Annotated in this window: 117 protein-coding genes and 1 other annotated feature (2 of these 118 only partly in view); of the genes, 26 read left to right on the forward strand and 91 right to left on the reverse strand. The window is 39.2% G+C overall.

What is annotated here, in order from left to right; genetic code table 11:
* On the reverse strand, positions 1-57 hold the beginning of the coding sequence (gene gmk, locus PLANO_RS09925; RefSeq protein WP_038704295.1) for a guanylate kinase. It extends 564 nt beyond the left edge of the window; the window shows 57 of its 621 coding nt (coding positions 1-57); its start codon is at positions 55-57; the stop codon falls past the left edge of the window.
* Between the two features lie 293 nt (positions 58-350).
* Here gmk and PLANO_RS09930 point away from each other — a divergent pair, with 293 nt between their 5' ends.
* From PLANO_RS09930 to PLANO_RS09940, 3 genes are all read left to right on the forward strand, one after another.
* Complete coding sequence (locus PLANO_RS09930) at positions 351-2015, forward strand: Rqc2 family fibronectin-binding protein (protein WP_038704296.1); 1665 nt, start codon at positions 351-353, stop codon at positions 2013-2015.
* Between the two features lie 331 nt (positions 2016-2346).
* A complete protein-coding gene (locus PLANO_RS09935; RefSeq protein ID WP_038704297.1) occupies positions 2347-3195 on the forward strand; it encodes a transporter substrate-binding domain-containing protein in 849 nt (282 codons plus the stop codon).
* Between the two features lie 15 nt (positions 3196-3210).
* Positions 3211-3888, forward strand: a complete 678-nt coding sequence (locus tag PLANO_RS09940; RefSeq protein WP_038704298.1) for an amino acid ABC transporter permease — start codon at positions 3211-3213, stop codon at positions 3886-3888.
* A gap of 64 nt (positions 3889-3952) precedes the next feature.
* Here the strand turns inward: PLANO_RS09940 and PLANO_RS15860 are convergent, their stop codons facing one another.
* The 42 genes from PLANO_RS15860 to PLANO_RS10145 form a co-directional block, all read right to left on the reverse strand.
* Positions 3953-4234: a TIGR04104 family putative zinc finger protein gene (locus PLANO_RS15860; RefSeq protein ID WP_081976650.1), complete on the reverse strand. Its 282-nt coding sequence runs from the start codon at positions 4232-4234 to the stop codon at positions 3953-3955.
* Positions 4234-4530, reverse strand: coding sequence for a hypothetical protein (locus PLANO_RS09945; protein ID WP_038704299.1), 297 nt, complete (start codon positions 4528-4530; stop codon positions 4234-4236). The genes PLANO_RS15860 and PLANO_RS09945 overlap by 1 nt, the downstream gene beginning before the upstream one ends.
* A 5-nt stretch (positions 4531-4535) precedes the next feature.
* Positions 4536-5867, reverse strand: coding sequence for a D-serine ammonia-lyase (locus PLANO_RS09950; protein ID WP_038704300.1), 1332 nt, complete (start codon positions 5865-5867; stop codon positions 4536-4538).
* Positions 5868-6034: 167 nt separating this feature from the next.
* On the reverse strand, positions 6035-6658 hold the full coding sequence (pyrE, locus tag PLANO_RS09955) for an orotate phosphoribosyltransferase (protein WP_038704301.1): 624 nt from the start codon (positions 6656-6658) through the stop codon (positions 6035-6037).
* A complete protein-coding gene (gene pyrF / locus PLANO_RS09960) occupies positions 6655-7344 on the reverse strand; it encodes an orotidine-5'-phosphate decarboxylase (protein ID WP_038704302.1) in 690 nt (229 codons plus the stop codon). Before pyrF ends, pyrE begins: the two co-directional genes overlap by 4 nt.
* Positions 7341-8255: a dihydroorotate dehydrogenase gene (locus tag PLANO_RS09965; RefSeq protein WP_038704303.1), complete on the reverse strand. Its 915-nt coding sequence runs from the start codon at positions 8253-8255 to the stop codon at positions 7341-7343. Before PLANO_RS09965 ends, pyrF begins: the two co-directional genes overlap by 4 nt.
* Entirely contained in the window at positions 8252-9019 is a 768-nt protein-coding gene (locus tag PLANO_RS09970) for a dihydroorotate dehydrogenase electron transfer subunit (RefSeq protein ID WP_038704304.1), read from the reverse strand. The genes PLANO_RS09965 and PLANO_RS09970 overlap by 4 nt, the downstream gene beginning before the upstream one ends.
* Positions 9016-12204, reverse strand: a complete 3189-nt coding sequence (carB, locus tag PLANO_RS09975; protein WP_038704305.1) for a carbamoyl-phosphate synthase large subunit — start codon at positions 12202-12204, stop codon at positions 9016-9018. The genes PLANO_RS09970 and carB overlap by 4 nt, the downstream gene beginning before the upstream one ends.
* Positions 12197-13294, reverse strand: coding sequence for a carbamoyl phosphate synthase small subunit (locus PLANO_RS09980; RefSeq protein WP_038705432.1), 1098 nt, complete (start codon positions 13292-13294; stop codon positions 12197-12199). Before PLANO_RS09980 ends, carB begins: the two co-directional genes overlap by 8 nt.
* Positions 13291-14568, reverse strand: coding sequence for a dihydroorotase (locus tag PLANO_RS09985; RefSeq protein ID WP_081976651.1), 1278 nt, complete (start codon positions 14566-14568; stop codon positions 13291-13293). Before PLANO_RS09985 ends, PLANO_RS09980 begins: the two co-directional genes overlap by 4 nt.
* Before the next feature lies 1 nt (position 14569).
* Positions 14570-15439 carry an aspartate carbamoyltransferase catalytic subunit gene (locus tag PLANO_RS09990; RefSeq protein WP_038704306.1) on the reverse strand — a complete coding sequence of 290 codons (870 nt, stop codon included), beginning with the start codon at positions 15437-15439 and terminating at the stop codon, positions 14570-14572.
* Between the two features lie 133 nt (positions 15440-15572).
* On the reverse strand, positions 15573-16856 hold the full coding sequence (locus tag PLANO_RS09995) for a solute carrier family 23 protein (RefSeq protein ID WP_038704307.1): 1284 nt from the start codon (positions 16854-16856) through the stop codon (positions 15573-15575).
* A 25-nt stretch (positions 16857-16881) separates the two neighbouring features.
* On the reverse strand, positions 16882-17418 hold the full coding sequence (gene pyrR, locus PLANO_RS10000; RefSeq protein ID WP_269429603.1) for a bifunctional pyr operon transcriptional regulator/uracil phosphoribosyltransferase PyrR: 537 nt from the start codon (positions 17416-17418) through the stop codon (positions 16882-16884).
* Positions 17419-17611: 193 nt separating this feature from the next.
* A complete protein-coding gene (locus PLANO_RS10005; RefSeq protein ID WP_038704309.1) occupies positions 17612-18523 on the reverse strand; it encodes an RluA family pseudouridine synthase in 912 nt (303 codons plus the stop codon).
* Positions 18523-18999: a signal peptidase II gene (gene lspA / locus PLANO_RS10010; RefSeq protein WP_038704310.1), complete on the reverse strand. Its 477-nt coding sequence runs from the start codon at positions 18997-18999 to the stop codon at positions 18523-18525. The genes PLANO_RS10005 and lspA overlap by 1 nt, the downstream gene beginning before the upstream one ends.
* A gap of 120 nt (positions 19000-19119) precedes the next feature.
* The gene (ileS, locus tag PLANO_RS10015; protein ID WP_038704311.1) at positions 19120-21882 is read right to left on the reverse strand and encodes an isoleucine--tRNA ligase; all 2763 of its coding nucleotides are present in this window, start codon (positions 21880-21882) and stop codon (positions 19120-19122) included.
* Positions 21883-21926: 44 nt separating this feature from the next.
* Positions 21927-22141 (reverse strand) — a binding site (T-box leader).
* A gap of 37 nt (positions 22142-22178) precedes the next feature.
* Positions 22179-22700, reverse strand: coding sequence for a DivIVA domain-containing protein (locus PLANO_RS10020; RefSeq protein ID WP_038704312.1), 522 nt, complete (start codon positions 22698-22700; stop codon positions 22179-22181).
* A 94-nt stretch (positions 22701-22794) separates the two neighbouring features.
* Positions 22795-23580 carry a YlmH family RNA-binding protein gene (locus PLANO_RS10025; RefSeq protein WP_038704313.1) on the reverse strand — a complete coding sequence of 262 codons (786 nt, stop codon included), beginning with the start codon at positions 23578-23580 and terminating at the stop codon, positions 22795-22797.
* Between the two features lie 61 nt (positions 23581-23641).
* On the reverse strand, positions 23642-23905 hold the full coding sequence (locus tag PLANO_RS10030; RefSeq protein ID WP_038704314.1) for a YggT family protein: 264 nt from the start codon (positions 23903-23905) through the stop codon (positions 23642-23644).
* 20 nt (positions 23906-23925) lie between these two features.
* Complete coding sequence (locus PLANO_RS10035) at positions 23926-24411, reverse strand: cell division protein SepF (RefSeq protein WP_038704315.1); 486 nt, start codon at positions 24409-24411, stop codon at positions 23926-23928.
* The gene (locus PLANO_RS10040) at positions 24402-25079 is read right to left on the reverse strand and encodes a YggS family pyridoxal phosphate-dependent enzyme (RefSeq protein WP_038704316.1); all 678 of its coding nucleotides are present in this window, start codon (positions 25077-25079) and stop codon (positions 24402-24404) included. Before PLANO_RS10040 ends, PLANO_RS10035 begins: the two co-directional genes overlap by 10 nt.
* Before the next feature lie 113 nt (positions 25080-25192).
* The gene (ftsZ, locus tag PLANO_RS10045) at positions 25193-26386 is read right to left on the reverse strand and encodes a cell division protein FtsZ (protein ID WP_038704317.1); all 1194 of its coding nucleotides are present in this window, start codon (positions 26384-26386) and stop codon (positions 25193-25195) included.
* Positions 26387-26445: 59 nt separating this feature from the next.
* On the reverse strand, positions 26446-27729 hold the full coding sequence (gene ftsA / locus PLANO_RS10050; RefSeq protein WP_038704318.1) for a cell division protein FtsA: 1284 nt from the start codon (positions 27727-27729) through the stop codon (positions 26446-26448).
* Positions 27730-27831: 102 nt separating this feature from the next.
* Entirely contained in the window at positions 27832-28194 is a 363-nt protein-coding gene (locus PLANO_RS10055; protein ID WP_038704319.1) for a small basic family protein, read from the reverse strand.
* Between the two features lie 2 nt (positions 28195-28196).
* Positions 28197-28913 (reverse strand): DUF881 domain-containing protein, encoded by a 717-nt coding sequence (locus PLANO_RS10060; RefSeq protein WP_038704320.1) that lies wholly within the window; start codon positions 28911-28913, stop codon positions 28197-28199.
* 16 nt (positions 28914-28929) lie between these two features.
* Entirely contained in the window at positions 28930-29655 is a 726-nt protein-coding gene (locus PLANO_RS10065; protein ID WP_038704321.1) for a DUF881 domain-containing protein, read from the reverse strand.
* On the reverse strand, positions 29633-30421 hold the full coding sequence (locus PLANO_RS10070; protein WP_038704322.1) for a cell division protein FtsQ/DivIB: 789 nt from the start codon (positions 30419-30421) through the stop codon (positions 29633-29635). The genes PLANO_RS10065 and PLANO_RS10070 overlap by 23 nt, the downstream gene beginning before the upstream one ends.
* 19 nt (positions 30422-30440) lie before the next feature.
* A complete protein-coding gene (murD, locus tag PLANO_RS10075) occupies positions 30441-31805 on the reverse strand; it encodes a UDP-N-acetylmuramoyl-L-alanine--D-glutamate ligase (RefSeq protein WP_038704323.1) in 1365 nt (454 codons plus the stop codon).
* Positions 31806-32774, reverse strand: coding sequence for a phospho-N-acetylmuramoyl-pentapeptide-transferase (gene mraY / locus PLANO_RS10080; protein ID WP_156108901.1), 969 nt, complete (start codon positions 32772-32774; stop codon positions 31806-31808).
* 25 nt (positions 32775-32799) lie between these two features.
* The gene (locus tag PLANO_RS10085; protein ID WP_038704324.1) at positions 32800-35154 is read right to left on the reverse strand and encodes a penicillin-binding protein; all 2355 of its coding nucleotides are present in this window, start codon (positions 35152-35154) and stop codon (positions 32800-32802) included.
* Positions 35151-35513, reverse strand: coding sequence for a cell division protein FtsL (gene ftsL / locus PLANO_RS10090; protein WP_038704325.1), 363 nt, complete (start codon positions 35511-35513; stop codon positions 35151-35153). Before ftsL ends, PLANO_RS10085 begins: the two co-directional genes overlap by 4 nt.
* Positions 35514-35525: 12 nt before the next feature.
* Entirely contained in the window at positions 35526-36464 is a 939-nt protein-coding gene (gene rsmH, locus PLANO_RS10095; RefSeq protein ID WP_038704326.1) for a 16S rRNA (cytosine(1402)-N(4))-methyltransferase RsmH, read from the reverse strand.
* A gap of 20 nt (positions 36465-36484) precedes the next feature.
* Positions 36485-36916, reverse strand: a complete 432-nt coding sequence (gene mraZ / locus PLANO_RS10100; protein WP_038704327.1) for a division/cell wall cluster transcriptional repressor MraZ — start codon at positions 36914-36916, stop codon at positions 36485-36487.
* 146 nt (positions 36917-37062) lie between these two features.
* Positions 37063-38682, reverse strand: coding sequence for a bacillithiol biosynthesis cysteine-adding enzyme BshC (bshC, locus tag PLANO_RS10105; RefSeq protein WP_038704328.1), 1620 nt, complete (start codon positions 38680-38682; stop codon positions 37063-37065).
* 77 nt (positions 38683-38759) lie between these two features.
* Positions 38760-39137, reverse strand: a complete 378-nt coding sequence (locus PLANO_RS10110; protein ID WP_052124309.1) for a DUF3397 family protein — start codon at positions 39135-39137, stop codon at positions 38760-38762.
* A complete protein-coding gene (locus PLANO_RS10115) occupies positions 39134-39997 on the reverse strand; it encodes a ketopantoate reductase family protein (protein ID WP_038704329.1) in 864 nt (287 codons plus the stop codon). The genes PLANO_RS10110 and PLANO_RS10115 overlap by 4 nt, the downstream gene beginning before the upstream one ends.
* Before the next feature lie 80 nt (positions 39998-40077).
* Positions 40078-41628, reverse strand: coding sequence for an acyl-CoA carboxylase subunit beta (locus PLANO_RS10120; RefSeq protein ID WP_038704330.1), 1551 nt, complete (start codon positions 41626-41628; stop codon positions 40078-40080).
* A gap of 26 nt (positions 41629-41654) precedes the next feature.
* Positions 41655-41870, reverse strand: coding sequence for a biotin/lipoyl-containing protein (locus PLANO_RS10125; protein WP_038704331.1), 216 nt, complete (start codon positions 41868-41870; stop codon positions 41655-41657).
* Positions 41867-43216: an acetyl-CoA carboxylase biotin carboxylase subunit gene (locus PLANO_RS10130; RefSeq protein ID WP_038704332.1), complete on the reverse strand. Its 1350-nt coding sequence runs from the start codon at positions 43214-43216 to the stop codon at positions 41867-41869. The genes PLANO_RS10125 and PLANO_RS10130 overlap by 4 nt, the downstream gene beginning before the upstream one ends.
* Before the next feature lie 186 nt (positions 43217-43402).
* Positions 43403-44155: an enoyl-CoA hydratase/isomerase family protein gene (locus PLANO_RS10135; RefSeq protein WP_081976652.1), complete on the reverse strand. Its 753-nt coding sequence runs from the start codon at positions 44153-44155 to the stop codon at positions 43403-43405.
* Between the two features lie 101 nt (positions 44156-44256).
* Complete coding sequence (rpmF, locus tag PLANO_RS10140; RefSeq protein WP_006828847.1) at positions 44257-44433, reverse strand: 50S ribosomal protein L32; 177 nt, start codon at positions 44431-44433, stop codon at positions 44257-44259.
* A gap of 24 nt (positions 44434-44457) precedes the next feature.
* The gene (locus PLANO_RS10145; RefSeq protein WP_038704333.1) at positions 44458-44991 is read right to left on the reverse strand and encodes a YceD family protein; all 534 of its coding nucleotides are present in this window, start codon (positions 44989-44991) and stop codon (positions 44458-44460) included.
* Between the two features lie 126 nt (positions 44992-45117).
* Here PLANO_RS10145 and PLANO_RS10150 point away from each other — a divergent pair, with 126 nt between their 5' ends.
* Positions 45118-46317 (forward strand): nucleotidyltransferase, encoded by a 1200-nt coding sequence (locus tag PLANO_RS10150; protein WP_038704334.1) that lies wholly within the window; start codon positions 45118-45120, stop codon positions 46315-46317.
* Here PLANO_RS10150 and PLANO_RS10155 read toward each other — a convergent pair.
* The 3 genes from PLANO_RS10155 to rsmD all read right to left on the reverse strand — a co-directional run bounded on the left by PLANO_RS10155 (position 46305) and on the right by rsmD (position 48450).
* Positions 46305-47330, reverse strand: coding sequence for a SepM family pheromone-processing serine protease (locus tag PLANO_RS10155; protein WP_038704335.1), 1026 nt, complete (start codon positions 47328-47330; stop codon positions 46305-46307). The two genes, PLANO_RS10150 and PLANO_RS10155, sit on opposite strands and share 13 nt — an antisense overlap.
* A gap of 72 nt (positions 47331-47402) precedes the next feature.
* Positions 47403-47882, reverse strand: a complete 480-nt coding sequence (gene coaD, locus PLANO_RS10160) for a pantetheine-phosphate adenylyltransferase (protein ID WP_038704336.1) — start codon at positions 47880-47882, stop codon at positions 47403-47405.
* A complete protein-coding gene (gene rsmD / locus PLANO_RS10165; RefSeq protein WP_038704337.1) occupies positions 47875-48450 on the reverse strand; it encodes a 16S rRNA (guanine(966)-N(2))-methyltransferase RsmD in 576 nt (191 codons plus the stop codon). The genes coaD and rsmD overlap by 8 nt, the downstream gene beginning before the upstream one ends.
* Before the next feature lie 83 nt (positions 48451-48533).
* Between rsmD and PLANO_RS10170 the strand changes: the two genes are divergently transcribed.
* The gene (locus PLANO_RS10170) at positions 48534-48914 is read left to right on the forward strand and encodes a DUF7147 family protein (RefSeq protein ID WP_038704338.1); all 381 of its coding nucleotides are present in this window, start codon (positions 48534-48536) and stop codon (positions 48912-48914) included.
* On the opposite strand, the gene PLANO_RS10175 is transcribed toward PLANO_RS10170, so the two are convergent.
* A complete protein-coding gene (locus tag PLANO_RS10175; RefSeq protein WP_038704339.1) occupies positions 48915-49187 on the reverse strand; it encodes a YlbG family protein in 273 nt (90 codons plus the stop codon). It abuts the gene before it with no gap.
* A 131-nt stretch (positions 49188-49318) separates the two neighbouring features.
* Between PLANO_RS10175 and PLANO_RS10180 the strand changes: the two genes are divergently transcribed.
* Positions 49319-50227 carry a glycerophosphodiester phosphodiesterase family protein gene (locus tag PLANO_RS10180; RefSeq protein WP_038704340.1) on the forward strand — a complete coding sequence of 303 codons (909 nt, stop codon included), beginning with the start codon at positions 49319-49321 and terminating at the stop codon, positions 50225-50227.
* Between the two features lie 50 nt (positions 50228-50277).
* Here PLANO_RS10180 and PLANO_RS10185 read toward each other — a convergent pair whose 3' ends face one another.
* Complete coding sequence (locus tag PLANO_RS10185) at positions 50278-50724, reverse strand: YlbF/YmcA family competence regulator (protein WP_008430709.1); 447 nt, start codon at positions 50722-50724, stop codon at positions 50278-50280.
* 74 nt (positions 50725-50798) lie between these two features.
* On the opposite strand from PLANO_RS10185, the gene PLANO_RS10190 reads away from it, so the two are divergent.
* Entirely contained in the window at positions 50799-51281 is a 483-nt protein-coding gene (locus PLANO_RS10190; protein ID WP_038704341.1) for a PaaI family thioesterase, read from the forward strand.
* A 4-nt stretch (positions 51282-51285) separates the two neighbouring features.
* Here PLANO_RS10190 and PLANO_RS10195 read toward each other — a convergent pair whose 3' ends face one another.
* The gene (locus tag PLANO_RS10195) at positions 51286-52350 is read right to left on the reverse strand and encodes a CAP domain-containing protein (protein ID WP_038704342.1); all 1065 of its coding nucleotides are present in this window, start codon (positions 52348-52350) and stop codon (positions 51286-51288) included.
* A 144-nt stretch (positions 52351-52494) separates the two neighbouring features.
* Here PLANO_RS10195 and PLANO_RS10200 point away from each other — a divergent pair, with 144 nt between their 5' ends.
* Together PLANO_RS10200 and ytvI are read left to right on the forward strand one after the other, a co-directional pair.
* On the forward strand, positions 52495-52860 hold the full coding sequence (locus tag PLANO_RS10200) for a YugN family protein (protein ID WP_038704343.1): 366 nt from the start codon (positions 52495-52497) through the stop codon (positions 52858-52860).
* A gap of 86 nt (positions 52861-52946) precedes the next feature.
* Positions 52947-54002, forward strand: coding sequence for a sporulation integral membrane protein YtvI (ytvI, locus tag PLANO_RS10205; RefSeq protein WP_038704344.1), 1056 nt, complete (start codon positions 52947-52949; stop codon positions 54000-54002).
* Between the two features lie 45 nt (positions 54003-54047).
* Here the strand turns inward: ytvI and PLANO_RS10210 are convergent, their stop codons facing one another.
* The 7 genes from PLANO_RS10210 to cyoE all read right to left on the reverse strand — a co-directional run bounded on the left by PLANO_RS10210 (position 54048) and on the right by cyoE (position 60609).
* Complete coding sequence (locus PLANO_RS10210; protein WP_038704345.1) at positions 54048-54509, reverse strand: DUF420 domain-containing protein; 462 nt, start codon at positions 54507-54509, stop codon at positions 54048-54050.
* A gap of 26 nt (positions 54510-54535) precedes the next feature.
* Positions 54536-55459: a cytochrome c oxidase assembly factor CtaG gene (ctaG, locus tag PLANO_RS10215; RefSeq protein WP_038704346.1), complete on the reverse strand. Its 924-nt coding sequence runs from the start codon at positions 55457-55459 to the stop codon at positions 54536-54538.
* Positions 55460-55683: 224 nt separating this feature from the next.
* Positions 55684-56016: a cytochrome c oxidase subunit IVB gene (gene ctaF / locus PLANO_RS10220; RefSeq protein WP_038704347.1), complete on the reverse strand. Its 333-nt coding sequence runs from the start codon at positions 56014-56016 to the stop codon at positions 55684-55686.
* Positions 56016-56642, reverse strand: coding sequence for a cytochrome (ubi)quinol oxidase subunit III (locus PLANO_RS10225; RefSeq protein WP_038704348.1), 627 nt, complete (start codon positions 56640-56642; stop codon positions 56016-56018). Before PLANO_RS10225 ends, ctaF begins: the two co-directional genes overlap by 1 nt.
* Positions 56632-58512, reverse strand: coding sequence for a cytochrome c oxidase subunit I (locus PLANO_RS10230; RefSeq protein ID WP_038704349.1), 1881 nt, complete (start codon positions 58510-58512; stop codon positions 56632-56634). Before PLANO_RS10230 ends, PLANO_RS10225 begins: the two co-directional genes overlap by 11 nt.
* Positions 58513-58542: 30 nt before the next feature.
* Positions 58543-59640 (reverse strand): cytochrome c oxidase subunit II, encoded by a 1098-nt coding sequence (coxB, locus tag PLANO_RS10235; RefSeq protein WP_038704350.1) that lies wholly within the window; start codon positions 59638-59640, stop codon positions 58543-58545.
* A 51-nt stretch (positions 59641-59691) separates the two neighbouring features.
* On the reverse strand, positions 59692-60609 hold the full coding sequence (gene cyoE, locus PLANO_RS10240) for a heme o synthase (RefSeq protein ID WP_038704351.1): 918 nt from the start codon (positions 60607-60609) through the stop codon (positions 59692-59694).
* A 346-nt stretch (positions 60610-60955) separates the two neighbouring features.
* On the opposite strand from cyoE, the gene PLANO_RS10245 reads away from it, so the two are divergent.
* Positions 60956-61876, forward strand: coding sequence for a COX15/CtaA family protein (locus PLANO_RS10245; RefSeq protein WP_038704352.1), 921 nt, complete (start codon positions 60956-60958; stop codon positions 61874-61876).
* A 35-nt stretch (positions 61877-61911) separates the two neighbouring features.
* Here PLANO_RS10245 and pyc read toward each other — a convergent pair whose 3' ends face one another.
* The 3 genes from pyc to PLANO_RS10260 all read right to left on the reverse strand — a co-directional run bounded on the left by pyc (position 61912) and on the right by PLANO_RS10260 (position 66889).
* Positions 61912-65352 carry a pyruvate carboxylase gene (gene pyc, locus PLANO_RS10250; RefSeq protein ID WP_038704353.1) on the reverse strand — a complete coding sequence of 1147 codons (3441 nt, stop codon included), beginning with the start codon at positions 65350-65352 and terminating at the stop codon, positions 61912-61914.
* A gap of 15 nt (positions 65353-65367) precedes the next feature.
* On the reverse strand, positions 65368-66534 hold the full coding sequence (locus PLANO_RS10255; protein ID WP_038704354.1) for an FtsW/RodA/SpoVE family cell cycle protein: 1167 nt from the start codon (positions 66532-66534) through the stop codon (positions 65368-65370).
* A 73-nt stretch (positions 66535-66607) separates the two neighbouring features.
* Positions 66608-66889 carry an Fpa/YlaN family protein gene (locus tag PLANO_RS10260; RefSeq protein ID WP_038704355.1) on the reverse strand — a complete coding sequence of 94 codons (282 nt, stop codon included), beginning with the start codon at positions 66887-66889 and terminating at the stop codon, positions 66608-66610.
* Positions 66890-67058: 169 nt separating this feature from the next.
* Between PLANO_RS10260 and PLANO_RS10265 the strand changes: the two genes are divergently transcribed.
* The 3 genes from PLANO_RS10265 to PLANO_RS10275 are packed head-to-tail and all read left to right on the forward strand — an operon-like array spanning position 67059 to position 68230.
* On the forward strand, positions 67059-67565 hold the full coding sequence (locus PLANO_RS10265) for a hypothetical protein (RefSeq protein ID WP_038704356.1): 507 nt from the start codon (positions 67059-67061) through the stop codon (positions 67563-67565).
* Positions 67566-67577: 12 nt separating this feature from the next.
* Positions 67578-67781: a YlaI family protein gene (locus PLANO_RS10270; RefSeq protein WP_038704357.1), complete on the forward strand. Its 204-nt coding sequence runs from the start codon at positions 67578-67580 to the stop codon at positions 67779-67781.
* A complete protein-coding gene (locus tag PLANO_RS10275) occupies positions 67781-68230 on the forward strand; it encodes a hypothetical protein (protein ID WP_038704358.1) in 450 nt (149 codons plus the stop codon). The genes PLANO_RS10270 and PLANO_RS10275 overlap by 1 nt, the downstream gene beginning before the upstream one ends.
* Here PLANO_RS10275 and PLANO_RS10280 read toward each other — a convergent pair.
* Complete coding sequence (locus tag PLANO_RS10280; RefSeq protein ID WP_038704359.1) at positions 68224-68553, reverse strand: YlaH-like family protein; 330 nt, start codon at positions 68551-68553, stop codon at positions 68224-68226. The two genes, PLANO_RS10275 and PLANO_RS10280, sit on opposite strands and share 7 nt — an antisense overlap.
* 24 nt (positions 68554-68577) lie before the next feature.
* Positions 68578-70425: a translational GTPase TypA gene (typA, locus tag PLANO_RS10285; protein ID WP_038704360.1), complete on the reverse strand. Its 1848-nt coding sequence runs from the start codon at positions 70423-70425 to the stop codon at positions 68578-68580.
* Positions 70426-70536: 111 nt separating this feature from the next.
* Between typA and PLANO_RS10290 the strand changes: the two genes are divergently transcribed.
* Positions 70537-70734, forward strand: a complete 198-nt coding sequence (locus PLANO_RS10290) for a YlaF family protein (protein WP_038704361.1) — start codon at positions 70537-70539, stop codon at positions 70732-70734.
* Between the two features lie 34 nt (positions 70735-70768).
* Here PLANO_RS10290 and PLANO_RS10295 read toward each other — a convergent pair whose 3' ends face one another.
* Together PLANO_RS10295 and PLANO_RS10300 are read right to left on the reverse strand one after the other, a co-directional pair.
* The gene (locus PLANO_RS10295) at positions 70769-71560 is read right to left on the reverse strand and encodes an inositol monophosphatase family protein (protein WP_038704362.1); all 792 of its coding nucleotides are present in this window, start codon (positions 71558-71560) and stop codon (positions 70769-70771) included.
* A gap of 87 nt (positions 71561-71647) precedes the next feature.
* The gene (locus PLANO_RS10300; RefSeq protein ID WP_038704363.1) at positions 71648-71842 is read right to left on the reverse strand and encodes a hypothetical protein; all 195 of its coding nucleotides are present in this window, start codon (positions 71840-71842) and stop codon (positions 71648-71650) included.
* A gap of 168 nt (positions 71843-72010) precedes the next feature.
* Here PLANO_RS10300 and PLANO_RS10305 point away from each other — a divergent pair, with 168 nt between their 5' ends.
* The gene (locus PLANO_RS10305; protein WP_038704364.1) at positions 72011-72652 is read left to right on the forward strand and encodes a YktB family protein; all 642 of its coding nucleotides are present in this window, start codon (positions 72011-72013) and stop codon (positions 72650-72652) included.
* 21 nt (positions 72653-72673) lie between these two features.
* Here the strand turns inward: PLANO_RS10305 and PLANO_RS10310 are convergent, their stop codons facing one another.
* On the reverse strand, positions 72674-72952 hold the full coding sequence (locus tag PLANO_RS10310; protein ID WP_038704365.1) for a UPF0223 family protein: 279 nt from the start codon (positions 72950-72952) through the stop codon (positions 72674-72676).
* Between the two features lie 15 nt (positions 72953-72967).
* Positions 72968-73933: an NAD(P)H-dependent flavin oxidoreductase gene (locus PLANO_RS10315; RefSeq protein WP_038704366.1), complete on the reverse strand. Its 966-nt coding sequence runs from the start codon at positions 73931-73933 to the stop codon at positions 72968-72970.
* Between the two features lie 134 nt (positions 73934-74067).
* Between PLANO_RS10315 and PLANO_RS10320 the strand changes: the two genes are divergently transcribed.
* Positions 74068-75537 (forward strand): aminotransferase class I/II-fold pyridoxal phosphate-dependent enzyme, encoded by a 1470-nt coding sequence (locus PLANO_RS10320; RefSeq protein ID WP_038704367.1) that lies wholly within the window; start codon positions 74068-74070, stop codon positions 75535-75537.
* 459 nt (positions 75538-75996) lie between these two features.
* Here the strand turns inward: PLANO_RS10320 and PLANO_RS10325 are convergent, their stop codons facing one another.
* The 6 genes from PLANO_RS10325 to PLANO_RS10350 form a co-directional block, all read right to left on the reverse strand.
* Positions 75997-76830 (reverse strand): polysaccharide deacetylase family protein, encoded by an 834-nt coding sequence (locus PLANO_RS10325; RefSeq protein WP_038704368.1) that lies wholly within the window; start codon positions 76828-76830, stop codon positions 75997-75999.
* A gap of 88 nt (positions 76831-76918) precedes the next feature.
* Entirely contained in the window at positions 76919-78328 is a 1410-nt protein-coding gene (gene lpdA, locus PLANO_RS10330) for a dihydrolipoyl dehydrogenase (protein ID WP_038704369.1), read from the reverse strand.
* 5 nt (positions 78329-78333) lie between these two features.
* Positions 78334-79713 (reverse strand): dihydrolipoamide acetyltransferase family protein, encoded by a 1380-nt coding sequence (locus tag PLANO_RS10335; RefSeq protein WP_038704370.1) that lies wholly within the window; start codon positions 79711-79713, stop codon positions 78334-78336.
* Between the two features lie 28 nt (positions 79714-79741).
* The gene (locus PLANO_RS10340) at positions 79742-80719 is read right to left on the reverse strand and encodes an alpha-ketoacid dehydrogenase subunit beta (RefSeq protein ID WP_038704371.1); all 978 of its coding nucleotides are present in this window, start codon (positions 80717-80719) and stop codon (positions 79742-79744) included.
* A 3-nt stretch (positions 80720-80722) separates the two neighbouring features.
* A complete protein-coding gene (pdhA, locus tag PLANO_RS10345; RefSeq protein WP_038704372.1) occupies positions 80723-81835 on the reverse strand; it encodes a pyruvate dehydrogenase (acetyl-transferring) E1 component subunit alpha in 1113 nt (370 codons plus the stop codon).
* Between the two features lie 253 nt (positions 81836-82088).
* Positions 82089-82733 carry a YkyA family protein gene (locus PLANO_RS10350; protein WP_038704373.1) on the reverse strand — a complete coding sequence of 215 codons (645 nt, stop codon included), beginning with the start codon at positions 82731-82733 and terminating at the stop codon, positions 82089-82091.
* A gap of 145 nt (positions 82734-82878) precedes the next feature.
* Between PLANO_RS10350 and def the strand changes: the two genes are divergently transcribed.
* A complete protein-coding gene (def, locus tag PLANO_RS10355) occupies positions 82879-83445 on the forward strand; it encodes a peptide deformylase (RefSeq protein ID WP_038704374.1) in 567 nt (188 codons plus the stop codon).
* A 17-nt stretch (positions 83446-83462) separates the two neighbouring features.
* On the opposite strand, the gene PLANO_RS10360 is transcribed toward def, so the two are convergent.
* Positions 83463-84233 (reverse strand): Cof-type HAD-IIB family hydrolase, encoded by a 771-nt coding sequence (locus PLANO_RS10360; protein WP_038704375.1) that lies wholly within the window; start codon positions 84231-84233, stop codon positions 83463-83465.
* 285 nt (positions 84234-84518) lie between these two features.
* Here PLANO_RS10360 and PLANO_RS10365 point away from each other — a divergent pair, with 285 nt between their 5' ends.
* Positions 84519-84731: a DNA-dependent RNA polymerase subunit epsilon gene (locus PLANO_RS10365; protein ID WP_008429852.1), complete on the forward strand. Its 213-nt coding sequence runs from the start codon at positions 84519-84521 to the stop codon at positions 84729-84731.
* A gap of 2 nt (positions 84732-84733) precedes the next feature.
* Positions 84734-86401, forward strand: coding sequence for a ribonuclease J1 (gene rnjA, locus PLANO_RS10370; protein ID WP_038704376.1), 1668 nt, complete (start codon positions 84734-84736; stop codon positions 86399-86401).
* A gap of 101 nt (positions 86402-86502) precedes the next feature.
* Here rnjA and PLANO_RS10375 read toward each other — a convergent pair whose 3' ends face one another.
* Positions 86503-87162 carry a potassium channel family protein gene (locus tag PLANO_RS10375; RefSeq protein WP_008429848.1) on the reverse strand — a complete coding sequence of 220 codons (660 nt, stop codon included), beginning with the start codon at positions 87160-87162 and terminating at the stop codon, positions 86503-86505.
* Positions 87163-87294: 132 nt separating this feature from the next.
* Positions 87295-87591: a hypothetical protein gene (locus PLANO_RS10380; RefSeq protein ID WP_008498069.1), complete on the reverse strand. Its 297-nt coding sequence runs from the start codon at positions 87589-87591 to the stop codon at positions 87295-87297.
* Between the two features lie 354 nt (positions 87592-87945).
* Between PLANO_RS10380 and PLANO_RS10385 the strand changes: the two genes are divergently transcribed.
* The 6 genes from PLANO_RS10385 (at position 87946) to PLANO_RS10410 (ending at position 93581) form a co-directional block, all read left to right on the forward strand.
* Positions 87946-88485, forward strand: a complete 540-nt coding sequence (locus tag PLANO_RS10385) for a helix-turn-helix domain-containing protein (protein ID WP_038704377.1) — start codon at positions 87946-87948, stop codon at positions 88483-88485.
* Between the two features lie 15 nt (positions 88486-88500).
* Positions 88501-89607 (forward strand): ABC transporter ATP-binding protein, encoded by a 1107-nt coding sequence (locus tag PLANO_RS10390; RefSeq protein ID WP_038704378.1) that lies wholly within the window; start codon positions 88501-88503, stop codon positions 89605-89607.
* Positions 89597-90421, forward strand: coding sequence for an ABC transporter permease (locus tag PLANO_RS10395; protein WP_038704379.1), 825 nt, complete (start codon positions 89597-89599; stop codon positions 90419-90421). The genes PLANO_RS10390 and PLANO_RS10395 overlap by 11 nt, the downstream gene beginning before the upstream one ends.
* A complete protein-coding gene (locus PLANO_RS10400) occupies positions 90405-91211 on the forward strand; it encodes an ABC transporter permease (RefSeq protein WP_038704380.1) in 807 nt (268 codons plus the stop codon). Before PLANO_RS10395 ends, PLANO_RS10400 begins: the two co-directional genes overlap by 17 nt.
* A complete protein-coding gene (locus PLANO_RS10405; RefSeq protein ID WP_038704381.1) occupies positions 91208-92284 on the forward strand; it encodes an ABC transporter substrate-binding protein in 1077 nt (358 codons plus the stop codon). Before PLANO_RS10400 ends, PLANO_RS10405 begins: the two co-directional genes overlap by 4 nt.
* Positions 92285-92390: 106 nt before the next feature.
* Positions 92391-93581 carry an MFS transporter gene (locus PLANO_RS10410; protein WP_038704382.1) on the forward strand — a complete coding sequence of 397 codons (1191 nt, stop codon included), beginning with the start codon at positions 92391-92393 and terminating at the stop codon, positions 93579-93581.
* Between the two features lie 82 nt (positions 93582-93663).
* Here PLANO_RS10410 and PLANO_RS10415 read toward each other — a convergent pair whose 3' ends face one another.
* The 14 genes from PLANO_RS10415 to fadH form a co-directional block, all read right to left on the reverse strand.
* On the reverse strand, positions 93664-96237 hold the full coding sequence (locus tag PLANO_RS10415) for a VWA domain-containing protein (RefSeq protein WP_038704383.1): 2574 nt from the start codon (positions 96235-96237) through the stop codon (positions 93664-93666).
* On the reverse strand, positions 96218-97951 hold the full coding sequence (locus PLANO_RS10420; RefSeq protein ID WP_038704384.1) for a vWA domain-containing protein: 1734 nt from the start codon (positions 97949-97951) through the stop codon (positions 96218-96220). The genes PLANO_RS10415 and PLANO_RS10420 overlap by 20 nt, the downstream gene beginning before the upstream one ends.
* Positions 97952-97962: 11 nt before the next feature.
* Positions 97963-98823 (reverse strand): DUF58 domain-containing protein, encoded by an 861-nt coding sequence (locus PLANO_RS10425; protein WP_038704385.1) that lies wholly within the window; start codon positions 98821-98823, stop codon positions 97963-97965.
* Positions 98820-99812 carry an AAA family ATPase gene (locus tag PLANO_RS10430; RefSeq protein ID WP_038704386.1) on the reverse strand — a complete coding sequence of 331 codons (993 nt, stop codon included), beginning with the start codon at positions 99810-99812 and terminating at the stop codon, positions 98820-98822. Before PLANO_RS10430 ends, PLANO_RS10425 begins: the two co-directional genes overlap by 4 nt.
* Before the next feature lie 14 nt (positions 99813-99826).
* On the reverse strand, positions 99827-101284 hold the full coding sequence (locus PLANO_RS15980) for a hypothetical protein (protein ID WP_038704387.1): 1458 nt from the start codon (positions 101282-101284) through the stop codon (positions 99827-99829).
* Between the two features lie 12 nt (positions 101285-101296).
* Positions 101297-102145, reverse strand: a complete 849-nt coding sequence (locus PLANO_RS10440; protein ID WP_038704388.1) for an ABC transporter permease — start codon at positions 102143-102145, stop codon at positions 101297-101299.
* Positions 102142-103077, reverse strand: coding sequence for an ABC transporter ATP-binding protein (locus PLANO_RS10445; RefSeq protein WP_038704389.1), 936 nt, complete (start codon positions 103075-103077; stop codon positions 102142-102144). Before PLANO_RS10445 ends, PLANO_RS10440 begins: the two co-directional genes overlap by 4 nt.
* Positions 103074-105431: a hypothetical protein gene (locus tag PLANO_RS10450; RefSeq protein WP_038704390.1), complete on the reverse strand. Its 2358-nt coding sequence runs from the start codon at positions 105429-105431 to the stop codon at positions 103074-103076. Before PLANO_RS10450 ends, PLANO_RS10445 begins: the two co-directional genes overlap by 4 nt.
* 126 nt (positions 105432-105557) lie before the next feature.
* Complete coding sequence (locus PLANO_RS10455) at positions 105558-106673, reverse strand: N-acetyldiaminopimelate deacetylase (RefSeq protein WP_038704391.1); 1116 nt, start codon at positions 106671-106673, stop codon at positions 105558-105560.
* 12 nt (positions 106674-106685) lie between these two features.
* Positions 106686-107399: a 2,3,4,5-tetrahydropyridine-2,6-dicarboxylate N-acetyltransferase gene (gene dapD / locus PLANO_RS10460; protein WP_038704392.1), complete on the reverse strand. Its 714-nt coding sequence runs from the start codon at positions 107397-107399 to the stop codon at positions 106686-106688.
* 67 nt (positions 107400-107466) lie between these two features.
* A complete protein-coding gene (locus PLANO_RS10465; RefSeq protein WP_038704393.1) occupies positions 107467-108342 on the reverse strand; it encodes a transcriptional regulator CcpC in 876 nt (291 codons plus the stop codon).
* On the reverse strand, positions 108332-109810 hold the full coding sequence (locus PLANO_RS10470) for an MDR family MFS transporter (RefSeq protein ID WP_038704394.1): 1479 nt from the start codon (positions 109808-109810) through the stop codon (positions 108332-108334). Before PLANO_RS10470 ends, PLANO_RS10465 begins: the two co-directional genes overlap by 11 nt.
* A gap of 176 nt (positions 109811-109986) precedes the next feature.
* A complete protein-coding gene (gene cbpB, locus PLANO_RS10475) occupies positions 109987-110436 on the reverse strand; it encodes a cyclic-di-AMP-binding protein CbpB (protein WP_038704395.1) in 450 nt (149 codons plus the stop codon).
* 102 nt (positions 110437-110538) lie between these two features.
* The gene (gene fadH / locus PLANO_RS10480) at positions 110539-111306 is read right to left on the reverse strand and encodes a 2,4-dienoyl-CoA reductase (protein WP_038704396.1); all 768 of its coding nucleotides are present in this window, start codon (positions 111304-111306) and stop codon (positions 110539-110541) included.
* Positions 111307-111515: 209 nt separating this feature from the next.
* On the opposite strand from fadH, the gene PLANO_RS10485 reads away from it, so the two are divergent.
* Positions 111516-111977 carry a YkyB family protein gene (locus PLANO_RS10485; protein ID WP_038704397.1) on the forward strand — a complete coding sequence of 154 codons (462 nt, stop codon included), beginning with the start codon at positions 111516-111518 and terminating at the stop codon, positions 111975-111977.
* Between the two features lie 42 nt (positions 111978-112019).
* Here the strand turns inward: PLANO_RS10485 and PLANO_RS10490 are convergent, their stop codons facing one another.
* From PLANO_RS10490 to PLANO_RS10500, 3 genes are all read right to left on the reverse strand, one after another.
* Positions 112020-112880 carry an NAD(P)-dependent oxidoreductase gene (locus tag PLANO_RS10490; protein WP_038704398.1) on the reverse strand — a complete coding sequence of 287 codons (861 nt, stop codon included), beginning with the start codon at positions 112878-112880 and terminating at the stop codon, positions 112020-112022.
* Positions 112881-113094: 214 nt separating this feature from the next.
* A complete protein-coding gene (locus PLANO_RS10495; RefSeq protein WP_038704399.1) occupies positions 113095-114306 on the reverse strand; it encodes a DUF4129 domain-containing protein in 1212 nt (403 codons plus the stop codon).
* Positions 114303-115343: the 3' portion of a DUF58 domain-containing protein gene (locus tag PLANO_RS10500; RefSeq protein WP_038704400.1), read on the reverse strand. 114 nt of this gene lie beyond the right edge of the window; the window shows 1041 of its 1155 coding nt (coding positions 115-1155); its start codon lies beyond the right edge, outside the window; the stop codon is at positions 114303-114305. Before PLANO_RS10500 ends, PLANO_RS10495 begins: the two co-directional genes overlap by 4 nt.

Below are 115343 nucleotides of genomic sequence, written 5' to 3' on the forward strand. Positions count from 1 at the left end.
TTTGCCAACACCCGAAGGCCCTGATAGGACGATCAGCAGTCCACGTTGGTTTCTCATTTTATCCCTCATTTGCCTTGTCATCGTTTTGTTCTAAGCGCAAAAGCATAACCGTTGCGCATTTTCTAAATCAGCTTACACACCATATAAAATTTAGGTTAACTCCTATAATTCGGCTGACCCAATTATAGCGCAGTTATCAACAAGAGAATATATGACTTTCTCCACTAAATTCTAAATCGTCATTTGTCGCTGACCTTTATTCTTCGTTTTCTAACTAACTGTCTTATTATATCATAATACACCGAGAAAATGATAAGATGGAACAAAACGATTTGAAAGAGGGATATTTAATGGCATTTGATGGATTATTCACAAAATCGATGACTGGCGAATTGCAACAGCTAGTTACCGGTAGGATTTCAAAAGTTCATCAGCCCAACCAGCTTGAACTACTTTTACACATTCGCGCACAAGGAAAAAATCATAAACTACTAATCTCGATTCATCCATCGTACTCACGAATTCATTTGACAGCTACAGCTAACGTCAACCCTTCTGAGCCACCGATGTTTTGCATGTTACTACGCAAGCATATTGAAGGCGGGGTCATTACAGAGATTTCTCAATATGGGATGGACCGCCTCATTATGCTTAAAATCAAAGCTAAAAATGAAATTGGCGACGACATTGAACGTGAATTGCATGTAGAAATGATGGGTCGACATTCGAACGTTATTTTAATTGATGCAGAACGCACCATGATTCTCGATAGCTTGAAGCACCTGCCACCGAGCGTCAATTCTTACCGAACCATTTTGCCGGGGCAACCTTATATTTTCCCACCCGCTCAAGAAAAAATAGATCCATTCGCATCGATTGAAGAACTAGCTCAAACAGAGCCAAGCGAAATCGTTGGCAAGTTTTCCGGCTTTTCTCCATTAAATGCGCGTGAACTTGCCCATCGTTTAGAAACCGCTGGAAATAAAGTAGAAGCAACTAAAGCATTTCTAGCCGACTTTACGAATGCGGAGCCGACCGGTTATTATATCGAGCACGATGGAAAAAGCTTTTTCTCGGCTTCTTCACTTACGCATATCGGTGAATACGGTTTACAATTTTCAACGCTCGGTGAATTACTTGACCGAATGTATTACGCCAAAGCAGAACGTGATCGCGTTAAACAACAAGCAGGCGATTTAGAAAGATGGTTGCAAAATGAAATTTCTAAGTTGAAACTCAAGTTGAAGAAATTGAAAAAAGAACAAGACCAAGCTGAAAAACGCGATGTTCTTCAATTAAACGGTGAATTAATCATGGCGAATCTTCACCGCATAACGAAAGGCATGAAAGAAATCGAAGTTGACAATTATTACAACGACGAAAAAGTGACCATTACGTTAGATCCGCGTAAAACGCCGATCGATAATTCACAGCGTTATTATTCGCGCTACCAAAAAGCTAAAATTGCAGTTGTAAAAACACAAGAACAAATCAACAAAACTGTCGAAGACATTGAGTATTTTGAAACACTGATGTCACAAGTTCAACAAGCCGGCATTTCTGATATTGAAGAAATTCGCGAAGAATTAGCGGAACAAGGTTTTATGAAAGCACAGAAATCTAAGAAAAAGAAAAAGCCAACTAAACCTACAGTAGAGTCATATGTTTCTACTAACGGAACCCCGATTTCAGTTGGGAAAAATAATAAACAAAACGATTATGTAACGTTCAAAGTAGCGGCAAAGTCTGACACTTGGTTGCATACGAAAGATATTCCTGGATCTCACGTTATTATTCACGACAACGATCCTGATGAAGCAACAATTTTAGAAGCGGCAACAATTGCAGCTTATTTCAGTAAAGCACGTGAGTCTTCTTCTGTTCCAGTTGATTATACGGAAGCTAGACAAGTGAAAAAACCGAACGGTTCCAAGCCAGGGTTTGTGATCTATTTCGAACAAAAAACAGTGTTCGTGACGCCAGATGAAGAATTGGTTATTAAGTTAAAAAAATAACATTGTGCCGGAAAGCTTATTGCTTTTCGGCTTTTTATTATTTCAGGAATTAAGTCTACTGTTTTATCCAGTCGCTTTGGACGCATTGGAAATGGCTCTTGCTATAAGCCTAAAAAATCCCCACCTTATTGCTCTTCCTAGCACATAGACGCATCTGCGCTTAATGATTTGAAAAAGTTAATTTCATTTTGTATAGTATAAAATCATTCTTGTTTACATAATTAAAATATTGTTAATGAAAAGATGAGTTATAAATAATGGTCAAAGCATTGCCCTAGTTTAGAGGAAGTGCTATGTTTTTAAAGGATTTAATTATAAGGAGGACTTATACATGAAGAAAATCTATTCTAAAAATAAAAATGTCATAACTACCGGTGCTGTTGCAGCATTATTATTAGCAGGTTGCGGTAACGAAGAAAGCAATAATGAAGAGGCAAAAACGGCATGGGATGAAATACAAGAAGAAGGCTCTTTAACAGTCGCTACTTCTGGTACCTTGTTAGCTACTTCTTTCCGCGATGCAGAGTCTGATGAGTTAACAGGATTTGAAGTAGAAGTGGTTCGTGAACTAGGTGAACGATTAGATCTTGATATTGAGTTTAAAGAGCTTGGCTTTGATGAAATGCTGACAAGTGTCAATACGGGTCAAATCGATCTTGCTGCTAATGATATTGAAATTACAGAAGATCGTGCTGAAGAGTTTACTTTCTCAACGCCGATTAAATATTCATACGGCACAGCAGTTGTTCGAAAAGATGATTTATCGGGCATTTCAAGTTTAGAAGATTTGCCAGGTAAAAAAGCTGCAGGTGCATCTACGTCTATCTATATGCAAATTGCGCGTGAATATGGTGCTGAAGAAGTAACATATGATAATGCAACGAACGAAGTCTATTTGCGCGATGTTTCGATTGGTCGTACAGATGTTATTTTAAATGATTATTATTTATCGACATTTGGTGTTGCAGCATTTCCAGAATTGAATATAACAATTCATCCAGATATTAAATATGCACCGTCTGAAGTAGGTCTTGTGATGAATAAAGACAATAAAGAACTTGCAGATAACGTTAACAAAACGCTAGAAGAAATGCTTGAAGATGGAACGATTACTGAAATATCGGAAGAGTTTTTTGGTGGCGCAGATGTTTCTATAAAACCGGACATTGAAGAAAAATAAGCAGGAGGTCTTCCCATGAATGACATTGAATGGGGATTATTGTTTGATCCGGCCTTAGCGATCAAATCTTTGCCTTATGTACTTGAAGGAATTGGCTATACCTTGCTGATTTCAATTGTGAGTATGATTGTAGGGGTGATCATTGGATTTTTCCTATCGCTTGCTAGAACGTCTCAATTAACAGTTTTACAATTTCCTGCACGCCTGTATATTTCGTTTATGAGAGGTGTGCCAATTCTTGTTATTTTGTTTTTACTGTATTTCGCTCTGCCCGTTGTCGGTATTGAATTTACAGCTGTACAAGCTGCATTGATTGGTTTCTCGATCAATAGTGCAGCTTATATTGCTGAAGTGTTCCGTTCGTCATTGGCGTCGGTTGATAAAGGTCAATGGGAATCTTCGAAAGCACTCGGGCTAACGTATTGGCAATCGATGCGTCGTATTATTTTGCCGCAGTCTATTCGAATTGCCTTACCCCCTTTATCGAACGTTTATTTGGATTTAATCAAAGCATCTTCTTTAGCTGCCATGATTACCGTGCCAGAAATTTTTCAAAAGGCGCGAGTTGTTGGTGCACGTGAATATGATTTATTAACGATGTTAATTTTGGTGGCTCTTATATACTGGGCAATTTGTTCGGTAATGACGATTTTGCAAAATTATCTCGAAAAGAAATACGCTGATTATATTTAAAAAGCATCCGGGGATATTCTTCTGGATGCTTTATTTTGTAAAGAGAACTGTAATTATAAAGTATTTAGTGTCGACGATAGCGGATTAAATACGGCAAGAGCATAAAAATTACAGGAAGGTACATGAACACTATAAGGATCAATCCTTTTGTACTAGTAGGTGGCGAAAAGAAAGTTGTTATAAAAATTGGTCCAATGGTTAAAATAGAAATCCATAGACGGGATAAAAACTGAACTTTATAGCGTTCGCTGCAGTTACGACAAACAATCGGTCTATAGGCTAGCCAAATGGATTTACTCACTTGATCCCACGTAAATGGTGTGAGGCAAACTTCACACTTCTGCATTAAACAGTATCCTTTAATTCGTCGACATATTGTTTTGCCTCTAAGAGAGACAAGCCAAATTCTTCACGCGTTCGTTTTACTGCTTCAACCATTTTGCCTTTTTTTAGTAGTTGTCGCAGTTCACTATTTATGTCAGGTTCAATCCATTCTTCACCTTGTTGGACTTGTATAAGTTGTTTTTCAAGTTGTCTCATTCTTTGTTCTAAATTTTCGATTCGTTTCTCTGAAGGTGAATAGATGATATGTCCACCTATCAATGCTGCTAATACAATACTGATGATCAATAAAAAATCCATTTAGCTCACTCCTCGATACTTTTTCCACGTTGATAGAACCCGTCCATTTCTTCATTTGGAACTAACGCACCGCCCGTCGCCCAGACAATATGCGTAGCCGTTTTCATAGGAATTTTATTGATATCTGCATAATCACTCGTTTGAATTTTCAGAGGTCCCAGTAGACCAGCAGTAGCAGAAGGTTCAATAAAAATGCCTTCACTTGAGGCCAATAATGTTAATAACGAAAACAGCTGGTGATCTTCGATGGTATAAATCCCGCTTACAGTTTTTTCGCTAATACCTGATGCAAAGCTTGAAGGTCGTCCTACTGCTAGGCCGTCACCTTCTGTCACGTTATCAATGCCAAAATCCTGGACACAAACATTATTTTTTTCACCAGTCATTAATCCAAGTAAGACTGCCGGTGAATGTGTTGGTTCCACAAAGAAACAATGAACCTCATCTCCAAAAACTTGCTTGAGACCGAACGCAATACCACCCGGTGCCCCGCCTACTCCACAAGGCAAGTAAACAAACAATGGATGCTCAGTATCGACTTGAATGCCCGCATCATTCAATTGTTGCTTGAGTCGAAAGGCAGCTACACTATAACCTAAAAACAGATGTTTGGATTTTTCATCATCGACAAAATAGGCATTCGGTTTGGCCAATGTTTCGTTACGTCCAGCTAGAATAGCTTCACTAAAATCGCCTTTGAATTCCACGACTGTAGCCCCTTTTTCACGCAGTAAATCTTTTTTCCATTGTTTCGCGTCTGAAGACATGTATACAGATACTTGGAATCCGAGTTTCGCACTAATAATGCCAATACTAAGTCCTAGATTCCCTGTAGAACCTACCCCTATGGAATATTGGCTAAAAAACGCTTTAAATTTTTCGGCTGAAAATTGCTCGTACGACTGCTCGGTTGAAATGATTCCTGCAGCTTTAGCTAATTCCTCTGCATAATGCAGTACTTCGTAAACACCACCACGTGCTTTGACCGATCCCGCAATTGGCAATTCATTATCGCGTTTTAAGAACAGCTGCCCATCAATTTTATCGGTAAACCGATCATTTAATTGTATTTTCATGTTAGGAATTTCGTGTAGAGGTGATTCAACAATGCCGTTTGCTTCTGTCGTATCAGGAAATTCGGCTGCTAAAAATGGCGCGAAACGTCGCCAAAGTTGCTCTGCTTTTTCCATGTCTGATAGTGACACCGGTAAATCAGTCATGTCAGACAATTTTTGGAGTTTTGGGTTTAACCAAACCACTGGCTGTAAGTCCATAATGGGTTGTAATAATGGATAGGTTGAAAGCCATTTAGTTAATTTTTGTTGATCTATACTCATAAAAATCCCCTTCCAATATACCCCTCTATTGTTTTCATCATACAGTAGATTCTCAAATTATTCATCCGCTTCTTATGCAACCAGCGTAAGTTTCTCACTAAAAAAGACTATAGATAACTCATATAAACTGAGTTTTTCTATAGTCCACAACTGAGCTAACACATGTTCTACAATGTTCCTGCTTTTAATTTTTCATGCCAATCTGCAAGCATTGGCATATCTGCTTCATTGATTGCTTTTGTGCTTAGTGCTTGTTCGACAAGTGCTGGGAAATCCGTCAACGTATGGAACGTATAACCTGCGCCGGTAATAGCTTCGATTGATTGAGGTAAATCGTAAGTGAAAATCGCAACGATTCCAAGTACATCAAACCCTGCTGCTTCTAAAGCTTGAGCTGCTTGCAGTACAGATCCACCTTTAGAGATTAAATCCTCAACAACCACCACTTTTTTACCTTTTTCGATTTTGCCTTCAATCATATTGGTTTGGCCATGTTCTTTTGCTTTCGAACGTACATAAACCATCGGTAATTCTAGTAAATCACTGACCCAAGCCGCATGTGGAATACCTGCTGTTGCTGTTCCTGCAACTACTTCACAGTCAGGATAATATGCTTTAATTGTCTCAGCTAAACTTTTTGCAATATCTTTTCGAACTGCCGGGTAGGACATTGTTAATCGGTTATCGCAATAGATTGGAGACTTAACACCTGATGCCCATGTAAACGGTTCTTGTGGACGCAATTCTACTGCACCAATTGATAATAAATGGTTAGCTATTTCATGCTTCAAGATTTACCACTCCACTCTGCTTTAATCTGTTCGTAACTTTCTGCTGGAACTTCTGCTTTTGTAATCGCTCGCCCTACGACAATATGAGTTGATCCTTGAGCTCTCGCTTGTGCTGGGGTTGCTACTCGTTTTTGATCATCGGCTGATACTGAAGCCGGCCGGATGCCAGGCGTTACACGAAGAAAATCTCGACCGCACGCTTTACCAATTGCCTCTGCTTCAAGGACCGAGCACACTACACCATCTAATCCTGCTTGCTTAGCACGCTTCGCATAATGTAATACAGATTCTTCTAAACTAACGTATACCAATTGATCTTCGTGCATATCCTCTTCACTCGTTGAAGTTAATTGCGTCACAGCGATTAGTTTTGTCTCACTCCCCGCTAATCCACGTTTTGCAGCCTGCATCATTTCAAGCCCACCTGCTGCATGAACATTCACTAAATCTACGCCAAGTTTCGCTAGTCCACGCATAGCGGACTCTACTGTATTTGGGATGTCGTGCAGTTTTAAGTCTAGAAAAACCTCATGGCCTTGTGATTTTATTAAGCGAACTAGTTCTGGCCCTTCTTGAAAATAAAGCTCCATGCCGACCTTGACAAAAAGCGGCTCAGAAAACTGCGCTAGAAATTCTTCGACTTGTTGTTTGGATGCAAAATCTAAAGCGATGATGGGTTTATTCACAAACGGTGGCTCCTTCCGACAAGCTGTTCGACTGAATCAAATCCAAGTTCGTGCAAACGTTCTGGTAGTTGTCCGATTATTTCTGGACATACAAAGGGATTGACGAAGTTTGCTGTTCCGACAGCTACAGCGCTCGCGCCAGCTGACAAAAAGTCTATCACGTCATCTACATTTGTAACGCCACCCATGCCGATGATTGGCAATGTCGTATGCTGACTTACTTCATAAACCATCCGTAAAGCAACAGGTTTAATAGCAGGGCCAGATAAGCCACCTGTAATATTGGCGATAATCGGCCGCCCTGTTTTCGTATCCATGCGCATGCCAAGCAATGTATTGATCATCGTAATGCCGTCCGCGCCACCTTCTTCAACCGCCTTGGCGATTGATACAATGTTTGTCACGTTAGGCGATAATTTAATATAAACTGGCACTGCAGACACTTCTTTTACCGCACGTGTCAATTCGCGCGCTACGTCTGGGTCCGTACCAAATGTAATGCCACCTTGTTTGACGTTTGGACAGGAAATATTAATTTCCAATGCGTGAACGTTTGGAGATTGTGAAATCATTTTTGCGACTTCTACATAATCTTCCGTTGTTGTACCGGCTACGTTAGCGATAATTGGCACATCGTACTTTTCCAACCACGGCAATTCTTGTCCGACTACTTTTTCTAGTCCAGGATTTTGTAATCCTATGGCATTTAGCATACCAGACGCCGTTTCTGCTACGCGTGGTGTTGGGTTGCCGAGACGTGTTTCTACTGTTGTCGCTTTGATCATAATCGCACCGAGCTGCGACAAATCGTATAATTGTGCATACTCTTTACCAAAACCGAAACAGCCAGAAGCTGGCATGATCGGGTTTTTTAAATTGAGTCCTGGAAGTTTTACTGTCAAATCGCTCATGAAATCACCACTCCTGCTGGAAATACCGGTCCATCCGAACATACTTTGATATAATCCGTTTCACTTTTCGTTGTCCGGCATACGCAAGCAAAACATGCACCGATGCCGCAACCCATTCGCTGCTCATAAGATAGGAATCCTTTTTTCTGTGGATAAGCCCATTGCACAGCTTCGAGCATTGGTGTTGGCCCACAGCTATAATACGTATCAAAATCTATCGCCAGTTCATTTAAAATATGTGTAACAAATCCTTGCGTACCATGTGATCCATCGACTGTCGCAATATGCGTATCTCCTAGTTCACGGAACTTGTCTTCATAAAAAACAGCTTGCTTGCTTTCGAACCCTAAAATATGGACGGTTTCAATGCCGCGCGCATTTAATTGTTTCGCCAGTTCATACAAAGGCGGAACACCAATGCCGCCGCCAATTAAGTACGCCTTTTTTTCAGCTTCTTCTACAGGAAAACCATGTCCAAGTGGGCCTAGCACATCTAATGTATCGCCTGGTTTTTTTTCAGCTAATAACCCTGTACCGCGTCCTTCTGCTCGGTAAATCATCGTGAATTGCGAAGCTTCCAAATCAATTGATGCGACGGAAATTGGACGTCGCAGCAATGGTTCAAAGCTGTCAGCGACTCGGATGTGAACAAATTGCCCCGGCTCCGCCATTTCGTTGGCAAGAGCTCCTTGGACAGTTAGTTCAAAAATACGATGGGCAATTTCTTGTTGATTAATGATTTGCATTCGCTCTTGTTTGATCATATACCTGACCCCATTGCTTCAGCTGAAAAGGTCATTGACTCGATAACACGTAGCATTGCTTCTGCCGTATCAAGTGACGTCAAGCAAGGAATGCCATTTTCAACCGATTCACGGCGAATGCGGAATCCGTCACGTTCTGGCTGTTTGCCTCTCGTCAATGTATTAATGACAATTTGCGTGTCTCCATTTTGAATAACATCTAGTAAAGTTTTTCCTTCTGAACCAATCTTACCTACGGGCACTACAATAATTCCTGCATCTTCAAAAGCTTTAGCCGTCCCGCCAGTCGCCATAATTTGATAGCCAATAGCTTTAAAGCGTTTTGCTAAACCAATTGCTTCTTCTTTGTCTTTATCCGCTACAGTCAAGAGCACTGTGCCATGATCTTTAACTTCCATGCCAGCTGCTGCTAAACCTTTATACAAAGCTTTTTCGAGCGTTGTGTCTTTGCCCATTACTTCTCCCGTTGATTTCATTTCTGGTCCAAGCGTAATATCTACACGGCGTAACTTAGCAAAAGAGAATACCGGTACTTTTACAAAGACACCTTTTGAGATTGGTGCAAGACCTGGTGTAAAGCCTTGGTCGACGATACTATGGCCAAGAATCGCTTTTGTGGCAATATTAGCCATTGGAATCGATGTGATTTTACTCATAAATGGTACTGTTCGACTTGAGCGCGGATTGACTTCGATCACAAATACTTCACCTTTAGAAATCACGTATTGGATATTTAACAAGCCGACAATGTTTAATCCTTTTGCAAGTCGCGTCGTATAGTCGACGATCGTTTCAAGTAACTCATCTGAGATGTTTTGAGTTGGGTAAACCGCAATTGAGTCTCCTGAGTGAACACCTGCGCGTTCAATGTGTTCCATAATTCCAGGGATTAAGACATTTTCGCCGTCTGATATGGCATCAACTTCAATTTCTATTCCTGTTAAGTAACGATCGACTAGGACCGGATGTTCTGGACTCGCTTCTACTGCATGTTCCATATAATGTTTTAAGTCTTCTTCATTATAAACAATTTCCATTGCACGCCCACCAAGCACATACGAAGGACGAACTAAGACCGGATAACCGATATCTGTAGCGATAATAATGGCTTCTTCTGTATTTACTGCTGTTTTACCTAAAGGTTGCGGAATGCCAATTTCATGTAATGCCGCTTCAAACTTGTTACGATTTTCTGCACGATCTGTATCCTCTAATGATGTACCGAGAATTTTCACGCCATTTTGTTCCAGTTTTTCAGCTAAATTAATCGCTGTTTGTCCACCAAATTGTACGACGACACCTTTTGGTTGTTCTAGGTCGACGATGTGCATAACATCTTCAATAGTCAGTGGTTCAAAATATAATTTATCTGAGATTGAAAAGTCTGTTGACACCGTTTCTGGGTTGTTGTTGACAATAATTGCTTCGTAACCCGCTTCTTTGATGGCCCATACTGAATGCACCGTTGCGTAATCAAACTCGACACCTTGACCGATGCGAATCGGACCTGATCCAAGAACGATGACTGATTCTTTGTCTGTTTTCACTGATTCATTTTCGTCTTCATATGTGCCGTAGAAATAAGGTGTTTCGGATTCAAACTCCGCTGCACAAGTATCCACCATTTTGTAAACCGGCATTAACTTTTGTTCTTTGCGCCAGTTATACACTTGTTGTTCAGTTGTGTTCCAAAGCTTAGCGATTGTCCGATCTGCAAAACCTAAACGTTTTGCACGTTTCGCTATGTCGTAATCGTACGGTGCATTTTTCAAATCTTCTTCGTATTTCACGATGTTTTCGAATTTCTTCAAGAAGAATAAATTGATTTGACTCCATTCATTAATGGTTTCAATGGTGACTCCGCGGCGAAGTGCTTCGCCTATAAAGAATAAGCGCTCGTCTCCCGCTCGGCAAATACGTTTTTGAATCCATTCATCACTCATGTTGTCTGCGTTTTTTAGTTCTAAGTGAAATTGTCCAGTTTCTAGTGAACGAACGGCTTTTAAGATAGACTCTTCAAACGTGCGTCCCATCGCCATGACTTCGCCCGTTGCTTTCATTTGTGTTCCTAAATTGCGTTTTGCTGCTTCGAATTTATCAAATGGCCAGCGTGGAATTTTTGTTACTACATAGTCTAGTGCTGGCTCAAAAGCAGCATATGTGCGCCCTGTAACTGGATTCATCATTTCATCTAAAGTTAAGCCGACTGCGATTTTTGCAGCTAATTTCGCAATTGGGTAGCCGGTCGCTTTTGATGCTAGTGCGGAAGAGCGACTCACACGCGGATTTACTTCGATGATGTAGTAGTTAAAACTAAATGGATCTAATGCTAACTGTACGTTGCAGCCTCCTTCAATTTTCAAGGCGCGAATAATTTTCAAGGACACATTACGTAGCATTTGATATTCACGGTCAGACAAGGTTTGACTAGGTGCGACTACAATGGAATCTCCTGTATGGATGCCGACTGGATCAATGTTTTCCATATTACAGACGACGATTGCTGTATCGTTTTTATCGCGCATTACTTCGTATTCAACTTCTTTAAAGCCTGCGATTGATTTTTCCAGCAAACATTGTGTTACGGGGCTATATTTCAAGCCACTCGCCACAATTTCTTTTAGCTGTTCATAGTTCTCGCAAATGCCTCCGCCAGTTCCGCCCAACGTAAAAGCTGGACGAACAATAACTGGGTAACCAACACGATCTACAAAGTTTTCAGCTTCTGTCATATTGTGAATAATATCTGAATCTGGAACCGGCTCACCAAGTTCATTCATTAACGTTCTAAACAAGTCCCGGTCTTCTGCTTTGTGGATTGCTTCGAGTTTCGTGCCTAAAATTTCGATATTCAACTCGTCCAAAATTCCCGATTCGTCCAGTTCAATCGCCATATTCAGTCCTGTTTGACCGCCTAATGTTGGCAACAGTGCATCCGGACGCTCTTTACGCAAGATGCGACTAACGAATTCTAGTGTAATCGGTTCGATATACACTTTATCTGCGATTTCCGTATCCGTCATAATAGTTGCAGGATTTGAGTTGATCAAGATTACACGGTAACCTTCTTCTTTTAACGCAAGACATGCTTGTGTTCCTGCATAATCAAATTCTGCTGCTTGTCCGATTACGATTGGTCCTGATCCGATTACGAGTATACTTTGAATATCTTGTCTTTTAGGCATGTTGTTGCTCCTTTCGAGTTGCGTTCATAACATCAATAAAGCGATCAAATAAGTAGTTTGAGTCTTCTGGTCCTGGTGATGATTCTGGGTGGTATTGAACTGTGAATGCTGGATAATCCAAATGAGCCAATCCTTCGTTTGTACCATCGTTTAATGCGCTATGCGTTACCTTTAAGCGCGTTCCTTGTAATGTATCTTCATCTACTGCGTAACCATGATTTTGTGAAGTAATCTCAATTTTTCCTGTAACTAAGTCGCGTACTGGATGATTGCCTCCGCGATGACCGAATTTCAATTTAAATGTATCTGCTCCACAAGCTCTTGCGAACAGTTGATGTCCTAAACATATACCGAAGATTGGAACTTGTCCGAGCAATTCGCGTACTACTTCTACGCATTCTTCTACGTCTTTTGGATCTCCAGGACCGTTTGATAGCATGACGCCATCTGGACCCCAAGCCATTATCTCTTTTGATGAGGTGTTATAAGGTACCACGATTACATCGCAATCCCGGTTGTTGAGCTCGCGCAAAATGCCGTGCTTCATGCCGTAGTCGATTAATACAACGCGCTTGCCACGGCCTGGACTTGGGTAAGGGCGTCCTGTTGAAACTTGTGCTACTTGGTCAGTCGGCAAAACTGTTTCTTGGAGCATCTGTACCACTTTTTCAATTTCGACTTCTTCTCCTGCTGCAGTTAATACTCCTTTGATCGCCCCTTTAGAGCGAATCAATCGGGTTAGTTTGCGTGTATCGATACCCGATATTCCTGGAATTCCTTTTGTTTGGAACAATTCATCAAGAGTCGAATTGTTTCTAAAATTGGAGGGAAATTCAGCAATTTCACGAACGACCATGCCTTTTACTGCCGGTTCGATCGATTCGAAATCATCGCTATTGATGCCGTAATTGCCGATTAACGGATACGTCATGGTGACAATTTGTCCGCAATAAGAAGGATCTGATAAAATTTCTTGATAGCCGGTCATACTCGTATTAAAAACGATTTCCCCGACTGAGGCATCATCGCCACCAAATGCTGTTCCTTCAAATACCGTACCGTCTTCTAAGATTAAATAACGTTTCATCAATTTTTCTCCTCCTGCCATACAATTTCTCCACCAAAGATGGTCATGACTGGCCATCCTGAGCAATCCCAACCATTAAACGGTGTATTCTTTCCTTTTGATAAAAATTCTTCTACTTGAACTGGCTGTTGTTTTTCAAGATCTAACAAAACTAGGTCCGCTGTTTTCCCTATTTCCAGTGTTCCGTATGGCATATTGAAAGTTTCGCTTGGTTTAATCGTTAACCAGTCGATTAATTGTTGTAACGTCCATGTGCCGGTTTTGACAAACTTGCTATAGAGTAGTGGAAATGCTGTTTCAAATCCGACAATGCCAAACATCGAGCCGTTCATGCCATTTGTTTTTTCTGCATCCGTGTGCGGTGCATGATCTGTTGCGATAAAATCTAGCGTGCCATCAAGCAAGCCTTCGTGTAACGCTTCCCAATCTTCTTTCGCGCGAAGCGGTGGATTCATTTTGTAATTGGCGTCATCTGATGGAATATCATCTTCTGTCAATAACAAGTGGTGAGGAGTGACTTCAGCTGTTACGTGAACTCCTGCACGTTTCGCATCACGAATGACTCGGACTGACTCTTTTGTGCTGACGTGGCATACGTGGTAGTGTGCGCCAGCTGCTTCGGCTAATAAAATGTCGCGTGCAATGTGCACAGATTCTGCAATCGCCGGAATGCCTTTTAACCCTAATTCTTTGCTCCGCTTGCCTTCGTGCATGACACCGTCATAAATCAAGCTATTGTCTTCGCAATGCGCGACAACTGCCATGTCGATTTTTGCTGCATCTAGCATTGTCTCGTACATCATGCCCGCTTCTTGAATGCCGACACCATCATCTGTGAATGCAAAAGCCCCATTTTCTTTGAGATCTTGCAAGTTCGTGCGTTCTTTCCCTGCTTCTCTTATCGTGATTGAAGCATACGGCAAAACTCGGATAAGCGCATTTTTTTCGATCAATCCATTAACGAGCTGAAGATTTTCTTTCGTATCGGGTACAGGGCGTGTATTTGGCATTGCACATATCGTTGTATAGCCGCCTTTTGCCGCAGATTTCGTCCCGCTTTCGATTGTTTCTTTCTGTTCGCCGCCTGGTTCACGCAAATGAACATGGACATCAACAAATCCTGGTGCAATCATCCGACCTTTGCCGTCAATTTGGGGTTCGTTATTCGCTAGTAATTCTTTACCGATTTCTTCAATTTTGCCTTCTTTGACTCGAATATTTGTAGGTGTTAATTCTCCGTTTTGCAGCATGTTTACGTTTTTAATGAATAAATTCAAGTTAATCTCTCCCTTTCAATGCGTATTCAAGTACTGCCATCCGAATAAAAACTCCGTTTGCCATTTGTTTAAAAATTCGCGAGCGTTCGCATTCGACTAAACAATCTGCAATTTCGACTCCGCGATTGATTGGCGCAGGATGCATAATAATTGCATCGTCTTTCATTTTCTTTTCTCGTTCTATAGTCAGTCCATATTGCTCATGGTAGTTTTCTTTTGAAAAAAGTGCTGAGACTGCATGCCGTTCATGTTGGACACGAAGCATCATGACTACATCTGTCGTTTCAATAAAGTCATCTAGATACTCGGAGGATTCATAGTCCCCGCTCCATTCTTCAGGGCATATAAAACTTACTTTCGCGCCTAATTGCTGAAGTGCTGCTGCATTAGATTTTGCTACACGACTATGTGCGATATCTCCAACAATGGTAACGTGAATGCCTTTAATGCGACCAAACTCTTGGTAAATGGTCATTAAATCTAAAAGCGATTGAGTCGGATGTTGACCTGAACCATCTCCTCCGTTTATCACAGCCACGTTGCAGCCTTTCAACTGTTCATAATACGCTTCTTCTTCGTGACGAATAATAACTGCGCCTACACCAATGGCTTCCATTGTTTTAACTGTATCGTATAATGTTTCACCTTTTAAAATGCTGGAAAAGGCCGTTTCAAACGGTAGCACAGCGAGTCCCATGTGATGCTCTGCCATTTCAAAGCTCATTTTTGTTCTTGTGCTTGGTTCGAAAAATAAATTGACGACTGTTCCATCAATTGGTGCTCTCTCACCTCGCTGAAATTGTCCAGCGCGCTCAAGCAAACTCATAATTGTGTCGTTTTCTAAGTTGTTCATAGATAGTAAGTTTGGCAAAATTGACTCATCCTTTCATCTCTGACAAAAAAACACCTTCCCAGGGGCAGGAAGGTGTGAGGAAAAAAGGGTAGACTTTACCCATTCTTCGATCCCTTCCATGCCTCTCTGGACATTCATTAAAAGGTAATTATTAAGTTCCGTCATCTAATTCTTTTTTATTCATTCCAGGTAACACTAAGTTCAAGATAACACCAACAATTGCGGCAAGTGCCATTCCCTCGATCGAGAAGGATTCGCTAAATTCAAGCTTCGCCCCGCCAATTCCAATTACTAAGATCACGGACGAGATAACTAAGTTGCGGTTGTTGCCAAAATCGATGTTATTGTCCACGAGCATCCGTAACCCCGATGAAGCGATAATTCCGAACAGCAGGATTGAAATACCGCCAAGTACAGCTGTGGGGATTGTTTCAATCACGGCCATCAACTTTCCGAAGAAAGAAAATGCGATGGCAAACACTGCAGCTCCTATAATAACATATACCGAGAACACTTTTGTTATGGCAAGGACTCCGATATTTTCACCGTAAGTGGTTTTCGGCGGACCACCAACTAGTGACGAGATGAAAGTTCCAATCCCGTCTCCCAAAATGGAACGGTGCAAGCCAGGGTCTTTTATGTAATTTCGATCCACAATTTTCCCTAACACTAGCTGATGTCCAATGTGTTCAGAAATCGTGACGATGGCAATTGGTACCATGACGAACAGTAAAGTTGGAGTTACTTGAAACGAATAATCCACACCAGGAATCAAAAATTCCGGTACTGCGAACCAGCTTGCTTCACCAATAGCCGTAAAGTCGATAATTCCAATGGCTGCTGAGTAGCCGTATCCGACAATAATTCCGATTAAAATCGGCATTAATGAAATGATGTTTTTAAAGTAAATGTTACAAATGATTGCAGTAAGCAATGTGACAATGGCTGCTGAGAAATGCAGCAGGCTGTATTCCGATCCGCCTTCAACTGGAATGGTCATAGCCATATCTACCGCTGTACCTGATAAGGCAAGACCAATAACAATGATTACAGGTCCTACTACAATCGGTGGTAAGAGTTTCATCAGCCATTGATAACCAGTTTTCCAAATGATCAATGCGACAATAGCGTATACGAGTGAAACAAACATCGCACCGATCATCGCTGACCCGATTCCACCTGTTTTAGTCGCAATGGTGATTGGCACGATAAAGGCAAATGAAGAGCCTAAGTAAGCTGGAACTTTAAATTGCGTAATGAGGATGAAGATGATTGTTGCGATTCCACTTGTTAGTAAAGCAATCGCTGGGCTCAATCCGACAAGTTGTGGTACTAAAATCGTTGCACCAAACATCGCAAACATATGCTGTAAGCTTAGCGAGATCCATTGTCCTGCTTTTGGTTTATCATGTACATCTAAAATTGCTTCGCTCAATTTCCATTCTCCCCTGTCTCTATCTCTATTCGTGAATGGCTACTCGGTCCACTTGATCGCTTTCAACCATTTGAACGATAATTCGTTCGTCGCTTGATGTTGGAATGTTTTTCCCTACAAAGTCTGCTCGGATTGGTAATTCACGATGACCTCTGTCAATTAACACTGCCAGTTGAATTTGTGCTGGCCGTCCTAGGTCCATCACGGCATCCATTGCCGCGCGTACCGTTCTTCCTGTATAAAGCACATCGTCTACAAGAATTACTTTTTTATCGAGTATGCTGTGCTCAATATCGACCTGTTGAACTAAGGGTTCTTGATTTTTTGTTTTGATGCTCAAGTCGTCTCTATAAAGCGTGATATCAAGTTCGCCTTTTAAAATTGGACGCCCTTCGATTTTCTCAATTTTTTCTGCTAAGCGCTTCGCAATAAAAGCTCCGCGTGTTTTAATGCCGACAAGTATGCAATCATCTATGCCTTTATTGCGTTCAATAATTTCGTGTGCAATGCGAGTAATCGCTCGGCTTATCGCCTGTTCGTCCAATATATCTGCTTTTTCCACCATAAGATCCGCTCCTTTTTGACAAATAAAAAACCTCTTGCCCGAGGGACAAGAGGATAGATGCGCAGAAAAATTCAGCATGGAAGACAGACTTCCAGCTTGCGTAAATACCTTCTCAGCCTCTCTGGACTGTAATTAAAGGTGTTATTATTCGATTTGTTTTTTTAAGTATAAAGAATGTGAAACGGGTTTGTCAATCCTTATCGCGAAGAGATTCTAGAAGTTCTGCAAATTCAGCTGGTGGCTCTGCAGAAAACTCCATGTATTCATTCGTTTTGGGATGAACAAAACCGATAACTTCCGCGTGAAGTGCTTGACCGCCAACATCCATTGTTTTCTTCGGTCCATATTTCGGATCTCCAACAAGTGGATAGCCAATGTATTTCATGTGCACACGGATTTGGTGCGTTCTGCCTGTTTCTAAACGGCATTCTACTAATGTAAAATCACCAAAACGTTCCAAAACTCGGAAATGTGTTACGGCATGTTTTCCTTTATCGACGATTGCCATGTTTTGGCGTTCTTTTGGATCGCGCGCAATCGGTGCTTGGATCGTTCCTTTATCGTGAGGAATGTGACCATGGACTAGCGCTACATATTTACGCGTAACAGTCTTTTTCACTAATTGATCAACTAATGACGTATGTGAAGCGTCATTTTTAGCCACCATCAATAAGCCAGATGTATCTTTATCAATACGGTGGACAATCCCTGGACGCACGACGCCATTGATTCCTGACAAATCTGTACAGTGATGCATTAAACCATTAACCAATGTACCTTTAGCGTGTCCTGGAGCTGGATGAACGACCATGCCTTTTGGTTTGTTAACCACTAAAACATCTTCATCTTCATAAATAATTTCCAAATCTAAATCTTCAGGAACTACATCTAATTCTTCCAATTCAGGTGGAGTGACAATGATAATATCTTGCAAACGTACTTTGTAATTCGGTTTTACAGTTTCTCCGTTAACTTTTACTGCACCTTCTTTGACCCAATTGCTGATCTGTGAACGTGACCAGTCTCCATCTATCGATGACACAGCTTTATCTACTCGTTCGCCGGCCATTTCTTTTGTAATTTCAATCGTTAAATCTTCCATTAAGACACCTTTTTCTTTTGTTGTTTTTCGTCATAAATAATATAAATAACCATCAATACGACACCAATCGTTAATGCAGCATCTGCAATATTAAATATTGGGAAATCATAATCAATCACAGGAATTAGCACATCAACAAAATCTACTACTTCTCCCCGATACATCCGATCGATAAAATTGCCAACTGCGCCTCCTAAGAGAACCATTAAGCTTAACTGAAACAAAGGTTGCCCTTTTGCATGTTTATGAAAATAATAAAGTATTCCGATGATAACCGCTATAGTAATAATAGCGAACAGCCACATCTGTCCTTCTAGCATACCCCAAGCGGCGCCACGATTTCGGTGCGACAACCATCCAAGATACGGGTCAATGACCGAAATCCGTTCACCCAATTCCATATTTTTCAGTACTAACCATTTTGTCCATTGATCTAATGCAATTATGAATAGTGCAATTCCATAATAAATAAACATCTGTATCCTCCGTCAATTCAGCAGTCAATCTATTTTAACACACTGACAGCAAAAAAAGTAAAGGGCCTGGAGCAGCCGGATTTCGACGCTCCAAACCCTTCTTAAATTTAGTGTTATTAATTAAGCAAACTGTGTTTCTACAACACTGGCACAGCGAGGGCATAATGTTGGATGTGCTTCACTTTGACCAATTTCTTCAGAAATAGTCCAGCAACGTTCACATTTTTCACCAGTTGCTTTTTCAACAGTTACAGAAACTTCATTAATTTTTACAGCATGTTCTGGTGCTTGATCTTGTGTTCCACCGTATTCGTATTTCGATACGATGAACAATTGAGCAAGATTTTCGTCTGTAGAAGCTAGCAATGTAGCAAGTTCTTTGTCGCCAAAGACCGTTACTTTCGCTTCTAGTGATTTACCAATTGTTTTAGCTGCACGCGCTTCTTCCAATGCTTTTAACACATCATCGCGAACGTCCATAAATTTGCTCCATTTGTCATTTAATCCTTCAAACGCTGGGTTTGAAACAACTTCTGGGAAATCCGTCAATTGAACACTTTCTTCTTCCACAAAGCTCAAGTAAGACCATAACTCATCCGCTGTATGAGGGATGATTGGTGCTGCTAATTTTAAAATTGACATTAACGAATCAAACATTACGGTTTGCATCGCACGACGATGTGGATGATCTGCATTTTCAATGTAAACAACGTCTTTTGCAACATCCAAGTAGAATGAACTTAAATCGTTAGCACAGTAATTGTTTAATGCATGATAGATTGTTGAAAACTCATATGTTTCATAACCTTTACGTACAGTTTCTACCATCTTCTGCAATTTCATCGCCATGTATTGATCCATTTCACGCATGTCTTCAAATGCAACACGGTGCTCTTGTTCATTAAAATCTGCTAAGTTTCCGTGGAGGAATTTCAGCGTGTTGCGGATTTTGCGGTAAACTTCTGAAACTTGTTTAAAGTTTTCATCAGATACACGAACGTCTGCTGTGTAATCTACCGATGCAACCCAAAGACGAAGAATATCTGCGCCCATTTGGTTCATGACTTTCGACGGAACAATAACGTTACCAAGTGATTTACTCATTTTGCGACCATTGCCATCAAGAGTAAAGCCGTGGCTCAAAATACCTTTGTAAGGCGCGTGACCATTGATAGCAACACTTGTCGTTAATGACGAGTTGAACCAACCACGGTATTGGTCAGATCCTTCTAAATAAAGATCTGCTGGATATTGAAGATCTTCCCGTTCAACAAGAACACCTTGGTGAGATGATCCTGAATCAAACCAAACATCCATAATATCCATTTCTTTTGTAAATTCACCGTTCGGGCTACTTGGGTGAGTAAATCCTGGTGGTAATAATTCTGCCGTTGAACGTTCAAACCAAACGTTTGAACCGTGTTCGCGGAACAATTTTGCAATATGTGCAATGGTTTCTTCTGTGATAACAGGATCCCCATTTTCAGCATAAAATACTGGAATTGGAACGCCCCATACGCGCTGACGTGAAATATTCCAATCTCCACGATCGCGTAACATGTTGAACAAACGTGTTTCGCCCCATGCTGGTGTAAATGATGTTTCTTTAATTGCTTTTAAGATTTGGTCACGGAATGCTTCAATCGATACAAACCATTGAGCCGTTGCACGGTAAATTACCGGTTTTTTCGTCCGCCAGTCATGCGGATACGAGTGCGTGATAAATGTTAGTTTTTCAAGCGCGCCTACTTTTTCTAATGCTTCTGTTACCGATTTATTGGCTTTGTCATAAAACTCGCCTTCAAATCCAGGTGCTTCAGCTGTCATCACTCCGCGCTCGTCAACTGGGCATAAAACATCCAATCCGTATTTTTTACCGATTAAGAAGTCATCTTCACCATGTCCAGGTGCTGTATGAACACAACCAGTACCTGAATCCGTCGTTACGTGTTCGCCAAGCATTACTAACGCAGTGCGATCATAAAGTGGGTGTTTCGCAAGAATATGCTCTAGTTCTTCACCTTTGATAACACGAACAACTTCTGGATCTGTCCAACCTAGTTCTTCTGAAACTTCTTTTAGTAACTCCTGTGCTACAACATAAAGAGAGCCATTGACAGAGACTTCTGCATAATCTAATTTAGCGTGCACAGCAATTCCAAGGTTAGCTGGAATTGTCCAAGGTGTAGTCGTCCAAATAACGAAGTTTGTTCCTTCTGCTAAAACGCCTTTACCATCTGTAACAGGGAAAGAAACGTAAATAGAAGGAGATTTTTTATCATGATATTCAATTTCAGCCTCAGCTAGTGACGATTCACTTGATGGTGACCAATATACAGGCTTCAATCCTTTGTAGATATAACCTTTATTAGCCATCTTACCAAACACTTCGATTTGTCGTGCTTCATAAGCTGGTTTTAATGTCACATAAGGATTTTCCCAATCGCCACGAACACCAATACGCTTGAATTGAGAGCGTTGATTGTCGATTTGTTGGAAAGCATATTCTTCACATAGCTTGCGGAATTCCGCTAAAGACATTTCTTTGCGGTTTACACCTTTGTTTGTTAACGCTTGTTCGATCGGCAAACCGTGCGTGTCCCAGCCTGGAACGTATGGTGCATGGAAGCCCATCATCGAGCGCGAGCGAACGATCATATCTTTTAATACTTTGTTAAGCGCATGGCCCATATGCAAATCACCGTTCGCATACGGAGGTCCATCATGAAGAACGAAAAACGGACGACCCGCAGTACGATCTTGCACTTGTTTGTAAATATTCATGTCTTCCCATTTTTGTTGCATTTCTGGCTCACGATTCGGCAAATTGCCACGCATTGGAAAATCTGTTTTTGGCATCAATAAGGTATCTTTGTATTCCATTTCTATTCCTCCTGTAGGCATAATAAAAAGCCCCCCATCCCTGGTAAAGGGACGAGAAGCTTAAACTCGCGGTACCACCCTTGTTGCAGCTAGATAGCTGCCACTCGATCGCCGTAACGTGGCGTAGACGGAATTGGTTACTAGTATTCACCAATTCTGCTCAAGAGTGATGTTCGTCAATGTGACCGCATCAGGCTTTCACTATCCCTGATTCGCTTTAGCGTTCTGCATAAACTACTGTCTCTATCAGCGCGTTTTTTTGTATGTCGTAATTATAGTTTTAGAAAGGCTTAGAGTCAAGAGTTCGTCTCTTCTTTGTCTTTCTCAATCTTCTCTAAATTTTGTGTATCAATATTGTATTCCAATAATGTATCCCAATCATCTGTTTCGATCAAGTCTAGTTGAGCCTCAACGAGCATTTTGAAACGATTTTTGAATATACGAGATTGTTTTTTCAGTTCTTCAATTTCTGTTGCTATGCGACGTGCTTTAGTCAATGACTCATTAACTATGCGATCAGCATTTTTCTCTGCTTCTTTTACAATCAATTCAGCTTCTTTTTGTGAATTACGACGAACTTCTTCTGAAGCTTCTTGTGCAACAAAAATTGATTTTTGCAATGTCGATTCAATTGTATTGAAATGACCCACTCGTTCGTCGGTTGAACGCAACCGTTCTTCAAGAGCTGCCTTGTCTTTAAGCAAAATTTCGTAATCTCTCATAACTTGTTCCAGGAATTCATTTACTTCATCTTCCTGGTATCCACGGAATGCACGGCTGAATTCTTTGTTATGTATATCTAACGGGGATAATGGCATTGAGTAAACCTCTCCTTAACTAGTAATCTTATCTTTCTATTATACCGTTCATGACTCTAAATTTCAGTATTATTTCGTAATTTTTCCAAGCCGTCTAGTTTTTTGTTTCTAGACGGCCGATTTGCAAGCGAACTTTGTCTTTTTTCGTTCGTCCTTCGATCATAATCAATCGAACTCGACCAAACCCTCTTGAAGATATCATGTCCGATTCATGGAGTTCAAATGAAGGTTGTTCTTGCAAAGTCCAATTGACTTTCACTTTCCCTCCGTGAATTAAAGCTGCAGCTTTTTGACGTGAAATATTATAAACAGAACTCATTACTGTATCCAGTCGCATCGAGCTGACGGTATAAGACTCTTCTGTCCACTCTTCGCTTGTCTCGATCATTTCTGTAACATCTGATAGTTCATTTAATTGAACTTTCACTTTTGCGGCACTCACAAAATTACTTTGCATATACGGACTAATTTCATTCATAACAGCAAGCTGAACGCGTTCATTATCAATACGAATGTCCCCAAATTTGCTTCGATCAAGTCCAAGTGACATTAACGATCCCAATATATCAGGATGACGCAAATTAACAAACTTTGACGGGTATTTTAACTCGAAAACTGTAATATTAAAATCTTCTTGTTGGGGCTCAAAATAAGAAGGATACAGCAATACACGTTGTCGTTCTGCATCTTTAAAAATCCCCGAAGCCATCATTTTTACATCAGTTGACCCCATCACTGCTTCTACGATAAATCGCTGCCGCGGATCAAGAAAGTCCGTTACCTTTGGTGAATAACGGTCTTCAACTTCACGAAGCCATCCAGAAACTTGTTCAATAAACTGCTGCTCTTCTTTTCTGAAATGCTGAAATATCTCTTCCATATCAATGCTCCTTCAAACCAGTTTTTCAAGAAAAAAACCTCACGTCACGTGAGGTTTTGAATCAAGCAAAGAACCTAAATAATACGATAATCCCTTGGCTTGCCAAATTTAAAGTAAAAATCGCGACAATCGGTGAAATATCAATCATACCGATTGGTGGGATAAAACGTCTAAAAATATCTAAATAAGGATCAGTAATTTTGGAAATCATTTGTCCAAAACTAGACTCTTTAATGCTAGGTACCCAACTCATAAATACACTCACAATTAGAATGTAAAAATAGATATTAATAGCTGATAGTATTAAATTTAATAACGTTAACATATTCTTTTATGGCACCTCTCTTATTGTTGCTCGTCGTAATAATAATCTGAAATGGCGCCATCCACTTCTACAGTGTCTGGTACGCATAAGAAAATATCCGTTCCAATACGTTGAATGTCTCCACCAAGAGCATAAACAGTTCCACTTAAAAAGTCGATAATCCGCAGACCTTGATCTTTTTCAATGCGTTGAAGGTTGACAACTACGGCTTGCTTGTTTTTTAAGCTTTCTGCGATATCTTGTGCTTCAGCATAAACCCTCGGTTCTGCTAAGCTAACTTTTGAAGATTTTGAAGCTCCTTGCATACTGACTAAATTAGACACATTGGTCTCCTCCACTTTCTGGTGCCGTTCTTTCGGTGCTTTTTTCTGCTCTTGTATAGCAGCTGGCTTTTCATATCGCGGAGCAGGTTTTTGTTGTTTAACGGGTTGCTCACGTACTTGTTGTTCTTCTTCTTCATACTCATCTAAATAAAAGAAATTTTTGAATTTGTCTTTCACGCCCATTTTTTTGCCTCACTTTCTGCCCCAACCAATGCTGTACCAATTCGGACAAAACTAGCTCCTTCTTGAGCAGCAATTAAGTAGTCGTTAGACATGCCCATCGAACATTCTGTACATGGTGCATGTGCCCATTTTTTCTCAGACACTTGAAGTTGGAGTGATTTTAATCCTTTAAATGCTTCACGAATTATAGTTTCATCAGTTGTATTTGGTGCCATAGTCATCAATCCAACCACTTTAATATTGTCATAAGTTTCGAGCGATTTGATAAAGTTTATCGTATCTTCGGGTTCGATACCACTTTTCGACTCTTCTCCTGACACATTTACTTGAACAAAACAGTTTATAGGTCGGTTTGCACGCTTTTGAATTTCTTTTGCCAAACTTAATCGGTCTAACGAATGTAAATAATCAATTTCGTTTATGACATCTTTTACTTTTCTCGTTTGTAGATTGCCTATATAATGCCAAGACACATCTTCATCAATCGCTTCGATTTTTTTTGTCAATCCTTCTGGACGGTTTTCACCCAGATGATGAATCCCTGCTTGAATCGCTTCTTCTGTGCGTTCAATGCCAACTTGTTTTGTTACTGCAATAATCTGTATCGTGTCATTTATAGCAGATAATTGTTCTGTAATTTCTTCAAATTTAGGTTTGATTGGTTTCATCTAGTCACAACTTTTCTTATAGAAGTCCAATATATTGTACCAAGTTTTAATTGATTTATCAATTAAGCTCTTTCTCTACAAAAAAACAGCTGCCCAACCGGCAGCTGTTTGGATTAACGTCTCTTTTGACGATTGCGTAAGAAAGTCGGAATGTCTAATGCATCGTCGCTATGTTTTTCTTGTCTTTGTGGCTCTTGGTTATAATAAGGTGGTTGTTCTTCACGACGTTGCTCGTCACGACGCTGATCTTCACGGCGTGCATCACGGATTGAAGGCGCTGGAGCCTGTTGTTGAATCGACTGCACACGGCTTGAATTCAATCCAGATCCTCTTGGCGTTCTTGGTTGTAGCTGCTCTTCATTAAATCCAGTCGCAATAACTGTCACGATAATTTCATCTTTCAAGTTATCGTTAATAACAGAACCGAAAATCATGTTAACTTCTTCATCAGATGCAGAAGCTACAATATCAGCTGCTTCTTGAACTTCATAAAGGCTAAGGTTAGATCCGCCTGTAATGTTCATTAAGACTCCTTTAGCACCGTCAACTGAAACTTCAAGTAATGGACTTGAAACAGCTTTTTTAGCCGCTTCAGACGCACGGTTTTCTCCAGAAGATACACCGATTCCCATAAGTGCAGAACCTTTGTTAGACATAATCGTTTTAACGTCGGCGAAATCCAAGTTGATCAATCCAGGAACGGCGATCAAATCAGAGATACCAGATACACCCTGGCGTAAAACATTATCCGCTTCGCGGAAAGCTTCAAGCATTGGTGTGTTTTTATCAACGATTTCAAGTAAACGATCGTTTGGAATAACAATCAATGTATCAACTGATTCTTTCATCGTTGCAATACCACCGATTGCTTGTGTTGAACGTTTACGACCTTCGAAAGTAAATGGACGAGTAACGACACCAACAGTCAATGCCCCAAGTTCTTTTGCGATTCCAGCAATAACTGGTGCCGCACCAGTTCCTGTTCCGCCGCCCATTCCTGCAGTTACGAATACCATATCGGCTCCGCGCAATGCTTCTTCAATTTGCTCTTTGCTTTCTTCTGCTGCTTTTTTACCTACATCAGGGTTAGCACCGGCTCCAAGACCGCGTGTCAATTTACCACCAATTTGAAGACGCACTTCTGCTTTAGATAAGTTTAAAGCTTGAGCATCTGTGTTTACTGCTATAAATTCTACACCTTGTACTCCGTGTTCGATCATACGGTTTACGGCATTGTTACCACCGCCACCTACCCCAATAACTTTAATTACGGCTAGTGCATCAATATTTGTATCAAATTCCAACATTCTTTTTCCTCCTAAGATTGCTTAGCTTTTATAGTTGCAAGCTAGATGCAACATTGATTTTATTCAAAGAATCGATCAAACATCTTTTTAGCTTTTGTTACGACACCTTCAGAATTTTGCTTTGGCTGCTTTTGCTTCTTAGGTTGTTGTACTTCTTGATGTTCTACTTTTGCAGCTCCGGCAACAGCTCCAGCGTTTCCAATACGGCCATAGAAAACATCTTCCATGTATGCATATTGAATTAAGCCAACTGCTGTCGTGTACTGTGGTTCGCGAACGCCGATAAATTCTGGTGTAAATAGACGAACGCGAGTTTGCAGAATATTACGCGCAAGTTCTGGCAGTCCATCCAATTTAGCCGTGCCGCCTGTTAAAACGACTCCTCCTGGCAAGTCTTGTACGCCTAAGCGGTAAAACTCATCTAAAATCAGTTCAAAAAGTTCTTCCAGGCGAACTCCGATTATTTCAGATATGTATTTTTGATTATACTGTTCTGTTGAATCAGATCCAATAACTGGAACTTCAAAAACTTCATCTTCTGAAGCATCTTCAAAAAACGCATGACCATGTTCAAGTTTAATTTTTTCAGCTTGATCTGTCGGTGTCTTTAAAATAATGGACAAATCTTTTGTAACGTGGTCGCCTCCAACTGGAATTACGGTAGAAGCAGTTAAGTGGCCTTCTTGGAAGATAGATATAGAAGTAGATCCTCCGCCGATATCGATACACGCTGTGCCATGATTTTTCTCATCTTCAGTCAACGCATAACTTCCTGCTGCAAGCGGTTGAACGTAAATATCACGTATTTCAAGCCCCGCTCTTTCTACGCATCGAAGTACGTTGTGTAAAATTGTTTTTGAAGTTGTCACCATTGTACCATCCATTTCAAGGCGAATACCAATCATGCCTCGAGGATCTTTGATTTCTCCTAAATGGTCAACAATGTATTGCTCAGGAATGATGTTTACCAATTCCCGTTCTGGTGGTATTGACATTACTTGTGCCGCTTCTAATACACGATCTAAGTCCTCATCGGTAATTTCACGATTTTCACTGTTTACTGCCACAATCCCTTTAACTGGTTGCAATACTGCTTTGTTAGCTGGGATTCCTAATACTACTTCGTGAATCGATTTACCGATCATGCGCTCTGCTTGATCAACAGCTTTTTTAATGGACTGAACCGTTGCATCTATGTCAACAATCGCACCTTTTTTTATCCCATTAGATTTTACATTTCCGACACCAATTACATTCAATGACTTGTTAGCCATTTCTCCGATTAAAACTTTAACGGAAGACGAACCGATGTCTAAACTTACATATAATTCTGATTGACTCAATTCGTGGCACCTCCTTATTAAACTACTGTACTTATATTCTATTGCATATCGTGCACCTTGTCTAAGAAAATCGCAAATCTTAAACAAATTTCCTCGAATTATTCAAATTGTTTCTCTAACTTCTTTTTTTTCAGCCCATTTTGCCAATATTATGCGTCGAATGACTGCAATATTTTGAAATAGCCGCACACCAAATGCAAATATCGCAGCTAAATACAAATCTACGCCTAGATGAACACCGAGAAAAGCAAGACCCGCTGCTAATGCAATGTTGAAAAAGAATCCAGAAACAAATACTTTATCATCATACACTTGTTGTAGATGAGCACGTATTCCGCCAAAAAGTGTATCGAGTGATGCTAATACGGCTATGGACAAATAATTGGCATATTCTGGCGGTATTTGCATGTCCGTTAGAAGTCCTAGCGATATACCGAGTATTAAACCTAAAATGGATAGCCACATCGCTATTCCTCCTCTATCGCTTGTAAATATTTAGTATCGATAATGCCGTCATATGCTTCAATTATCATATCGCTTTGTGGCGCCGAAACTGTTAGTGACATATTATCGATATAAAAATCATCTAGAATTCGTGATCCTAATAAATGATTATACAGTTTTTCCGAGTCTTCCATCGACTTCGAAATAATTTTTATCGAAAATGGTGGTGTTTCAACTGGTTTTGCATTTACAGACGTCTGACCGTTTATATCTCGTATCGATGTTGTATTTATGATCCGTTTGCCATCTACCGAAACATGAATTGCTTCATATCGATTGATTTCATTGACTAATCGGATCAGTAAATCTGGCGAAATTCCTTCGATTTCCAATCCTAACGCAACCGCTTCCATCGATGGTTCCACTAAAACTTCAAATCCAGGCCCAGTTGTTTCTGATAAACCAACAGCCGATCTAAGTTCTCCAGCTGTTTCACGTAATGCTTGCTCAGGGCTTTCATCTGCAGCTGTATTATATTTGTTTAAAGTTTCATCGAGACTACCTACTTCTGAAAGCAATTGAGAATGCAGTTTTTTCTCTCTTGATAACTCTTGTCTGACTTCCCACACATCCCGCGTATCACGCCTGTCTGGTTCATTGATCGTGTTGTATTGTACTGCGGTCATTAACCCGATTAAAAACATGATCGACGTAAAACGAGTAAAGATTTTTCTTTTCACAAAACTTCCTCCTTACTCATGATTCCGTAAGTAAAGCAGGCATTTTAACGATTAATCCTTCGTCCAATGTAACGATAATATTATCATTAACTAATTGATCCATAATCCCACCGGTTAACTTAATTGACGAAGACAACACTTTTGGTTCACCGATAGCTTCGATAATAAAAGGAGCTGGGTATTGCACACCATCTACCGTAATTACCGGTCCCGTACACACAATATAGGAATTGCTATGAATACGTTGACCGTTAATAGAAATCGCCTCAGCACCCGAGATGTACAATTCGTTAATCACTTGGAAAACATGACTTTCGTGAACGATATAATCATTTGGGTTAACTGAATTAGGGTTGTAATCACCGTCTTGTAGCGTTACTTTCAAACCGCTTCCTTGCACTGGCACAAGACCAAGATATCTCCTTAGTTCTTCTGCTTCTTTTGCGTATTCAGTATAACGATTTTCTCCATCTGCAAAAGATTTTTCGTATTCTTGAACATCACTTTGTTTGGCTTGTAATTCATCTCGCAAAGCTTTGTTACGCTCTTGTTGCACAATCAATTCTTTCCGGTATCGTTCTTCTTGTTCAAAAAAAGCACCACCTGTATAACCTTCCTCTTCTTTTGTAGAACTGGATAAGCTATAGGAGTAGGCCATAATAAATCCAAGAACTAAAAATACCAATGAAAAAACAATCGATTTGCTAATATTTTTTCGGTTATTCCTCTTCGGCGTTTTCATCTTCTATTGGATCCTCCTCTGCAAAACCATAAGCATCTGCATAAGAGCGGAAAAATATTCCAACTTCCATATCGATTACGCCTTTTTGATCTTTTTCTAATTGCGCAATGACAGATGGATAATAGTTTATCTTGTCAGCCAATGTGCTCAAAATCCCACGTACTTCGTTGCCATCATTCATATATAACGTAACAAAGTCCGCATCTTGTTCTTCTGAATCTAAAATAATTTGAGAAATTAATTGAAGAACCTCTGGCTTGATATCCGTTAATTGATCAATCAATTTGCCTCTTTTTTTCTCGTCATCAAAATTCGAGTAAATTGGACCATCGATCACCGTTACCGGTTGCTTAAGCGCTAAATTATTCGATAATACAATTTGGTAACTGTTGCCACGGTCTAAATAACCCATTTGAACGTATTCTTTTAATTCGATTTCAACACCGGTCAACCAGTTTTTTTTAACGGATGCGCCTTCCACCCATTCCAGCTTTTCAAGTTTTTGCGCTACAGTTCGTGTGTCAAAAGACCACATTGAATCTCCGTTCGCTAATCCACTTGCTGCCTGATAGCTTTCTTGATTAAAAAGAACAGCGCCTTTAATAGTGATGGTCTGGATCTCACTGTACTTCGACTGGCTGTATAAAAGAATGGCAAGCAAAGTGAGAAATATGATCAACAGCGCCACAAACTTGCGATTGGTTCTTTTTTTCCGTCGATCGCGGAGCGATGGGATGCGTTCTTCGATGTCAATCACTTTGTCCATAATTGCTGCCCCTTATCTTTTATTCGTTCGCTTCCGTCATTTGGTGGACCGCGGAAATGAATGCATCTCCTCTAATTTCAAAGCTATCATATTGATCCCAACTGGCACATGCGGGCGACAATAAGATGGTATCGCCATCTGCTGAAGCTTTGATTGCTTTTTCGACAGCATCATCCATTTTGCCCGCTTGGACAATAACCGGTACGCCGCTTTCATCTGCAAATGTTGTAAATCGTTTAGCTGTCTCTCCAAAAGTCACCAATACCTTGACGCGGTCCATAAATGGACGGATTTCATCCAATGAATGGTTACGTTCTAAGCCACCAGCCAACAAAATAATATTCTCTGGAAAAGCTTCTAAAGCACTTTTTGTCGCCAAAGCATTGGTGGCTTTTGAATCGTTGTAAAATTTACGACCTTGCCATTCTTTAATAAATTGAGAACGGTGTTTTACCCCTGTAAATGACGTTAAAACACGAATAATCGTTTCTTTTGTACCGCCTTGTAATAAAGTTGCCGCTGTCGCAGCTAAAATATTTTCTAAATTATGCTGACCTGCCAACATAATTTTCGAACGTTCAATTAGCTTTTCACCTTGCCAATATACATATTTATCATCCGCACTGACACTTTCTTCAGTACGTCCCTTGAGTGTAAAAGGCACTAGTTTAGCTTTGCAACTCTTTGCATGTTCGACTAATAATGGTTGATCAGCATTATAAATAAAATAATCATCCGCTGTTTGATTTAAAGTAAGTTTCATTTTAGATTCTCGGTAATCTTCAATCGTCCCGTGATAATCCAAATGTGCTTCATATATATTGGTAATAATTGCGATTGTCGGTCGGAAAGATACCGTCCCTTTTAACTGGAATGACGAAAGTTCAGTCACAATGATATTTTTTTCTTTCGCTTTTTCAGCTACTCCACTCGCCACTGTTCCGATATTCCCAGCAATTAATGGGTTTTTATTGTCTTGATTTAACATATGGAACAATAATGTCGTAGTCGTTGTTTTGCCGTTTGAACCAGTGATGCCGATAAACGGCGCTTCACTAATTAAATAAGCTAATTCAATTTCTGTCCATACGGGGATGTTCTTTTGCATTGCCGATTGAATTAGAATATTTGTATATGGAATACCCGGGTTTTTAACAACCAATTCAAAACCTTCTTCTAGAAGGTCTTCTGGATGTCTGCCGCAAATGACGGTAACCCCCATATTTAATAATTCCTGTGCTTCAGGATTTTCTTCAAATGGCTTAGAATCATTGACAGTTACAAATGCACCTAGCTTATTTAAAATTCGGGCTGCAGTAAATCCACTTTTAGCTAACCCAAGTACAAGAACTTTCTTTTGATATAAATGTGGAGCTTCTTTCATTTACATTACCTCCAAAAAGACGGCAATTGCCGCACTGATAAGACCGACTGACCAGAATACAAGGACTACTTTCCATTCCGACCATCCGCTCAATTCAAAATGATGATGAATAGGGCTCATTTTAAAGATTCGTTTTTGACGCAATTTAAAACTACCTACTTGCAAAATAACAGAAGCTGTTTCAATTACAAACACTAATCCAATTATTAACAGTAATAATTCTTGTTTTAGCAAAATCGAAACCATTGCTAATGCGCCACCTAATGCTAATGAGCCTGTATCCCCCATAAAGACTTTAGCTGGGTATTTGTTAAAAATTAAAAACCCAAGCAATCCTCCTGTCACAGAGAAAGTGAAAATTGCGATAGCCATTTCATCTTGATAAATTGCTAACGCGCCAAAAGCTGCAAATGCAATAGAAGCAGTTCCTGCTACTAAACCATCAAGTCCGTCTGTTAAATTAACCGCATTGGAGAACCCAACCAACCAAAAGATGATAAAGAACACATATAGCCATGATAACTCAATGGAAAAGTTTGTAAAGGGGATATTGACCCCTGTCTCAAAGTTACCATTACTTAAAACAAGGAATGATACGACTGCAATTATTATTTGAGCGATTAACTTTTGTAGCGAAGTTAATCCCAGGTTTCTCTTTAATACCACTTTGATAAAGTCATCCAAAAAGCCAATCAATCCGTAACCGAAAAGAACTAATAATAAAATCCATATTTTAGCTGATAATCCCCCAGCAATCAAAGCGACCACCAAAACAGTAATAATAATAGAGATTAAGAAAACAAGTCCTCCCATAGTGGGAGTACCTGTTTTCTTCATATGTGATTCAGGTCCTTCTTCTCGTATGCTTTGTCCAAATTTCATTCTTTTTAATAAAGGAATAAATAACGGCATTAGTACAACCGTTAGTAACAAAGTAATTCCGAGACTCATTAATATAAAAGTATTCATTTATATAACTCCTTTAAACACAAGGTTACTCAGTTGATCTATTTGTTTCTGATTCTGTATTTTCTTGTGTTTCTATATTTTGTTGTGTATTCGTATCGATTTCTGACTCTGCTTGTATTTCGATTTCAGTTTCTTCTACTGTATTTTCTGATTCAATACCATCTAAACTTTCTTGCTCAACCTGATTTTGATTATTGTCTTCTTTCTCTTTTGCTTGCGCGGGATAAAAAATCTCCGGCGGATAAAGTTCAATAATCACCGAATCACCTGCCACCACAAGTTGACCTTTTTCGATACTTTGTGTCATTGCATAGCCTTGTCCCGCAATTTCTAGTGCTAAACCGCTTAATGATTGGTAAGCAAGCAACTCACGTTTCGACCATCCTGTGAAATCAGGTAAAGTTGTATCGCCATCTGTTTTCAGAATCACTTGTCCATCCTTCAAAGCGGTATTTCCAGCTTCAGGATACTGAGAAACAACTTTCTCACTATCTCCTGTAACAACAACTTCTATTCCTAATTTTTGTAATTTTTCAGTAGCTTGTGTTACTGTACTGCCAGTATATTCTTCCATTTGAACTGTTACTGCTTCAGCCATATTTTCGGGTTCGATGTTCAAATACTTTAAGCTATTCTCCATAACTGAAGTGAAAATTTTTGCTACTGGTACAGAACCATACTCGTTAGCTGGCACATTAGGTTGTTGAACACCGATATAGATAAGCAATTCCGGATCATCTGCAGGAGCCATACCTAAAAAGGAGAACAAGTAATTATTTCTACCTGTTAAATATCCGCCACCTTCTTTTGGTACTTGTGCTGTTCCGGTTTTTCCTGCGACTGTATAGTCTTTTAATGCAAACCCTCTCGCTGAACCCACATCAGAAGTGACAGTCGAAGCTAATACTTCTTTAACTTGATTAGCGGTTTCAGCTGAAATCGGCTGGCCTGCTTCTTGTGGTTCGCTTTTAACTGTTACTTCTCCTGTATCGGAGTTTTTGATTTGATCGATTACATACGGTTTCATCATGACCCCGTCATTGGCAATAGCAGACGCCGCTTGAATCATTTGAATAGGTGTAACTGTAGAACCTTGCCCGTATGCAGTCGTTAATTTATTTATCGGCCATTGGTTCAAGATTTTACCTGATGCTTCTTTAGGCAAATCGATGCCTGTTTGTTCTCCAAAACCAAAAGCATCTACATAATTCATGAAGGTATCTGCTCCGAGACGTTCTAGCAAATAAGCCATTGAAACGTTGGATGAACGTTGGAATCCTTCTAAGAATGAGATCGTCCCCCACCCTTGACCGCTATTGTGATCTCCTATTTTACTATCAAGTAAAGTATATGTCCCTGACTTATAAGTAGCATTAGGATCCCATTTACCTTCTTCAATAGCTGCGGCTAATGTAAACATTTTCATCGGTGAACCGGGTTCAATCGTTAATTCGATACTTTCATTTAGCCAATTGTCTGATAGACCTTCTCGCGTATTCGGGTCAAATGTTGGACGTTGAGACATTGATAAAATTTCACCTGTTTTAGGATCTGCGATTACTGCGATCATTCGCGTTGGGTCGTACTCTTCTTGCACACCAGTCATTGCATCTTCTAAGAAATTTTGCAACGTTTTATCCAATGTGAGTTGAACGTCCGCTCCGTTCACGGCTGGCGTGATCACCGATTCATTATTTGGCAGTAAAAAGCCCCACTTATCCGTATCAAATTCCATTTTGCCATTTATCCCAGTTAACACGTCGTTATGAATCGATTCAAGACCCATTCTTCCCGTTGTTTTTGTTTCTCCATTTTCTAGCTCTTCTTTCATTGCATAGCCAATTAAATGCGAAGCAAAAACACCATTAGGATATAACCTTTTTAAATCTCGAACAAATAGAAGACCTGGAATATCTTCTTCCTTCATGGCTAGCATCTGCGTATGACTAATTTCACGACCAGCAGAACCAAATTCTACTTGATAGCGATCTTTTTCGACACCACTCTTTAAAATTTCTAGAATTTTTTCTTCAGAGGTATCCAAATATCCCGCTAATTTCTTAGCAGTTTCTTCAGTATCTACAACATGTTGCGGATCACTTGCTTTTTGCGTAACCGATTCATCGAGCACTGCGACTAGCTTATAGGTAAGTGTATCTTCAGCTATTATTTCGCCATTGCGATCGATAATGCGCCCGCGTTCAGCCGTCAACACTTCTTCTTGACTGTATTTCGCTGCAGCTTTAGCAGCCAATTCTTGTCCTTCCACTTTCCCCGTGGCTTGTATTGTTACAATTCTCGCCAATAAAAGGAAAAAGAGCCCTGCGAATAACAAAAATAGCAGAAAGGCTCCTCCTTGAAACCGAAACTTTTTCTTCATTGTCCAGGCACTACCTTTACATTTTGCTCATTTAGTTTAAGGCCAAGTTCTTTCGCTTTAGCCCAAATGCGCGAATATGAAGACAGTTCACTTACTTGTACGGACAAATCTGTATTTTGCTTCGATGTTTCATTGACTGATTGTTCAATTTTTTGAATTTCTTGAGTTGATGCTTGAATCGTTGCTTGATTCTGCAAAACCAGCAATGCACACATAATACAGACTGCTACAAAAGTTGTATACAGAATTTTTTCGCCTTTAGTGACTAAACCTTTTTTTCTAATCGCCTGTTGCTGTATCGGGTTTTTAGCTGCGGCCGACTGTTGGATGTAATCTTCTGTTCTTGCATTCAGTGCCATCTGAACACGTCCTTACTCGTTTATTTTTTCTGCAATCCGCAGTTTAGCGGACCTAGATCGATTATTATGCTCTAATTCTTCTTCAGAAGGTAAGATTGGTTTTCTTGTAATTAATTTTAAGATAGGTTCCATTCCATCAGGAATTACCGGTAAATTCGGTGGCAATTCAGGTAAAGAAGAGGCTTCTTTGAAAATCGCTTTACAAAGTCGATCTTCTAACGAATGGAAAGTAATGACGCTAATTCTTCCGCCTATTGCTAAAAGACTTACTGCATCTTGTAAAGATGTTTCGGCTGCACCTAATTCATCGTTTACTGCAATTCGAATGGCTTGGAACACTCTTTTAGCGGGGTGGCCACCTTTGCGACGAGCAAAGGCAGGAATGCCATCTTTAATGCATTCAACCAACTGACCAGTGGTTTCGATCGGCTGTTTTTCTCTTGCCGCTTCGATTTTACGCACGATTTGCTTAGAAAATTTCTCTTCGCCGTAACGATAAAAAATTCTTACTAAATCTTCGAAAGACCATTCATTTACTACATGGTATGCGCTTAGTTCTGCGCTCTGGTCCATTCGCATATCCAAAGGTGCATCGTTGTGGTAACTAAACCCTCTTTCTGGTGTATCCAATTGTGGAGAAGAAACGCCTAAGTCATAAAGTATGCCATCAACTTTTTCTACTCCATGCATTTCCAATTCTTCTTTTAAAAATTTAAAGTTGGCATGGATAAATGTAATTCTATGTAAATACTCTTGTAGTTTTTCTTTTGCATGAGCTATTGCCGTTGCGTCTTGATCGAAACAATATAAATGACCTTGGTCAGATAATTGCTGAACCAAATATTCGCTGTGCCCTGCTCCGCCCAGTGTACAATCAACATATATGCCATCAGGACGAACGTTCAGACCATCGACAGTTTCATGCAGTAAAACCGTGGTGTGATTGAACAATCCATTCCCCCCGTTCACTTTTAAAAGTCAAAATCAGTTAAATTTTCCGCGATTTCACTAAAGGAATCTTCGGATGCTGCAAAATAGCTTTCCCATGAATCTTTTGCCCATATTTCAAAACGGTTGGACACACCTAAGATAATGCATTCTTTTTCAAGTTTCGCGTAAGAAATTAATGTCGTCGGTATATTGACGCGCCCTTGCTTATCAAGTTCCACTTCAGAGGCACCTGAGAAAAAAAAGCGTGTAAAAGCACGTGCGTCTTTTTTAGTGACCGGCAGTTCTTTGAGCTTTTCTTCAATTTTCTGCCATTCGTCCATAGTGTAGCCAAATAAACATTGATCCAGACCTCGCGTAATCACAAAATGATCACCCAAGAGTTCACGAAATTTAGCCGGTATAATTAACCGTCCTTTTGTATCAACGCTATGTTGATATTCTCCCATGAACATATCCTTCACCCCACTTATTGTAATAAATGTACCACAATCCCCCACTTGTCACCACTTGTTTTTGAAATATTTCACTTTTGTTACAAAAAAAAATCTCAACAAGTTATTTTGACATAAAAAAAGCCTGCATATGCAGGCTTTTTCACTTAAAAATAAATAATTTTATGATTTTTGTCATAACTAAGCGGTAGTGCTAAAAGTTCTGTAACAAGCCCAGTTCCATACTGATTCATAAAAGTAAATGGGTTATAAATTCGTTCTTGAAACCCACCATTTGGCAGTAATTCATTTTCGATCGCATCGTAATGTCCGAACTCTATGCTGTTTTGAAGGATTACTTCATCTTGCAATTTGTTTTTCAAGAACTTTAATTGCTTAACATGAAATTGTAAATTCTTCTCAACTATTGGCGTTAATCCTTTGCTGATAGAAGATAATTCTTGATTGATTTGCTCATAGGCTTTTTCTAATTCAAGTTCAACATTCTTAATTAGTATTTCAGCTTCTTGCTCACGTATCGTCTCCATCAATTGGTTTCTCTTCGATGATACTTGACGGTCATTAACCACAGCTGAAAAATCCAAGTCGTATTTTTTTAGCAAACTTTGTGTTTGCCGGTTTACTAAAGTTAAGCTTAGTCGAGGCATAATTACCGGCAATTCCATATCGAATAACTCAAAAGCTCCTTTTAAAGCTGCCCAATAAGCAATTTCGCCAGGACCTCCAACAAAAGCAAGTACAGGAAAAACCATTTCCTGCATTAACGGACGAGTCACCACATTATTACTTAATAGCTCCGGCGTTTTATCTGCTATATCAAGAAGTTGCTGTTTTGTAAAGCGTATGGAGCCGTTATTCGCTACAAACTCGTGGCCTTCGCGTTCTAATAATAAACGCTCTCCTTTGATCGTGATAAAAAGATTTGCAGCTGTCTCTTCTGCACCTATTACTGCGTTATAACCATCTTCAATAAGTGACTTTTCTGTTTCAGTAACGGTCTTGGCAATGTCAACTGTATGCTCAATCATTTTCACGAAATAAGGAGATTCGTATTGTCTGAATGCTTTATCTGCAGCATCTATATACAGTAGCCCTTCTTCTTGAAAGAAATAATGAAGAAGTGCAACAAAAAAATCAGTGAAAGATTGGGCTTCTTCTAATAAACCATAGGTCAATTCCTGAATCTCTTTGGAATGTTCTGTTTCAGGTAGGCTACGGAAAAACTCTTCTAAAAAAGAAGCTGTTTTCAGTTTATTGAGATTTGCAGTTGAAGCTGATTTTTTTCCGTATTCGGCATAGGGAATATTCAATTTATCTATCCGCCCATTTACTTCTCGGTAAAGATGGCTAACTTCAGCCAAATCATGATCCTCTCCAGCAATCCAAAAAACTGGGACAACTGGTGTTTGTAGTTGTTCAGTAGCTTGTTTTGCAAGAATAATGACAGATATTGCTTTATGTACCGTATATAAGGGTCCAGTTAAAATTCCCGCTTGCTGACCTGTAATTACTACAGGTGCGCCTGCTTCAAAATCAGCTAAATTTTGCTGTGCCGCTTCAGATAATTTTTCAGGTTTCATATAATCACGAACAATGCCTGCTAATCTTGAGCGGTCTACAGAATGGTATTTAAGACTCTTTAATCTTTTTTCAAACGACTCTATTTGTGGATCGTATGAAAAGTATCTTTGAAGCCCCGATTGACTATTTATATAATCGCTCATCAATTTACTAGATGGTTCTACGTACTTTTCCTCTACTTTCATTCAAAAAGTCCCCTTTTCCCTTTACATTCAAAATCTACTATAGCAAACGCATCTATTAAATAAAAAAAATACGCCTGCTAAATTGATTTAACGATAATGGAAACAAGACCTACTATCCACACAAGGGCATAAAGTGTGGCCAATAGCAAAAAGTAAGTTCTCCACAATTTACGTAAAAACGGAATGATTTCAAGTTCTTTAGTTGATCTCCATTCGATAACCAACATGACAATTGCTAATATGAGCGCTATAAAATAAATATATGCTGAGGTGGAAAAGCCCCATAGAAACTCAATACTTGCAGATACAGAAAAGAACAATAAGAATGTTGTAATATCTGATGCAAAAACTAATGCTTTTTGTTTTTTTCTTTTTATAGAAAAGAGATAGACAAGAATAAATAAAAGAAAAGGAATATATAAAAATACGGAAGCAATTGCATTTACTATTGTCATGTTCTTACCTCAATGGTTTTCAAAAGGTGATAAAACGCTTTGAATAAAGGCAATTCTAACTTTGAACGATTTAATACATACAACATAAGACCATCAACCTCCATTGGATCATTAGCTAAACGGTCAGCATACATCCTCGATACTTTTGCGGATTCTGCTGCACACATAGTCGCTACATGTTCGATTGGCTGCAGCCTCTCAATTTCTGGAAATGCCAAATATAATTCATTATACAAATTTCGGAACAATTCATAAGCATGTGGGTTTGTAATCAACTCACCTAAACGTATCTTCATCATAGCGGTTAGCGGATCAATCAAACTGCTAAGCAATACGCTTTCAAACAGCGACTTTTCAATATTATCTACCCACTCACTCTGCCAAGCAGTGGTGTGAAGCAGTGGTTGGAATTCTTCTAACTGCCCTTTTATTAACCCAAAAATTAGTTGAACCGTTTTATTAAAACTAATTTCATTATCACTTAATTTGATACAATCTGTCTCCAATATAGCGGCGGCAATATGCCTATGTGATAATGCATGGGCTTTTTCTAAATAAAGCATACCTTGTTGTAAAAAAACGATTTTATTACTTGGACGGCGAATTTTTAACAACCTTAAAATAGGTTGCAGTTCTTCGTAGTTAACTGTAACAAGAATAAAAGCATCTGGATCGATTTGTTCGAAATCTGTATAAGCATCTACTTTTTGGCAGCTTTCACCATGTATAATTCCTTGCTTGTTAATCAAAGCGGCTTGCTCTTCGTGCTGTGTAATCACTTGCACTTCATGGCCCGCTTTTTTCAGTAGATAAGCTGGTAGCAATCCACTGACTCCAGCTCCGATAATTGCATATTTCACGGAATCACTCCTTACAGTGCCACAAATTTTTCTTAAAAAAGAAGCCTGCCCATATTAGGCAGACTTCTAATCATAACTTATTATACAGGATAAATCGGATGTTTTCGATATGGCAACGGCAAATCTTTTGTTTCGTAAAACGATAAGCGCTGAGAAAGTACTGAACGTAATTGGTGCGGTGCCACAATTTCGTCAACGATCAATTCAGATGCCAAGCGATAAATATCGATTTCCTCTTTGTATTCTTGATGTTTTTCCTGAACATATTTAAGACGTTCTTTTGGATCTTCAATTGCTTCAATCTTATTAGAATACACAGCGTTTACAGCAGCCTCAGGACCCATTACCGCAATTTGTGCTGTAGGCAACGCAATGCAGACGTCCGGCTCAAATGCAGGGCCTGCCATGGCGTATAATCCAGCACCGTATGCTTTACGGACAATCACCGAAATTTTCGGCACAGTTGCAGAACTCATTGCTGCGATAAACTTGGCGCCGTGACGAATAATTCCAGCACGTTCAACTTTCGTTCCAATCATGAAACCTGGAACGTCTGCTAGGAATAATAACGGAATTGAGAATGCGTCACAAAGATTAATAAATTTCGCACCTTTATCAGCTGAGTCACCAAACAATACGCCACCTTTTACTTTTGGTTGGTTGGCAAGAATACCGACAACTTGTCCGTCAATACGTGCAATTCCAGTAATCAATTCGCCCGCAAATAATTTCTTAATATCAAAGAAACTGCCTTCGTCAACCAATTGATCGATCAGTTCATACATATCAAAAGGAGCGTTTTGGTTTTCTGGGATAATCGCTTCAAGTGAACGGCCCGCTTTTGCTGCTTTTGCTTCAATTTTTTCAGGCTTGATTGCAAAGTTAGCTGGGAAGTTTGTTAAGTAGCGACGCGCTTCTGAAATGGCTTCTTCTTCCGTAGCTACTAATACGTCACCGACACCACTGACAGTACAATGCATGCGTGCTCCGCCCATTTCTTCAAGCGTTACTTTTTCACCAATAACTTTTTCAGCCATACGTGGCGATCCTAGATACATAGAAGCATTGCCTTCAACCATGATCACGATGTCACAAAAAGCTGGAATATACGCACCACCTGCTGCAGATGGACCGAATAGTAAACAAACTTGTGGCACCATTCCTGACATTCTTACTTGGTTATGAAAAATTTTTCCGGCGCCGCGACGGTTCGGGAACATGTCCAGTTGATCTGTAATACGCGCACCAGCAGAGTCTACTAAGTACAACATAGGCACTTGCATTTTTTCTGCAGTTTCTTGAATACGAATAATTTTTTCAACAGTGCGTGAACCCCAAGAACCTGCTTTAACCGTAGAATCGTTCGCCATGACACAAACTGTTTCGCCGTTAACTTTACCAATAGCTGTGACAACGCCATCAGCCGGAAGGTCGTCTGCCTCAACATTAGCAAAACGTCCATCTTCTGCGTAGTTTTCATCATCAAATAATAATTTCAAACGGTCACGAACAAATAGTTTATTGCTTTCTTTCATCTTCTCGTGATATTTTTGCTGCCCCCCAGCAAAAATTTTTGCAAGCTTTTGTTCTAAACGCTCATTATATCCTATTGTTTCAGTCGTTTTTGTCATTTCATTGTCCCCTTTGTTTAAAACGATTACTCGCCTACTGTGATCAACAAATCGCCTTCGTTAACAAAACCGCCCACTTCAACGTGAACTTTTTCAACTGTTCCGCCAAATTCAGCTTCTACCGGAATTTCCATTTTCATTGATTCGATTGTTAAAACAGCTTGTCCTGGAGTAATTGCTTGTCCTTCAGCTGCTAATACATTTAATACCGTTCCTGCCATTGACGCTTTAAGTTCTTTCATAATGTGTGTTCCTCCTTAGTTTTTTCCATCCATTGTGGCAACACTGCAGTAGCATAGTCACCCGAAACAAATTGTTCTGAACCAATAAAATCCTTAAACAAAGAAATATTGGTTTTTACACCATTAATTGTAACATCATTAAAAAATGCTTGTGACTTCGACAATGCTTCTTCACGATTCACACCGTGAATAATAATTTTAGAAATCATCGGATCATAAAAAGGTGTGACTAAATTACCTTCTTCGTAACCTGTTTCGATTCGTGCTCCTTCTCCCCATTGAAGCTTTTCAAGCTTGCCTGGTGATGGGAAAAAGGTTTTAGGATCTTCCGCATAAACACGGTATTCAATTGCATGTCCATGCGTTTGAATCGTATCTTGTGCCGGAAGTTTTGCACCATTAGCGACATTTAATTGCCATTCAACCAAATCAAGTCCAGTAACTTCTTCAGTAACCGGATGTTCGACTTGCAAACGTGTATTCATTTCTAAGAAATAAAATTCATTGTTGGCATCGACGATAAATTCGACAGTTCCTGCATTCGTATAATTCACAGCTTTCCCAGCCTTAAGTGCAGCTGCACAAAGCTGTTCACGCACTTCTTCCGGCAAGTTTGGTGAAGGTGATTCTTCGATTACTTTCTGGTTGCGGCGTTGAACAGAACAATTTCGTTCATATAAATGAACGAGGTTGCCATGATGATCACCAAAAATTTGGACTTCGATGTGACGTGCATCTGCAATGAATTTTTCGAGATAAACTACATCGTCTCCAAAATAAGCTTTGGCACGATTTTTGACTGAGTCAAATTGCTGAGTGAGCGCTTGCTCACTTTCACAACGAACCATGCCAATGCCGCCGCCGCCCGCACTAGCTTTTAGCATGAGCGGATAACCGATCGTCGCCGCTTCGTGTAAAGCATCTTCTAGCGTTTTAACGCCTTCTTCAGTTCCGGGTACTACCGGCACTCCAGCTTGTATCATCGTTTTACGCGACTCAATTTTGTCACCCATTTTTTCAATGATATCACTTGAAGGTCCTATAAAAACCATCCCCGCTTCTGCAACTTTACGAGCAAAATCGGCATTTTCAGACAGCAACCCATAGCCAGGGTGAATTCCGTCAGCTCCACGTTCTTTTGCTTCTTTTATGATTTTTTCAACTTGTAAATAAGACTGTACGACCGGATTTGGACCGATCAGTACAGCTTCAGTAGCTTCACTAACGTAAGGCAGATCCCCATCAGCCTCAGAGTGAATTGCTACCGTTTCGATCCCAAGACGATTACACGTGCGAATAATTCTACGTGCAATCTCTCCTCGGTTCGCAATTAGGATTTTTTTCATATTTGAAATACCCCCTATGTTTTCTCCCTTCTATAGCATATACGAATTTTGTAAGCGATTTCAACTATTCACTAAAATATTTCTTTTATTTTGTGTTTTTTATTTGTTTTGGTTTATAAATCGATCATTACGAGCTAGTATAATCCTTTTTCATTTTCAAAAAAAGAAACCTTCACTAGAAAGGTTTCATTTTTTCGGTTTATTAAGAAAGCGATCAACCGCATCGTGATGAGGGTCTTTTTCCCATAAAACGGCACATCTTTGAACTTCTTGTTCAACACGTTCTTGTAAATCTGTTTTTTGCCATTTGCGAATAGCCATTTCTTTATAAGCTCGGTGAACATCTGGATGAATATTTTTCATACGTTCGAAAAATATTTCGATGTCTTGCTCTTCATGAATAATAGCCGATGCCCAACCTAGTTCTTTTAATTCGGGTGCTGTATAAACTTTAGCTTCACTAAGCATTTTTAATGCTTTGTCATGCTGTAAATTTTCTAACAAGTATGTACCGCCACCCCATCCACTGGTAATAGCAAGCGTACCTTGGATAAAGCCACATTTTGCATGATCCCATACAAGCCTATAATCACATGCTGTAGCGATTTCACACCCTCCACCAACAGCAACACCATTAACAATGGCAACTACCGGTACAGGCAGCGTTTTGATCGAATACAGCACATCGCTTACCCGTTTGAGCATGCCATAAGCCTGTTGTTCTGTCCGAAGAGTATGAAAAACGGATAAATCTCCACCTGAACAAAAAGCTTGTTTACCCGAAGCGGTAATGATGACCATCCGGACTAAAGGGTGTTTTGCTCTTTCTACTAGTTTTTCAAGACCTTCGGTTACTTCAATATTAATGGCGTTGCGAATTTCAGGTCGGTCAATCGTAAATGTCATAATGCCGTCCGTTAGATTTATCGTATAAGACAATAGAATCCCTCTCTTCTGCCAAAATCTACTTATTTATATATAGAGAAAAAGGCTATCGAGAGCCATGGCCTCTCAATAGCCTTTCAGCAGCAAATACTGTTTTATTTGCTTGCTACTACTTCTTTCCCTTTGTATGATCCACATGCTTTGCAGACGTGGTGAGCCAATTTACTTTCGCCACAGCTTGGGCAAATTACCATGCCCGGCACTGACAATTTAAAATGTGTACGGCGCTTTCTTTTAGCGGTTTTGGACGTTCTTCTAGCTGGTACAGCCATTGGTGACACCTCCTTACACTAATTCTATTCATCTGACTGATCAAAATACTTTGCTAAATCAGCAAGTCTTGGATCCGGTTTTGGTGGTGCCGCTTCTTTCTCTGCTTCGTACTCTTCGTCTGTTGAATACGACCAATCATTTCCGCCTTTTATAACGGCTTGATCAGCGTCTTCCTTAAATACTTGAATCGGAATCTCTAGCAAAACGAGTTCTTCTAGTATCGGCTGAAGATTAATAACTTCAGTTTCTACAAAGTGAACATCACTAAGCTTATCTTCTTGGCCATTACCAGACCAATCGAAGATTTCAACCGTATCAACATTTATCGGAAACTCAACATCCTCCCAAGTTCTAGCACAAGGTAGCGTGAGCATACCTTCGAGATGGAGTTGGCACGTTAATTGTTGCGAACCAATTGTGCAATTTCCTGTAACATGTACAGGTGAAATTTTCCGAATATCGCTATTCCGTGATTTCACTGCATCCAAATGAACCATTTGGTCAATTGGTAGTCCGTCTTTGCGATGCTTTTGTAGCTGTTGAATCGCTATTTTCATAAGTAATCACCTCAAGACAACAAAGTTGATTATATAATGCACAGAAAAAGATGTCAAGAAAAAATCTTGTCACTCTATTTCAAACATCGGTATACTAGAGTTAATTCTACCAAAGAGGTGAGCAGAATGAAAGCTGTAGGAATTATTGTTGAGTACAATCCTTTACATAATGGTCACCTTCATCACGCACAGCAAGCACGTACCGAGTCTGGGGCTGACCTTGTCATTGCCGTTATGAGCGGTCAGTTTTTGCAACGCGGTGAACCGGCATTTGTCGATAAATGGACACGTACTCAAATGGCTCTTGATGCTGGCATTGACTTAGTAATTGAACTTCCCTATATTTATGCGACAGCCCAAGCTTCTGATTTTGCTAAAGGTGGTGTCGCATTGCTTGACGCAATTGGTTGCGAATCTTTTTGCTTTGGAAGCGAACAAGGTCAAATAACTCCTTTTTTGAATTCTCTGCAGCTTTTAACTGAGCATGCGGCTGAATACCAAGCATTTATCCATGAAGCTATCCAAACTGGGATTAGTTATCCAAAAGCTTTAAACAATGCTTATCTCTCACTGATAGGTGATCAGGTTGAATTTGCTGACTTGACACAACCTAATAATATTTTAGGGTTCCATTACCTCGAGGCTGCTCAACGTCTAGGTTCTTCTATTAGACCATTGACCATTCAGCGAATTGGCGCAAATTTCCATGATCCGATCAAGGAGGGACTACCGATTGCTAGCGCTACAGGTATCCGCGAAGCTTTCTTTAAAGGAAATTCCGTAGAGGAATTGTCTACTTATATGCCACAAAGCTCAATTACAGCTTTACTAAAAGCTGAGCAAGAATACGGCAACTTTGGCAGCTGGGAGAAATTTTATCCATTACTTCGCTTTACAATTTTACGTGAAGGTCCTGAAAGCTTAAAATCTTTCGCTGAAGTAACAGAAGGTATTGAAAACTTAATCTACCAATCTGCAAAAACTGCAGATAACTTTGAAAATTTTATGTCCCTCGTCAAATCAAAACGTTATACTCGTACACGAATACAGCGTATGCTGACTCATATTTATACAGGCTTTACTTGGGAAATGCTACGCTCTTATCAATTACCTAGCTACATTCGCCTTCTCGGCATGTCTAGTACTGGGAAAAACTATTTAAACCATAAAAAAAAGAATATCAGGCTTCCCCTCATTAGCCGCGCAGCTGATCTGAGCGACTCAATGGGAAAACTAGATATTCATGCGACTACGATGTATTTGCAAGGTATGGGATCTGTCGATTTGAAGAAAGAATTTACGACTCCACCAATTTATCGAGGTTGAAGCCCTTCCAAAAAACCTAAGGCATCTTCAATTGTATCTACAGGAATAACTTTCATGTCTGTGCCGATTTTCTCTGCAGTTTCGACAGCTATTGTATAATTGCTATCGCCCCCACCTTCTACCGGTTCGTTCGGTGCAAAGAAAATATCGATATCTGCGGAATCGGCTGCCATGATTTTTTGGTCAATTCCACCGATTCTTCCGACAGAACCATCACTTTCCATTGTTCCAGTGCCCGCAATGTCATATCCTTTCGTAATGTCCTCTTCTACCAATTGATTAAGAATTTCCAGTGTAAACATCAACCCCGCCGATGGACCACCAATTTTTTCCGAATCAATTTCAACTTCAGGAGTCGTTTGAATGCTCTTATCTTCTACAAAAGAAATCCCTAAGCCGATTCGCTTCGGGTCGGTTGGCAATGGTGCTAATTTGATTTCCGTACTAATTTCTCGCTCTTCTCTTTCATAAAGTACTTTTACCGTTTCGCCATCTTTCTTATCACTTAAGTAATCAATCAACTGTTGCATCTCCGTATATTTAGTGCCATCGATTTCAAGTACACGATCACCTGGCGCTAAAATATCATCCGCTGCCCCACCATCTAGGACACTTAAAACAAAAACGCCATTATTGTTAATTTCATATGGTAATTCTGCTTGTTCAAAAGCTATTTGCAATGCATTTACTTGTGAATCAGACATTAGTTTTAATTGACGTACATTGTATTCTTCATCGCTTTCGTGAGGACTTCGTACCTGCTCTGGTTGTAACACTTTGTAGCCATCTTGGAGTTTTGCCCAGACATATAAAGCAGGTGTTGCCGTCAGCATCGACACCGTCATTAAACTAAGCGTTCCTTCGTCATCTTCATCTCCATCTACCACTTTAACTAATGGTGCTAGCTCATATGCACCGCCTGGCTTTGTCACATAAGCATCTAGCTGATAAGAGGATAAGTAAACGACTAGTGCCATCACGATAAGAAAAATAAATAATCGTTTGTTTTTCATAGTATCCCTCCTTTTAGCGACCTATATACTTTTTATATTTTGAAATAAGAAAAAAGCCACGAATTTCGTGACTTATTGAAATTTTTCATGAAGAGCTTTTTCAACGGCTTCTGGAACTAACCCCGTTATATTCCCTTGGTACTTCGCTACTTCTTTTACGATACTTGAACTAAGGAAAGAGTATTGATTGTTTGAAATCATGAACAAAGTTTCAATGTTTTCATTTAAAAAACGGTTCATAGAAGTAATCTGCATTTCATATTCAAAATCGCTGACTGCTCGCAGTCCACGAATAATCGCATTTGCTTTTACTTCAACCGAATAATCGATTAATAATCCTGAAAAAGAATCTACTTTGACGTTTGGAATCGATTGTGTCACTTCCGCAATTAAATTCATTCTTTCGTTCACATCAAACAACGGATTTTTTGAAGAATTGTTCATAACAACTACTTTTACTTCATCAAAAATAGTGGACGCTCTTTTAATAATATCCAGGTGTCCCATTGTAATTGGATCAAAACTTCCTGGAACTACAGCGATTTTAGTCAATATGTTCTCCCTCTTCCCCTTGGTAACGGTAAATTGAAATAATTGTGCTTCCATAAAGTTCTTTTTTATAGCGTTCGAAATACTTAGTGCGGTCTGGTAAATCAACATTCCGATCATGTTCACAAACAACTATTGCATCTTTAGTTACAATGTCTAAATCTCCAGCTTTGTCCATCAGGTCATAAGACTTTTTCATATGATAAGGGGGATCTAAAAATAATAACCTTGCTTGAATACCGTTTTTCTTAATTGCTTTAACTGCACGCTCTGCATCTGCCCGGTGGACTTCAGCACGATCAGTTAAACGAACTTTTTCAAGATTAGCTTGGATTGTTTCAACAGCACGTTTGTCTTTATCGGTGAAAATGACATGGTCTATTCCACGACTTAGCGCTTCAATGCCAAGTCCCCCACTTCCAGCAAATAAATCTATTGCATACCCACCATCAAAAAAAGGGCCAATCATATTGAAAATAGACTCTTTTACTTTATCAGTTGTAGGTCTGGTCGAATTGCCAGGTACCGCTTTCAAGGGTATTCCTTTTACAGAGCCCGCTACTACTCGCATACTATCGCCTCTAACTTTATTGATTTTCTTAATGCATTTTAATCGCCTAATGGTAAAATGGAGACTGGAAAGGACGTGAAATGATGATTCAACGTTTTATTGAGCTAGGAGAAGGGTACGGAGATATCTATGAACTCCGCGAACTTATCACAAGTAATCAACAACGCTTTATGCATGGATTTGTATTTGTTTCGACCAATCCACAAGGTCAAGATGTATTGTCAATTGCTGCGGCATTCAAACCAGCTTCAGAAGGAAACTTTATGCCGATCTATCTTTGCCGCGAAGGAATTCCAATGGATTCAAAGCGCTTAGCGGTTTTTGAGGAAATTGTCACCAAATTGGGACATACGCCAATCAAAATGGAAGTTAAGCACTCATCCATATATGCAGATAAAAAATTCTATCACAGTCATTTAATTTCAGTTTTAAGATTAAATCATTATATTCCGCCAATGCAATAATTAAAGACCGATTTTGTAATCGTATTCTTTTGCTTTATCCGGCTTGGCGTTTTCATATTCGGTTTTTAAAAATGGGCGATAAGATTCTAGTACTTGTTTGACGTAAGGTAATTTATTTAATTTTGTTTTAGTCGGTTCAATCATATCTTGGTCCATATAAAGAACCACATATTTTAATTTTCGGGAGATAAAATGAACATGTCCGAACTTTCTTAGCGATTTCGCTTGTTTCAAATGATGCACATAGACAATGAGCCCTTGGCGATCATGCATAACTATCCCTCTTTTCTTAGCTTCTAGAATACCATAGGAAAGAAAAAAGCCGCAACCGAATAAACTGTCAGTATAGTCCTTTATTCGATATACTGTTTTTATGATAGAAATCTAAGGAGGGAATTTACAGAATGGGAAAAAAGACGAAAATCGGTTTAGCAGCTGCAGCTGTTGGAGCAGCGGCTTGGGCAGGTTCTAAAGTTTTGGCAAACCCTAATCAACGTCCTGCAAAAGAAGTATTAAATTACGAACGTCCGATTGTTCTTGCACATCGAGGTGGCGCTAAATTAGCACCTGAAAATACACTTGCAGCATTTAATCATTCAGCCGAGCTCGGAGTTAATGGCTTTGAAGTTGATATTCGCATGACAAGTGACGAAGAAATTCTTGTTTTCCATGATGAATACATCGATCGCACAACAGATGGTGCAGGAAGAGTGGCTGACTTAACTCTCGAACAATTAAGAACTTTTGATCTTGGGTATCATTTTATTGATTTAGATGGCCAACATTCTTATCGTGGAAAAAACGAAAAAGTTGTATTACTGCGTGAACTAATTGAAAAGTTCCCACAAATGTATATCAATATTGATATTAAAGATGCTCCTGAAACATATGAAGGAAGTTTAGTGCCTTCAAAATTATGGCGCTTGATCGATTCACTTGGTGCACACGATCGAATAGTCGTGACTTCTTTTTATGACGAACAAATCGATCGTTTCAATTTATATGCACAAAACCGCATAGCTATTGGTGCAGGAGAAAACGAGATTAGAAAAGCTTATACAGCTTTTACTAGCCAGTTTGGTCACTTGTACCAGCCGCGTGCAGATGTATTTCAAATCCCTACTAAATCTTCTGTTTTCCGACTAGACTCGGCACGATTTATTGCGTTTTTGGACAACTTGAATATTCCTGTACATTACTGGGTTATTGATGAACCAAATGCGATGAGAACTTTAATCGCAGCTGGAGCAAAAGGTATCATTACCGATCGTCCTGATTTAGCTTTATCACTTATATCAGAATTAGAAGTTTAATTGGATTAAAAAAAGTGCAACGCAAGCGTTGCACTTTTTTTATGGAATTATTAAGCGGAGCAAGAACAACCGCCGCCTGTACCACAGCTTCCACCACATGAAGAATCTGATGAGAAAAATGGATTTGTAGACGGTATTTTAACTGCTTCAGATACAGATCTGCCAATAATGAAACTTACTTGATCGATTAAATCTTGTAATTCATTTTCCATTAAACGCAGATTGGCTACTTTTTCATTGAGATCTAAGCGTCGCTTATCCACACGGATTTGCTTCATCACTCGAGAATATTCAGGGTGGTATTTCCCAAAGCGCTGAACTTCTTCGTATTGGTCTTTTAATCTGGCAAAAGCAAGAATTTCGTTCGCTAGATTTTTATCGTTATAGACAGAGGCATGAGCTTCTCGATAAAGGTCAGCTTGCTCTGATTGTAGGATCATTTGGCTTAACTCGTCTGCAAAGTCAGTTATTTCAGCCCATTCGTAGGTCATAATCATAGCATTTCCTCCCTTACATTTTAATCATAGCAGATATTTTCGCATTTCACTACAGACTTGAAAGGATTGTCAACATGAATAAACTTGTCGAGCAATTCGCGCACATTATAAAACAAAGTAGCAATGAAGATATCCAAATTTTAAGCGATTATTTAAACAACTTCGAGAAAAAGCAGCAAGGTGAATTTTCTACCTATTTAAGCGCTAGTTTAAATATGACACGCAACTTAGAAGACCACTCTTCTGTTGTTTCTATACCGAATACTCCTTTTATCCACAATACAATGGCTATACCTCACGGTGGAATTCTTGCAGTGCTAATTGACACAGCTATGGGTACTCTGGCGAATAGCAAGTGTTTAGAGGGGTTTAGCGCTGTTACAACTAACTTGACGATACATTACTTAGCAGTGGCAGATGAAGCCTCTATAAGTGCTCATGCACGGTTAATACGCAATGGCAGACATACCATGGTCATTGAAAGTGATATTTTGCAAGAAGATGGCAAACATATAGCCACTGCTACTGGCTCATTTTTTATTGTTCCAAAAAAATAACCTGTTATTGCTCAGAGGCAATAACAGGTTTTTCTTCCAGAAAAATTTGAGTATAGTATTTACCAAATACCCCAACACCTGTTTGATCGTATTCGTCACTAAGAAGGGTATTTCGATGAGCCTCTGAATTAATCCAGCCATGAACTGTTTCTGCCGGGTCGTAATAACGTGCAGCCGTATTTACAGCTGCCTGTTTAAAACTAATATCACTTTCTTGTAAACGTGCGTGCAAGTCTTTAAACTCTATTTCTTCTGAAGTGAAATTTTGCTTTGCCATGTCTTCACTGTTAGCCTCTGCTACCGCACTTATTTGTGGATTATAAGTTAGCGGTCTTGCTCCATGTTTTAGGCGATATATATTAACGAGATCTATTACTTGTCTAGCGTTTGCTTCATCTATAGATTGTTGCATGATTGATGAAGGTGTTTGAACCGGAAGCAATTCTCCAGAAAACATCATGTCGTATGGCAAATGTCTAACCAAGGTTTCTGTATCCATAAAACGGACTGCCTCTAAAACACGATCAATAGAATCAATATATAACTGCGCATAAACATCATCAAACTTCACTAAAATACGTTTATCCATATCTTCGGCAGTAACATTAAATGTATAAATACTATCTTCGTATTTAACCGTTACTTCATTTTCTAAAATTGTAAATCTATACAGTTCGTCGAGGGTCTGGCCAATTTTATAGGGTGTAACGTCAACAGCAGTACCTGTTGTATAAGCTTGAACGACGTTACCGTCTTTAATCCCAGCCATTGTATACTGGGCATAACTAGCATTATAAACCCACCAATCATAGCCGTACGCTGATGATTCTATCCGGTCAGGTTTTCCGTACTGCTCGATCCATTTGTCACTTGATTTACCTATATAACTTGATATTCCTGTAGATGGGCGATCCACATTTAACGATTCATCGGTTATTTGATCACTAGGCATTGGCTCTGCTGTTCGCGGAGCTTCTAGAATATCGTTTTCATTAACTGATGGATCTAAGTAAAATAAACCGATAAGAACTATCGATAGAAATATCATAATACGCAATAAGTCTTTCAATCGAGCAGCTCCTTTACTATTGTATCTTCTCAATTATACCAGTCGCCTCTACACTGACACAATCTAGCCATTGCAACAACTTAAATTATGATCTATTATTAAAGGAGTATGTAGTCTTTTTTGTTATAGAGGAGGAGAGATCCTATGTATTTTGAAAATACAGGACTTGAAAACATTCACGTAGATATCGCTTTACTTGAAAGCATCATGAACAACCATGCCTTGACTAAAGAAGGCCAGTGGGATTACGAGCGAGTCACTTATGATCGCAAGTTTATCGTACGCGAAGGCACTTATTATTTGCGCGTATTTGCTTATGCTACTGATGGAGATGTAGATTCAAATGATGCGACAATGCGCGTTATGAAACCAGTACTAGGTAAACACTATTATCCACATGGTGTAGAGTACGGCGAAGACGAACATTTCCCAGAACATTTGATTAAAACTTGCATCGGAATTTTGGATTCTATTAAAAAAGAAGTCAAAGCTTTCGAAATCAGCGTATAAAAAAAAGTCCGCAGTTCAACAATTGAACTGCGGTTTTTTTAAAACAATCTTTAAATACTTCAACTTCCTAAGGAGGATTTCGATAAGTGAAGTGGTTAACGAAAAAAACAGTAACGATTGCTATCATAATAGCCGTTTTAATCTTAATATCAGTATACATATTACCTGTATCGATTCCATTGATAGTTGCATTAATTACCGCTATCTTTTTGGAACCTTTTGTAAATTTCATACATAAAAGATTCAAATGGCATAGAAAGTCTGCTGTTATATCCGTGTTTATTTTATTTTTATTAGTTGTATCAGCCTTGTTGTATTGGATTGTCACACAATTAATAGGGAGAATTATACAATTCACGAAAATGGTACCGGAATATACGAATTCACTTTCTGTCATGTGGGATGAATTCCAACGATTTTTCTTTCGCTCAACACAAGATATGCCTGTCGAAGTCGTATCCTCATTTGAAACAGAATTAGTTAGTTTTATGGAAGGCATACGGAATTGGGTCTTATCCATTATAAATTACGATACCGTTTCAAATTTATTGACCGGCATTCCTTCGTTTCTTGTAAGCTTTATCGTCTTTTTAATTGCATTGTTCTTATTTATGCTCGATTTACCAGATCTAAAAACTTTGCTTTTTAAACGTTTAAAAGATTCAACTGCTGAGAAAGTTCGTTTTATGTTTGCTCGCTTAAATAAAGTGATCTTTGGTTTCTTAAAAGCACAATTTCTTGTTAGTTGTATTATTTTTATTGTTTCACTTATAACTTTAGCTTTTATTGTTCCAGAATATGCATTGGTTATGTCACTTGTCATTTGGGTTGTCGATTTTATTCCTATTCTAGGCTCGATCATCGTTTTAACGCCATGGTTTGCTTACGAATTTATCACAGGTGATGTTGTGTTTGGAACACAATTGGCAATCTTAGCACTTGTTCTGTTAATTATTAGACGAACAGTGGAACCTAAAGTGATGGGTACACAGATTGGTCTATCTCCTTTAGCGACTTTAATCGCTATGTTCATTGGTCTTCAACTTCTTGGATTCCTCGGGTTCTTTATTGGACCTTTAATTGTGATTCTTTTCACTTCAGCACGTGAAGCAGGTATGATAAAAATAGATTTTAAAGTATAAAAAAAGGAATCTCTTAGTGGTAGACCACTAAGAGATTCCTTTTTTCTATCCACCTAAAATAGCTTTAAACACTGAAGTAGTGTGGCCACCTTCGTAAAATACATAAAGCAATAAATAAACCATAACTCCTGTTATCGCTGTAGAAAACCACACGACACTCGTGATTGGTCCAATTTTACGATGTTTGGCTAATTGATTTTTCCAACCCCAATAGATCGTAATCAAGCCCATGATGCCACCTGTAGTCGCCAAAGTGATATGGAATATTAGAAATACCGTATAAAAAATTTTTAACTCATCAGGGCCACCAAATGCGGTATTTCCAATGAATATTGTTCGAGACATGTATATGATAAAGAAAGTTAATGCAGCAGCACCCGCTGCTACCATTACTTTCTTATGAGCTTCAATTTTACGACGACGAACTAAATTCCAGCCAATCGCTACTAAAATTGCGCTTAATACAATAAAAAATGTACTAATCGTTGGCAATAGCGGCAAATTCATTTTAAGTTATTCTCCTTTATAGTTCGTTATGCGTTGTGTCTGTGGAAATCCATATCTTTTCGATCTTGCAAGGTTTTAGCAGTAATTTCATCTGCATTATCTGTCTCATTTTTTAGCCACTCATGGAAGACCATCCAAATGAAAGCAGTAAAAACAAGCTCTTGAATAATTTTCATTGTAATCCCGCCTGTACGTTGATCTTCAAGCGTAGACATACTTGAAAATAATTCCGGACCAGACAAATTCAATTGTGACAATGTTCCAGCAGGAACACATAATGCCATAGCTTGCAACCAGGCTTCTCCATCTGTATAAGTCGCATAAAAAGGCGTTCCACTAAATATAATCATGGCACATGCTGGCGTTACTAAAACACTTAACCCAAACAAATAACCTAATTTTTTTAAGCCGTGGAATTTGTGCATGCCCTCAACTCGATTGACAACTGGCCACCAATAAAACAAAGCGGATGTAAACAAAATAATATTAACAAGTCCATGAAGCCAAATATCTTTTTTAACAAAGTCAAACACCATCGGAATGTGATAAAACGAAAAGACCATTCCAAACAAAATTAAAGCTAACATGGGATTTGTAAATAAGTTGAATAATGGTCTAACGACAGGAAGAACAATAAATGCTCTCCAAATGTAAGTTGGAATCCCCATAATCAACAGCGGAGCTGCTAATAGCAACAACAAAGCCATCTGAACCATATGCATGGTAAATAAGATATGACCATATAAATCAACTGGTGAACCTTTTATGATATAAAGTAAAATCATGCCTGAAACAAAAAAAGTAGCTTCTTTTTTAGTAAGAGCTTGATTGTCTTTAAACTTACCACGCCACTTCACAGTGATTAAGAAATATAATATCGTTACCAAAACGAGGACTGCTAAGTAAATAGGACTCCATAGAGCCTGGAACCCGAAGATACTAATTGGCATGTTTGGTACCTCCTTTTCCTCAAGTACCCTCATTATATAGCGGCAGACAAACTATATCAATGAACGAACTATGAACAATTAAAATCTAGCTGCATGCCTATTTAAGACTTTTTACTAGGCGTCCCTATGGAAGACTTATTCAAGCTCTACTACTTGACCCAACGTATTCATTAAATTCATGTAAAAACCCCTTACCTTTACAGGTAAGGGGTTTAAAATAGAGACTACCACCAAATGATTGTAACAAATGTTAGAACCGTGATGAAAGCTACAAACATACCAGAATACATAAAGAACGCTACCATCCCGTGTCCTTTACCACTCATGTGCATAAAGTAATACAATTGAAGAACTACTTGAATAGCTGCCAATAATAGAATGATTGGTACGATCAAGTAAACTGAGAATCCAGCAGCAACCATTGTAAAAGCAATTAATGTTAAAAAGATCATAATTGCGAAAGTTGCTAAATTACCTCTCATTTCTTCTGCTCTTTTTTTCTTAATATATTCGAATTCTTTCTGTGATCTTACATGAACATGTGTGTCGTGTGCCATTATCCGATCACTCCCATCAAATAGACGACAGTAAAGATGAATACCCATACTACGTCAATAAAATGCCAGTATAAAGATGCAAGATAGAATTTCGGTGCATTATACATATTCAATCCGCGTTTTGAGTTACGGATCATCAATGCGATAAACCAGCTAAGACCAAACAGTACGTGAGCACCATGAGTCCCGACTAAAGTATAAAACGCAGAGCTAAATGCACTGTTTGTAAAACCAAAGCCTAAGTGGACGTAATGATTAAACTCATAAATCTCTAAACCAAGGAATGTTAATCCTAATAGGACTGTAATTCCTAACCAAGCCTGCATGGCTTTAAAATTATAGTTTTTCATATGGTACATAGCATAAACACTAGTTAATGAAGAAGTTAAGAGAATCATCGTCATTGCAAAAACAAGTGGTAGTTCAAAAAGTCCAGCGGCAGAAAATTCCATGCCGCTTGGTCCTTTATCTTTTAATGCAAGGTAAGTTGCAAAAAGTGAAGCAAATGTTACTGTCTCTGCAGCAAGAAGCAACCAGAAACCAATAAACTTATTTTTACCTTCCAACGTAGCCGTCTCAGGATGATCAGGCCAAGATTGAGGAGTATATTTTTGCTTAATGTCCATCTGTGTTGCCTCCTTTCGCATCTTCTAGTAATTCTTCTTTTGTAATGTAGAAACCTAAATCATCTTTCAGTGAACGAAGTAACATTGAACCGAACATTAATGCCAATCCGCCAATCAATACAGCTAACGCCCAAGGCTTGCCGTCTAAGAAGTACAATGCTCCGAATGATGCAATGAACATTCCAAGTGAAATCACGAAAGGAATAATTGAACCATTTGGCATGTGTATATCACCAAGAGGCTCAGCATAAATCATGCCTTTTTTGTTGCCATCCATTTTTTCGATCCAGTACGTATCAAGACCACGAACTAATGGCGTTTGTGCAAAGTTATAAAACGGTGGTGGTGATGGAATAGCCCATTCTAATGTACGGCCATCGCCCCATGGATCATTACCCATACGCTCGTTTTTAATCGTTGTCAATACAACGTTCACTAACAGGATAATAATACCAATCGCCATCAATAATGCACCAGCAGAACTGATTGCGTTAAATAGATCCCAGCCTTGGTCAGCTCCGAACGTGTAAACACGACGTGGCATACCCATTAAGCCTAGGAAATGCTGAATAAAGAAAGTCATATGGAATCCGATAAAGAAGAACCAGAATGTCCACATTCCTAATTTTTCACTAAGCATTGTTCCAAACATTTTTGGCCAGTATAAATGAGTACCAGCTAAAATCGCTAATACTACACCACCAACAATAACGTAATGGAAGTGAGCTACGATAAAGTAAGAATCGTGCAATTGGTAATCCAAAGGCGCGATTGCTTGCATGATTCCTGTTACCCCACCCGCTACGAATGTAGGAATGAACGCTACAGCATAAATCATTGGAACTGTGAACGAAATGTTCCCGCCCCAGATAGTTAATAACCAGTTAAAGATTTTGATACCTGTTGGAACCGCAATGATCATAGTTGCTAGAGCAAAAACAGCGTTAGCTGTTGGCCCTAAACCGACTGTGAACATATGGTGAGCCCAAACCATGAATCCGTAAAATCCGATAAGGATTGTAGCGAAAACAAGTGCAGTGTAACCGAAAAGACGTTTACGAGAGAAAATTGCAAAGATTTCAGAGAAAATACCGAAAGCTGGCAAAATCAAAATGTAAACTTCAGGGTGACCGAAGATCCAGAATAAATGTTCCCAGATAATCGTGTTCCCGCCCATTTCAACTGCAAAGAAGTTTGCATCAAACATACGGTCAAAGACCATGAAGAAAAGTCCAACTGTAAGTGGTGGGAATGCCAATAAAATCAAAGCGGAAGCAACAAAAGTTGTCCAAGTAAATAATGGCATTCTCATATAAGTCATACCTGGCGCACGCATATTAATAATCGTAACAAGGAAGTTAATCCCTGCGATTAATGTACCAAAACCAGATATCGTTAATCCAAGTGCATAAAAATCAATACCATGACCTTCTGATGCAAGTGCTAGCGAAGCATAGTTCGTCCAACCTGCATCCGGTGCGCCTCCCATAAACCATGAAAGGTTTAAGAAAACTCCACCAAAGAAGAATAACCAGAACCCAAGTGAGTTAAGGAATGGGAAAGCTACATCACGCGCACCAATTTGCAAAGGCATAACCGCGTTCATGAAAGCTAATAGTATCGGCATGGCTGCCAAGAAAATCATTGTCGTACCATGCATTGTTATAACTTCGTTAAATGTTCCAGCACTTAGGAAATCATTTCCTGCTTTAGCTAACTGGATACGGATCATCATTGCTTCAATACCACCGACTAGGAAGAAGAAACCACCTGACAAGAGATACAAAATCGCAATTTTCTTATGGTCGACCGTTGTCATGAAGTCCCATATTGTAGCGCCGAAGCCCTTTTTCTGAGCAATAGAACTCACACTGTTAACCTCCCTTTTTTAACTTTTATTCTACTCTTCTACTGATAAGCCCATTAAATATGCTGCAAGAGCATCAAGTTCTTGATCTGATAATTCTTTGCCATCGTTCAATGAAGCTGCCTCAGGCATTAAGTTACCTGGCTTATATTCTTGTGGATCTTGAATCCAATTTTTAAGATTTTCTTCATTGTGTTCCAAGTATCCAGCAACACGGTTACGATCACCAAATGTTGCTAAGTTAGGGCCTTGCATAAGATTCCCTTCACCTACACCAGAAGTTGCGTGGCAAGAAATACAAGAAAGACCATCTTGTCCAAACAATTCTTCACCTTGTAGCGCAAGATCTCCTTCAACTGCAGCCGGTTCCTCAGCTTGCATTGCTGTTACCCATTGATCAAACTCTTCACGATCAACTGACTTCACTTTGAAATCCATCAATGCGTGAGAAGGTCCACATAGCTCAGCACATTTACCATAAAATACGCCATCTTCAAGTTCGGCAGATTCTTTAGCAAACTCTAAGTAAAATGTGTTGACGTTTTCAGGGTTTACATCTAGTTTACCACCAATAGATGGAATCCAGAATGAGTGTTTAATATCGGCAGAAATTAAGTTAAAGTATACACGCTCATCAGTTGGAACAACTAATTCTTGAGCAGTTACAATTCCTTGTTCAGGATATTCAAATTCCCACCAGTAAAGTTTACCAGTTACGTTAACTGTTAAGTTAGACGATTTTCCGTCTTTAGCTTCCACATCCATCGTTGATGTATCTGCTAAATCAAAAGTAGAATAAACTGTTGGAACTGCAAGAATTAATAGAAGGACTATTGGAATTGCTGTCCAGATAAATTCTAATTTCGCACTTCCTTCAACTTGTTCAGGAATCATGTCTTCTCCCACTTTAGAACGGCGGAATTTAACAATAGCTAAAACAAATATGATCAATACAACAATAATAACAAACGTCATGATAACTGTTGATAGGATCAATAAGTCAAATTGATCTTGAGCTACTTTACCTGCTGGTATTAATGTCGAAATCTCTTCACGTCCACATCCCGCAAGAACTAATAATAACGCGGACATCAATGCGAAAAGTCGCCATTTTTTAATTCCTTTCATCATAGCTTGTCATACCCCTCTCTCATTTAAATAGTTTCTTTTTAGAAATGGTTTTTAGATGAAAACAGCAAAAATGATCATTGAAACAAATAGAATGGTCATATAGTTCAATGAATAGATAAACATTGTCTTCGCCCATTTCAAATCATCAGCCGCTTTAAATCCTCGAATAGCTAATACTAACCACCCGATATTTAAAAGTGTAGCTAAGATAATGAAGCCTGTCCCAAGTTCCATTAATAGGAATGGCAGAGGGAAAAGCATTACAACCCATGCAAGCATCGATTTCTTTGTTCTGTGAAAACCTTTTATTACCGGTAGCATAGGAATATTCGCTGCCCGATACTCTTCTGTTCTCTTCATAGCCAAAGCATAAAAATGCGGTGGCTGCCAAATGAACATAATTAAGAATAATGCCCAAGCTCCCGTTCCAAGTGTCGGTTCTACTGCAGCCCATCCGATTAGTGGAGGAATCGCACCAGAAATGCTTCCTACAATCGTATTGCTGACATGGCGTCTTTTTGACCACATGGAATATAAAACGACATAAGCTAAAACTCCGGCAATTCCTAATACACCAGCGGATACAGAAGCGGAGAACAAAAATATTTCGCCTATAACGATGAAAGAAATTGCTAGTGCCAATACAGCTGATGGCTTGAATCTTCCTGTTACTGTTGGACGCCCCTTCTTACTTTCCATTAAAGGATCTATATCCGTATCAATATAGTTATTCATCGCTGCAGATCCTGCAATAATCAGCGCTGATCCAAAAATAGTGTAAACAAGGATATCCAGCTCGTTAAGAAAATGTCTGTCCGAAAACTGAAATGCGAGCCACAAGCCTGTAAAGACTGTAATTAAATTAGAATTCACAATTCCAATTTTGATAAGTGCCAAAAAGTCTTTAAGAAATGTTGTCGTTTCCGGTTCTTCGTGTGAATTTGCAGACATTGCCCGGCCATTTGACATATAAGTCCCTCCTTTCAAAGTTGTAAGCATATTCCGCTAACCATAACTATATCTAAATTCCAGTCTTTTTTCTACATATAACTGAAATTTCCTGATAAAAGAGATGATTTTCACGTAATTGGTCACACTCTATGCATCTCCTATCATACCTTAACACTTACACTATTTTAAGATAGAAAAAAAATAGTTTTTGAACAGTTTGTGAAGCCACTGTTATTATGTCCAAATCTTGAAACTTTCTACTATTGTTGATTTCTCGTTGTATTATGAGGAAATATTCGCTATTATCGAGTATGCAGGTATATGGACGTTGAAAATTTTTCTATAAGAAAAAGTAGGTGGTATTTTGCAGCAAAATAGATATATAAAATGGTTTGCCGTCGCAGCTACGATAGGCATGTTGTTAATACTTCTCGGCGGGGCTCTTGTAACTAAGACCGACAGCGGTTTAGGATGCGGGCGCAATTGGCCAGATTGCAATGGCAAATTGATTCCAGATAATATTACAACGGAAGTATTAATCGAATTTTCTCATCGTCTTGTAACTGGAGTCGTTGGTATATTGATCGTAATCTTGGCTGTTTGGGCTTGGAGAAAGTTTGGTCATGTTCGTGAAACGAAGTTTCTTGCTATTATGGCTGTATTCTTTTTAGTCTTACAAGCATTGATTGGGGCGGCTCAAGTGTTATGGGGACAAGGTGACTTTATCCTCGCTCTTCATTTCGGAATCTCCTTACTATCGTTTGCTTCTATCTTGTTATTGACACTTTTGATTTTCGAAGTCGACCGGAAGTTCGATGCAGACCGGGTGCAAATTGGAAAAAAATTACGGTATCACACAATTGGTGTAGCGTTGTACTCTTACATTGTGGTTTATACAGGAGCTCTAGTACGGCATACCGACTCTAGTCTAATTTGTTCGGATTGGCCTTTATGCCGAAATGATGACTTTGCATTACCTAGCAATATGTATGAATGGGTGCAAATGGGTCATCGTGCAGCAGCAGGCTTGATCGTCATCTGGTTAGGATATATTGCTTGGCACGCTATTAAAAACTACAAAGACCAACGGGTTATTTATTGGGGTTGGACAATTGCTTTCATTATTGTTCTTCTTCAAGCAACAACAGGTATGTTAGTTGTATTAACAAAACTAAACTTAGTTGTCGCTCTTCTCCATTCGTTATTGATTTCAATGCTTTTTGGCTTGTTATGCTACATGGTATTGTTAGTATCGCGGAGTCGAATAAAAACATCTTCTAAATAAAAACAAGGCAGGCGCATAATGCGTCTGCCTTGTTTTTATTTTTTCTCCAGTTCAATTAACAAATCACCTGTTGAAATACCATCACTAGCAACTACATGGATTTCTTGAATTGTTCCATCAAACGGCGCTTGAACCGTCGTTTCCATTTTCATAGCTTCAGTGACAAGTAAATGATCGCCACGTTTTACTTTGGCACCTTTTTCTGTGAGCACTTTTAATACAGTCCCCGGCATTGTAGCAGCAATATGACTTTCATTTGTCGGAATTGCTTTTGGTTTTGCTGTACTATCCGCTTCTACTGTCATATCTTGAATGCTTACTTCACGAGGCTGACCATTTAATTCGAAATAAATGATGCGTGTTCCGTCTTTTTGAGGTTCGCCTACAGAAACCATCTTGACCATTAACGTTTTGCCTTTTTCAATTTCCACTTCGATTTCTTCGCCTAATCTCATGCCGTATAAGAATGTCAAAGTGTCTAAGACGGATACATTACCAAATTGAACATTGGTAGCTGTATATTCATCAAATACTTTCGGATATAACGCGTAAGCTAAGATTTCATGGCTTGTTAAAGGACGTTCCAATTTATCATACAAAGTCTTTTTGATTTCATCGAAATCTGCTGGTTCTAAAAGTTCACCTGGACGAACAGTAATTGGCTTACGTTCTTTTAAGATGACTTTTTGCAGCTCTTCTGGGAATCCACCATGTGGCTGCCCGATATACCCTTCAAAGAATTCAATAACTGATTCTGGGAAGTCGATTGTTTTTCCGCGAGAAATCACAGTTTCTTCATCCAGCTCATTTTGCACCATGAACAACGCCATGTCTCCTACTACTTTAGAAGAAGGAGTTACTTTCACGACATCTCCAAACAACATATTCACGCGTGAATACATCGATTTAACTTCTTCCCAACGCAAGCCTAATCCTACTGCTTTAGCTTGTTGTTGAAGGTTACTATACTGGCCACCTGGCATTTCATGCTCATAAATTTCTGAATGCGGGCTATTCATGCCACTTTCAAAATCAACATAGTATTTACGAACGTCTTCCCAATAATGGGACAACTTTTCAAGATTCTTCACATCTGAACGAATTTCACGGCTTCCACCGCTCATCGCATAATGTAGAGAACTTGCACTTGGTTGTGATGTAAGGCCCGCCATCGATCCAAGAGCTGTATCAACAATGTCCACTCCTGCTTCAATCGCTTTTGAGTACATATAAATTCCGTTACCACTCGTATCATGCGTGTGAAGGTGAATTGGCAATGATACTGTATCTTTAAGTTCAGATACTAAACGATATGCTGCTTCTGGTTTTAACAGACCAGCCATATCTTTAATCGCTAAAATATGTGCGCCTGCTGCTTCTAATTCTTTGGCCATATCTTTATAATATTGAACGGTATATTTGTCTCGACTTGGATCTAAAATATCACCAGTATAGCAAATCGCAGCTTCTGCAATTTTGCCAGATTGACGAACTTCATCAATCGCCACTTCCATCCCTTTGATCCAGTTTAAGCTATCGAAAATACGGAATACATCGATTCCTGCATCTCCCGATTTTCGGACAAATTCACGAATCACATTATCAGGGTAATTTTTATAGCCTACTGCGTTTGCACCACGGAACAACATTTGGAACAAAACATTCGGTATATCTTTACGAAGTTTGATCAAACGCTCCCATGGATCTTCTTTTAAGAATCTGTAAGACACATCGAACGTTGCGCCTCCCCACATTTCAAGAGAAAATAAATCGTGTTGCAAACGTGCAGTTTCTTTCGCAATTCCAAACAAATCATGTGAACGAACACGCGTAGCTAGTAATGATTGGTGAGCATCGCGGAATGTTGTGTCCGTAATTAATACATCTTTTTGTTCGTGAATCCATTTTGTTAAACCTTCTGCTCCTTGTAAATCGAAAATCTGCTTCGTGCCATTTGGTGCCGGAGCCAATAAATCGACTTCTGGTTTACGTGGAGCAGTATGGATTGGTTTATTTTTCTTTTCAATTCCCGGGAATCCGTTTACGGTTACATTGCCAATATAGCTTAATAACTTAGTTCCACGGTCTTGTCTTACTGGGAATATAAATAACTCTGGCGTTGTATCAATAAAGCTTGTGTCAAACTCGCCTTTTATAAAGTTCTTATGTTTTACCACATTTTCTAAGAAAGGAATATTTGTTTTAATACCACGAATTCGGAATTCTTGTAAGTTCCGATCCATTTTAGCTGCGGCTTCTTTGAACGTTAATGCCCAAGTTGAAACTTTTACTAAAAGTGAATCATAATATGGTGAGATTATTGCTCCTTGGAAACCATTTCCTGCATCCAAACGCACACCAAATCCACCACCTGAACGATAAACCATTAGCTTTCCAGCATCCGGCATAAAATCATTTAATGGATCTTCAGTAGTAACACGAGACTGAATCGCAAATCCAAATAATGGAATTTCGCTTTGTTCAGGGATTCCAACTTCTTCACTGTGAATCATATGTCCTCTAGCAATATGAATCTGTGCATGAACAATATCGATGCCAGTAATCATTTCCGTAATAGTGTGCTCTACTTGAATACGTGGATTTACTTCAATAAAGTAAAATTCGTCATTTGCTACAAGAAATTCGACTGTGCCGGCATTTATGTAGTCTATATTTTTCATTAATTTGACTGCGGCATCACAAATTTCGTTACGCAATTCGTTACTAATTGAGTTAGAAGGGGCAATTTCTACCACTTTTTGATGACGGCGTTGAATTGAACAATCTCTTTCATACAAATGGATGACGTTGCCTTCTGAATCGCCTAAAATTTGAACTTCAATATGCTTAGGCTTCTCAACAAATTTTTCGACATACATTTCATCTGAACCAAAAGCTGCTTTGGCTTCAGACTTTGCACGTTCGTAAGAGGATGCTAATTCTTCGTGAGATCTGACAATACGCATTCCGCGGCCTCCGCCGCCAAGAGATGCTTTAATCATTAATGGAAAACCTGCTGTTTTACTGAACTCTTCAACTTCCTCTAAAGACTCAACCGGGCCATCTGTACCTGGAATAACCGGGATGCCTGCCGCAATTGCTTGAGTACGGGCTTTAACTTTGTCACCGAACATATCCAAATGTTTTGAAGTTGGACCGATAAAAACGATGCCTTCTTCTTCACAACGTCTTGCAAAATGGACATTTTCAGATAAAAAGCCATAGCCGGGATGAATTGCATCTACACTCGAATCTTTTGCTATACGGATGATATCTTCAATATCCAAATATGCATCGATCGGCTTTTTACCCTTACCTACTAAATAGGATTCATCTGCCTTGTAGCGGTGAAATGAACCACTGTCTTCTTGAGAATAAATCGCAACTGTTTGAATTTTCAGTTCTGTACAAGCGCGGAAAACCCGAATAGCGATTTCTCCGCGGTTGGCCACTAAGATTTTGTCAATCTTCTTCACACCGCAGCACACCCTTTACTTTTTCGTTTTTTCGTATTTGTTGAACATGGAAACATTCATTAATACTCCCATAGATAAAGATAACAAAATTACGGAAGTTCCGCCATAGCTGATAAACGGAAGCGTAACACCTGTTAATGGAATAATCCCGGTTAAACCACCTAAATTGACAAAAGATTGAATCCCGATCATGCTCGCAACACCCGCCGCTAACATTCTAGCTAACGGATCATGAGTGGTCATCGCAATCCAAAGTCCTCGTAATACAACAAAACCTAATCCACCTAAAACAAAGACTACTCCTAGTACTCCTAGCTCTTCAGCAATAACTGACATGATAAAGTCAGTGTGTGGTTCTGGTAGGTATCCTAGCTTTTGAATCGATTGCCCTAAGCCTAGACCGCTCAGTCCTCCAGAGCCAATTGCTAAGTAACCATTAACAATTTGGAAACCAAATCCTAACTCATCCGAAAACGGATTAAAGAAAGCATCTAATCGACCCAGACGTTTTTCAGTAAAAATACGATCTCCCGCAAAAATCATAAACGGAATGATGATGATTGAAGCAGCAGCAACAAAGACTGCAGAAAGGCGTATAAATGGCTTTAAACGAACACCACTTGCCGACATTACTGACAGTCCGACCGCACCAATAATTAACATCGACCCAAGATCCGGTTCAAGAAACACAGAAAATAAAACAAGCGTTAAAATAATAACTGGCGGTATAATAGCCTCATTTAATTTATTAATGGTGCCGTTATGAAATTTATTAGCAAAAACACCGGACAAATAAAGAATTATTCCGACCTTCGCTACTTCAGACGGCTGAATGTTCGCAAACCCTAAGCTGATCCAACTTTGCGCTCCTCCAGCTGCAAATCCAATAAAATGAACTGCAACCAATCCCGTAAAGACTACGATTAAAATGGTTTTCATCATCCATCGTTTTTTAAAATGCTTGTATGGAAAAACAGCCGCAATCGCAAAAACAGGAAACGCAATTGCTAAGTTGATCAATTGTTGTATGTAAAATCGGTCAGGCTCAGAGCCATAGTAATTGACCGACCAGGCCATACTAGAACTATAAATCATGATCAGGCCAAATATCGTTAAAGCCAAATAAGCGAAAAATAAAGGATAGTCTATGTATTTTGCGTACTTCTTGATGTAAGATTTCATTTTTATACCTCTTTTAGTTTGATGGATGATGAATTAGTAAAAAAACTCAAACAAAATTCGTTTGAGTTTTAGATCATTTATTTGTATACGCATCGTGAAGAATTGAAAGTTTCTTCTCAAGCGTATCCATTAAATTTTTTCCAGCCTCACGTTCGATTAATCCCAGCTTAACCGCAAAATCAATTTCGCGTGATAGACCGAACATTTGGGTGTCCAGCACCTCTTCGTATAAAGGACAAGATGGTAACGTTAAGTGATCCATCTGCACCTTGATTAATTGCTCGATTTTTTCTGCATCCGCTTTGAGGAGTTCTAAAGCCTTCAAATGGTATGTTTGTTCTTCTGTACGTTCCATGAGGACTCCCCCATTTTTATGAGTTTTCTTCTCTATTTTCCTGTTTAAAGTGTATCTTTTACACAAGGAAAATGCAAGCCTCTTAAACGAAAGAGATGAATCCCTTTAGGAACTTGACACGAAAAGGTATACTAGTAAAAGAGCGACTATCTAAATGGAGGGTTTACCCATGGAATTTATCATACCTTTTAAAGGCGAAGTGAAATTTAAATTGATATTAGATCCGACTGTCTGGATTTTTGACGATCGCAAATTGAATTTAGAGACATATTTCCAAGAAGAGCGGATCGAGAAAGACGAGCTCGAGGAATATAAACGAGGGATGGGTGAACATTGGTCTCGTGAAATTATGGAAGGAAATACTGTTCCACCTACATTGAATTCAGAAAAGACATACAAGAGTAAAGAAAAGAAAGAAATGCTAACAGGCACTTTTGGAATCTTGTTCAAGCCATTTCTTTTAAATGCAGAACCTTTTGAGCATGCAAAACGTGTTGTTTTTGAAACATTACACGGAGAATTTGAATTTCCGATTGATCATGCTGAGCAGTTAATTTTCAAATTTAGTGATCATGGAAAACCCTTGAAAGAAGACGGCCCTGTCCATGTGCTGCTTCCGGATGGATCTAATCAAGAAAATCCCATTACTGATATCCAAGCCATCCGAGTCGAATAGGAGTGATCAAGCGTGCGAGTTAAATGCGTAATCTGTGATAAAATTGAAGAGTTGGTCGATGATACACTTCAGGCTAAGCGCCTGCGTAACAGACCGATCCACACTCATATGTGTGTGGAATGCCACGACCGCATTACTGAGCGCACGAAAGAACGCTTAGCAACTGGTTCTTTCCGCTTTTACCGAAGCTCTCGTAGCATTGAGGATGACTTCTGATGAAACTCTTAAAAGGTGTTTGGATTGGATTTTGGAGCGGATTGATTTTAGGACTTTTATTGAAATGGATTCAATCCGTTACCGGTGAAAATGTTTATACACTTTTATTGAATATCGATTTTATCCCGATAATCGGAAATGTTCAGTGGTCTGAGGTAACCGAGTTTATCTTCCACATGATCGTTTCTCTAGTGATTGGTATTGTTTTTGTTTTTTTAGCAAAACGTCGAAAATATACGTTTGGCCAATTAGTAATTCTTAGTTTACTAATTTCTATACCTCTTCCTTTCTTGTTCTTTATCTTGTCATCACTTGCTGTCACTGCAGATGTGCCAGCAGTTAACGATTGGAATGCATTTTTGTATTGGGTATTTGGCCATCTAACATACTCGTTACTGTTATCGATTTTTTATAAAACGTTTGAACGCAAAAACGCTGTATCTCATTGAGATACAGCGTTTTCGCGTTTTTCGCGCCATAGGCGGACTTTATAAAGAATCAGTATGAGCGCTGCAATAACAAGCCCTTCAACAACCGGTAAGAAAAAGGCTAAAAACGTAAGCCCTAAACCACCAATTGCTAAAAATAGGCCAATTGCCGCATTTTTTCCAAGTGATAACTTTTTAGCAAATCCTAATTTATATACAAAAGCCGAAAGCAGGAAAATTACCGCAAATAATGCGTATCCTGCCATTTCAAAACTCGGCAAATTTTGATATAAAATTCGGGCTACCGGATACATACTGTCATAGACAAAAGCTTGTTCGTCCACGTATTATACATCCTTCCTATTCACTTATTCTTCGATGGCAACTTTCTTTTTCTTAGCCATACGTTCACGTTCGTTTTTATCAAGAATTTTCTTACGTAAACGAATCGTTTGTGGTGTGATTTCACAATACTCATCATCATTCAAGTATTCTAGTGCTTCTTCAAGACTCATTAAACGCGCTTTTTTCATCGTCGTTGTTTGGTCTTTGTTAGCTGAACGGATGTTTGTTGCAGCTTTGATTTTCACGATATTTACAGTAAGGTCGCTATCGCGGTTATGTTGTCCAACGATCATGCCTTCGTAAATTTCAGCGCCAACTTCAACAAATGAAGTTCCGCGATCTTCGATACCCATTAAGCCGTAAGTCGAAACTTTACCGCGCTCCATAGATACCAATACGCCTTCACGACGTCCGCCAACACGACCAGAAGCAACTGGCTGATAGCTATCAAATGTGTGGTTGATAATTCCGTATCCACGAGTTTGTGTTAAAAATTCAGTCGTATAACCGATCAATCCACGAGCTGGTACGTTAAACACCATACGGACTTGTCCGCTACCATTGTTGATCATATCCAACATTTCGCCTTTACGTTCACCTAAAGACTCAATAATGTTACCAGTGTATTCTTCAGGCACATCTACTTGAACGCGTTCTACTGGTTCGCAGCGAACTCCGTCAACCATACGTACAATAACTTCTGGTTTTGATACTTGAATCTCAAATCCTTCGCGACGCATGTTCTCGATTAAAATCGACAAATGCAATTCTCCGCGTCCAGAAACTACCCAAGCGTCAGGAGAATCTGTATTGTCTACACGCAACGATACGTCAGTTTGTAATTGCGCATCCAAACGTTCTTGAATTTTTCTTGAAGTAATCCATTTACCTTCTTTACCTGCAAATGGGCTGTTATTAACTAGGAAAGTCATTTGTAGAGTTGGCTCATCAATGCGCAAGACCGGCAATGCTTCGCGATGTTCTGAAGGACAAACCGTCTCTCCTACGTTAATGTCTTCCATGCCCGAAACGGCAATCAAGTCGCCAGCTTCTGCTTTTTCGATTTCCACCCGTTTAAGGCCCATGAAACCGTGCATTTTCGTAACACGGAAGTTTTTGAATGAACCGTCAAGTTTCATCAATGAAACCGATTGGCCAACTTCGATCGTTCCGCGGAATACGCGGCCGATTCCGATACGTCCAACATAATCACTATAATCAAGAAGAGCTACCTGGAATTGAAGTGGCTCATCTCTATTATCGATTGGCGCTGGGACGTGTTCCAGGATCGCATCATAAACAACTTGCATGTTTTCTTCTTGATCAGCAGGATCTGAAGAAAGACTTGCCGTACCGTTCATACCTGATGCAAAAATAACCGGGAATTCCAATTGATCGTCATTCGCTTCAAGTTCAATGAACAATTCGATGACTTCGTCAACCACTTCTTCAGGACGTGCAAAGTCACGGTCAATTTTATTTACAACTACGATTGGCTTGAGGTTTTGTTCTAATGCTTTTTTCAGTACGAAGCGCGTTTGCGGCATACAGCCTTCATAAGCGTCAACTACTAATAGAACACCATCAACCATTTTCATGATACGTTCAACTTCTCCACCGAAATCCGCGTGTCCTGGTGTATCCAAGATGTTGATTTTAGCGTCTTTGTATTGAATTGCAGTATTTTTCGCAAGAATTGTAATTCCGCGTTCTCTTTCGATATCGCCAGAATCCATCGCGCGTTCATCAACATGTTCGTTTGAACGGAAAGTACCGGATTGTTGTAGAAGTTGATCCACTAGCGTTGTTTTACCATGGTCAACGTGGGCAATAATTGCAATGTTTCTTAGGTCGTTACGTAATTTAGTCATAATTTCACTCCAATATTCTTTTTTCATGCCTATAACTGTGCTAGTATAGCACATATAGGTGTAAAACCCTAAGATTTTATTTCAGGCGGGAAGCTACAGGAGGAAAATCCAGTGATAAACCTACTAAAAAACATAAAATGGATCTTTGTTTTTTATTCTTTAGCAGCTATAGTGGCAATGGTTTTGATTGGCTTAGCTATTGGCTTACGCAGCGTAATAGGCGTATTTGCAGCGATCTTCATGCTCGTTTTTGTCATGGGAATGGGATTCAAGAAGAAAAAAGAAATGCGGGAAGCCGGATTACTATAATTATAAAAAAAGATGCGAAGTTCCGCATCTTTTTTTACTTGAATTTTATATATTTTTCTAATAGTTCGCGGTGAATTGTCGGATTAGCTGCTATAAAGGTATCTTGTTTTAATAGATTTGCCTGATCTCCTTTAAAATTGGTTGTTATTGCTCCAACTTCCTTAGCAATGACCATCCCCCCCGCAATGTCCCAAGGCGATAACCGCATCGACATATATGCATCTACACGGCCACTGGCCATATAAGCGAGTTCAAGTGCAGCTGAACCATAAGAACGTGTACCTCGGACATCTCGTATCAATTGGATGATTGCATCATTGTCTAAATAGCGATTGGGAATTGCCCATGTAGCATTCATCGCCACGATTGATTCAGCTATAGTCGTTTCTATGAGCGGTTTCATCTGCTCGTCATTGTAATAAGCCCCACCGTCTTTTACTCCATGATACAAATCATCATTGACAACGTCATATATATATCCTAGTTTTCCTACTCCATCTTCATATATTCCTAGCGATATAGCAAAGTTGCGTTTTTGATGAACAAAATTCATGGTGCCGTCGATTGGGTCAAGCAACCAAATAGTTCCTTTAGTACTTTGGATATCGTCTCCAAATCCTTCTTCACCAAAAATTCGATGTTCTGGAAAATCTCTGCGAATCCGCTCAATAAAAAATTGCTCGATTTCCTTATCCATATTCGTCACTAAATCATTGGCATTGGATTTTGTTTCGATTGTGATATCCGTTAAAAAAGAATTACGAATTCGGTGACCTGCTTCTTTAATTAGTGACTTTATGTATTTATCCATAGCGTGTAGATCCATTTATAAACGCCTCCCTATTTAGCTTTATTATAACGAAAAAGGCATCTGCTGTCTTACTCTAGCAGATGCCTTTAATGTATAGATGAATTAGAGCGCATGGAGGGCCTCCAGTTCTAGGTGAATTTCTTGAAGTCGCTGTTTACTTTTAGACACTTCATGGTCGTCCTTTTGCTGCATTGCATCAAACAGTGAAGCAAGTTCATAATCGAGTTCTAACTTTAATACATGTACATATTCCTTCTCTACATCCGCTTTACGGATTATCTGAACCATCTGTTTCATAATGAGCACCCCTTTCATACCAAACTCCGAAAATTCTGACTATTTTTGTTACATCTCAATAATACCACTTTATTCTAAGAAAATCCATTGCTTAAAACGTATTTATATTCTTTTTTCCCAAACTTCGTTAAAATGAAACCTGATTACTAACTTAAGGGAGGATTTTTTTTGAAGCCTTATTGGACTGAACAAGATTTCGATGTTTTTAACACTCCAGGACTAGAGGCTCGAATGTCTGCATTGACTCAGCTTATCCGTCCAAAATTCGCAGAACTTGGAACTGAATTTTCATCATTTTTTTCTGGAAAAACAGGAGACGAATTTTTCCCGCATGTTGCTAAACATATGCGCCGAACTGTAAATCCACCCAACGATAGCTGGGTAGCCTTTGCTCCATATAAAAGAGGATATAAAGCTGTGCCTCATTTTCAGATTGGTATGTGGGAAAGTCACGTATTTGTTATATTAGCTGTTATATATGAAGCCCCTAATAAAACAGCTATGGCTGAAAATTTATTGCACTCTGATGTTCTTAAAAATTTATCGGGTGATTTTACAGTTTCCGGAGATCATATGAAGCCACAATCCAATTCTTTAAATGATTTGGGCGACCAAGGTCTTGAGAAACTAATCACACGCTTGCGTGATGTAAAGAAAGGCGAGTTTGTCATCGGACGCCATTTGACTAAAGACCAGGCTGAATTTTTTAATAAAGAACAATTTTTTCAGTTTGCAGAAGAAACGTTCGAGACGTTGCTTCCTATTTACAACACCTTACTCCAAACCAAAAAAGAACCTGTCAGCCGCTAGGGCTACAGGTTCTTTTTAAATTTATTTCTTTTTTAATAGGATTTTTCCGTCATCTGTTCCAGCTTTCATTTCTTTAATAACCGGAAAGCAAGCATATCCACTTTCTTCTTCAAATTCACGCAAATGTGTTTTTTCTTCAGATATAGCAGGAACCACCTGCTTGAATTTGCGATAACGCGTTAATAAATCTTGTCTGTTGATGCCTTTTTCATAGGCCATTTCAATTGCTTCAAAAAAATTGACAACATCAATAATTTCTTCTGTTGACCATTCAATTGAAAATGGATAGGAATAATCCATTTTTCATCCCTCTTTTCATCTAGTGATTGACCATTTTTCACGGATTTCTTCAGCCTGCTTGACCATGCCTTCGATCAATTCTTGAACAGTCGGTACATTCTTGATCAATCCAGTTACTTGCCCTGCCCAACCAAATCCTTGGTCTTTATCTCCATTATAGATGAAACGTTTGTTGGCTTCACCACTAATGTATTCTTTTAAGGCTTCATAGGTCGGAGTCTGACTTTCAATTTCCAAAATTTTGTCCGTCCAGCTATTTTGCAGAGTTCGAGCTGGAGCACCTATACTACGTTTAATAATGACCGTATCGTTCTCGGAGCTATCAACCAATTGTTGTTTATAAGCGTTTGACGCATGCACACATTCTTTTGTAGCAATAAAGCGTGTTCCCATTTCAATTCCTTCTGCACCTAAGGCATGAGCGGCCATCCAACCTCTTCCATCGCCAATTCCACCTGAAGCAATAACAGGAATTTTCACCGCATCCACTACTTGAGGAATCAACACCATCGTACCAATATCATTACGCCCTAAATGTCCACCACCTTCTTGACCAACGACCATCACAGCGTCCGCACCAAGACTTTCTGCTTTTTCAGCTTGTCGTCTTGCTGCTACGAGAACTAATTTTTTAATATCAGTTCCTTTCAGCTGTTCAAATATTGGTGTGGGGTTTCCACCCGTCATGGAAACGACAGGTACTTTTTCTTCAATTGCTACGTCTAGCATATGAGAAAATGCGCGGCCATGATCACCAATCGCAAAATTAACGCCAAAAGGTTTATCCGTCAACTTTCTAACTTTATGAATTTCAGCTCTCAATTCTTCTGGTGTAGAAAGACTCATCGCCGTAATTTGACCTAGTCCTCCCGCATTCGAAACTGCCGCCGCTAGTTCTGCATACGCTAAATAAGCTAAGCCACCTTGAATAATCGGATAGCGGATTCCAAGTAGCTCGGTTACCTTTGTATTGAATTCCATCAACTCACTCCTTTTCTCTCTATACCAAATGTATTCGCTTCCATATTGGAAAATCCTTTTATTTATACTATAGAGGGTCACATCATGCTATAATTCTTTTTGTTTTCATTTTATTTAGCGAGGTGGGCTTATCATTGTCTCAATTAGAAACTCCGTTATTTGATGCACTCCTAAAGCATCGAAATCGGCATCCAATCCAATTCCATATTCCTGGTCATAAAAAAGGACAAGGCGTCGATCCCGCATTCCGGGAATTTGTCGGCGATAATATACTTTCCATTGATTTGATCAATATTGCACCTTTGGACGATTTACATTCTCCAAAAGGCGCAATTAAAGAAGCGCAAGAACTCGCTGCCAAAGCTTTCGGGGCAGACCATACATTCTTTTCTGTACAAGGTACAAGTGGCGCAATCATGACGATGATTCTGAGCGTTGTGGGACCCAATGATAAAATTTTGGTTCCAAGAAACGTTCATAAATCGATTATGTCTGCTATCGTTTTTGCTGGAGCTATCCCGATTTTTATTCACCCAGAAGTTGATACAGAACTTGGGATTTCACACGGGATTTCTGCAGAAGCTGTAGAAAAAGCATTGGACGAATATCCAGATACCAAAGCCGTATTGGTTATTAACCCTACTTATTTTGGTGTAGCTGCAGATTTAAAACGAATTGTTGATATTGCCCATGAACGAAATGTACCTGTCTTAGTTGATGAGGCACACGGTGTTCATATTCATTTTCACAAATCATTGCCCGTTTCAGCAATGTCGGCAGGTGCAGATATGGCTGCAACCTCTGTCCACAAACTTGGCGGTTCCATGACTCAAAGTTCCGTATTGAATGTACGTGAAGGCCTTGTGTCACCAAAACGCGTACAGTCTACATTATCTATGCTAACCACGACATCAACGTCTTATCCAATTTTAGCTTCTCTTGATACAGCAAGACGTCAGTTAGCAGTTCATGGATATGATTTGATCGACCGGACCATTCGATTAGCTCAAGATGCGCGAAAACGAATCAATAAAATTCCTCATCTATATTGTGTTGGGAAAGAAGTTTTAAATTCGTCTGCTACTTTTGATATGGACCCAACAAAATTATTAATTAGCGTTAAGAATTTAGGCATCACCGGGCATCAAGCCGAGGAATGGCTAAGAGAAAATGCTAATATTGAAATCGAACTTTCCGATTTATACAATATTCTTTGTTTAGTTACGCTAGGCGATAGCCGCAAAGAGGTAAATCTTCTGATTAATGCTCTTCAGCGCATGAGCGAAACCTTAGATAGCGATGCCGCGGTTGTAGAACCTGTTGTCATGATTCCGGATATTCCAAGACTTGCTATGACTCCGCGAGATGCTTTCTACGCAACGACAGAAGTTATTTCAATCAATGACGCTGTTGGACGTATTTCTGCAGAATTTATTATGGTCTACCCGCCAGGTATTCCTATATTTATTCCAGGTGAAATCATCACCGAAGAAAACATCAATTATATTCACATGAACGTCGCTGCTGGATTGCCAGTACAAGGACCCGAAGACGACACTTTGCAAATGCTACGGGTCATAAAAGAACAACAAGCGATTAGGTAAATAAGAAAAGTGAAAGTGCCTGCTCAGCTCTGACAGGCATAAGGTGACCCAGCAGTGTGGCGTTCTTTGCCACGCAGCTGGGTTGACTTATGTCCCGAGGAGCTAGGCACTTGCAACTGGACAACTAGAAAAGCGGAAGCAGCCATGGAGATTCGACAGGCATAAGACGCACTGACGAAGTGGCGTGTTTTCAGCCACACAGCCAGAGTGGCTTATGTCCCGAGAATCTGGCTGCTGGAGACTCGACACAGAAAAGTGAAAGTGCCTGCTCAGCTCTGACAGGCATAAGGTGACCCAGCAGTGTGGCGTTCTTTGCCACGCAGCTGGGTTAACTTATGTCCCGAAGAGCTAGGCACTTGCAACTGGACAACTAGAAAAGCGGATGCAGCCGTGGAGATTCGATAGGCATAGCTCTACAAAACATAAAACGATCCACAGATTTTTTCTGTGGATCGTTTTTCATATTCCTTCGATTTCTTTCGGATCAACAAAGTCATAACCTTTATCTTCTAAACCTTGAATAATTCCTGGTAAAGCTTCGACTGTCCAATCTCGATCGTGCATCAATAAATTGGCTCCATTATTCAAATACTCGGTATTAACCATAATATCTGTTAAAGCTTGAGCGTTTTGATATTGCTTTTCCCAATCATAACCGTATGTCCAGTTCATCAACACCATTTTTTCGTCTGACACCAAGTGTTTACTGAAATCAGTATTAGAACCAAATGGGGCACGGAAAAACTTTGGTTTTTCGCCTGTAATTTCTTCTATTAATGCACTTACTTTCAAAATTTCTTCTTGCTGTTGTTGTTCAGTTAATCCTTTTAAATCTTGATGACTATATGTGTGATTGCCAATCACAAAGCCCATTTCATGAATTTTTTTAAGCTGTTGTTGTTTTTCTTCTGTAGCTAAAAAATGACCATTTACAAAGAAAATCGCAGGAATATCTTGGCTTTTTAAAATTTCAGCCATTTCCAATGAATGCTTGTCCGGCGCATCATCAATTGTCACAAGCACGACTTTTTCATTTGCCTCAGCAATTGGCTGTATCGACCAATTGGCTGTATTTAGCTTGTATTGCGGTTCCGCTATTTGACCTTCTTCTTTTGTTTCATCTTCCACTACTTCTTCTTTTTGTTCTGTTTGTGCTTCTTGTTTTTTTGTTTCATTATTATTACTTACATTTTCTGTTTGTTTTACATCATTTGAAGACTTATTAGTGTCCTCTCCACATGCTGTAAGTAATAATGAAACCGCTGCGATAGCCACCCATTTTTTATGTACCATTTCAAAACACCCTTTCAATAAACAAATCTTACCATGAGAATCTAATTGTGCCAAAAAAAAAGAGCCGCAATAGCGGCTCCTTTATAATTTACTTAATGATGTGAATTGGTGTTCCTAGTGCTACTTCAGCAGCTTCCATAGTGATTTCAGCCAATGTTGGGTGAGCGTGAATTGTCATTGCGATATCTTCCACAGTCATTCCTGCTTCGATTGCAAGACCAATTTCAGCGATCATATCTGATGCGCCAGCTCCAACAATTTGTCCGCCTAATAGCAAACCGTCAGATTTACGTGAAACTAGTTTCACAAATCCTTCAGAAGCATTTAATGCAAGTGCACGGCCGTTAGCTCCGAATGGGAACTTAGCAGCTGTTACTTCAAACCCTTCAGTTTTTGCTTGCTCTTCAGTTAAACCGACGCTTGCAAGTTCAGGATCTGTAAAGCATACTGCTGGAATTGCTAAATAATCAACTTCTGATTTTTCGCCAGCGATTGCTTCAGCAGCAATTTTGCCTTCGTAAGAAGCTTTATGAGCCAATTGCAAACCTGCTACAACATCACCGATTGCATAGATATTCGGGATATTTGTACGGCATTGCTTGTCAACTTCAATCAAGCCACGGTCAGACATTTTCAAGTTTAATTCTTCAAGTCCCATTTCGTCTGTGTTTGGACGACGGCCAACTGTTACAAGAACATAATCCGCTTCAAGCGTTTTTTCTTCTCCGCCTGCTTCATATGTTACTTTAACGCCAGTATCACTTTCTTCTACACCTTTAGCAGATGCTTTTGTGATCACTTCAACGCCTTTTTTCTTCAATCCTTTTTTAACGATTGCTGTCATTTGTTTTTCAAATCCAGCAAGGATATCAGGAGCGCCTTCAAGGATAGTTACTTCAGATCCAAGGTTAGCGTAAGCAGTTCCAAGCTCAGTACCGATATAGCCACCGCCAATAACGATAAGCTTGCCTGGAATTTCTTGAAGAGCTAATGCGCCAGTAGAATTAATGACACGTTTTGTGAATTTGAAAGTTGGAATTTCAACTGGACGAGACCCTGTAGCAATAATTGCGTTTTTGAATTTATACGTTTGTGCTGAATCTTCATCCATAATACGAACAGTATTTTCATCTACGAAATAAGCTTCGCCACGTAAGATTTCGACTTTGTTGCCTTTTAGAAGTGACTCAACGCCGCCTGTCAATTTCTTAACAACGCCATCTTTGAATGCTTGCGCTTTTTCAAAGTTGATTGAAACTTCTTTAGCCACAATACCCATATCATCTGAGTGTTGAGCTTCTTCAAAACGATGTCCAACAGAAATCATTGCTTTAGAAGGGATACAGCCAACGTTTAAACAAACGCCACCAATATATTCTTTTTCAACGATTGTTACTTTTTGACCAGTTTGTGCTGCACGAATAGCTGCAACATAACCGCCAGGGCCAGAGCCAATTACGAGCGTGTCTGTTTCGATTGGAAAATCTCCTACTACCATAAGTTTTACGCCTCCATTAATAGTAATTCAGGTTCACTTAATAAACGTTTAATATGATTTAATGCATGCTGCGCTGTTGCGCCATCGATCATTCTATGATCAAAGCTTAATGATAATGCTAACACAGGTGCTGCTACAATTTCACCATTTTTAATTACAGGTTTTTCTGCAATGCGGCCAATTCCAAGAATCGCCACTTCTGGGTGGTTAATAACTGGTGTAAACCATTGTCCACCTGCAGAACCGATATTCGTGATTGAGCATGATGCGCCCTTCATTTCTGCAGCTGATAGTTTACCATCACGTGCTTTTGTAGCTAAACCATTAATTTCATCTGAAATTGCAAATACTGATTTACGGTCTGCGTTTTTAATGACAGGAACCATTAAGCCTTTTTCTGTATCTGCTGCAATCCCGATATTGAAATAATGCTTTTGAATAACCTCGCTTGTTTCATCATCAAATGATGTGTTTAAAGCTGGGAATTCGCGCAATGTGCTGACCAATGCTTTGACCACGTATGGCAAATAAGTCAACTTGATATCTTTTTCTGCTGCAATGTCTTTGAACTTTTTGCGATGCGCTACAAGTTCAGTCACATCTACTTCGTCCATTAACGTTACGTGAGGAGCTGTATGTTTCGAATGAACCATTGCTTTCGCAATCGCTTTACGAATTCCAGACATTTTCTCACGTGTTTCAGGGAATTCACCTTCAGGAGCTGCTGCTTTTGGCGCCGCTGCTGTTTCAGTGCTTTCTTCTGTAGTTTCTTGTGGTGCTTCAGAAGTTTCAGTTGTCGCTGCTTTTTGATCACCATTCATAAAGGCTTCAACATCTTCTTTTAAAACGCGACCGTTATTGCCAGAACCCGTTACTTGTTTAATATCCACTTCATTGTCGCGCGCAAATTTGCGGACAGATGGCATTGAGATTACACGAGCCGTTGGATCAGCTTCTTTTGTTTCTTTAGGCTGTTCTCCAGCACCCGTTTCTTCTTTTGGTGCTTCTTCTTTAGCAGGTGCTTTATCCACATCTTTGCCAGATTCAGCAGTACCAGCTTGCACTTGCTCTTCAGTTTCCTCTTTTACTTCAGGCTCGGCTTCTTTCTTGTCACCGTGTCCTCCTTTAAAGCTCATTTCTTCAGCATCTGGAGCATCGATGCGAACTAATACATCGCCTACTACCGCAACTGTTCCTTCTGATACCAATACTTCTTCAACCGTTCCTGAAACTGGTGAAGGAATCTCGACTACTGCCTTGTCATTTTGTACTTCAACAAGGATATCGTCTTCTTCGATTGTATCTCCCGCTTTTACGAACCATTTTACGATTTCACCTTCATGGATACCTTCTCCGATATCCGGCAAACGAAATTCAAAAGCCATGTATATCACCCTTTCGGTTCTGTCTAATTTAAAAAGTAAGTACTTTCTTCGCTGTTTCTATTATATCCTTCGAATTTGGCAACCAAACTTCTTCCGCTTGTGAGAACGGGAAGATTGAGTCTGGCGCAGTTACACGAAGAACAGGTGCTTCTAAAGTTAGAATTGCACGATCTGTAATTTCTGCTACAACACTCGCAGCAATTCCGGCTTGTTTTTGAGCTTCTTGAACGACCATTGCACGGCCAGTTTTTTCAACAGACGCAATAATAGTTTCAATATCAAGCGGTTGGATTGTACGAAGATCGACTACTTCAACTGAATAGTTTTCTTTTTCAAGTTCTTCTGCAGCTTTCATACTTTCTTGTACCATTGCGCCGTAAGCGATAATTGTTAAGTCTTTACCTTCACGTTTCACGTCAGCTTTGCCTAAAGGAATTGTATATTCTTCTTCAGGTACTTCTTGACGGAATGAACGGTATAGTTTCATGTGCTCTAGGAAAATAACTGGATCGTTATCGCGAATAGCTGAGATCAGCAAACCTTTAGCATCGTATGGTGTAGAAGGTATAACTACCTTTAATCCTGGCTGAGCTGCCATTAATCCTTCTAACGAATCCGCGTGCATTTCAGGTGTATGAACACCACCACCAAATGGAGAACGGATTGTTACAGGAGAAGTTAAACTTCCGCCACTACGGAAACGCATACGCGCCATTTGTCCGCTAATAGAATCCATAACTTCAAAAACAAATCCGAAAAACTGGATTTCTGGAACTGGACGATATCCTTGTAAAGCTAACCCGATTGCCAAACCGCCGATACCTGATTCAGCTAGTGGTGTATCAAAAACACGGTCTTCGCCGAATTCTTTTTGTAGACCTTCAGTTGCACGGAATACACCGCCGTTGTTTCCTACATCTTCACCGAAAACAAGAACATTTTCATCGTTCTTCATCTCTGTTTTCAGAGCGTCGGTAATTGCTTGGATCATTGTTAATTGTGCCATGGCTTACTTCGACTCCTTTGCTTTATAAATATCCAACTGTTCCTGAACATTAAACGGCACTTCTTCGTACATAATCTCTAATAGATCTGATACTTTTTGTTTTGGTGCGCCGTCAGCTTTTTTAATTGCTGCTTTAATTTCTTCTTTAGCTTTATCGATTACTTCGTTTTCTTTTGCTTCATCCCAAATGCCTTTTGCTTCTAGGTATTTACGGAAACGAACAAGTGGATCTTTCTTTTCCCATTCGCTGTCGATATCTGAAGTACGGTAACGAGTTGGGTCATCTCCAGCCATCGTATGTGGTCCGTAACGGTAGCAAAGTGTTTCGATTAATGTTGGTCCGTCACCTTTAACAGCGCGTTCACGAGCATCACGCGTTACAGCGTATACTGCTAGTGGGTCCATTCCATCTACAAGTACGCCTGGAATTCCAGCTGCAACTGCTTTTTGAGCAATTGTTTTTGCTGACGTCTGAAGTTCGCGAGGCGTCGAAATTGCATACTGGTTATTTTGCACAATGAAAATAGCCGGTGCACGGAATGCGCCTGCAAAGTTAAGTCCTTCATAAAAATCGCCTTGTGATGATCCGCCGTCACCTGTATAAGTAACTGCAACTGATTCTTTTTTGCGTTTTTGCATACCAAGCGCAACACCTGCTGCTTGAATAATCTGAGCACCAATGATGATTTGTGGTGGTAAAATATTCAATCCTTCAGGCATTTGGTTCCCCATGAAATGTCCACGTGAGAACAAGAATGCTTGGTGAAGTGGCCAGCCGTGCCAAATCAATTGTGGTACATCACGGTAACCTGGCAAAATGAAATCTTCTTTTGACAACGCAAAATGAGATGCCAATTGAGAAGCTTCTTGTCCTGCTGTAGGTGCATAGAACCCAAGACGTCCTTGACGGTTTAACGAGATTGAACGTTGATCAAGAATTCGTGTGTAAACCATGCGATTCATCAATTCTGTAAGTTCTTCATCTGAAAGTTTCGGATCTGCCTCTTTATTAACAATCTCGCCTTCTTCGTTCAAAATCTGAACCATTTCAAACTTTTCTTCGATTGCATTAAGCGTTTCTACTGGGTCGAACTGCTGTGATTTTTTCGCAGCCATAAAAGCAACTCTCCTTTTTTATCTGTATTAAAATAATTTCATACAATTTATGATACAATTTCGCATTCCTTCTTAGTATACGTTACGACAATAACACGGTCAATCATAGAGGACCTGACTTTTTTGCACTATACTAATAGATAGAAAATTCAGCCTTACTAAACTGTATTAGTCCATTTGCGCAACTGTATTATAATACAGTTGCGCAATTTCACTTCTTTTATAGCACAGAAAAAGCAGCCATTAAGGCTGCTTATTCCTCATTTTCAGTTATTTTTTCTAAAGTTTCATCCTTTAGTTCATTAACCTGTTTCGTTAACTCATTAAATTCTGTCACAGCTTTTTGAACTACCGAGTTTTGCTCATTTACCTCTGTCGCTTTTTCTTGTAAGTCCTGCAGTTTGCTGTCCTCTTCTTTTAACATCTCATATAGTTCTTTCTGAAGTCCGATCAGTTTTTCATAAGCTAAGACAAAATCATCATGCGCTGTAAAACGTTCTTCCATTTTTGCTTTTAGTACTTCTAAATCTGATTGAACTGATTTGTCTTCAGCTTTTTCAATCACTTGATCGATTCCAGCTAAATTTTCTTCAGCCGATTGCATTGATTCTTTTTCAGTTTTCAAAAACGCTAAACGCTCTTCTGCCGAATCAAGCGCTTCTTGAGCTTGCTCTGCAACTTTGTCCTGCTCTTCTTGAGTTAACGCCATAATATCTGCAAACAACTTTTGTTCTGCTTTTTCACGCTTCTCTAAGTCATCCTGAACCTCACGATACTCCTCTTCGGCTTCGAATGTATCATTGAGTACTTTGTCCAAATCTCCACGAATGCCTGAATCAGAACAAGCTGTCAAAAAGAGAAGAGTAGAAAGACTCAACGCTATACGTGTTTTCCTCATTTAATTCACCCCTTATTTACCATGAATTAACTATAATCTTTGGTTATATAAAAGACAATACAATCTGACGGCTTTTCTTTTTTCAAACTAATTGTTTTGCGTTATACTTGTATGTATAGCGAGCCATTTGAAAGGATGAAATTACTTGATACGAATGAAAGACATTATACGTGAAGGTCATCCTACACTCAGACTACGTGCAGAAGAAGTGCAACTCCCGCTTTCTGAAGAAGATCGTAAACTCGGTGAGGACCTTTTAGAATATGTAATAAACAGCCAAAATGATGAATTGGCTGAAAAATATGATTTACGTCCAGGAGTCGGAATTGCAGCCCCTCAAGTAAATCAGGCAAAACGAATTTTCGCATTGCATTTTGATGATAGCACTGGAGAAGATTTGAGCCTTGTCGTGGTTAATCCCAAAATCATTAGCCATTCTGTTGAAAAAACGTATTTGGCTGCTGGCGAAGGTTGTTTGTCTGTTGATCGCGCAGTTTCTGGTTATGTGCCAAGATATGCAAGAATCACTATTAAAGGGTTCAACTTAGACGGCGAAGAAATTAAAATGCGTTTAAAAGGTCTTCCTGCTATCGCTTTTCAACACGAATTAGACCACTTGAACGGTATAATGTTCTTTGACCACATTGATTCTAAAAATCCGTTTGCCGAAATTGAAAATGCAATTGCAATCGAAAGAGACTCAGCTGAATAAGCTGAGTCTCTTTTTTCTTATATTAACTTTAAATATTTGAAGGCATTTGCTAAACCGTCATGATCTACATGACCCGTAACATATGACGCACGTTTTTTGGTTTCTTCGTGTCCATTTTCCATAGCAACACTAAATCCAGCTACATCCATCATAAGAAGGTCATTCAAACCATCACCAAATGCAATCGTATCTTCGATAGCATGTCCAGTTGCTCGGATCAAATGCTTAATGCCGCTTGCCTTTGATCCCCCTTTAGGTGTGATATCACAAGATACTCGGTGCCAGCGAACAAAGTCAACTTCTTTAAAAGTATCATGATATTGCTGTTCTTCATCTTTTTCACAAAAAACGAGCGCTTGATAAATTTCATTATTTAGATGAAAATCTTCTTCCATTTCAGGATGAGGTATTTTCAAGGTCTTAATGCTTTCATCGATATCAGGATGATAATCAATAGAAGAAATCATTTTTTCTTCATTCATAAATACGAGTGGATGATTTTGTTTTTCTGCATACTTATAGATTTCTTTTAGCATTTCTGTATCAACGGCTTCTTTATGAACCGTCTCACCTTTATGCGATATATATTGACCATTAAACGTAATATAAGTATCGATTTCTAGTTCTTCCAAGATTTCTTTAATCATAAATGGCCCTCTGCCTGTGGCAATTGCTAAATCATGGCCGTTTAGACGCGCTTGTCGCAATGCTTGTTTGGCAGATTCCGGTAGCTTCTTGTGTGAATCTAATAGTGTTCCATCAATATCAAGCAATAATAATTTAGGCATTTTTAGTCTCCATTCTTAATGTAAGTAATAGTAATTTCATAGTTCTTGATTCTTTGCAATTATCAGAAAAAGAGTTATAATTGCTTTGAGGAGTGATGCGCCATGTTGAAACGTTTGAAAAGAAAACTTCTCAGACAACTCAATGGCATCATGAATAAAAAGAAAATAGCATAATCGTTTTAGCCCTTCTATATAAATAAGGAGGGCTATTCTTTATTTTAGTCTAATGTCATGATAATATAAAGGAAGTGCATTTATTTGAGCGTGGAAAAAGGAGAGCAAACTATGATTTTTAAAGTATACTACCAAGAAAACCGTTTTGAAGTACCTGTTCGTGAGAACACACAAAGCCTTTATGTGGAAGCAGCATCCGAGCGCGAAGTCCGACACCACCTAAAAGACCGCAACTATAACATTGAACTTGTTCAATTACTTGAAGGAAACCATCTAGAGTATGAACAGTCGAGCCAAAATTACGAAGTTGAGAGCATCGAATAACAATGAAATTTGTTAAAAATGATCAAACGGCTGTATTTGCACTCGGCGGACTGGGTGAAATCGGCAAAAATACGTATGGTGTTCAATTCCAGGATGAAATTATCCTGATCGACGCCGGCATTAAATTTCCGGAAGACGATTTGCTCGGAATCGATTACGTTATTCCAGATTATACGTACTTAGTAAAAAATGTTGATAAAATTAAAGGCCTTTTTATAACACATGGTCATGAAGATCACATCGGCGGTATTCCTTATTTACTTAAGAAAATAAATATACCCGTCTATGGTGGGAAGTTAGCGCTAGGTTTATTGCGTAAAAAATTGGAAGAACACGGCTTATTGCGTCAAACGAAAATGACTGAAATCGGCGAAGACGATATCATCAAATTCCGCAAAACTGCTGTTAGTTTTTTCAGTACAACACACAGTATCCCTGATGCATTCGGTGTTGTTGTTAAAACACCACCCGGCAACATCGTACACACAGGCGATTTCAAATTTGATTTCACGCCAGTTGGAGAACCTGCCAATTTACTAAAAATGGCTCAAATCGGTAGCGAAGGTGTTTTATGTCTTTTATCCGACAGTACAAATGCAGAAGTTCCTGACTTTACAATGTCTGAACGTAAAGTTGGCGAATCTATTAAAGAAATTATGAGAAAAGTAGATGGTCGCTTAATTTTCGCTACTTTCGCTTCGAATATTTACCGTTTACAACAAGTAACTGATGAAGCTGTTGCACAAGGCCGCAAAATTGCTGTTTTTGGTCGTAGTATGGATAATGCCATGACAATTGGTCGTGAGCTAGGCTATATTAATGCTCCTGAAGATGCATTTGTGGATACTCAAACGTTAAATCGTTTACCTGCAAACGAAGTGCTAATTCTTTGTACAGGTTCTCAAGGTGAACCGATGGCAGCTCTTTCACGAATTGCTAGTGGTACACATCGTCAAATTCAAATTCAGCCAAACGATACGGTTGTCTTCTCGTCTTCTCCAATTCCGGGTAATACGAGCAGCGTTAACCGCACGATTAATTTATTATTCCGCGCTGGAGCAGATGTTATTCACGGATCGCTTAACAACATCCATACATCTGGTCACGGTTCAGAACCTGAAAACAAATTAATGTTGCGTTTAATCAAACCAAAATACTTTATGCCAATCCACGGTGAATTCCGCATGTTAAAAACACATGCTGGATTAGCTGTTGAATGTGACGTTCCTGTGGAAAACACATTTATCATGGAAAATGGTGAAGTACTTGCTTTAGGTCAAGACGAAGCTTCTATAGCAGGCCGCATCCCTTCTGGTGATGTTTACATCGACGGTAGTGGTATCGGAGATATCGGCAATATCGTATTACGCGATCGCCGTGTTCTTTCTGAAGAAGGTTTAGTTATTGTAGTTGTAAGTGTTGATATGGAAAAAAATAAAGTGGTTTCAGGTCCTGATATTATTTCACGTGGATTTGTTTATATGCGTGAGTCAGGTACAATGATTTACGAAGCACAACAAATGCTAAATCGCCATTTAAATAAAAAAATCCATAGCAAAAATACCGATTGGGCAGAATTGAAAAATGATATCTCAGATGTTCTTGGACCGTATTTATACGAGAAAACAAAACGTCGTCCGATGATTTTGCCAGTCATCATGGAAGTTTAATTTCAATTATTTCAGATAATCAAAAGGTGTATGGGAGTTACTTCCATACACCTTTTTTAATACAAAAAACCTGTAGAGGAATTTCTCCCCTACAGGTTTTACTAGTTCATCATTTTTTTCTCAAAGCGGTTAATATCCGCATCCGATCCAATAATGATCAAAATGTCTTCTTGTTCAATTTCCATATCTGCTTGCGGGGAAACAATAATGTCATCTCCCCTTTTGATCGCTACGATGTTAATCCCATAACGCGCTCGAATATCGAGGCCGATCAATGTATAACCAGCTAATTTCTGATTTGCTTTAATCTCCATAATCGAGTGCTCATCTGATAGCTCTAAATAATCGAGTACGTTGTTCGACAGAATATTGTGAGCGATTCGTATACCCATATCACGTTCAGGATGAACGACTTTATCTGCGCCAATTTTACTTAACACTTTAGCATGATAGTCATTTTGCGCTTTTACCGTAATTTTTTTTACACCGATTTCTTTTAACATCAAGGTGGTTAAAATACTAGCTTGAATATTTTCACCGATTGCCACAATAACATGCTCAAAATTGCGAATTCCTAACGACTTTAATACTGACTCATCTGTGGTATCCGCCACTACGGCTTGCGTCGCGATAGACGAAAATTCATCCACTCGTTCAGAATCTTTATCAATTGCCATTACATCAGCATCTTGTTCAATTAACTCTCGTACAATACTGCCGCCAAAACGCCCAAGTCCAATGACTACAAATTCCTTTTTCATATCCATCCTCCAAATGTTCTAGTAGCTTTATTTTACCATATATCATCCATACTAATTCTTAGCTTGTCTTTTATTTGAAAATCTTTTATAAATGCGCACCATATAAATTATATAACTAATAAAAAACCCCGCTTATCGGCGGGGATCTAATGGGCGTTTCGGCCGGTTTTCACAGTATTCACAACTAATATCGGTGCAAGGTTCTTCGCGCCATTCATTACAACTTGCGCAGTAACTTGCATCAAATTCATCATCAAACGTTAATGCATCTAAACAAGTATGACAATACGTGTGCACATCCATCCAGTTGATGAATCTTTTGTTAGCCACAAGATATAAACCTTGTTGGTCTTGCTTGTAATTCATGATTGATGGTTTTTGGATAACACGGTTTTTAGGATCAAGAAAGAAATTCATTTTTCCGTTCACATATATCACTCCTAGAGTTTTGGTCGAGCTGTTTAGACTATTTTATATGTTTACAATTTAAGTGAAAAGTAGTTGTATGGCATGCTTTTAGCCATTGAAAGATCAAGTTTATCTTTTAATTTATTTACCTATCGTTATCTTATCATTAATATACTGTCTCGTTGAAATTTCACACTTTCTCTATGATAGTAAAAAATGATGGTAAATTGCAATAGATAACAATCCCTTATTGAAAATAATTTTTGGCTTGAAAATTATTAGTCGTTCCGTATAATGGATATATGCTATTAGTAAACTAAAAGTATATTTTAACTAAACTTTCTATAATTTTTTATAGAATCGAGGAGAATTCTGATGAATATCGGAACAAAAATCAAACGCCTTCGATTAAAAAATGGTTTAACACAAGAAGAGCTTGGAAAACGCACGGATTTGAGTAAAGGATTTATCTCTCAATTAGAACGGGATATGAACTCCCCTTCTATCGAAACCTTTTTTTCTTTGCTAGAAGTGCTCGGAACTACGCCAAGGGAATTTTTTGCTGATGAGCAAAATGTAAAAGTTGTCTATTCTACGGTTGACCACACTGCTCATATTGATCCAATAGCTGGTTATGAAATTGAATGGTTAATCCCTACTTCTAACGAGAAAGAAATGGAACCCGTTTTTTTAACCTTGCAATCACAAGGTTCATTTAAAGAATTTGAGCCTTCTTCCGCTGAAACTTTTATTTATGTTCTAGAAGGTCAAGTACGACTTCAAATTGGTGAACAAAGTTATACAGCAGCAACTGGGGATTCAATTTATTACGAAGCTTCTAATCATCATCAACTAATCAATGATTATGACGGTATCACGGAAATGATTATTGTGACGACTCAATCTTATTTATAATTCAGGAGGGATTTTATGACAGATGTACCCATCATTCGGTTTGAAAATGTTACACAAACATATGAAGGAGCAGGCAATGTTTTAAACAATGTCAGCTTTAGACTTGAAAAAGGTAAATTTTATACTTTATTAGGCCCATCAGGTTGCGGAAAAACAACGATTTTGCGTTTAATTGCTGGATTTTCTACCCCTACTAAAGGTGATATTTACATTGAAGGAAAAAAAGTGAATAGCATTCCTGCTAACCAGCGACAAGTTAACACTGTATTTCAAGATTATGCACTTTTTCCTCATTTAAATGTCTTTGAAAATATTGCATTCGGCTTACGCATTAAAAAAGTAAAAGCAGTTGAAATTGAGCGACGTGTAAAAGAAGCACTTGCATTTGTAAATTTGCAAGGCTATGAAAAACGTGAAATTTCTGAGATGTCTGGTGGACAACGACAGCGTGTTGCAATCGCACGAGCGATCATCAATGATCCTGAAGTTATTTTATTGGATGAACCATTGTCCGCTCTTGATTTAAAGCTCAGAACAGAAATGCAATATGAATTGCGGGAACTTCAGCAACGTCTCGGTAAAACATTTGTTTTTGTTACGCACGATCAAGAAGAAGCTCTCGCAATGTCAGATGAAATTTTTGTCATGAATGCTGGACAAATTCAACAAAGTGGGACGCCGATGGATATTTACGATGAACCAATCAACCGCTTTGTAGCAGATTTTATTGGAGAATCGAATATTGTTAGCGGACAAATGATTGCAGATTATCAAGTACGTTTTGCAAATAAAGATTTTGAATGCGTTGATGCTGGATTAACTCCTAACGAACAAGTAGAAATTGTGATTCGCCCAGAAGATTTGGAAATCACGGCTAAAGGTGCTGGTCAGATGACTGTTACCGTAGATACTCAATTGTTTAGAGGTGTACATTTTGAAATTTCCACAATCGATGAAGTTGGCAATGAATGGCTTGTTCATTCGACAAAAAAAGTTGAAGTTGGCTCTCAAATCGGATTAGACTTCTCTCCTGAAGCCATTCACGTCATGCGATTGAATGAATCAGAAGAAGCCTTTGACGCACGTTTGGAGTCCTATGGAGCGACCGTCCATGAAAGATAACCCATCGCGTCCGTTATATCTTGTTCCTTATTATTTATGGATTGCTTTATTTGTAATCGCACCCATAGCGTTGATATTTTATTTTTCTTTTCTGGATTTAACAGGAACTTTCACGCTTGAAAACTATAAAAACTTTTTCTCTTCTGTTTATTTACGCATGACGTTCAGTTCTTTCTGGTACGCATTTTTGATTACGTTAATTACGGTCATCATTGCTTATCCAACAGCTTATTGGTTAACAAAAACTAAACATAAGCAGCTATGGTTATTGTTAATCATTATTCCGTCGTGGATAAATCTATTGTTGAAAGCTTATGCGTTTATCGGGATATTCGGCTTATATGGTCCGGCTAATAAGCTATTGCAAACTTTGGGAACTGGTCCTTGGCAAATTTTGTTTACTGATTTTAGCTTTATTTTTGTTGCGGTTTATATTTTCATCCCATTTATGGTATTGCCGATTTTCAATTCGCTAGACAAAATCAGCCCGGCATTAATCGATGCATCCCGTGATTTAGGTGCTTCTTCATTTACTACATTTAGACGCGTGATTTTCCCGTTAGCGATTAACGGCGTTAAATCTGGGGTACAAGCTGTCTTTATCCCTGCCCTATCACTTTTTGTTATTACGCGTTTGATCGCGGGAAACAAAGTTATTACACTCGGAACGGCTATTGAACAGCAATTTCTTGTTACACAAAACTGGGGCATGGGCTCTACCATCGCTGTCTTTTTGATTTTGTTTATGATTATCATCATGATGCTAACAGGTCAGAAAGAAAAAGGAGGCTCACCTAATGGCAAAACTAAATAAGCCCGCTAAAATATACTTGGCACTTGTCTTTGCCATTTTGTATGCGCCGATTTTCTATTTGGTTTTTTACTCGTTTAATAGCGGTGGAACCATGTCTAGCTTTGAAGGTTTTACATTGGAACATTACGGTGCTGTCTTTAACGACACACGCTTATTAATTATTTTAATGAATACCGTCATTATTGCGTTATTGTCGTCTCTGTTTTCAACGGCTATTGGTGTATTAGGTGCTATCGGCATTGTATTTTTGAGAAATCATAAAACACGCAATGCAGTTTTATCCCTAAATACGATTTTGATTGTAAGCCCTGATGTAATCATCGGTGCATCATTTCTTATCTTGTTCACGATGATTGGTATTAAGCTTGGCTTTGCATCTGTCTTAATTTCTCATATTGCTTTTAGTATTCCGATTGTGGTTATTATGGTGTTGCCAAAGTTGCAAGAAATGAGTACGTCATTAATTGATGCGGCAACTGACTTAGGTGCATCTAAACGTGATATTTTGACCCGTGTCATTATTCCGTATATCAAGCCGGGTATATTCGCAGGATTTTTTCTTGCGTTAACTTACTCTTTAGATGATTTTGCAGTAACGTTCTTTGTTACTGGTAATGGATTTTCGACTTTATCGATTGAAATATATTCAATGGCACGAGCTGGCATTACGTTAACCATTAATGCGCTTTCCGCTTTAATATTCGTTGTCACACTTGGATTGGTTCTTGGTTATTATTTCTTTACGCAACGCGCGGGTCAATCCCCTGGAACAGGAGGTGCTAAGCTATGAAAGAAATCACTAGAGCAGCAATCGCCATACTCCTGATATCAGGCATATTAGTGTATGTTGTCAACGTCCTTGAAAAAAGTTCAACAACTTTTGGCGGCGGCACTATTTCCGTTTACAACTGGGGCGAATATATTGATCCTGAACTAATCGACCAATTTGAAAACGAAACCAATATTTCAGTCGTATATGAAACATTCGATTCAAACGAATCGATGATGACTAAAATTGAGCAAGGCGGGACGACTTACGATGTGGCGATGCCTTCTGAATATGCCATTGAAAAAATGAAAGTAAACAATCTATTGCATCCGATTGATCATTCACTCATACCAAATTTAACAAATATCGATCCTTATTTTCTCGATCTTCCTTTCGATCCTGGCAATGAATACTCAATTCCATATTTCTGGGGAACTGTTGGAATCGCCTTCAATCCCACTTTACTTGAAGGTCAAACTTTTGAAAGTTGGGATGATTTATGGAATCCTTCACTAAATCAGGAGGTTATTCTTGTCGATAGTGCACGTGAAATTATTGGTCTTGGCTTAAATAGTCTTGGTTATTCATTAAACTCTACAAATATGGTAGAGCTGCGAGAAGCGACAGATAAACTAAAAACAATGGGACCAAATGTTAAAGCCATTATCGGTGATGAAATTGTTGAAATGATGCGTCGTGAGGAAGCTGCAGTTGCAGTTACTTGGTCTGGGCAAGCAGCAGATATGATGTGGATCAATGAAGATATCGACTATTCTGTGCCTAAAGAAGGCTCAAACTTATGGTTCGATAATATGATTATTCCTAAAACAGCTAGAAATATCGAAGGTGCCCATGCTTTTATTAATTTTATGTTAGATCCTGAAGTTGCGGCTCAAAATGCGGATTATGTAGGTTACTCTACACCTAACGAAAAAGCTATCGAATTAATGGATCCTGAAGTGACTGAAGACGAGCGTTTTTATCCACCAGTAGAACTCCGAGAGCGTTTAGAAGTGTATGAAAATTTAGGCCTTGAAATGCTGGGGACTTATAACGAGTTGTTTTTAGAATTTAAAATGGATATGGACAACTGACAGGTAGAACGTTTGCCTGTTTTTTTTTTTTGTTTTAAGGTATAGTATGTAGATTCTATACACTAAAATTTAGTGAAGCGAAATAATTACGAAAGAAGGTCTCCGAATGGCCATTAGATCAAATAAATTTGCTCTTTATGTGTTGATGTTCAATATGTTCATTGCGATGAGTGGGATTGGGTTAATCATACCGATTATGCCTGCCTATTTAGATACATTTGGAGTTGCTGGTCAAGCTCTTGGCACCTTAATTGCCACATTTGCCTTAGCTCAATTCTTATTTTCTCCTCTTTCCGGTAAGCTTTCAGATAAACATGGACGAAAAAAATTAATCATTTTCGGTTTAATTGTTTTCGGTTTATCACAACTAGCATTCGGATTAGCTTCTCATCTATGGATACTCTACGTTGCTCGTTTTTTTAGTGGCATAGGTGCCGCTTTCTTAATCCCTCCTATGATGGCATTTGTTGCAGACATCACAACTTATGAAGAACGAGGTAAAGGCATGGGTCTTCTTGGTGCATCGATGTCTTTGGGCTTTATGATTGGACCGGGGATCGGTGGATTTTTAGCTGGAGTTAGCATTCAGTTTCCATTTTACGTTGCCACTGCTGTGGCATTGATTGCTGCTTTTATCTCGTTTGCAGTGCTTCCAAATGTAGCACCCACTATTCAAGCAGCCAACCAGAAGTCTGAAAATTTGCTTCAACAGATGAAAAGATCTACTTACACACCATACTTCGTCATGTTATTGGTTATGTTCATCTTTGCTTTTGGTTTATCGAACTTCCAATCGACAATCGCTTTGTATGCTGATAAGAAATTCGGTTTTACACCAAAAGAAATTGCTGTATTAATCACAGTTGGTGGATTTGTCGGAGTTGTTGTTCAAACTTTTGTCATCGACAAACTCTTCAAGCGTTTTGGCGAGATGAAAGTGATTCTTGTCAATCTACTAATCTCTGCTGCTGGGATGATCGGTATTTTGTTTGTCAGTTCTTTCTGGGCCATTCTCTTAGTCTCAGCCGTGTTTTTCACAGCTGCATCCTTATTACGTCCCGCGATCAATACGCTAATCTCGAAATTGGCAGGCGATGAACAAGGTTTTGCAGCTGGTATGAATAATGCCTATATGAGTCTTGGGAATATGATTGGTCCAGCACTTGCAGGGATTCTTTTCGATATCGATATGAGTTATCCTTATATTTTAGGAACAGCTATTTTAATCGTCTGTTTCTTTATCGCTAATACATGGTCTATGAGAAAACAACAACTTCTTGCTACAAGCAGAAGTTAAAGATTAGACAAAAAAGTAGCTCCGACCTCGTTGGTCTGGGCTACTTTTTTTGTAGAAATAAAATGTCTGAAATTAATGAAATTTATTTTTTCTTTTTCGCTTTTATTAATTGATCGATTGCACCGGGTGAAGTAGACTCTTCATTTACGATTTTTACTTTTATTTTAGGCGTTACCAAGCCGAAACGTCTAAGTGTAATGTCGGTGAAGAATAAAAGCATTGCAGTAAATAGAAGACCCAACTGAATTGAACGAACAGAGCCACTTGTGTAGGGCATATCGCGGAAAGATTCCTCGAGGGTATCTAATAGCTGCCCACCTGTACGCTCAGTCATCGTATTCATTAAAGACAAGTTTGCCTTTGTCGATTTATACTCGTCGCCATAAGGGATAGTCAGGCCAGTCTTATAAGATGCTCCTGTTTCATTACTAATACTAAAAAAGACCAATCCTGGTGGAGCATCAATTTTAACATCTACCTTCCCTGGAGCTACAGGTTCTGTTTGTAACGGAATTTCGTTGCCTTGTTCATCTATTGCAGCAACTGTCAAAATCGCAGAACTATGTGTAGGATCTTCAATCGAATAAATGCCTTGTTCTTTTCGAACTACTGAAAAAGGAATTTCTTCAAATGATGGCAATAATTCTGCAGCACTCCGGTTCCAAAAATCAGGCCACTTTGACCAATTTTGAAAATCTCCACTCCATGCTCCGCTTCCTGATGTATAGGCAATTGTTTTGCCAAGTCCGTAGTTCCAACTTGCAAGTACGGGATCTTCTTCTTCGCTTTCAAGAGCAACAGAGGCAGTGTTTTTTGCAGTTGTTGCAATATACGTATTTAATTGCGGAACACCATCTGCAAACAAATTATCCCATTTACTATCATAAACAACCGGATAAAATGGTTTATCCACAATATAAGTTCTTGACATCATAATCGTTTCTCGGGATAAAATCGCTGGAATCGTAGTAGCGTCTGTTACATCATAAAATCGTCCGCTTCCCGTTCCAGCTAATTGTTCAAGTAAGTTTCGGTCTGCATCTTGACCTATAGATACAGTCGATAACGTAATATTATGGTCTTTTCCGTTTTCTATCAACGTATCATAATCACTCGAAGTTGACGATTGACCATCCGTTAATAAAATAATATGTTTTCGCTGCAACTCTAAATCCTCAAGCTCTGTATACGCCTGTTCCAGAGAACGATAAATTTCAGTGCCTCCACCTGGAGTAATACTTAAAATCTTATCTGCAGCTTTTTTCGGATCGTCTACCTTTCCAGTCGGTAAAATTTCCCACGGTTGATCGTCAAATGCAATGACCCCTAACGTATCATCCGGACGCAAAAGTTCGACAGACCTAGCCGCTGCTTCTTTCGCAAGTTCCATCTTCATCCCCATCATACTTCCTGAACGATCCATAACAATCATTAAGCCAAGAGAAGGCAATTCGTGCTTGCCTTTCACTTCCATTTCTACAGGCAGTAAGCGTTCGATTGGCGTCTTAAAATAACCACCAAGACCAAAGCTTTGATCGCCGCCAACCATCATGAAGCCAACACCAAATTGTCTCACTGCTTGTTCGATTATGGTCATTTGCTGTTCACCAATAGCTGTTCCAGATACATTATCAAAAATAATTGAATCATAGCGGAGTATAGCAGACAAGCTGCTCGGCAATTGTGCTGAGGTAATTTCTGTTACTTGTAAATTTTCCGTATTTAACAACGTCGGTATTGGACTTGGTTCGCCACCATTTACGACTAAAACTTCTGGGTTGCCAGCGACTTCCGTAATACTAAACAATGAATTATTTTCAAGATACGCGTCTTTTGCCGTCTCTAAACGCACTTCATATTTTTGAAGTCCTTCAGAGTTTGCAGGATACGAATAACTATAAACATTCTGACCTTCAAGCACGTTAATTTCTTGTATATCTAAATCTCGATCATTAGCAGAAAAAATCAGTTTTGCCTGTGCTTCGCTATCTGAATCTACAGCAATTGTAAAAGATTGAGCTTCTCCTAAAAATGCACGAGACGGGGTTTCAAAGCGACTCACTGCCATATCATTTTTAGTCATTTGTTCAATTGGCCATATGTCTACTTGAAGTCGATCAGACTGCAAGCGATTTAAGCTTTCGATTGCAGATGACTGCGTTTCATTGCCATCTGTTAAAACGACTAGGCGTGTCGCCAAGTTGGTATCTCCACTATTCGACGCAAGCTCTATCGCACGCGCAATATTTGTATGGCTATTTTGATTCACCGTTAATTCTGCCGGTATGGTTTGCGGATTTTTAGTCATTGGCAAAAGACTTTGAAAATCCTCTGCAAACGTATAAACTGCAACTGATTGATGATCTTTTTTTGCATCTAAAGCCGCCTCTACTGCTGCTACCATTTCTGTTTCAAGTCCATCAAGAGAAGCAGAACGGTCTAATAAGAAAATGATTTGCTCTTCTTTAACCGGACTAAATAACGATGGAGTCGCTAGTGCAAAAATCAGTAAAGCGACTACCGCAGTTCTAAGAAAAAAAACAACTTTCACTAGCCTAGAGCTCGCCGAAAAGTTCTTGACAGCAAACCAACCTAAATAGGTGATTGCAGGGATCAGCAATAGGAGCCAAATTGGATTACCTAGTTGTAATTCCACGGCGATACACCTCCCATTCCACTACAATTAATAGCAAAATTAAAGCAATAAGATAAGGCACAAAAGAAAAACGAACCATATCTTGTAAGGCCTCTGCTTGTCCCATTTTATAAGTCGAACCAGCAGAAAGCATCTTTTCTTGGGAGCTTAGCTGAACAACCATCGTCATTTCTTTTTCGTCACCCACCACTTTATAAATGCCAGGCTCCGCCGGTGCGATAAATGGGTCACTTCCTTCTATGTAAGAATGACTATACGAGCCATCCCGAAAGATTTCCCATTCTCCTGTTTTTGAAGCTAATGAAACAGACCGGTGTTCATTTGGTTGGAAATACCCGAGAAATTCAGCATCTCCAGACAAACTTTCCATCGCACTCCATAAAAACAATGGAAATGATGGGGAGAGTGGCCAGTCGGTCAATTGGACATCTGTCAGCACGACTATATCCCCTTTTGGAGAAACTTGAATAAATGGTTGTTCATCAATCTGAGCGATCGTTTCATAACCTTCAATAGGCGGATATAATTGTGATACATAAACATCTTCTAAAGAAGCATAAGTAAAAAGTGGGTGAGGCTTTGTTTCAATTTGACCTGATACTTCAAATGGACTTACATCATTACGCCCAAACAATAAAATCGGAGTCTGCCCCTCGAGTAAATCAGGTTGATTTGTCACGAGTGGCACCCCTGAATCGGGCTGTAACTGGCTTGACTCTGACAACCTAACATCTAAAGATAACGAACGAAAACCACTTGCGATTAATTCATGTAGCACAGAATCAATCGTGACTTCTCCTACAGGAGGGGCTAAATAAGTCGCCATAGTATTGTCAGCCAAATAGTCATCTGCTACTTCTACTGTCGCCTGCCAAAGCATACCATCTGGTAAATCTTCAAATGGCACAAGTAACTCCTCAGTAGCCGCTAGTTCCACGGTAACTTCTTTTTCCACACTGCCACTTGATAAACGGACTATCGCAGGTAAAGCTTCTTCGCTATTATTTACTAATTGAACAATTCCACGTGTTCCATCTTCCGTTTTGGAAAGCCCAAATTGACGGACAGATACATTGCGCAAGGTTTCCGTAAAACCATGCACGTGGTAGCTTTGCCCCGTTTTATTGGCTAGCACAGAGCGGTCTAAGCTATCTGTGAATATATGAATAATAGTAGAATCATTGACCGCCAATGTATCCGCAAACAAAATCGTTTGCTCGATTTCAGCGCTTTCATAGTTCACCATTAATTGATCGATGGCTTTTTCAACTTGCTCTAGATTTTGTTCATTTCGAATAATTACTTTCGGACTAGTGCCAGTTGTAACAATCGTTACCGGTTTTCCACCAGCTTGTGCAGCCAAACTTTTCATGTTTTGTTGTTGTTGTTCAAAATGAGCAGGTGAGCCCGCTAGCATCGTTGCTGAAGTATCGACCACAAAAATGAAATCATTGCCCGCTAGAGTTTCTGATTCACTAAAAGGCTCGATTAATGCCAGGACACATAAGAGCAGCGCCGCCAATTGTAGATAAAACAATAGATGATGCTGCAGTTTTTTTAAATAAGGAGAAGCTTGCAATTCTTTCATACGTTCTTGCCAAAATAAAGTTGAAGATACATGCTGATCCTTGTATTTTTTTCTAAAGAAATAATAGAGAATCACGGTTAGCGGCATAACTGCTGTCCAGATCATTCCCCAATTTGATGCTCCCATGCCGCTTCACCTCATCCGATCCAATTTTTCCGTGTCATTTGATGGAACAATACTTGCTCGATTCCATCTTCTACCCGTAGGGGCATATATGCGATTCCGTATGTTCGACAAAGGGATTCTAAGCCTTTGCTATGAAGTTCACTTTGTTTTTGATAGGCACGAAGCGCTTCTTCCGTAACCGTCACATTCGTTACTTCTTGAGTTTCTGCATCGATAAAACGAAGATCTCCTTTATAAGAAGGCACTTGCTCTTCTTGTGTATTCACATGAATAAACCTTATGTCATGTGCATAGGCAGGAGCTTGTCTGAAAAATAAGTTCCAGTCTTCTAACGGTTCCAATCCATCCGAAACGATAAATAACACTGTAGAATCTTTTGCTGCATGAAAGCTTGCTTGCTTTGCAAACGACAAACTTTGAGGTTCAGGCATCGTTGAGATAAAATGCTCCAATAACTTTTTAGCTGACTTTCCTTTTTTTCGAAATGGGACGACTTCTTTTTGGCCAGCAGAAACTGTTAACCGGTCATCGCTCCCTAACACCATTAACCCAAGTGAAAATACCATTTGCTTAGCAAACAGCCATTTATTGTTCATGGATTTCGAACTGTCGAGCAAAATGTGAATACGCATTTCTTGTTCATCTAAAAAACGTTTAATGTATACTCTTTCAGTCCGTGCGTAAACGTTCCAATCAATGTGGCGTACATCATCTCCAGGATGATATTCACGAAAATCAGAGAAATCTAATGAACTGCCAAAGCGCATAGAGCGGTGAGACCCTTTATGATGGCCCCTAATTTTTGCTTTTGTTCCTATGGCGTAGCGGCTAAGACGTGATCCCCAATCAGCTGGTAGGTTTAATAAAGTCATTTCAAAACGCCTTTACCTGCTGTGCTCAGCACTTTATCGATCAACTCGTCTGCTTTTTTGCCAATGGCTTCTGCTTCATAATTTAATAACAAACGATGACGCAATACCGGTTTTGCCACATGCTTTAAGTCACCAATAGATACATGATAACGTCCTTCCATTAATGCTCGTGCTTTAGCCAAACGAATCAAACTTTGCAACCCACGAGGACCGCTGCCATATTGAATAAATTGTTGAATTTCTTGATGCTCTGAATGTTCAGGGTGCGTATTTTGAATAATGTCGACAGCGACCATTAAAATATCTTCTGCCATCAACACTTCTTTGACCATTTGTTGAGCTTCGATCAAACTAAAAGTGTTCATTTTTTTAGTAAGATTGATGGAATCTGCCCCTGTTGTTCGCCGACTAATTTCAGCAAGTTCATTGCGACTTGGATAAGAAACAAGTATTTTACATAAAAAACGGTCCATTTGGGCTTCAGGCAATGGATAAGTTCCTTCCATCTCGATAGGATTCTGTGTAGCCAAAACGAAAAACGGTCTTGCCATTTTTTTCGTATCTCCCAAAATCGTCACCGTTTTTTCTCCCATCGCCTCAAGTAGCGCACTTTGTGTTTTAGGCGTTGCACGGTTGATTTCATCTGCTAATACCATTTGATGAAAAATCGGTCCTTCTCTAAAAGTAAATTGCTGACGCCCTTGCGCATCTCGTTCAATAAGACTAGTTCCTGTAATATCCGAAGGCATTAAATCTGGTGTAAACTGAATTCTTGAAAACGACAAATCAAGAACATCCGAGATGGTTCGTATCAACATTGTTTTACCTAGACCCGGAAGCCCTTCGAGTAAGGCGTGACCATCCGCCAAAATAGCGTATAAAGAAAACTCAACTGCGCTTTCTTGTCCGACGATAAAACGCCCAATTTCAGTTTTTACTTCTTGAAGTAATTGACTCATTTCTGTAAATTGATCGGTTGTATATGTCATAAAAACCCTCTTTTCTATTTGTCGGTTTCAATATCAGTAAAGTATTGTTCCACAATGGTTTGCAAATCAGGAGGCAATTGCAGACGATCTGCACTTGAGAAATACGATGCTGAATAATCTCCCACTACATCTGCATAAGGTCGTACTGTTCCTTTAGTTGCAGAAACAGTTCCCGTTTGCTCACCAACTGCTTCGCCTTCTCCAACTTCTCCACTGTCAACGGTTGTTTGTCCTTTGCCACCGATTCGAGTAGGCACAGTCAATAAATCACGGCTGCCTTTACCTGTACCAGCTCCACTACCGCTTTGTCCTTGTCCTTGTCCTTGGCCTTGGCCTTGGCCTTGGCCTTGGCCTTGGCCTTGGCCTTGGCCTTGACCCTGACCTTGGCCTTGACCCTGACCTTGACCCTGACCTTGACCTTGTCCTTGGCCTTGACCCTGACCTTGACCCTGACCTTGACCTTCGCCCTGTCCTTCGCCTTGGCTTTGAGACTCGCTATTTTCTGAACCTTGTTCCCCTGTTGATTCATTTTCTCCTGTACCTGATGCTTGTCCATTTGCACCGGATTCACCGGTAGTTTCAGACGATTCGCCGTCACTAGAACCGTTTTGTTTGCCTTCGTTCGATTGTTCACGGTTGGCAATTGTTTGTTGCAACGGAAATGATACGGGTTTCCCCATATTGCTTAAAGTCGTTTGCGTCTTTCCTGCTTGTTCAGCTAATTGATTGGCTGCTTTTTCTAAGTCTTCATTCGTCTTTTTAGCATCAGGATTTTGGTCTCCTGCTAATTGCCGTTTTTTCAACTCCAATTCTTTTTGTTTTTTTACAATTTCTTTTAATACTGCTTCTGGATTTTCTTTTTCTGCAACTATAGCTTTTAATGCTGCTAATTCTTTTTTAACAGTCTCTGTTTCTGCTTGCTTTTTAATGTCATCAATTTCTTTTTTAAGCTCTTCAACTAATTCAAGTTCTTTTTCCACATCATTTGCTTGGTTTTGCAAATTACTTGGGAAAATTAAAAGCAAGAGCATTAAAGCAGCACTAATCACAGCACCGATCAACCATTTTGGTCGTAGCCACATTTTGCGTTCTTTTCGAAACAATTGATAACTGTGTGGAATATTTTTTGCTGTTTTATGAGTTAACTCTTGTGATAGTTTATTGTGCTCTGTCATTTTCCACACTGTTAATAATTGATTATGCGGAGTAAAACGGTCTAATTCTTGTACAGCTTGTTGCTCAGTTGGGAGTCCTTTTAAAGACAATAAAATCCAACCAAATGTCGCAACTGTTCCTACTGCATATGCATAAAATTCATAATAAGGAAGCACGAACAACCGTGATCCAAAAAGCAGAGCAGCGGCTAATACAAGACCTGCAAACAAAGCAAACTGAAAACTACGTCCGATATGAAGCATCTTTAAAATGCGCTTTACTTTTTTGACGTGGTTGCGTATATCACGATTGTTCATGAGAATCCCTCCTTATTTGTATTTATTCATATTTACGCGTAATTTTTTTACCGCTAACAACAAACTGCCTGCTGTTATTAAAATATAAAAAATGGTGTAGCCGATCCATAACGGAATGGGTACCATTGTCACCGTTTGTAATTCATCTTGCATAGGTGGCTGTAATAACGTCAGCAAAACTGCCGGCGGATTAATCGTTGCCCAAAAATGAGCCATTGGTGACATTGTTGTCGCTGGTGAGGTCATGCCCATTTGAGAAACTTGAACTGAGATTAATAGAAAGAATGCGGTAACTCCCGCAAGAAAAATCATAGCCCCATAAGTTGCAATAATGGCAACTATGGTTTTTCTGATCAATGTTGAAAACATGACCCCAATGCTCGCAATTGCGAGTAATGTCAGCATATAAAACAAGAAAATAAAGAACAACTGACTTGGAGAAACACCTCCGTATAAGAAAACTAAACTGTAAATAGGTAAACCAGACACGATCATCAGCAATAAAAACGCGATAGACGATGTCATTTTCCCAAATATAATTTGGAAAGACGTTTGCGATGTAGTAAGTAAAATGTTCAATGTTTGCTTTTCTCGTTCCGTACTAATCGTTCCTGCGGTCAATGCTGGCGTAATAAATAGGATCAATCCTAATTGAATATACGTCATCATACTAAACAACATAAAACTTTCGTCCGGACGGAAAAATCCATTTCCAGTTAAAGATGTGGCTAAAAAGATAAAACCAAAAACAAATACACTCATCGCGATTAAGTAAAACAAAATACCCGTAAAACTTTTTAAATTACGGAAGCGCAATTTAAGCTCTTTGACTAGTACTGGATTGGTAAAAAGGGGTTTCATCCAATTTCCACTCCTTTTGTAATTGCCATAAAGACATCTTCTAAATCTGTTTCTTCTTCAGAAAATGAAAGAATCGGCAATTTCTGATGTATTGCGCGCTGTAGCAACTGCAATTGATCTTCTTCTGTGCCACGATAGAAAAATTGAAGCGTGTTTTTACCTTGCAGTTCTACAATTTGAGAAACAAATGGATCCATTTCAAAAAAAGAAACAACTGATTGTATGTCTCCGCTAGTTTTGACGCGCAGCACTTTTTCACTTTGCAATTGCGCTTGAATGTCTGATACAGAACCTTGCGCAATTAATTTTCCATTATCAATTACTCCGATGCTATCACACATCTCAGCAAGTTCCGGAAGAATGTGAGAAGAAATCAAGATGGTTTTGCCCATAGCTTTTAACTCTCTTAATATATCTCTCATTTCCACACGTGCACGTGGGTCTAGACCTGATGCCGGTTCATCTAAGATTAATATTTTAGGATCATGAATTAATGCACGCGCCAGACAGAGCCGCTGTTTCATCCCACGCGATAATAAATCAACATATTCATATCGCTTGTTTTCTAAGTTGACTAATTCTAAAAGCTTCGGGATTAATACAGCACGCTCTTTTGGTTTAATGCCATAACTCGCACCGTAAAAATCTAAATACTCGTCTGTTTTTAATTGATCATATACCCCAAAGAAATCTGGTACATAGCCAATTTGCTTTCGTACTTCTTGAGGGTTTTTAGTAACACTCACCCCATTAATGAAAGCATCTCCAGCTGTTGGCTGAAGAAGTGTGGCCAAAATCGAAAAAGTCGTTGATTTCCCTGCTCCATTTGCACCTACAAAACCAAAAACTGTGCTATCTTCTACGACCAAATTCAGATCCTGAAGAGCGTAGAAAGATCCGTATTTCTTGGTTAATCCGATTGTTTCAATCATGGAGCAATCACTCCTTTCAATTTAACTTTTGGCATAACCACTTCAGGAATACCTGAGTTATCGGACATGTCTAACTTAAATTTAATTGCGCCTTCTGCGTTTAAATATTCTTTTGCATTGTCAGCGAATTTTTGATTAGATTCTGTCAGTTCTTCGTAATCTCCACTTTTGTGATTTAATATACTGACATTCAAGTTTGGCGCAGATTTGGTCACAGATAATTCATTCCATACTGCTTTTTTAAGCTCTAAATCTTCTGGTAATGTAAACGTTAGTTCATATTCTCCAGGCTCTAAATAAAATAGATAAGGGTCTGTTGATACATTTTCAAAATAACCAGTATTATTTATACCAGCAAGATTCATCGAAAATGCATCTACGTTTAAAGTAATATCTCCACTCAAGCTCAATTTCGGTTTGAAACTTTGTGCAATAAGATGTACAGACTCAACAGAAGCTCTTTGGTTTTCGAGCGTAATCGGTACAATAGCATCGCGTGCATAAGCAATTACGTAAGGAGCCTTACCTTTTTGGGACAATTGCTCATATGATGTAGTCAACAATGATTGTCGACGTGCTTTTTCTAACTCTTTTAAGTTTGCAATCGGTTGATAACTATACGATTGTCCGATTGGAGCTGCTGGTGACAAAATAGCCGATTGAACGGTTTCATCAACTACTAACTCTTCTCCCGGGTTCAACTTGCCTATGTCTATAAGACGTGTTCCTGTCCAAATCGAAACACTTTCGACTGCAAAAGGAAAGTTATTTTGTATAGAGCCAGTAATTTTTTCATTTGCGACTTCCAAATCGATTCCGAAGTCTCCGCTGTCTTCAATATACGATTGACCCATAATCGAACCTACAGACCAATAACGCATATCACGTAATGTCATTTGGTTGCTTGCAGCTCCTTTTTCCAACATTGCCGACAAGTACGGCTGTGTGGATGAAAAATCACTAGCCAAGCGATGAGTCATTGTAGTAGAAGAAGGGGCTGTAAATTGATAATCTCCTCCACGATTCGAAAGTAACGAATTGACGTAATATCCTTTTAATCCACTATCAGCATCCACTTCAAAAAAGCCGGTTTGTTGAATTTGCGGATTTCCAATGCGATCTTTTGCTCCAAAAGCAAATAATCCAATTGAAGTTACTATTGCAATAGTAGGAATGATAAACCAGGCATATTCACGTTTGTCCTTTTTCTTAAGAACCATATATAAAATAGGGACAATTAGTAAAATATAAAGCAAGATAACGATAATAATGAATGGTTTTGATACTTCAAAGCTTTCGAATAGCTCGTTAACATTTCCAACTTCATACGTCATAGTATCGAGAATCGATTGTCCACCCATGTTATTATAATTTGCTAATGAAGATGGGAACAAATTCGATAGCATTTGACTATAACCTTTTTGACCGGAAACGGTTTCATCTCCAAGTGAAAAACTCATTTGCGTCAAACTACCAGATCCAATAGACTGCGATGCAGCCAAAACTTGATCGTCTTTTTTCAGCTTGACTACAGCACCTTCTTTAGCGCTTGCTCTAAACACAGGAACTGGATTTTCAAGTCCTGGAATTGTAGTTTCCTTAGAATCTGCTAAATTTAACGGTAAATATTCACTCAAATTTCCAAGTTCTGCTTCTAAATTACTCGATGAACCTGTAATAACATGTCCACCTTGCTGTACCCATAGTAAAATGGCTTGTTGCGTAGGAGCTGGTAAATCGCTGTAAGTAAATTCATCAATAACAAGAACATCAATCATGTCCCAAGCTTGAGCTTCGGTCGGTAATGTAAAATTCTTTAATTGATTTAAATGAAATACCTCAATACCTTCACTTGAGGGTATCGAAAGCTGCTTTAAAGGTAACAGACGGTCTTGATTGTCTGTTAAAGTCGCGACAAATACTGACATAGGTGAATAATTAGATGGTTGAATCTTTTTACTTCCTTTAAAAGCAATAGATTTCCCGTCTTCCCATCCTCCTTCAAACAAGAAAATGTTTTGATCGCCGGTACCTCCTGAATAATACGTATCCGTTAATCCGGATGCTGCGATTTGCAAGGTTTTTGTTTCTCCCTCGGCAAGCTCAATTGGCAGTGCCATTCCAGCTCCGAGATTATAAGTTTCTGAAAAACTAAGTACTAAGTCACCAGAAAAAGCCGAACCGTCATTGGTTATCGTAAACTGCAACGGTAACCCTTTTTCCATTTTCACTTTATTTTGAAAACCGGCACTGGAATCTATGGTGATTTGCGGCGCCGCTAAAGATGGTTGAGGCAAAATTAAAAAACTAAATAGCAATGCAAAAGCAAAATATGCCAGCAAGCGTTTATGCATGTTGACCCTCCTTTTATTCGTCTCTTTATTAGTACGCTAGCAATTAAAAATAGTTCCATATTCTCACTACAAAACAAGGTTTAATTTTCTTACTAAAAAAGAACAGGCAGCTTAAGCTACCTGTTCTTATAGTTCTACAAAAAAGCCATGTAAAAAATCTGGCATGAATTCTAAGATTTGTTCATCTGGATTTAATTTTGAGTGATGCAATCCATAGGGTGAGTTGACACCGGCCCAGAACATCATACCTGGAAGTTGTTCAGTAAAATAACCAAAATCCTCGCCAGTCATTGCTGCCTCACTTTGTATGGCTTTAATGTTTGCTACTTGATTGGCATAATATAAAAATTTTTCCGCCAACTCTTGATTATTATTAACCTCGAGATAACTCGATCCATAATCGATGCTTACTTGACAATTGTATGCTTCTTCTACTGCACGACAAATTGCTTCAATTCGCTTTTTCACCTGCCTCATCGACTCACTGTTTAATGTACGAATCGTTCCTTCTAGACGTGCATGTTCAGCAATAATATTTTGTACAGTTCCAGCGCTAAGCTTGCCAATTGTCAGTACAGCAGAGTCCATCGGATTTACATTCCGACTAACAATCGTCTGTAATTGCATTAGCATGGATGCAGCAGCAACCGCCATGTCTTCTGTTAAATGGGGAAAAGCTGCATGCCCACCTTTGCCATGAAGGTCGATAAATAACTCTGATGTATTGGCAAACAATAAGCCTGGTCGCGTACCTACCGTGCCAACTGGTAGTTCTGGTGCTATGTGCAAAGCAGAAATCATATCCGGTAAAAAATCAGGCTTTTCACTTTTCAGCCATTCTCGAAAAGGCAATGCGCCTCCTGGACCTTCTTCAGCTGGTTGAAATAAAATAACGACATCATCTTGGATTGGTTTTTCAATTAACTTTTGCAATAAGCCTATGGCAATTGTCATGTGCACATCGTGACCACAAGCATGCATAAATCCTGGATGCGTCGATTGAAATTCTAAGCCGGTTTCTTCTGTAATCGGCAAAGCATCTATGTCAGTTCTCCAGCCAATCAACTTTGTTGGGTTGTCCCCTAACACTTTGACTGCAATTCCAGTACGCCATTTCACGATTTCTAATCGCTCTTGCGGAAACTGAGAAATGATGTCCATTAAATAGCGTTGCGTTTTTACTTCTTTAAAGCCAATTTCCGGAATTTGATGCAAAGCTCTTCTAATTTTCACTAATTCCATTGGATTCACCGATTATAACTGTCTTAGTTCTTGTTTGATTTCTGTTTTTGAGCGTGTTTTAGCATCCATCAATTTCAATACGCGTGCTGGCATTCCGCCCACTACTGAATTTTCAGGAACATCTTCGATAACAATTGCACCCGCTGCAACAACTGCACCTTTGCCAATACGAACACCTTCAAGAACGACTGCATTTGCACCGATCATAACATCATCTTCAACTATTACAGGAGTAGCTGAAGCTGGTTCAATTACGCCTGCAAGTACTGCGCCTGCACCGATGTGACAGTTTTTGCCGACAGTTGCACGGCCACCCAAAATAACACCCATATCAATCATAGTGCCATCACCAATAACAGCTCCAATATTGATTACAGCACCCATCATAATAATGCAATTGTTTCCGATTTCTACGTTTTCACGGATAAATGCACCTGGCTCAATACGGCTATTAATGTTTTTCATATCCAATAATGGAATCGCTGAATTTCTACGATCGTTTTCCACTACAGAATCTTCGATTGCTGAAGCATTAGCCTCTAATGCTGCTTGAATATCTGTCCATTCGCCAAATACAGTAACCGAATTGCCTTCTCCAAAAACTTTAGAATCTGTTCCATAATCTAAATCAGCAACGCCTTGTCCTTTTATGTAAACTTTTACAGGTGTCGATTTTTTCGCATTTTGTATGTACGAAATAATTTCATTTGCATCCATTTGTTTCATCAATAAAACCTCTTTCTGTTATGTGATGTAATTATTATATCTGATTTAGTATAAAAATTCATCCACTTCATCTTAATAAAGTGGCATGTTTTTCGACTATGTCGACAAATGCTTCAACCTGTCGTAGTTGGAATGCTGATTCATATCCAATCAACCACGTATCACGCGTCAATTCTAATTCTTCTTTGTTGTTCGTTAATGGCATCATATGCACATCTTCGGTGCCAGCCAGCGTAATCGATGGCAAGATGGCATAGCCGATTCCATTTACAGCCATTTGTTTACACGTTTCAATTTGATCTACAGTAATTTGACGCTTTGGATTTGAAGCAAAATGCTTTTGCCACCATTGTTGTATTTCCTCGTAGTAAGTTGAATCGCTTTTAAACTGAATAAACGGTCGCTCTGTTTGAAGGAGCTCTTCAAGAGACCGAATCTCTTTATCTACTAAATACAAAGTATCTTTAAACAAATGCAATTTGGGTCCTTTCCAATCTGTGTGACCACGAACAATTCCGATATGTGCTTCCCCGTCATATAGTGCCCGGACAATTTCCGAACTCCAGCCGGTGATCAATTGAATTTTCGCTTCTGGATAAAGCGTGACAAAATCTTTCAAAACTTTCGGCAGCCAATTTTGACCGATAATCGTGGCACAAGCAATTTTTAACGTACCGTGCACTTTAGAAGTTAAGGTGTGCAATACTTCAAAAACTTCTTCTTTCCGCTGAATTGTTTCAATCGCATACTGGATAACCAATTCGCCAGCAGGGGTTGGCGAAAGTCCTTTTTGAGAACGAATGAACAATTGTTGCCCCCAGTCTTTTTCAATAGATTGAAGACGCTGAGATAATGCCGGTTGCGATAAAAAAAGCCGTTCTGCAGCTTTTCTCATATTTCCTTCTTCTGCTAATACCTTAATGACTAATTCTTCATTTGACATTGCTCTTCACTCCTCTTTGTCCGCGAAGTCCTAAAATCAAAACAAGGCTAAGCATAGCGAAAAATGCGGTCACTAAATACACCATTTGTAGCGACTCAGCTAATCCCTGCTGAAGAAATCTTAACGCCTCGACTGGCATTTCGACACGAGTCTTTTTACTCAACAAATCATTGATTGAACTTAATGTATAACTTTGACCGTTATCAGCAAAATAACGCAATAGTGAACTGTTCAATATACTACCGAGTAATGCCACTCCGATCGTACTACCTAAGTTTCGCATAAACATATTTGAAGCAGTAGCTGACCCACGCTGTCCATAAGAGACGGCAGCTTGAATCGAAACGATAAAAGCAGTACTGGTCAACCCCATTCCAATGCCAATAGCAAAACTCGACAGCGCCGCCCATAAAGGTCCAAAGCTCGGTTGCATCAAGACAAACAATAAGGTCCCAATTACGAGGAAAACGCCACCAGCTAATGAAGTTTTAAAATAACCAATTTTCAGCAATAATCTCCCCGAGAAAAAGGCTGCAAGTGGCCAACCAATTGACATAGCTGTTAACGTAAATCCCGCAATTGCTGCAGGTTGTTCCATGACACCTGTAACATATGTAGGTAAATAACTCGATATCCCAATTAATATAACACCTGTTGCCAATGAAACAAGATTGGCATAAAGAATGGTTTTATTTCGCCAAATCTCAAAAGGCATGATTGGGTCTTCAGCTTTGCGCTCTACAATAACGAAGAAGACAATAAGTAAACTACTAGCTACTAATAATAGTAACGTTTGTGTAGATAGCCAGTTAAATGACACGCCACCTTCAACAAGTAAATACAAAAGACTAGATAATGCGACCATTAAAAGAACTGCACCTTTGTAATCGATCACTGGGGTTTTGTTATTTACAGGTTCTTTTAAAAATAGTAAAACGCCGAGTAATGATAAAATACCAAGAGGTAAGTTTATCCAAAATACATATTCCCAACCGATAGTTACAACAAGCACACCACCGATAGCTGGACCTGTAACAGCTGAAATTCCCCATACACTCGACAAATACCCTTGAATTTTCGCACGTTCTTCCCTTGTATAAATATCCCCAACTATTGTAGTGGCGATAGGCATAACTGCGCCCGCTCCTAGGCCTTGAACAAAACGAAAAATGATTAGTTCATCCATCGTCGTGGCGAGTCCACATAACAAAGAACCAAGTAAAAATAATAGCATCCCAATAGTAAATATGCGCTTACGTCCAAATATGTCTGACAGTTTACCGTAGAGTAAGACGGTTACAGTACTCATTAGTAAATATGCTGAGAATACCCAGCTATATTGTGAAAAACCGCCTAATTCAGCTGCAATACTAGGCATAGCCGTTGATACAATTGTAGCTTCAACAGCACTGACAAACATCGCCAGCATGACTGAAGCTAAAACTAACGGCCTTTTTGTCTTTTCCATTCAACAAACCTCTTTTCGACTCAATATAGGAAAAATAAAAGCGCCTTTATTGATTTTATCAGTAGAAGCCAATTTGACTTATACTTCTAAAATCTGGGCGCCAGACATTGACCAATTTCATACAAAAAATCCATCTTCTTTTAAGCATAAAAAAGGCCTCTAAAACGAGACCTTCTCTACATAGAATTTTTTAATTGATAAAGTTGTTTTTTTAATTGTTTTAATACAACGCGCCGCGTCAAGATTCCCATGAACATTTCTTCATCATCTACAATGCAAAGAAAATTCTGGTTAATGACCATATCTAGCGCTTTTTGAAACCGCTCGTTAATGTGGATCAAAGGAAGATCTTTTTCCATGATATCTTCCACGCGGATATCAGAAAGCCGTTCGTATTCTATATGATCTAAACCGAGAATTGCGTCCGTTATTCGTTGTGCATTGATCAAGCCCCGAAAGCGATATTTTGAATCTAAAACCGGTATAGCTGAATAACCCGTCTTTGTCAAAACAAGTAATGCATGTTCTGCACTATTGCCTATTTGAACATGTGCAACTTTCTCAGAAGAGATGATATAGTCTTCGATTGGTGTATCAAGAAAATCTTTGCTTGGTAATGAAATCATGTACTCTACTCCTTTTACAACGCCTGTATTAAATGCCACCTATTTAGGTTCATCATAACACAACGGCATAGGCGAAACTATTTTATTCGCCCATCAAATTACTTAAAAAGGAAATTTGTTTAACCATTGCCCACCGTCTAATGTGACAATTTCTCCGTTCATATACGAAGCTTTATCTGACATGATAAATGCAGCAAGTTCAGCTACTTCTTCAGGTTTTCCGAGTCTTCCTAGCGGAATTGAATCAATTGTTCGTTTCGCTGCCTTTTCAGATTCCCATAATTTTTCAGCTCCACCCGTCCGTTCGATTGGTCCAGGCGCAATACCATTTACCCGAATGCCAAATTGAGTTCCCCACTCGACAGCGAGAGTTCGAGTTAAGGACATAACACCGGCTTTAGCTGCTGCTGAATGGGCAACTCCAGCACCGGCATTCCACGCATAAGTAGCCAACATATTAATAATATTTCCTTTAGTGCCGTTTTCAATCCAATAATTCCCAACTGCATGCGAACAGAAAAATGTACCATTCAACACAATATCAATCACCGATTTCCAGCCATTTGGTGAAAGCTTTTCTGCATGAACAATAAAGTTTCCAGCAGCATTGTTTACTAAGCCGTCCACTCTTCCGAATTTCTCATGAGCAAACTTAACCATCGCTTTTGCATGTTCAGGTTCTCTTACATCCATTTGAAATACTTCTACAGATCCACGCTCTCCTGTAATCGCTTTCACAGCTTCATTTAATTTTTCCATGTCTCGTCCTGTTATAACAACATTTGCTCCTTCTGAAGCAAATTTCTTAGCCATATGGAGTCCCATACCACTTGAACCACCAGTAACAATAATCGTTTGATCTGTAAACATAGAAACATCCCCTTTTATTAGTCTTGATAGTTAAACCGATGATTTTCATCTGAACGTATTTTGGTCAGACGTTTTCACCTTAACTAATAGAGTTCTACAAAGCTTTTGATTTTCCCTTTTAATAGATATGTTCCTTCGGTATACAGTGTCTGTTAATTTTGATATGATAATAGCGAACTCCCACTTATTTGGATGAAAGGAATGAGTCTATGCCATCTGCAAAATCAGATTCAGATATCGCACAAGCTATATTTACAGTAAACCGGCACGCAAAAACTGCTCCTGATAATCAATATTTATATGCATTAAAAAAAGAAGCGTTAAATTTGATGATTGATAAAGAGCGTGCATTAAAAATCGGCTTACACTTCAGTAAAAACCCTCAGAAAAGTCAACAACAATCTTCCGTCCTCGTTAAATGCGGCAATTACTATTTTCACATGCTCCCGAAAAAAGAAGATTTCTCCTTACTTGAACATTTAGGCCACTTAGACGATACGTATCGCAATCCGCCAAGTCGCATGAATTTGAAAGTGGCAAAAGAAATTTTACGAACGTTGACCGGACTGGAACCGCAAAAAAAAGAGTCTACACTTTCCAACTTCTCTAAAGCATATCAACCAAAACAAGTTGATCGCTTTTATTCTCCAAAAAAATCATACTTTGATTAAGTCTAAAAACAGCCGAAAACCTTTAAAGGTTTTCGGCTGTTTTTATGATTTATAATATTCGATTAAAGCTTGAGTACCATTTTCTTCGTTGCCCTGAGCTGCAATTTTTTCGTACATGCTTAGCGACATACGTAGCCCTGGTAAATCTAATCCCCAGTCCTCTGCTTCTTGTGCAGCAATTTTCATATCTTTAATAAAGTGTTTTATGTAAAACCCTGGACGGAAGTCTTCGTTAATCATTTTAGGTGCAAGATTGGACAATGACCATGAACCCGCTGCGCCTGATGAAATGGAACGCAATACTCGTTCTGGGTCTAACCCTGCCTTCTCCGCATAAATAATTGACTCACATACGCCAATCATACTACTCGCAATATTAATTTGGTTGCACATTTTGGTATGTTGTCCTGACCCTGCTGGTCCTTGAAACACAATATTTTCTCCAAACAAATTAAGGATAGGAGAAATTTTCTTATAAACTTCTTTTTCTCCACCAATCATAATGGACAATACACCATTTTTTGCACCGATATCCCCTCCAGATACAGGAGCATCTAATGCGTGAAGCCCTTTGTCAGCTGCTGCATCAAAGATTCGTTGAGCCAATTGCGGCTGGGAAGTTGTCATATCTACAAGGATGGTGCCTGTCTTAGCATTCTCTAGTAGCCCTTGTTCACCAAAATAAACTTGTTCTACATCGGAAGGATAGCCAACCATTGTAAAGATCACTTCACTATTTTCAGCAACTTGCTTAGGTGAATCAACAAGAGTTGCACCGGCTTCTACTAAATTCTCTGCTTTTTGAGCGGTACGCGTATAGATAAAAACTTCATGCTTATCATCGAGTAAATGCTTTACCAAACTATTGCCCATGACTCCAGTTCCAACAAATCCAAGCTTCATATGTATTTCCTCCTTTTAGTTTCATCTACAGTTTAGCAAAATTTCATAAGATATACACTTATAGGAACGAGCAATGTCATACTTTAAAAATTTACTCATTAAATGTATGTTTCTATATAAAAAAAAGAAGCCGATCCGTAAACGGACCGACCACAAAAGGGGGAAATGAGAATGTTGCTGTGTTCAAGTATACTATGCCCCTCCTGAAAAGATTTTAAACATTTTCTTTGAAATAATCTTTTTTTATTTTTTGAATATCAGCTATAAATTGTTTAGCATGTAATTCCGGCAATTGCTCGTCTCCATAACGGACACGATCATATGTGTGATAAAAAGAATCTGATGTATTCCAACTCATTCGTGACACCCATTCACGAACTGTTTCATAATCTTCTCTTCCTAAATTCTGCTCTTTCGCTGTCTTTTCGAGTTCACGAAAAGCTTCTCTAATTTGATGCAAATTCATTTCGGCATCAGAAGACTCAAGTACAAACGGCACAGCTGTTTGTATCGTTTGATTAGGATACCTTTTTGTTTTATTCGTAGTTTCTTTTATTGGTACTTTTATTTCTGGCTTTACTTTCCTTAACCATAAGACGAGTACAATTACACAGCTTACCAAAAATAAGCCTATTAAAATCTCCACTGGGTAATCAGTGGCTCCCGATTCACTTATCACTTGGGTGTTTTGAGTTGTTTCTTCATCTGGACCTAATTGATCAATTGTTTCTTGCATGTCCTCTTCTGTCGATAACCCTGATAAAAACAGAGTGACTTGCTCCATCAATAGAGCTAGCGGCCAAAAAAGAAGACGAATAACGCCTCCTACAACCCAACCAAGTCCTCTTCGTACTTCTTCAGCTATAAAAAAGGTAATGATTGCTGCAACGCTAGCTATGCTAACAAGAAAACCGAATGCTCCGACCGCTTGAGTCAATCGCATGCCTTCTGACTTAGAAACACTGTATTGGTCAATCACGCGAGATATTGTATAAAATAATATTGCGACCGGCACCATGGTGAAAAGTGTCTGAGTTGACTGCGCTTCAGGATTTAATAAAAGAAGAACCCAGCAAGCACTAAAAACCACAATAAATTTTACCAGAAAATGATGGTCATCACTAAATCCATCATAAAATGCTGAATACCTATTATGAAGCATATAGATTGCAAGTATACCTAACAAAAGTGCTAACCATGCTGGAACTCCTAAAACCCATAATAATAATATCGCAACAAAAGAAATTCCGACTCCGATAATTAAACTGTATGCATATTTTACAGTCAATAAATAGACACTCCCTGAAACGAATAAGGCTGTTAAAATCCAACTCCAAGCAGTGGGGGGTTCCACAAATACCAGCAATAACGAAAGGATAAAAGCATCCAGCATAAAGTAAATAGATGAAATAAAGCGGGATCTCATGCCAAATCACGTTCCTTTCTACCAGGTAAAACGGTTAATTGAGTCTGCCTTGCCCACATATTTATAAAGCGCAAAGAGTCCTCAGGCTTATCCGTCAATAAGTACGTGGTATAAGGTAATTCAGAATGTATATCCAAATGACCCAACATGGTGTTATAAGAAAGAGTTGCATTGTTTTTAGAAATAACCGATAGCAACTCCAATGCCTGCTGACGTTGTTTTTGACCTTGTCCTGCAGACAAATACAAATATGGCATCTTTCCAGCAGAACGAATATTGACTGCTACTGCATATGGGATACCTGCTTTAAAGCAATCTTCTATATAAGAAGCTAGTTCTTCGATTCGTTCTTCTAAATTGTGAATTGTTCCATAATATGCAGAGATATTCAGTGCAAAGAGCATAGTTTCGTTTGCCACTTGCGAAAAAATTTTGGTTTGGTAATTTTGCATTCTGACACTGGCTTTCCAGTGGATTTGGTTAAATTGATCAGTCGATACGTAATCTCGCGTACCGATTGGTTGAAAGGCATCGTCAAATAAAGAATGCTTTAAATTGAATTCTCCTGGCTTTTGTGGAGATGGCTTATAGCTAAAAGGATGTTTTTCGATCTTTGGAAACACGAGTTGTTCATGTGCAATTCTAGGAAGGTATTCTAATGTCACGCTACCTTCTCCAAATGGCTGCGGGATAAGCACTTCCATTTTTGTAATGCGTGAAATTCCTCTTTTCTTTCCTCTAACAGGTACTTCTATTTCGATAGTTTCGTTATGACCAATTGTGAATGGCAATGAAAGTTCTATTAGCTCACCAGAACTTATTCGCGGTTGTTCTATTGGTTCCACAGCATCATAAAACCATATTTTTAATTGGCCTCCCCAAATGGGTAATCCATCATTTTTAAAAGTAAACTGCCAAGCTGATTCTCCATCATAAAGGACACGTTTTCGCATTCGGATGTTTTGGAAAACTAATTTTGAACCAACATTCTTTAAATAGAATAATTGTCCCCCTACTATTGAAGCGACAAAAATAAT

It is taken from the genome of Planococcus sp. PAMC 21323 (assembly GCF_000785555.1).
Taxonomy (GTDB): Bacteria; Bacillota; Bacilli; order Bacillales_A; family Planococcaceae; genus Planococcus.

What these genes read in the sequence shown, in the direction of transcription:
- PLANO_RS09930 (WP_038704296.1), top strand. Translation starts at nt 351, where the DNA reads ATGGCATTTGATGGATTATTCACAAAATCGATGACTGGCGAATTGCAA.
- PLANO_RS09935 (WP_038704297.1), top strand. Translation starts at nt 2,347, where the DNA reads ATGAAGAAAATCTATTCTAAAAATAAAAATGTCATAACTACCGGTGCT.
- PLANO_RS09940 (WP_038704298.1), top strand. Translation starts at nt 3,211, where the DNA reads ATGAATGACATTGAATGGGGATTATTGTTTGATCCGGCCTTAGCGATC.
- PLANO_RS15860 (WP_081976650.1), bottom strand. Translation starts at nt 4,234, where the DNA reads ATGCAGAAGTGTGAAGTTTGCCTCACACCATTTACGTGGGATCAAGTG.
- PLANO_RS09945 (WP_038704299.1), bottom strand. Translation starts at nt 4,530, where the DNA reads ATGGATTTTTTATTGATCATCAGTATTGTATTAGCAGCATTGATAGGT.
- PLANO_RS09950 (WP_038704300.1), bottom strand. Translation starts at nt 5,867, where the DNA reads ATGAGTATAGATCAACAAAAATTAACTAAATGGCTTTCAACCTATCCA.
- PLANO_RS09965 (WP_038704303.1), bottom strand. Translation starts at nt 8,255, where the DNA reads ATGAGCGATTTGACAGTAAAACTTCCAGGACTCAATTTAAAAAACCCG.
- PLANO_RS09970 (WP_038704304.1), bottom strand. Translation starts at nt 9,019, where the DNA reads ATGATCAAACAAGAGCGAATGCAAATCATTAATCAACAAGAAATTGCC.
- carB (WP_038704305.1), bottom strand. Translation starts at nt 12,204, where the DNA reads ATGCCTAAAAGACAAGATATTCAAAGTATACTCGTAATCGGATCAGGA.
- PLANO_RS10005 (WP_038704309.1), bottom strand. Translation starts at nt 18,523, where the DNA reads ATGGAAGATTTAACGATTGAAATTACAAAAGAAATGGCCGGCGAACGA.
- lspA (WP_038704310.1), bottom strand. Translation starts at nt 18,999, where the DNA reads ATGTTTATTTATTATGGAATTGCACTATTCATAATTGCATTAGATCAA.
- ileS (WP_038704311.1), bottom strand. Translation starts at nt 21,882, where the DNA reads ATGGAATACAAAGATACCTTATTGATGCCAAAAACAGATTTTCCAATG.
- PLANO_RS10020 (WP_038704312.1), bottom strand. Translation starts at nt 22,700, where the DNA reads ATGCCATTATCCCCGTTAGATATACATAACAAAGAATTCAGCCGTGCA.
- PLANO_RS10025 (WP_038704313.1), bottom strand. Translation starts at nt 23,580, where the DNA reads ATGGAAGAGATATTTCAGCATTTCAGAAAAGAAGAGCAGCAGTTTATT.
- PLANO_RS10030 (WP_038704314.1), bottom strand. Translation starts at nt 23,905, where the DNA reads ATGTTAACGTTATTAAATTTAATACTATCAGCTATTAATATCTATTTT.
- PLANO_RS10035 (WP_038704315.1), bottom strand. Translation starts at nt 24,411, where the DNA reads ATGGGCGTGAAAGACAAATTCAAAAATTTCTTTTATTTAGATGAGTAT.
- PLANO_RS10040 (WP_038704316.1), bottom strand. Translation starts at nt 25,079, where the DNA reads ATGAAACCAATCAAACCTAAATTTGAAGAAATTACAGAACAATTATCT.
- ftsZ (WP_038704317.1), bottom strand. Translation starts at nt 26,386, where the DNA reads ATGTTGGAATTTGATACAAATATTGATGCACTAGCCGTAATTAAAGTT.
- PLANO_RS10055 (WP_038704319.1), bottom strand. Translation starts at nt 28,194, where the DNA reads ATGTGGCTATCCATTTTAGGTTTAATACTCGGTATATCGCTAGGACTT.
- PLANO_RS10065 (WP_038704321.1), bottom strand. Translation starts at nt 29,655, where the DNA reads ATGAAAACGCCGAAGAGGAATAACCGAAAAAATATTAGCAAATCGATT.
- PLANO_RS10070 (WP_038704322.1), bottom strand. Translation starts at nt 30,421, where the DNA reads ATGGACAAAGTGATTGACATCGAAGAACGCATCCCATCGCTCCGCGAT.
- murD (WP_038704323.1), bottom strand. Translation starts at nt 31,805, where the DNA reads ATGAAAGAAGCTCCACATTTATATCAAAAGAAAGTTCTTGTACTTGGG.
- mraY (WP_156108901.1), bottom strand. Translation starts at nt 32,774, where the DNA reads ATGAATACTTTTATATTAATGAGTCTCGGAATTACTTTGTTACTAACG.
- PLANO_RS10085 (WP_038704324.1), bottom strand. Translation starts at nt 35,154, where the DNA reads ATGAAGAAAAAGTTTCGGTTTCAAGGAGGAGCCTTTCTGCTATTTTTG.
- ftsL (WP_038704325.1), bottom strand. Translation starts at nt 35,513, where the DNA reads ATGGCACTGAATGCAAGAACAGAAGATTACATCCAACAGTCGGCCGCA.
- mraZ (WP_038704327.1), bottom strand. Translation starts at nt 36,916, where the DNA reads ATGTTCATGGGAGAATATCAACATAGCGTTGATACAAAAGGACGGTTA.
- bshC (WP_038704328.1), bottom strand. Translation starts at nt 38,682, where the DNA reads ATGAAAGTAGAGGAAAAGTACGTAGAACCATCTAGTAAATTGATGAGC.
- PLANO_RS10110 (WP_052124309.1), bottom strand. Translation starts at nt 39,137, where the DNA reads ATGACAATAGTAAATGCAATTGCTTCCGTATTTTTATATATTCCTTTT.
- PLANO_RS10120 (WP_038704330.1), bottom strand. Translation starts at nt 41,628, where the DNA reads ATGACAAAAACGACTGAAACAATAGGATATAATGAGCGTTTAGAACAA.
- PLANO_RS10125 (WP_038704331.1), bottom strand. Translation starts at nt 41,870, where the DNA reads ATGAAAGAACTTAAAGCGTCAATGGCAGGAACGGTATTAAATGTATTA.
- PLANO_RS10130 (WP_038704332.1), bottom strand. Translation starts at nt 43,216, where the DNA reads ATGAAAAAAATCCTAATTGCGAACCGAGGAGAGATTGCACGTAGAATT.
- rpmF (WP_006828847.1), bottom strand. Translation starts at nt 44,433, where the DNA reads ATGGCTGTACCAGCTAGAAGAACGTCCAAAACCGCTAAAAGAAAGCGC.
- PLANO_RS10145 (WP_038704333.1), bottom strand. Translation starts at nt 44,991, where the DNA reads ATGAAAATAGCGATTCAACAGCTACAAAAGCATCGCAAAGACGGACTA.
- PLANO_RS10150 (WP_038704334.1), top strand. Translation starts at nt 45,118, where the DNA reads ATGAAAGCTGTAGGAATTATTGTTGAGTACAATCCTTTACATAATGGT.
- PLANO_RS10155 (WP_038704335.1), bottom strand. Translation starts at nt 47,330, where the DNA reads ATGAAAAACAAACGATTATTTATTTTTCTTATCGTGATGGCACTAGTC.
- rsmD (WP_038704337.1), bottom strand. Translation starts at nt 48,450, where the DNA reads ATGCGAGTAGTAGCGGGCTCTGTAAAAGGAATACCCTTGAAAGCGGTA.
- PLANO_RS10170 (WP_038704338.1), top strand. Translation starts at nt 48,534, where the DNA reads ATGATTCAACGTTTTATTGAGCTAGGAGAAGGGTACGGAGATATCTAT.
- PLANO_RS10175 (WP_038704339.1), bottom strand. Translation starts at nt 49,187, where the DNA reads ATGCATGATCGCCAAGGGCTCATTGTCTATGTGCATCATTTGAAACAA.
- PLANO_RS10180 (WP_038704340.1), top strand. Translation starts at nt 49,319, where the DNA reads ATGGGAAAAAAGACGAAAATCGGTTTAGCAGCTGCAGCTGTTGGAGCA.
- PLANO_RS10185 (WP_008430709.1), bottom strand. Translation starts at nt 50,724, where the DNA reads ATGATTATGACCTACGAATGGGCTGAAATAACTGACTTTGCAGACGAG.
- PLANO_RS10190 (WP_038704341.1), top strand. Translation starts at nt 50,799, where the DNA reads ATGAATAAACTTGTCGAGCAATTCGCGCACATTATAAAACAAAGTAGC.
- PLANO_RS10200 (WP_038704343.1), top strand. Translation starts at nt 52,495, where the DNA reads ATGTATTTTGAAAATACAGGACTTGAAAACATTCACGTAGATATCGCT.
- PLANO_RS10210 (WP_038704345.1), bottom strand. Translation starts at nt 54,509, where the DNA reads ATGAATTTGCCGCTATTGCCAACGATTAGTACATTTTTTATTGTATTA.
- ctaG (WP_038704346.1), bottom strand. Translation starts at nt 55,459, where the DNA reads ATGCCAATTAGTATCTTCGGGTTCCAGGCTCTATGGAGTCCTATTTAC.
- ctaF (WP_038704347.1), bottom strand. Translation starts at nt 56,016, where the DNA reads ATGGCACACGACACACATGTTCATGTAAGATCACAGAAAGAATTCGAA.
- PLANO_RS10225 (WP_038704348.1), bottom strand. Translation starts at nt 56,642, where the DNA reads ATGGACATTAAGCAAAAATATACTCCTCAATCTTGGCCTGATCATCCT.
- coxB (WP_038704350.1), bottom strand. Translation starts at nt 59,640, where the DNA reads ATGATGAAAGGAATTAAAAAATGGCGACTTTTCGCATTGATGTCCGCG.
- cyoE (WP_038704351.1), bottom strand. Translation starts at nt 60,609, where the DNA reads ATGTCAAATGGCCGGGCAATGTCTGCAAATTCACACGAAGAACCGGAA.
- PLANO_RS10255 (WP_038704354.1), bottom strand. Translation starts at nt 66,534, where the DNA reads ATGAAATCTTACATCAAGAAGTACGCAAAATACATAGACTATCCTTTA.
- PLANO_RS10260 (WP_038704355.1), bottom strand. Translation starts at nt 66,889, where the DNA reads ATGGAACGTACAGAAGAACAAACATACCATTTGAAGGCTTTAGAACTC.
- PLANO_RS10265 (WP_038704356.1), top strand. Translation starts at nt 67,059, where the DNA reads ATGGAATTTATCATACCTTTTAAAGGCGAAGTGAAATTTAAATTGATA.
- PLANO_RS10275 (WP_038704358.1), top strand. Translation starts at nt 67,781, where the DNA reads ATGAAACTCTTAAAAGGTGTTTGGATTGGATTTTGGAGCGGATTGATT.
- typA (WP_038704360.1), bottom strand. Translation starts at nt 70,425, where the DNA reads ATGACTAAATTACGTAACGACCTAAGAAACATTGCAATTATTGCCCAC.
- PLANO_RS10295 (WP_038704362.1), bottom strand. Translation starts at nt 71,560, where the DNA reads ATGGATCTACACGCTATGGATAAATACATAAAGTCACTAATTAAAGAA.
- PLANO_RS10300 (WP_038704363.1), bottom strand. Translation starts at nt 71,842, where the DNA reads ATGAAACAGATGGTTCAGATAATCCGTAAAGCGGATGTAGAGAAGGAA.
- PLANO_RS10310 (WP_038704365.1), bottom strand. Translation starts at nt 72,952, where the DNA reads ATGGATTATTCCTATCCATTTTCAATTGAATGGTCAACAGAAGAAATT.
- PLANO_RS10315 (WP_038704366.1), bottom strand. Translation starts at nt 73,933, where the DNA reads ATGGAATTCAATACAAAGGTAACCGAGCTACTTGGAATCCGCTATCCG.
- PLANO_RS10325 (WP_038704368.1), bottom strand. Translation starts at nt 76,830, where the DNA reads ATGGTACATAAAAAATGGGTGGCTATCGCAGCGGTTTCATTATTACTT.
- lpdA (WP_038704369.1), bottom strand. Translation starts at nt 78,328, where the DNA reads ATGGTAGTAGGAGATTTTCCAATCGAAACAGACACGCTCGTAATTGGC.
- PLANO_RS10335 (WP_038704370.1), bottom strand. Translation starts at nt 79,713, where the DNA reads ATGGCTTTTGAATTTCGTTTGCCGGATATCGGAGAAGGTATCCATGAA.
- PLANO_RS10340 (WP_038704371.1), bottom strand. Translation starts at nt 80,719, where the DNA reads ATGGCACAATTAACAATGATCCAAGCAATTACCGACGCTCTGAAAACA.
- pdhA (WP_038704372.1), bottom strand. Translation starts at nt 81,835, where the DNA reads ATGGCTGCGAAAAAATCACAGCAGTTCGACCCAGTAGAAACGCTTAAT.
- PLANO_RS10350 (WP_038704373.1), bottom strand. Translation starts at nt 82,733, where the DNA reads ATGAGGAAAACACGTATAGCGTTGAGTCTTTCTACTCTTCTCTTTTTG.
- PLANO_RS10360 (WP_038704375.1), bottom strand. Translation starts at nt 84,233, where the DNA reads ATGCCTAAATTATTATTGCTTGATATTGATGGAACACTATTAGATTCA.
- PLANO_RS10365 (WP_008429852.1), top strand. Translation starts at nt 84,519, where the DNA reads ATGATTTTTAAAGTATACTACCAAGAAAACCGTTTTGAAGTACCTGTT.
- rnjA (WP_038704376.1), top strand. Translation starts at nt 84,734, where the DNA reads ATGAAATTTGTTAAAAATGATCAAACGGCTGTATTTGCACTCGGCGGA.
- PLANO_RS10375 (WP_008429848.1), bottom strand. Translation starts at nt 87,162, where the DNA reads ATGAAAAAGGAATTTGTAGTCATTGGACTTGGGCGTTTTGGCGGCAGT.
- PLANO_RS10385 (WP_038704377.1), top strand. Translation starts at nt 87,946, where the DNA reads ATGAATATCGGAACAAAAATCAAACGCCTTCGATTAAAAAATGGTTTA.
- PLANO_RS10390 (WP_038704378.1), top strand. Translation starts at nt 88,501, where the DNA reads ATGACAGATGTACCCATCATTCGGTTTGAAAATGTTACACAAACATAT.
- PLANO_RS10395 (WP_038704379.1), top strand. Translation starts at nt 89,597, where the DNA reads ATGAAAGATAACCCATCGCGTCCGTTATATCTTGTTCCTTATTATTTA.
- PLANO_RS10400 (WP_038704380.1), top strand. Translation starts at nt 90,405, where the DNA reads ATGGCAAAACTAAATAAGCCCGCTAAAATATACTTGGCACTTGTCTTT.
- PLANO_RS10405 (WP_038704381.1), top strand. Translation starts at nt 91,208, where the DNA reads ATGAAAGAAATCACTAGAGCAGCAATCGCCATACTCCTGATATCAGGC.
- PLANO_RS10410 (WP_038704382.1), top strand. Translation starts at nt 92,391, where the DNA reads ATGGCCATTAGATCAAATAAATTTGCTCTTTATGTGTTGATGTTCAAT.
- PLANO_RS10420 (WP_038704384.1), bottom strand. Translation starts at nt 97,951, where the DNA reads ATGGGAGCATCAAATTGGGGAATGATCTGGACAGCAGTTATGCCGCTA.
- PLANO_RS10425 (WP_038704385.1), bottom strand. Translation starts at nt 98,823, where the DNA reads ATGACTTTATTAAACCTACCAGCTGATTGGGGATCACGTCTTAGCCGC.
- PLANO_RS10430 (WP_038704386.1), bottom strand. Translation starts at nt 99,812, where the DNA reads ATGACATATACAACCGATCAATTTACAGAAATGAGTCAATTACTTCAA.
- PLANO_RS15980 (WP_038704387.1), bottom strand. Translation starts at nt 101,284, where the DNA reads ATGAACAATCGTGATATACGCAACCACGTCAAAAAAGTAAAGCGCATT.
- PLANO_RS10440 (WP_038704388.1), bottom strand. Translation starts at nt 102,145, where the DNA reads ATGAAACCCCTTTTTACCAATCCAGTACTAGTCAAAGAGCTTAAATTG.
- PLANO_RS10445 (WP_038704389.1), bottom strand. Translation starts at nt 103,077, where the DNA reads ATGATTGAAACAATCGGATTAACCAAGAAATACGGATCTTTCTACGCT.
- PLANO_RS10450 (WP_038704390.1), bottom strand. Translation starts at nt 105,431, where the DNA reads ATGCATAAACGCTTGCTGGCATATTTTGCTTTTGCATTGCTATTTAGT.
- PLANO_RS10455 (WP_038704391.1), bottom strand. Translation starts at nt 106,673, where the DNA reads ATGGAATTAGTGAAAATTAGAAGAGCTTTGCATCAAATTCCGGAAATT.
- dapD (WP_038704392.1), bottom strand. Translation starts at nt 107,399, where the DNA reads ATGAAACAAATGGATGCAAATGAAATTATTTCGTACATACAAAATGCG.
- PLANO_RS10465 (WP_038704393.1), bottom strand. Translation starts at nt 108,342, where the DNA reads ATGTCAAATGAAGAATTAGTCATTAAGGTATTAGCAGAAGAAGGAAAT.
- PLANO_RS10470 (WP_038704394.1), bottom strand. Translation starts at nt 109,810, where the DNA reads ATGGAAAAGACAAAAAGGCCGTTAGTTTTAGCTTCAGTCATGCTGGCG.
- cbpB (WP_038704395.1), bottom strand. Translation starts at nt 110,436, where the DNA reads ATGATTTCATTACCAAGCAAAGATTTTCTTGATACACCAATCGAAGAC.
- fadH (WP_038704396.1), bottom strand. Translation starts at nt 111,306, where the DNA reads ATGTTTACAGATCAAACGATTATTGTTACTGGTGGTTCAAGTGGTATG.
- PLANO_RS10485 (WP_038704397.1), top strand. Translation starts at nt 111,516, where the DNA reads ATGCCATCTGCAAAATCAGATTCAGATATCGCACAAGCTATATTTACA.
- PLANO_RS10490 (WP_038704398.1), bottom strand. Translation starts at nt 112,880, where the DNA reads ATGAAGCTTGGATTTGTTGGAACTGGAGTCATGGGCAATAGTTTGGTA.
- PLANO_RS10495 (WP_038704399.1), bottom strand. Translation starts at nt 114,306, where the DNA reads ATGAGATCCCGCTTTATTTCATCTATTTACTTTATGCTGGATGCTTTT.